The sequence below is a fragment of the Phytobacter diazotrophicus genome (genome assembly GCF_052061655.1).
GTDB classification, from domain to species: Bacteria; Pseudomonadota; Gammaproteobacteria; order Enterobacterales; family Enterobacteriaceae; genus Phytobacter; species Phytobacter diazotrophicus.
The window spans coordinates 1,715,539-1,830,881 of record NZ_CM125428.1 but is presented as its reverse complement, the minus strand read 5'-3'; the positions used below and the strand labels follow the sequence as shown (position 1 = coordinate 1,830,881).

Below are 115,343 nucleotides of genomic sequence, written 5' to 3'. Positions count from 1 at the left end.
CACCTTCCGCCCCCAGCATCATCGGGATTGACGGACCGTAGATATCCGCATCCAGAATACCGACTTTTGCCCCTTCCGCCGCCAGCGCTAACGCCAGATTGACGGCGGTAGAGGATTTTCCTACTCCGCCTTTACCGGAGCTGACGGCAATGATGTTCTTTACACCGTTCACGCCAGGTTGATTTTTCACCCGCTTTAAGGTGGCGACATTGTGGGAGAGCTTCCAGTCAATCGCTCGCGCCCCCGTAAGTCGCAGTAGTTCGGCACTGCATTGCTCTTTCAACTCTTCAAACGCACTGCGCCAGACAAAGGGCATCAGCAGCTCAATATGGACGGTGTCATCCAGCCAGGCAACATGATGAACCGCCTTAAGCGCGGTAAGATTATGCTTGAGGGTTGGGTGCTGAAAATTGGCCAGCGTTCCGGCGACGAGCGCACGCAAGGCTTCAGGGGATTTGGCCTGGGATTGAGAGTTCATCCCGACTCCTTGTTATGTTGTTCTAAAAAGACATTGTTAAGGTTCAAGTTTACTCCACTGTCACCCATTTTTCATTTCTCAATAGTGCCCAATCCAGGGCGGGCTTTTATGGCACAACTTTTCCCTTTCAGGTAACATCAAAACCCCTTTTTACTAAAGAAGAAGTAATACCCACTATGACTCAAGTCGCGAAGAAAATTCTGGTAACGTGCGCATTGCCGTACGCCAACGGCTCAATCCACCTCGGCCATATGCTGGAGCACATCCAGGCTGATGTCTGGGTCCGTTACCAGCGAATGCGCGGCCACAATGTCAACTTCATCTGCGCGGACGATGCTCACGGCACGCCGATTATGCTCAAAGCGCAACAAATGGGCATCACCCCGGAGCAGATGATTGGTGACATGAGTCAGGAACACCAGACGGATTTCGCTGGCTTTAATATCAGCTATGACAACTACCACTCTACGCACAGCGAAGAGAACCGCGAGCTGTCGGAGCTGATCTACACTCGCCTGAAAGAGAACGGTTTTATTAAAAACCGCACTATCTCTCAGCTTTACGACCCGGAAAAAGGGATGTTCCTGCCGGATCGTTTTGTTAAAGGCACCTGCCCGAAATGTAAGTCTCCGGATCAGTACGGCGATAACTGTGAAGTGTGCGGCGCGACCTACAGCCCGACCGAACTTATCGATCCGAAATCCGTGGTGTCCGGTGCAACGCCTGAAATGCGTGATTCCGAACACTTCTTCTTCGACCTGCCTTCGTTCAGTGAAATGCTGCAGGCGTGGACCCGTAGCGGTGCGCTGCAGGAGCAGGTAGCCAACAAAATGCAGGAGTGGTTCGACGCCGGCCTGCAGCAGTGGGATATCTCCCGCGACGCACCCTATTTCGGTTTCGAAATCCCCAACGCGCCGGGCAAATATTTTTACGTCTGGCTGGATGCGCCTATCGGCTACATGGGCTCCTTCAAGAACCTGTGCGATAAACGCAGCGACCTGAACTTTGACGACTGGTGGAAAAAAGAGTCGGATGCCGAGCTGTATCACTTTATCGGCAAAGACATCGTCTATTTCCACAGCCTGTTCTGGCCAGCGATGCTGGAAGGCAGCAATTTCCGCAAGCCGACCAATCTGTTCGTGCACGGTTACGTGACAGTGAACGGTGCGAAGATGTCCAAATCGCGCGGCACCTTTATTAAGGCCAGCACCTGGCTGAACCACTTTGATGCGGACAGCCTGCGTTACTACTACGCGGCGAAGCTCTCTTCCCGCATCGATGACATCGACCTGAATCTGGAAGATTTCGTTCAGCGTGTTAACGCTGATATCGTCAACAAAGTGGTGAATCTGGCGTCCCGTTGTGCAGGCTTTATCGCCAAACGTTTCGATGGTGTACTGGCGGCTGAGCTGGCGGATCCGGCACTGTATAAAACCTTTACCGATGCATCGGCCACCATTGCTGATGCGTGGGAGAGCCGTGAATTCGGCAAAGCGATTCGTGAAATCATGGCGCTGGCTGACGTGGCTAACCGTTATGTTGACGAGCAGGCTCCGTGGGTTGTCGCAAAACAGGAAGGTCGCGACGCTGATCTGCAGGCGATTTGCTCCATGGGTATCAACCTGTTCCGCGTGCTGATGACCTGGCTGAAACCGGTTCTGCCGACCCTGAGCGAACGTGTCGAGGCGTTCCTGAACACCACACTGGTTTGGGATGCTATCGAACAGCCGCTGCTTGGCCACAAAGTGAATACCTTTAAGGCGTTGTATAACCGCATTGAGATGAAACAGGTCGAAGCGCTGGTTGAGGCGTCAAAAGAGGAAGTGAAAGCCGCTGCCGTACCGGTCACCGGTCCGCTGGCAGATGACCCGATTGCCGAAACCATCAGTTTTGACGATTTCGCTAAAGTCGACCTGCGCGTGGCGCTGATTGAAAACGCGGAGTTTGTCGAGGGTTCTGACAAACTGCTACGCCTGACGCTGGATCTGGGCGGTCAGAAACGCAATGTCTTCTCCGGCATTCGTTCCGCCTACCCGGACCCGCAGGTGCTGATCGGTCGCCTGACGGTGATGGTCGCTAACCTGGCGCCGCGCAAAATGCGCTTCGGTATTTCAGAAGGTATGGTAATGGCCGCAGGCCCTGGCGGGAAAGATATCTTCCTGTTAAGCCCTGATGAGGGTGCAAAACCTGGCCAACAGGTAAAATAAATCGCTGAAAGGCGCTGTGAAAACAGCGCCTTTTTTTTATTGCACTATTCTTCAATGGACAGGATTTTTCTAACAAAAGGGGCTTTATGAATATGTTTAAAAAAATGATCGCCATCGCACTGACTACTCTGGTCTTATTTGCCGTCAGCGGCTGTGGTGACAAAGAACAGAGTAAGACATTTAACTGGACGGATGGCAAAACAGAGATTTCTCTGACCTATTACTATAAAGACGATGTGGTATTACGTCAGACGGCAAAGAATAAGATTCAGTACGCAAGCGTTGGGGCCGCAAATAAAGAGGCAGCAATGCAACGCCTGGGGCCGATCAGTGAGAAATACAAATCGATTCAGGGCGTGACGGAAAGTATCGATTATCAGGACACTTACGCGACAGAAACATTGACTGTCGACTATACCAAAGCCGATCGTAACGCATTGCAGCAGATACAGGGCGCGGCGTTCACCGGTGATGTGAAAGATGGCGTCAGCATGACGAAATCACAGCAGCTTCTGGAATCACATGGTTTTAAAGAAGTGAAATAATCAACGTGCCAGCGCGCGTTTGTCACGCGCTGGCATTGCCTTTACTGAGCAGCAGGTTTCGCGTGCTCACGCACCGCCAGTCCACGCAGGAAATAACGCAAGAACTGATCGCCGCATTCACGGAAATTTTTATGCTCGGTCGCCCGCATCATGGCGGTAATCTCCGGCATGGAGACGCGGAATTTCTGCTCGGTGAGGATCGCCAGAATATCGTCCGTTTTCAGCGAAAAGGCGATGCGTAATTTTTTAAGGATGATGTTGTTTGTCATCTTACGCTCGGTCACCAGCGCAGGCTGAGATTCATCTTTACCACGGCGTTCATAAATCAGGCCGTTGAGGAAGACAGACATCATAATGTCCGGACAGCGCTGAAAGCCCTCTTCATCTTCTTTGTGCAACCAGCCGACAAGCTGCTCGTCGCTCACCGGGGCGTCTGCCAGCGCAAATACGCGCTTGAGGTCGCCATTATTCATTTTCAGTGCGTAGCGTAAGCTACGTAAGATATCGTTATTGAGCATAAAGCCTTCGAAAAAATCATCGTAAGCGCGCAGTCTACCATCAAAAGCTACAACCCCAGCGCTTCTTTTAGATTGCAGCCGGTTAAACCTTATCAATAACCAGTTGCACACGTTTTCCAATCAGTGTTGCCATACCGACCAATGTATCAATGGTGAATTTTTCTGTTTTCTGATTAACGACATCGGACACGCGGGGGCGAGAGACATGGAGAACTTTGGCGGCATCGACCTGTTTAAGACCGTTGTGTTTCATCCAGTCGGTGATTTCCATCATCAGTTGCTTCTTTAATTCATCGGCTCTTGCCATCTCTTCTCTGGACGCAGCCAGCAGTTGCGATGCCTCTTGCGGAGCAAACCCAAGGTCAGAAAAAATGTTGCCACTGGCTTTTGTGATGTGACGAACCTTTGTATCCACTATATGCGTCATTTTTTCTCTCTCCATTCGTCTCGTGCTGCTTTATATCGTGCTTTGATGATGGCGATATCCCGCTGGCTCGTTTTTTGTGTTTTCTTTTGAAAACAATGCAGGACACAAACGACATCGGAAAACCTGGCGACATACACCACACGATACTCACCGTCTTCACCATGCAGGCGAATCTCAATGACGCCCATCCCCCACTCATTAATCGGCTTCCAGTCTGTCGGTTCCCTGCCATGCTGAACTTTGTGGAGTTCGAAACCTGCGATGCGCCTTATCGCCTGCGGGAAAGTGATGAGATCGTCGAGTGTAGAGCCTCGCCAGTTGATATCCTTTGCATACATTACTGCGCATCCTTACTGTGTGTGGATGCGTATAAAATTATATACTAGGTTTGTTCACAATAGCAGCGATGCTTTCTTGCGAAAACGTTCGCGTTTTATTAGCGGCTACAACCCCAGCGCTTCTTTTAAGTTCTTAAGATAGCGACGGCTAACCGGCACAGTCTGTCCGTCGCGCAGCAGCAACTCCGCCTGGCCGTTATCTTCCAGACGGATCTCTTTCAGATGTGCCATATTCACCAGATACTGCCGATGACAGCGCAGCAGCGGCGTACGGCTCTCCAGCGTGCGCAGGGTCAGTTCGGTGAAGCCCTCTTTGCCGTCATGGCTGGTAACATAGACACCGCTCATGCGGCTACTCACAAACGCAACCTCATCCATCTGCAATAGATAAATGCGGCTATGCCCGGTACAGGGAATAAATTTCAGCGATGCCTGATTTTCCGGCAGCACCGATACGTCCTGGACATTGCGCTCCTGACGCAGCCGGGTGAGGGTTTTCTCCAGGCGGCGCGCCTCTATCGGTTTTAGCAGATAGTCAAAGGCGTGTTCCTCAAACGCCTTCACCGCGTATTCATCAAAAGCGGTGAGAAAAACCACATAGGGTCGGTGTTCCGGGTCGAGCATCCCCACCATTTCCAGCCCGCTAATGCGCGGCATCTGGATATCAAGAAACAGCACATCCGGGCGCAATTTATGCACCGCGCCGATGCCCTCCACCGCGTTGGCGCATTCGCCCACAATCTCAATATCGCTCTCTTCCTGCAGTAAAATACGCAGATTTTCACGCGCCAACGGTTCATCATCAACAATCAGCACTTTTAACATGCGCTTTCCTCCAGCGGGAGTCGTAGGGTAATTCGGGTAAAGATATCAGGCTCACAGGCAACCGAAATGCCGCATCCATCACCAAAGCGCGCCCGCAGGCGCTTATCCACCAGACTCATCCCTAAACCACTGGCATCTGTTTTGGGCTGATACAGCCCGGCATTATCTTCAATATCCAACACCAGATGGTCACCATCCTGGCTGGCATTAATGGTGATTTCCCCTACGCCAAGCAGTTGTGAGGTGCCATGTTTAATGGCATTTTCCACAATCGGTTGCAGGGTAAAAGCGGGCAGATGGAGATGCGAAAGCGCATCCGGCACGTGCAGTTGTACCTGTAGGCGGGACTGAAAGCGCGCCTTTTCAATTTGCAGATACGCATTAACGTGTTCAAGCTCATCGGCCAGGGTGACGATTTCCGACGGTCGCTTAAGGTTTTTGCGAAAGAATGTCGACAGATATTGCACCAGCAGACCGGCCTGATCGCTGTCGCGGCGGATCACTGCCATCAGCGTATTCAGGGCATTGAACAGAAAATGGGGATTGACCTGCGCATGCAGTAATTTGATTTCCGACTGGGTCAGCAGCGCTTTTTGCCGCTCATACTGTCCGGCAAGGATTTGCGCCGACAGCAACTGCGCAATCCCCTCCCCCAGGGTGCGGTTGATGGAGCTAAAGAGCCGGTTTTTTGCTTCATACAGTTTGATGGTGCCCACAACGCGCTGGTTTTCACCGCGCAATGGAATGACCAGCGTTGAACCCAGTTTGCACTGTGGATGCAGCGAGCAGCGGTACGGCACCTCATTGCCATCGGCATACACCACTTCGCCACTTTCGATGGCTTTTTGCGTCCAGACGGACGAGATAGGCCTGCCGGGAAGATGATGGTCGTCCCCCGTGCCGGTAAACGCCAGCAGCTTCTCGCGATCGGTAATCGCCACCGCGCCGATATCCAGCTCTTTATAGAGGACCTGGGCGACTTTCATGCTGTTTTCTTCGTTGAAGCCCTGACGCAAGATCCCTTCGGTCGACGCGGCGACTTTGAGGGCCGTGGCAGAAAACGCCGAGGTATATTTTTCAAACATGGCGCGCTTGTCGAGCAGGATGCGCATAAACAGCGCCGCGCCCACGGTATTGGTCACCATCATTGGGGCCGCAATACTTTGCACCAGATGCAGCGCGCTCTCATACGGTCGGGCGATAAGCAGGATGATTAACATCTGTGTCAGCTCCGCTACGCAGGTAATGGCCCCGGCGGTGAGCGGATTAAAGACCCTGTCGGTGCGGCCACGCTTGATTAAAATACTGTGTACCAGCCCACCGAGCAGCCCTTCCACAATGGTGGAAATCATACAGCTCAACGCGGTCATGCCGCCCATTGAGTAACGGTGTAACCCACCCGTTAACCCCACCAGCCCGCCCACCAGCGGGCCGCCGAGCAACCCGCCCATCACCGCACCAATCGCCCGTGTATTGGCAATAGAATCTTCAATATGCAAACCGAAATAGGTACCCAGAATGCAGAAAATTGAAAAGGTGACATAACAGAGCAATTTATGCGGCAGACGTACCGTGACTTGCATCAGCGGAATAAAAAGACGTGTTTTGCTCATCAGCCAGGCGATAACCAAAAACACACACATTTGCTGGAGCAGCAGCAACACCAGATTAAATTCGTACATACCCGCAGCACCGCGTTGACTGAAAGCGCGTACCTTACATGGAGTCGCGCAGAGATTCTTTGAGGGTTTCCAAAAAAATGTTAATTCGTGCTCGTTATCACAATCCTGAAAGCATAATGATACGAAATGGATACATATCGAACATTAAACAAACAATTCAACCTGGTTTAAGTAAGAACGGCTAAAGTTAAAGTGGGGGATTTCTTGCAAAGGTGAAACCATGGCGCTTTACACGATTGGTGAAGTGGCGATGTTATGCGATATCAATCCCGTGACTTTGCGGGCATGGCAGCGACGCTACGGATTGTTCAAACCACAGCGCACGGAAGGCGGTCATCGGTTGTTTACCGATGCCGACATCGACCGAATTCGTGAAATAAAACGCTGGATCGATACCGGGGTCCAGGTCAGTAAGGTACAGACCCTGCTCAATAATGAACCCGAACATGAACGCAATGGCTGGCGCGCCCAGCAGGAAGCAGTATTGCAGATTCTGCAAAGCGGCAACCTGCAACGACTGCGTCTGTGGATTAAAGAGCGCAGCCACGACTACCCGGCAGAGACGCTGATAACCCACCTGTTTATCCCTCTTCGTCGCCGTTTGCAATCCCAGCAGCCTGCCCTCACGGTGATGCTCAGTCTGCTCGACGGGGTATTGATTAACTATATTTGCGGTTGCCTGAATACCGCGCGCAAGAAAAACGGGCGTGACGCGCTGGTTGTCGGCTGGAATGTGCAGGATACTACCCGAATCTGGCTGGAGGGCTGGATGGCAAGCCAGCAAGGCTGGCGGGTGGACGTGCTGGCGCACTCGTTGAGTTATCTGCGCCCGGAGATGTTTGAAGGCCAGACATTACTGGTGTGGTGTGGCGAGGCCCCCTCCTCGTCACAGCAAAAACAGATGCATGACTGGCAGCAAAACGGACATGCCATTTTTCCGCTGGGCATTTAATGGTTCATTAACAGCCCCGCTTCCTCGTATAATACGTTTCTTAACAAAGGAGCGAAAAATGAACCTGTCCAAACTTACCGTCATAGCGATTTTTCTGCTGATGGCGATCGGCGGCATCGGTGGCGTGATGCTCGCTGGCTACTCTTTTATTGTTCGCGGCGGTGCAGGCTGAATAAGCGGGCAAGACGCTCGAATCCTCTATCAACAATGATAGCGGCCAGCGCAACCAGAACGGCCCCTTGCACGACGTAAGCCGTATTAAACCCGCTCAGGCCGATAATGATCGGCGTTCCCAGCGTGCTGGCGCCGACCGTAGACGCAATGGTCGCCGTACCGATGTTAATAATCACGGACGTGCGGATCCCGGCAATAATGACCGGCGCCGCCAGCGGCAGTTCAACCCTGAAAAGTTGCTGCATACTGCTCATCCCCATCCCTTTTGCCACACTGTGTACGCTCTCCGGCACAGCGGCAATCCCCGCCAGCGTGCCCTGTAATATCGGCAAGACCCCATAGAGAATCAGCGCGATAATGGCAGGCTCGCGGCCAAATCCCATAACCGGTACCGCAATGGCCAGTACCGCCACCGGTGGAAAGGTCTGCCCTACTGCGGCAATGGTCTCCACCAGCGGGCGAAATTCGCGGCCCCATGGGCGCGTCACTGTAATTCCCGCCCCCAGCCCAATGACTATCGCCAGCAGACTCGACACCCCCACCAGCCAGAAATGGGCAAGCGTCAGGGAGACAAAACTTTCCTGCTGATAAACCGGTCGCGGCAACTGAGGGAATAGCGTACCAAAGAGTGCGCCGCTGTAGGGCATCGCCACGAGCAGTGCGACAAACACGGCGATAAGCCAGATTAGCGGGTCACGCAGAAGTCTCACTGAGCGCCTCCGTTCTGAGCAGGTCGCGAAAATGCAGAGTACCGCAGGGCACGCCTTGCGCATCAGCGACGGGGAGCACATCACACTGGCGGGCGACAAACAGCGATAAGGCTTCGCGCAAGGTCATATCCTCTCGCAGTGGTTCCCCCGCCACCGTTTCGCCCGGCCGCATCCAGGCGCTGACATGGCGCAATGAAAGCAGACGAACCCCCAACTCGCTGCGACCAAAAAAGTCGCGGACAAACGGGGTTGCCGGGCGGGTTAACATCTCCAGCGGTGTCCCCTGCTGCACAATCGCCCCACTGTCCATTAAGACCAGGTGATCCGCCAACTGTAGCGCCTCATCAATATCATGGGTGACCAGCACAATGGTGCGGCCCAGCAGACGGTGAATACGAATCATCTCCTGCTGGAGCGCACCACGCGTGACCGGATCCAGCGCACCGAAGGGCTCATCCATCAGCAACACCTCCGGGTCTGCCGCCAGCGCGCGGGCCACGCCAACACGCTGCTGCTGACCGCCGGAAAGTTGATGGGGAAAACGGTCGCGCAGGCTCTCATCCAGCCCCAGTAAAGCCATCAGTTCATCTACTCGCGCGGCGATTTTCCCACGCGACCATTTTTGCAATTGCAACACGGTGGCGATGTTGTGGGCCACCGTCCAGTGCGGAAACAGGCCTATCGACTGAATGGCGTAACCCATCCGCCGACGCAGTTCCAGTACCGGCAGGCTGCGGATCTCCTCACCAGCAAACAAAATGGTGCCTTCATCATGCTCCACCAGGCGGTTGATCATTTTCAGGGTGGTAGATTTCCCGGATCCTGATGTACCAATCAACACGGAAAACGCGCCGGTTTTACATTCAAGATTCAGATCGCTCACCGCCTGTTGCCCGGCGAAAGATTTGCTGACATGCCTGAATTCAATCATGGCTGTTTTACCTCCAACAGCGCGATACCCAGCGCAAACAGTGCGTCCACGACCACTGCCAGAGCAATAACCGGGATCACACCCAATAACACAAGATCCAGTGCGCTACTTAAAAGCCCCTGAAACACCAGTGCGCCAAAGCCGCCTGCGCCAATCAGCGCCGCAATCACCGCCATGCCCACCGTCTGTACCGTGACCACCCGCAGGCTACGCAGCAAAATGGGTAACGCCAGCGGCAGTCGTATATGCAAAAACCGCTGACGGGCGCTCATGCCCATCCCTTTGGCGCTTTCCAGCACATCTGCCGGTACCTGGTTTAAGCCCGCCACCACACCGCGAACCAGCGGTAACAACGCGTAGAGAACCAGCGCAATCAGCGCAGGTGTGATACCGGTTCCCGCCACGCCGAGCGAACCCAACCAGGGGAACTGCGCCACCAGCCCTGCCAGTGGTGCGATCAACAGACCAAATAGCGCAACGGACGGCACGGTCTGAATCACATTCAGTACGGCAAACACCGGTTGTTGACGCGACGGATGGCGATAACACCACAGGCCGATACCCACCCCCAGTGCCAGCGCCGGTAGCAGCGTACCAAACAGCAGTTTGAGATGTTGCGCCAGCGCATCGTTAAAGACGTCCTGCCGATTCGCGTACTCCTTAAGCAAAGAGAGCGAATCCAGTTGCCCACTGAGCAGCAGCCACAGGGGCAGGATCCAGATTTGCGCATGCAGCAGCCAGCGCCAGACCGGATTGACCGTTAGCCGTCGGATTGCATCACTACTGGCCAGTAACGACAGCGCCAGCCACAGCCATAAGCCGCTGCCGGGGGAGGTGCGGGCAAGTGCGCTGCCTGACTGCGCCAGATCGGTGGCAGCCCTGCCCGCGCACCAGACTAATACGCAAAATGGCGCTTCGGTAAGCAGTAACGTTGCCAGACTGGCAATGCGATGCGGGAGAAAGCTCAAAAGCAGTAGCCCTGCCGGTACAAGCAGTCCCCAGGCGGCATATGCGGGCCAGACCTGCCAGATTGCACGACTTTCCCCGGAGACCAGGCGGTTAGGGGCGTAACTCACGAAGGGCAGTGTTATTGCCGCCAGTGCCAGTAACACCAGCAGCAACAACACGCGGTTATGACAACGTCGCTCCACGTTTATTTAATCAGTCCCTTTCCTTTCAGGTAATCGGCGGCCACTTTTTTGGCGTCGAGACCTTCCACTGCAATACTGGCATTCAGTTTCTGCAGCGTTTTTTCATCCAGGCTGGCAAATACCGGTTTCAGCCACTCATCCAGTTGCGGGTAAGCTTTCAGCACCGCTTCACGCACAACCGGGGCAGGCGCATAAATAGGCTGAACGCCTTTCGGGTCGGTCAGGGTTTGCAGCCCCAGCGCCGCAACCGGCCCATCTGTGCCGTAGGCCATCGCCGCATTCACGCCTGATGTTTGCTGTGCGGCGGCTTTGATGGTCACGGCCGTATCGCCCCCCGCCAGCGACAGCAACTGCTGCTGGTTGAGCTTGAAGTTATAGGCTTTTTCGAAGGCCGGTAAGGCGTCGGTGCGTTCGATAAACTCGGCGGAAGCGGCAAGTTTGAAGGTACCGCCCTCTTTCAGATAGCGACTGAGATCGTCAAGGGAGACCAGCTTGTTTTTCTGCGCAACATCCTGGCGTACCGCGATAGTCCAGGTATTATTGGCAGGCGCTGGCGTCAGCCAGACCAGTTTGTTTTTCTCCGCATCCAGCTTTTTGACTTTGTCATAGCCTTGCTGCGCATTTTTCCACGCCGGATCGTTCTCTTCTTTAAAGAAAAACGCGCCGTTACCGGTATATTCCGGGTAGATATCCAGTTCACCCGAGGTGATCGCCCCGCGCACCACCGGCGTGGTACCCAACTGGACTTTATTAACGGTTTTCACGCCATGGCTTTCCAGGACCTGCAAAATAATATTGCCCAGCAGCGCGCCTTCGGTATCAATCTTGGAGCCCACTTTAACCGGCTCAGCCGCCTGTGCGCCTGCGGCCAGCATCAATAACCCTGCAGCGCTCCATTGCGAAAATGATTTCATGCTCTTACCTCTTTTTTTTGTGGTGCCTGGATTTCCGGCTGTGCAAAAAGCGTAGTAGAGAATCGACCTGGAATAAATCAGTCGTTCAGATTTTGATGTTTCTGATTAGACGAAGCGGTTATAACGCAAGGGGTTTAAAAATGAAAGGCCGCTAAAAAGCGGCCTTTGCGGGGTTACTGGAGGGTAAATTCACCCTGTTTAACACGGGCTGAATCCAGGCCGATAAAGACATTGAATTTGCCGGGTTCTGCATCGTATTTCATGCGTTGATTCCAGAACTTAAGCGCCTCGATATCAATCGGGAAGCTGACGGTTTTGGTTTCCCCGGCTTTGAGATCCACTTTTTCGAAACCACGCAGTTGTTCTACCGGACGACTCATGGACGCCGTCACATCCTGCAGATACATCTGGACAACCGTCGCACCGTCGCGTTTGCCGGTATTGGTAACATCGACGCTGGCCGTCACTTTACCGTCACGGGTCATGGCCGGTGCTGACATTTTCACATCGGAGACGTTAAACGTGGTGTAACTCAGGCCGTAACCGAACGGATACAGCGGACCATTGGCCTCGTCGAAGTAGCGTGACGTGTACTTGTTCGGTTTATCGGCATTATACGGACGCCCGGTGTTCAGGTGACTGTAATAGACCGGGATCTGCCCGACGGAGCGCGGGAAAGACATCGGCAGCTTGCCGGACGGGTTGTAATCACCAAACAGCACATCAGCAATGGCATTACCGCCTTCGGTACCGGCAAACCAGGTTTCAAGGATCGCATCGGCCTGCTGATCTTCTTTCACCAGCGCCAGCGGACGACCATTCATCAGCACCAGCACCAGCGGTTTACCGGTTGCTTTTAGCGCGGCAATCAAATCACGCTGGCTTTGTGGGATGGTCAGATCCGTACGGCTTGACGCTTCGTGTGCCATCCCCTGGGCTTCACCGACGACCGCCACGACGACATCCGATTTCTTCGCCACGCTCACGGCTTCATCAATCATCTCCTGCGGGCTGCGTTTGTCCTGCACTACGGCTGGCTCATACAGATTGAGGAAATCGACAATGCCTTTATCGTCAGTGATATTCGAACCGCGAGCGTAGAGGATAGTGCCTTTAGGCCCTACTGCGTTGCGGATACCTGTCAGCACGGTTACGGATTGCCCCGCCACACCGGCTGCCGACCAGCTTCCCATCATGTCACGCTTGCTGTCTGCCAACGCACCGACCACCGCGATGGTCGCGTCTTTTTTCAGCGGCAGTGTGTCGAGACGGTTTTTCAGCAGGACCAGACTTTCGCGCGCCACTTCTCGTGCTTCTTTACGATGCAGACGACTTTCCGCATTGGTGTCTTTCGGGTCAGAATCTTTCGGCCCCAGGTGACTGTAAGGGTCGTTGAACAGACCCATGTCATATTTCACGTTCAGCACGTGGCGGGTCGCATCGTCGAGTTCCGCCATAGTGACCTTACCGGATTTGATAAGCCCCGGCAGGTACTTGCTGTAGTACTCGTCGCTCATGCTCATGTTAATACCGGCTTTGAGCGCCACGCGTACCGCATCTTCCGGATCGGCGGCCACGCCGTGTTTGATCAATTCTTTGATTGCGCCGTGGTCCGAAACGGTGATGCCTTTAAAGCCCCACTCATCGCGCAGGACATCTTTAAGCAGCCAGGAATCGGAAGTTGCCGGGGTGCCGTTGAGAGAGTTCAGTGCCACCATGACCGCACCGCTGCCTGCCTCCAGCCCGGCTTTGTACGGCGGCAAATAGTCGTTGAACAGACGCTGCGGGCTCATGTCAACGGTATTGTATTCCTTGCCCCCTTCAACCGCGCCATAGGCGGCGAAGTGCTTGACGCTGGTCATGACCGAATAGCGATCCGCCGGGCTTTTGCCCTGCATGGATTTCACCATCGCGCGGCCCATTTCCGTGGTCAGGTAGGTATCTTCACCAAAGCCTTCAGAGCCACGGCCCCAGCGCGGATCGCGGGACACATCCACCATTGGCGCCCAGGTCATGTTCAGGCCGTCATCCGCCGCTTCATAAGCGGAAACGCGCCCGACGGTTTTCACCGCATCAAGATTGAAGCTGGAGGCCAGACCCAGGCTAATCGGGAAAACGGTCCGTTGACCGTGAACCACGTCGTAGGCAAAAAACAGAGGAATTTTCAGGCGGCTGAGCTGCATGACCTGATCCTGCATCGCGCGGATATCCGGGCGGGTCACGGTATTAAAGATGGCGCCGACCTGGTTTTTGGCAATCATGTCACGGATGGCTTCCTTCGGATTGTCCGGTCCGACGCTAATCAGTCGCAGTTGCCCAATTTTTTCATCCACCGTCATTTTTTTTAGTAATTCAGTGACAAACGCATCCCTTGCTTGCGGCGTCAGAGGATGGTTACCAAACATCTCTTCTGCCATCACCGGTTGCAGCGCAACGCTTACGGCGACACCTACCGAACATAGCCATTTCATGTCGTTCACTCTCTCGTTTATACAGCCACTCACGGGCCTGACCATGAAAAAAACGCAGTGTGCCATAATCGTAGTCCGGCTTGCAGAGTTATTCTCTGATTTTTCTGAGAATTCCTCACTTTCAGACACTATGCTTTAAAGCGAGAACGCTGTTCCACCACCAGGGAGAGGAAAATGTCTTCTACAACTTCCCAACACCATATCGCTTTTATCCGTGAACTCGAACGCCTCACTGGAGCTTCACATGTCCTGACCGACCCGGCCAAAACTGCACGCTACCGTAAGGGGTTTCGTTCCGGGCAGGGTGATGCGCTCGCCGTCGTCTTTCCCGGCACTCTGCTTGAATTATGGCGTGTACTCAGCGCCTGTGTGAACGCCGATAAGATCATCCTGATGCAGGCGGCAAATACTGGCCTGACCGAAGGCTCAACGCCAAACGGTAATGACTACGACCGCGACATCATTATCATCAGCACCTTGCGGCTCGATAAACTGCATCTTATCGATAACGGTGAGCAGGTACTGGCTTATCCGGGTACAACCCTTTATTCGCTGGAAAAAGCGCTAAAACCGCTTGGCCGCGAGCCGCATTCCGTCATCGGTTCATCCTGTATCGGGGCATCGGTCATCGGCGGGATTTGCAATAACTCCGGCGGCGCGCTGGTGCAGCGCGGCCCGGCATACACCGAAATGTCGCTGTATGCGCGAATTGACGAAACCGGCAGACTCCAGTTGGTTAACCACCTTGGCATTGAGCTTGGCAGTACACCGGAGCAAATCTTAAGTAAACTTGATGACGAACGGGTGACCGACGCCGATGTACGCCACGATGGGCGTCACGGGCATGATCAGGATTACGTCACCCGCGTGCGCGATGTGGATGCGGATACACCGGCACGCTACAACGCCGACCCGGATCGTCTGTTTGAATCCTCCGGCTGTGCCGGGAAACTGGCCGTCTTCGCAGTACGGCTGGACACCTTTGTCGCCCCCACCCATCAGCAGGTCTTTTATATCGGCACCAACCAGCCGGAGGTGCTGAGCGAGCTTCGCCGCCATATCCTTAGTGAGTTCACCCATTTGCCGGTGGCGGGGGAGTATATGCATCGCGATATTTACGATATCGCCGAGCGCTACGGGAAAGACACTTTCCTGATGATAGACAAGCTCGGCACCGACAAAATGCCTTTCTTTTTTACCCTGAAAGGCCGCACCGATGCCCTGCTGGCCAAAGCTTCCGTATTTAAGCCGCACTTTACCGACCGGGCAATGCAAAAGCTGGGGCACCTGTTCCCCTCTCACCTGCCACCGCGAATGAAAAGCTGGCGGGATAAGTATGAACACCATCTGCTACTGAAAATGTCGGGTGACGGTATCGCCGAGGCACAACATTGGCTGACTGAGTATTTTAAGACGGCAGAGGGCGGGTTCTTCGCCTGTACAACAGAAGAAGGGAACAAAGCCTTTCTTCACCGCTTCGCCGCAGCGGGGGCGGCAATTCGCTATCAGGCGGTACATGCCGATGAAGTAGAAGACATTCTGGCGCTGGATATTGCCCTGCGCCGCAATGACAATGACTGGTTCGAACATCTGCCGCCGGAGATTGACAGCCAGTTAACCTGGAAGCTCTATTATGGCCATTTCTTCTGCCATGTTTTCCATCAGGATTATATTGTGAAGAAAGGCGTTGATACGCACGCGCTTAAAGAACAGATGCTGGAATTATTGCGCCAGCGCGGCGCGCAATATCCGGCTGAACATAACGTGGGGCATTTATATGAAGCGCCCGATGATTTAAAACGTTTTTATCTGGATAATGACCCAACTAACAGCATGAACCCTGGGATCGGAAAAACAAGCAAGAGAAAAAACTGGCAATAGGCTATGACGTTAGTGGTTCGTCGCAGTCTAACTGCGATATATGTTTAAGCCAGGCTGTATTGTACTCTTCATTCGTACTAAAGTAGCAGGCCAGAGAAACGTTTCTCTGGCCTGCTACATTGAGGAGTTACTCCATCATGTCTGCCGTTGATGTCCTGTCCGAAAACGCACTCGTGGTGCGTGATGCCACGCTTGATGATGTTCATGCGATTTCATCTCTCTATGCCTGGCACGTGCTGCATGGCCGCGCCTCCTTCGAAGAAGTGCCGCCCACTATCGACGAAATGCGCCAACGCATGCACAAAATCGCCAATGACGGGCTCCCCTGGATGGTCGCGCTCTACCACGGCATCGTGGTGGGGTATTGCTACGCAAGTCCTTACCGTCCGCGCCAGGCCTACCGCTATACCCTGGAAGAGTCTATCTATGTTGACGCCAGTATGACCGGACATGGCATTGGCAGTATGCTGATGGATGCGCTGATCGCAAGATGTGAAGAAGGTCCGTGGCGGCAGATGATCGCGGTAATCGGCGATGGGCAAAATAATGCCGGATCGCTGCGCCTGCATAAAAAACACGGCTTTGAAATTGTCGGGCAGTTACGCAGCGTGGGCTACAAGAAAGGTGACTGGCGGGATACGGTTATCATGCAGCGCCCACTCAACGATGGTGACTGGACGCTGCCGGAATAATTAGTCGTTTTGCGCGGTTTGTGCGCCGTGGTTTTCCACCATCTGCGCCGCTTTCTGACGTTTGTAGCTTAATGCAGAAGCGGGTACAGGCTGTGCTTTCCCGGTTTCAATCCAGGTCCGTAAACGGCTGGCATCCGCAAAGTGGGTATATTTCCCGAAAGCATCCATCACCACCAGTGCCACCGGTTTATTATTAATAACGGTACGCATCACCAGGCAGTGACCCGCCGCATTGGTAAACCCGGTTTTGGTCAACTGAATATTCCAGTTATCGCGATACACCAGATGGTTGGTATTACGGAACGGCAGCGTATATCCCGGGTTACTGAACGTCGCCATGTCTTCCCGCGTGGTGCTCAACTGGCCCAGCAGCGGATACTGTTTTGTGGCCACAAGCAGTTTAATCAAGTCGCTCGCCGTGGACACATTGCTGATAGATAAGCCTGTCGGCTCGACATAACGGGTATGCGTCATGCCCAGCGCCTTCGCTTTTGCATTCATCGCACGAATAAACGCGTCATATCCACCAGGATAATGGTGAGCAAGGCTCGCCGCCGCACGGTTTTCTGAGGACATCAGCGCCAGCAGCAGCATATCTTTGCGGCTGATTTCACTGTTCAGACGTACGCGAGAGTAGATCCCTTTCATTTCCGGCGTATGGCTGATATCCACTTTTATTTTTTCATCCAGCGGCAGATGCGCATCCAGCACTACCATTGCCGTCATCAGCTTAGTGATAGACGCGATGGGACGTACCAGATCCGGGTGGCTGGAATAGATAACCTGGTTGGTTTGTAAATCGACAATCATCGCGCTACCGGAGGCGATTTCAGGTTGCGCGGACGCCGTTGCCGCAGCAGTTTTTGCCAGCGCCTGCGGTGCGACGGGCACGGCAAACATAAGCGCGAGGCTTAATAAAGAAACTCGGATTTTCAGCATGGTGTGACTTCTGATGATTATTCATGCACGTGATTACGCACACCGCATCTGTTCAGGAAGTAAATAACAGAAGCTGGCCCTGGCATAATAGCCGCCACGCCCGCATGTCGCCACACAAGATTCATTGCAGAAGATTGCGTTGCTGGTACTTCAACCAGCAACGCAATGCGATTAGAACAGACGGTAGCCGTAACCCCAAAGAATGACCGTGAGCGCCAGCAGCACTTCAAGTACCAGCACCCCAATCGCCAGCGTCGAACTGGAGAAACTTAGCCCTTCCTCTCGGTTGATATTGAGGAAGGTGGGTATCCCTACGTAGAGCAGATAACCGGTATAGAAGAGTGCTACTGTCCCCGCCAACGCGCACAGCCAGACCAACGGATAGAGCGCCACAAGACCGCTCAAAAAGAGTGGCGTTGCGACATACCCGGCAAACACCATACAGCGCGCCAGAGAGGGACGCTGCGGGTAGCTCCTTGCCATCCACCAAATCACACGGCCCATCACCGCCACACCGGCCAGCATCAGCGCATAGAAAATGACGGCCAGATAAAACGCGGTAAACCAGTTCAACTGAACCACGCTCTCTTCGCCAAAATTCCAGCCTATTTGCGTCGTGCCAATAAAAGCACAGATAACGGGAATCGCCGCCATGATCAGGACATGGTGGGTGTAGTGATGCGAAACGGTTTCGTTTTCGCCCTTTATGACCTGCATTTCACGATCGGGATGGGAAAAAAGTCCCCAGACATGGTTCATAACGCCCCCTTGCTGAATGCCCGAATACAGACACCTTAAGTATAAGTCACTCTGCTGGTTATTTTGTGTTCAGATCAAAAAATACGTAGCGATAATCCACGCAACGAAACCGTGGTTGTCGGCGCATTCAATTCATAGGGTGTATGCTTAAAGGGTTTAACGGGAGAATTGTTGGACCTATGGATATGAATCATCTTATTAGCCAGTACGGCTATGCCGCGCTGGTTGTTGGTAGTATTGCTGAGGGGGAAACCATCACCCTGCTGGGTGGCGTTGCCGCGCATCAGGGGTTGCTTAAGTTTCCGCTGGTGGTCATGGCCGTTGCGCTCGGTGGGATGATTGGAGACCAGTTGCTCTATTTGCTGGGGCGCCGATATGGCATGAAGATCCTGCAACGCTTTTCCCGCCATCAGGACAAAATTAACCAGGCACAACGCATGATTAACCGCCGTCCCTGGTTGTTTGTCATCGGTACGCGTTTTATGTACGGCTTTCGCATCATCGGGCCGCTACTGATCGGCGCCAGCCATCTGCCCCCAAAAATCTTCCTGCCACTGAATATTTTCGGTGCCATCGTCTGGGCATTGATTTTCACGACGTTAGGCTACCTGGGTGGGGAAGTTATCGGGCCGTGGCTGCATCAGTTTGATCACCATCTTAAGAAGCTGATTTGGCTGGTACTGGCCGTGGTGGTGGTCTTTTCCGTGCGCTGGTGGCTGCGGCATCGGCAAAAAAAACGCCGCAACCCACCGTCAGAGTAGTTAATGGCGGCTGGCGTTAAACTGCGGATTCGCCAGCATAAAGCCGCCGTCGACGATGAACGATTGCCCGGTGGTATAACTGGCGTCATCAGAGCAGAGCCACGCCACCAGGCTCGCGATCTCCTGGGTTTTACCGGGCCTTGCCAGCGGGATGTTCGGCATAGAGCCCGGTTTAGCGTCATCATCGCTCATATTATTCATCGGCGTGGCTATGGCACCGGGCGCCACTGCATTCACAAGTATGTTGTAACTAACAAGCTCCAGTGCCATGGATTTGGTTAATCCGCCCAACGCATGTTTCGCCGCCGTATAGGCGCTGGCTTCGGGCAATGGGGTATGTTCATGCACAGAGGTGATATTCACAATACGTCCCCCCTGCCCCTGCTTAACCATATGACGCGCGGCAATTTGTGAACACAACATCGCCCCTTCAACATCCACGGTAAAAATCTTCCGCCACGCTTCCAGGCTAACATCCAAAAACGGGGCTTTGGTCATTGCGCCGGCATTATTGACCAGCGCATCGACACGGCCGAACGCGTTAATCAGCGTCTCGATAGCCTGAGCGCCGTCCGGCAGATGGCTTAAGTCGAGCTGGATGGTACGGGCCTGTCTGCCGCGCGCTTCTACCTGTTGAACAGTATCGCGCGCCCCGCTGTCATCTGAGTGCCAGGTGATACCAATATCAAGCCCTTTTTCCGCCAGCATTAGCGCGCAGGCTTTACCAATACCTGAATCCGCTGCGGTCACAATAGCGACTTTCTGTATGGTCATTTTCCCCTCCGGTCGTGAGGCCAAACCTTCAGTATAGAGAAAAGGCATATTTCTGAACGATTGCTACACTTTGCGGTGAGTACAACGCATCAAGGGAGAGAAAAGCATGTTGAAGGTATTGCTGTGGGTTATTTTGATTATCTTTTTGATTGGGCTGTTGGTGGTCACCGGCGTGTTTAAGATGATTTTCTAAAAAATCCCCCCTCACCTCCCTGGAAGTGAGGGGTATTTCGAAAGACTGCCGTTAGCTTATCGCTTGAGCGATGCCCCTTTGCTGGCGATGACTTCCTGATACCACCAGAAACTTTTCTTACGGCTGCGCGCCAGCGTACCGTTACCGGCGTCATCACGATCAACGTAGATAAAGCCATAGCGTTTGGAAATCTCTGCTTTTGACGCGCTCACCAGATCGATTGGCCCCCAACTGGTATACCCCATCACCGCCACCCCGTCTTCAATGGCTTCGCGTACCTGCACGAGGTGATCGTTAAGATAGCTGATGCGGTAATCGTCATTGATGCTGCCATCCGCTTCCGGTTTGTCTTTCGCACCCAGACCGTTTTCCACGATAAATAACGGTTTCTGCCAGCGATCCCACATGACGTTCAGCAGCGTGCGCAGGCCAACCGGGTCAATCTGCCAGCCCCATTCTGAGCTTGCAAGGTGCGGGTTCGGTACCATGCTGAGTATGTTGCCGCGCGCTTTCTGGTTCAGCTCTTCGTCGGTCGTCACACAGCCGGTCATATAGTAGCTAAACGAGATAAAATCGATGGTGGTGCGCAGCGCGTCACGATCCGCATCGCTGATGTTGAGAGTAATGCCGTTTTCGCGGAAGAAACGCAGCATATAACCCGGATATTCGCCACGGCACTGCACGTCGCCAAAGAACTGCCAGGTGCGGTTTTGCTGCAGCGTTTCCAGTACGTCTTCCGGTTTGCAGCTCAGCGGATACATCAGGCCGCCGAGGATCATGTTGCCGATTTTGGCATCCGGGATAATCTCGTGGCAGGCTTTTACCGCCAGCGCGCTCGCCACAAGCTGATGGTGGATAGCCTGGAAGATCTCCGCTTTGCTGCTACCTTCCGGCAGGCCGACACCCGTCATCGGGGCATGCAGAGACATGTTGATCTCGTTAAAAGTCAGCCACAGCTTCACTTTGTTCTTATAACGTTCAAATACCGTGCGGGCATAACGCTCAAAGAAGGTAATGGTCTGACGGCTGCCCCAGCCGCCGTAACCTTTCACCAGCCCCCATGGCATTTCGTAATGCGATAACGTCACCAGCGGCGTCATCCCTTTGCTGATCATCTCATCAAAGAGTTTGTCGTAGAACGCCAGCCCCGCTTCGTTGGGCGTGGTTTCATCACCGTTGGGGAAAATACGCGTCCAGGCAATGGACACCCGCAGGCAGCTAAAACCCATTTCCGCAAACAGGGCGATATCTTCCGGGTAGCGGTGATAGAAATCGATAGCGACATCTTTCAGGCCGCTGTCACCTGCCACGCGCTCTACCACGTCACCGAATACGCCTTTTGGTTGCACATCCGAGGTGGAAAGGCCTTTGCCGTCTTCCAGATAAGCGCCTTCCACCTGGTTTGCAGCGATAGCGCCGCCCCATAAGAAGTCATTCGGGAATGTATTCATTGATATCTCCTTTGATTAACGATTGACGGCCAGTAGCGGCATGCCGGATTCCACCGATGTCGATGCCACGGTCGTCACAGCGCGATAGTCGTCACTGTTGCTGATGATGATGGGCGTTGCCAGATCGTATCCGGCCGAGAGGATCGCATCGCGATCGAACTCCAGCAGTAAATCGCCAGGCTGAACTTTATCGCCAACGCTGACATGCGCGGTAAAGGGCTTGCCCTCCAGCTTGACGGTATCAATGCCCACGTGGATCAGCACCTCAATACCGCTGTCGCTTAATAAACCGATGGCATGTTTTGTCTGAAAGAGTGAGGCCACTTCACCGGCAAAGGGCGCAATCACTTTATTGTCAGAGGGAATAATCGCCGCCCCCTGGCCGAGCAACCCGGCGGCAAAGGTGCTGTCCGGCACCTGCTCCAGCGCCAGTACGGTTCCGGTCATTGGTGAGAGGATGTCGTTTTCACCCGGCACAACGGCAATCGGTTTTGTCACCGCAGCCGTTTTCGGCATCCCCGCCACAAAGGTCAGGATGCACGCCAGCACCAGTGAAACAACCGTGCCCAGAATCCCGCCCCACAGGGTGGCATCCACACCGCCCGGCGGGATCATCTGCGCCAGAGTAAAGACATTGGCAAAACCAAACGAGTAGACGTGACTGTCGCTAAAGCCAACAATCGCCCCGCCGATAGCCCCGGAAACGCAACCAAAAATAAACGGACGGCGCAGCGGTAGCGTCAGACCATAGACCGCCGGTTCAGTAATACCGAAGATACCCGCCGTGGCCGCCGAACCGGCCAGTATTTTCTGACGAGGATCACGGGTACGCAGGAAAATCCCCAGTACCGCCCCCACCTGGCCCAGTACCGCAGGCAGTAAAATGGGCAGCATCGTGTCCTGGCCGAACACGGTCAGGTTATTGATCATGAGCGGCACCAGACCCCAGTGCAGACCGAAAATCACGCACACTTGCCACAGCGCACCCAACGCTGCGCCAGCAAGCCAGGGCGCAAAGAGGTAGATGGCCTGATAGCCGTGCGCCAGCCCCTGGCTCAGCAAGGTCGCCAGCGGACCGATCGCCAGGAAGGTCAGCGGCACAATCACCGCGATACAGATCAGCGGACTAAAAAAGTTCTTCACTGCCGAGTGCAGGAATTTATTACATTGCTTTTCCAGCCAGCAGCTTGCCCAGGCGGCAATGATGATCGGAATAACCGAGCCGCTGTAATTGATAAAAGTTATCGGAATTCCCAAAAACGTTTCGCTGACCGCCCCTGGTGTCTGGCTTGCTTCAAAGGCTTTTATCATCATCGGGTGGGTCAGCGCGCCGCCAATCGCGAGGGTCACAAAGGCGTTACCGCCAAATTTCTTCCCGGCGGTGTAACCGAGAATCAGCGGGAAGAAGAAGAACAGCGCGTCGCTGGCGGCAAACCAGATTTGATATGTTCCGCTTTTTGTCGTCAACCAGCCGCAGACCACGGCCAGCGCCAGCAGCCCTTTCAGGATCCCTGATGCCGCCATGATACCGATAAAAGGGGTAAAAATGCCGGAGACGACGTCGATCACGCGACCAACAAGAGAGACTTTCTCCCCTTGTTCCGGCTCAGCAACCGGTGTGTCATCTGTAAGCCCGGCTTCATCACGCACCGCCTGCCATACGTCATGAACGTGGTTACCGACCACAACCTGAAACTGCCCGCCGCTTTCGACCACCATAATGATGCCCGGGTTGGCTTTCAGCCCTTCGCCATCCGCTTTCTTGTTATCTTTGAGCTTAAAGCGTAACCGGGTGGCGCAGTGCACCAGGCTGGTAATGTTCTCCTTGCCCCCAACGTGGCTGAGAATATCTTTCGCCAGCGCTTGATATTCCATGCTTTTTCCTTACTTCTTATGCCCGAAGGCTGTGACTGAGATAAAAAAAAACCTGAGTCCAGCACCTCGCGGGCCGGGCTCAGGTTTTGCCTGCGAGATGCAGTAACAATCCTGTTTTACACTTCGTTCTTCACGCTATTTTTAGCGTTTGTCTTTTCGTACACGCTCAATATGAATCGCAAGGAACATAATCTCTTCTGTGGTGAGGTTCCGCTGATAGTTTTGTTCCAGATGGCGGGCCACCTTTTCCGCACAACGCCAGGCGCTGGCATAGTTCTCTTTAACCGCCTGGTGCAGCGACAAATCGTCATCCTCGACCACTGTGCGGGTTAACATCCGCTGCGAGAAAAATTTAAGGTGCGTGACGAACCGATGATAGCTGAGCGACTCTTCGTTATAGTCGAGTTTCAACTGGTACTTCACGATATGCAGGATCTCCTGCATCACTTTAGTGATATGCATAACATCCGGCATATCACTGTTAAGCTGGGCAGTGACCAGGTGCAGCGCGATAAATCCGGCTTCATCTTCTGGTAATTCCACGCCCAGGCGTCTTGCGATGATTGCCCGCGCCTCTTGCCCAATCTGGAACTCTTTGGGATAGAGACGGCGTATCTCCCACAACAGAACATTGCGAATCACCTGCCCTGTTTTCAGCCGTTCAATGGCAAAAAAGCAGTGGTCTGTCAGAGTGATATAGAGGCTATCTTGCAACTTCCCCAGCCGACCGCGCGCCAGTTCAATAATGCGATCGCAGGCGGTCATCACCTCAAGCGGGATCTGATTGAGCAACTCGCTTAAGCGTCTGACCAGTTCGTCACTTTGCAGGGCAAAAATCTTCTCGATTTTGCTGTCATCCAGCTCATCGCCGGTACGTTTCTGGAACGCGAGCCCCCGGCCCATAACGACCTGCTCGTGTTGTTGTTCATCCAGCACGACCACCACATTATTATTAAGTATTTTGGCGATTTTCATCCGAACCCCAGAAACAAAAAAACCTGACTTCCGGCAAATGCCAGAACATCAGGTTTAGCCTGCTTACGCAGTAACAATCCGAAGGAAACTTTATCAGGTTGCTTCATTCACTCAATCAATGCCACACAAAAACGTGACTATGATCGCAGAGTTTACGCTTTCAGCGCCTGAATCGCGCGGGCTATGTCCGGCGAACTCTTAAGGGTACGAATCTGCTCGAACAGCGTAATCGCTTCGGCATACTCTTTGCGCAGATAGCCCAGCCACTGTTTGATTCGCGCCACATGATACATCCCGGTATCACCCTGCTTTTCCAGCCGCGTGTATTTTTGCAACAGCGCAACAACCTCGGGCCAGGGCATACGCGGCGCGTTTTCTTTGACAACCCGGCTCAGGTTGGGGACGTTCAGCGCGCCACGACCAATCATTACCGCATCGCAGCCGGTTGCTGCCATGCAGTCCTGCGCGCTCTGCCAGTCCCAGATCTCGCCATTCGCGACAACCGGAATGCTAAGACGCTGGCGAATCTCACCAATGGCCTGCCAGTTAATACGCTCAGCTTTATAGCCGTCTTCTTTTGTTCGTCCGTGAACCACCAGCTCAGAAGCGCCGGCCTGCTGAACGGCATCGGCAATTTCAAACTGTCGTGCGCCGCTATCCCAACCCAGACGCACTTTTACCGTTACCGGCAGATGAGCGGGCACGGCTTCGCGCATGGCTTTCGCCCCGCGATAAATCAGCTCAGGGTCTTTGAGCAACGTTGCCCCGCCGCCGCTGCCATTCACCAGCTTCGACGGACAGCCGCAGTTGAGATCGACGCCCCACGAACCTAACTCCACCGCACGAGCCGCGTTTTCCGCCAGCCACTCGGGGTATTGCCCCAGTAGTTGTACGCGAACCAGCGTACCGGAGGGGGTGCGACTTTGATGATGCAGTTCAGGGCAGATGCGGTAAAACGATTTCGCCGGCAACAGTTGGTCAACCACCCGCACAAACTCGGTGATACAGTGATCGTAGTCGTTAACCTCGGTCAGCAGCTCGCGCACCAGCGAATCGAGCACACCTTCCATCGGCGCCAGTAATACACGCATACATTGCCCCTGAAAAAATGAGGCGACATAGTAGCGCCTCTGACACAGGGAAGAAAGTGTGTTTCAAAACGCTGCTGCATCAGGCCGAGCGAGGGTAAGCATTTGTGATCGGAAGGCTCGAACTCCCCTCACCCAGCGTGCGCTGCATAATAACAATATCCAGCCAGCGACCATGTTTAAAACCGACATTGTTCAGCGTCCCTGTCAGGGTAAAACCCGCCTGCTGATGCAGGCGCAGCGACCCCACATTTTCACTGTTGCCAACAACGGCAATAAGCTGGCGATAGCCGTGATTTTCCGCCCATTCAATGGCTTTCGCCAATAACGCTTTGCCTGCTCCGCGCTGGCGAAATTGTTCATCAATATAGATAGAATCCTCCAGCGTGTAGCGGTAGGCATAACGCGTGCGATAGTGTGAGAGGTAGCAATAGCCTTTCACGATCCCCTCTTCAAGGATGACAAACCACGGCAATCCGGCGCTGCGAGTCTTGTTCAAACGCGCCAGCATTTCCTCTCTGTCAGGCGCAGCGGTTTCAAATGAGGCGCTGCCATTCACCACGTGCCAGGCGTATATTTGCTGCATTGCGCTAATATGTTGTTCTTCTGCTTCGATAATTTCCATTGTCCGGCTCCTGCTCAGGTGTGTTGACAGGCTAGCCGTAACGCATAAGTACAGACATAGTGCTGCGCTTATTACCTGTATAAGGAAAACTTTGGATGGCACACCTCAGTCTCGATCAATTGACGACCTACAGGCTGGTCATCAGCCGTCGCAGCTTTACCGCTGCCGCCGAAGCGCTGGGGATCTCGCAACCTGCGGTCAGTTTGCAGATGCGCCAGTTGGAGACCGCGCTGCAAACCCGCCTGATTGAACGCACCGGTCGCGGCGTTCGCCCGACACCGGCAGGGCTGACATTACTGGCCCACTGCGAAGAAATCGAAAAAGCCGTTAGCGCTGCCGTGCAGTCTGTTGCTATGCATAAACTCGATATCAGCGGCACGGTGACGCTTGGCACTGGCGCCACGGTTTGTATTCATTTATTACCTGCCATATTGCAACAGCTACGCAAAGAGTATCCTCAGCTCTCGGTTGGCGTCAGAACCGGCAATACGCAGGATATTGTCCGGGGCGTGGAGGAGAACAGTATCGACATCGGCCTTGTTACCCTGCCCGCCACCAGCAGAAATCTGGATGTAACGCCAGTCCTGGTCGATGAATTTGTCTCTATTACGGCGAAACCGCCCGAGGGCGAGTCTGGTATAGAGACAGCGCAACTGCCGCTGATCGTTTTTGCTTCCGGTAGCAGTACGCGCCAGCTTATTGACGGCTGGTTTCAGCGTGCCGGTAAGAATGTCTCGCCAGTGATGGAGCTTGGCAGTATTGAGGCGATAAAACGGATGGTGCGCGCAGGGCTTGGTTACAGCATTGTGCCGCGGATGTCAGTAACGCAGGCAGAGGATTGCGCTGGCTTAACTGTTCAGCCGCTGGTCCCTGCGCTGCATCGCACGCTTGGGCTGATTATGCGCCAGGACAAAGTCGTGAATCGCGCAATGCGCGAAGTGATCCACAGCATTCAGGCGATCCCCTCCGCAGAGCATAAAGACAGCGCGTAATCCAGGAACAACAATCTTGTGGTGATGCCCGACGTTCCAGAATGGAATGTTTGGTATGCTCAGAATTCATGATGTGATCGGTAGCACATTTCCGGCTTTAATTGTATGATGAATGCGTTTCATCAAGGGTATACACCATGAGTAAATCACTGAACATTGTCTGGCAGTACCTTCGCGCATTTGTCCTGATATACGCTTGTTTATACGCAGGAATTTATATTTCATCACTGCTGCCTATTACGATTCCCGGCAGCATTATCGGCATGTTAATTATGTTTGTCCTATTGGCCCTGCAAATTCTGCCCGCCAAATGGGTCAATCCCGGTTGCTACGTGCTGATACGCTACATGGCGCTACTGTTTGTGCCGATCGGCGTAGGCGTAATGCAATATTACGACATTCTGCGCGCACAGTTTGGGCCGATAGTGGTCTCCTGTGCCGTCAGTACGGTGATTGTCTTTCTCGTGGTGAGCTGGAGTACGCATCTGATCCACGGCGAGCGTAAAGTCGTTGGCGAGAAGGGAAGTGAAAAATGATGGCATATATCTGGTGGTCGCTTCCGCTCACGCTGGCGGTCTTTTTTGCTGCACGTAAGCTCTCCGCACGTTACAAGATGGCGCTGCTAAATCCGTTGCTGATTGCGATGGTGGTCATTATCCCGTTCCTGCTGGTCACCGGTATCCCCTATGACCACTACTTCCAGGGCAGCAAAATCCTTAATGATTTATTGCAGCCTGCCGTGGTTGCCCTGGCGTTTCCGCTTTATGAGCAGTTGCACCAGATTCGCGCGCGCTGGAAATCCATCATCACTATCTGCTTTTTTGGCAGTATCGTGGCGATGGCGAGCGGCGCCGGTATTGCACTGATGTTGGGGGCATCGCCAGAGATTGCCGCGTCCATTCTGCCTAAATCGGTCACCACGCCGATTGCTATGGCGGTTGGCGGCAGCATTGGCGGTATTCCGGCAATTAGCGCAGTCTGTGTGATTTTTGTCGGCGTCCTGGGCGCGGTCTTCGGCCATACCATGCTGAATGCCATGCGTATCCACACAAAATCAGCACGTGGCCTGGCGATGGGCACCGCGTCGCACGCCCTGGGTACCGCGCGTTGTGCAGAGCTGGATTATCAGGAAGGGGCCTTTAGCTCACTGGCGCTGGTCATTTGTGGGATTATTACGTCATTGATTGCGCCATTCCTGTTCCCGGTAATCCTCGCGATAGCGGGCTAAAATTTGCGATGCGTCGCGCATTTTTAATTTGAATTGCATACGTTGCATATACAGCGAGATGTTGATCACATATAAAGGCTAAAACGGCCCTTACACTACGATCCCAATACATTGTTATGAGGCAACGCCATGCATTCACGTTTTCACACTGCGTTTCCGACCCTTGCGGAGAATTTACAGGCCGCACTGGCGCCGCTGCTGGCGGACGCGGATTTTCCCGCGATGTTAAACGCAGAACAGGTAGCGACTCTGCTTAACGCCACAGGGATGGACGAAGACGCGTTGGCTTTCGCTCTGTTACCGTTAGCAGCAGCCTGCGCACGTACTGAGCTTTCGCACTTTAACGTCGGCGCGATTGCCCGCGGCGTCAGCGGCACCTGGTATTTCGGCAGCAATATGGAATTCCCTGGCGCCACCATGCAGCAAACCGTCCATGCAGAGCAGAGTGCCATTAGCCACGCCTGGCAGCGCGGTGAAAAGGCGCTGGCCTCCATCACCGTTAATTACACCCCCTGCGGTCACTGTCGTCAGTTTATGAATGAACTGAACAGCGGCCTGACGCTACGTATTAACTTACCGGGGCGTGCGCCGCATACCCTGGGCGATTATCTGCCAGACGCGTTCGGTCCGAAGGATCTTGAGATTAAAACCCTGTTACTTGATGCTCAGGACCACGGGTTTGCCCTCAGCGGAGACGCGCTTTCTCAGGCGGCTATCGCAGCGGCCAACAAAAGCCATACGCCGTATACACAGTCACCGTCTGGTGTGGCTATTGAGTGTCGCAATGGGCGCATTTTCAGCGGCAGCTATGCGGAAAATGCCGCATTCAACCCGACATTGCCACCACTCCAGGGCGCGCTGAATCTGATGAGCCTGGCCGGGTTCGACTATCCGGATATGCAGCGTGCAGTACTCGCCGAAAAAGCCGATGCCCCTCTCACCCAATGGGACGCGACTGTCGCCACGTTGCGCGCTCTGGGTTGCCAGAACGTTGAGCGCGTTTTGCTCGACTGACCAGTCAACTGCGGGCATTTTGTCCGCAGTGATGAAAAACCCCGCAATTGAACGCCCGTTTCTTGCGATTGCCGAACGGGTAAAGTAGCCTTGAGTGAAATTTAATCCTGTATCGAGTTTGTCCGCATGCTAAAGCGCTTTGTATACAGCCTGTTGGTCCTTATCGGCTTACTGCTGTTGACTGCGCTCGGCTTAGACCGCTGGATAAGCTGGAAAACCGCACCCTACATCTACGATGACCTGCAGGATTTACCCTGGCGTCAGGTAGGGGTGGTGCTGGGCACCGCAAAATATTACCGCACTGGCGTGATTAATCAGTATTACCGCTATCGTATTCAGGGCGCGCTGAATGCCTACAACAGCGGCAAAGTGAATTATCTGCTGCTAAGCGGCGATAACGCTCTGCAAAGTTATAATGAGCCGATGACCATGCGTAAGGACCTGATTGCCGCTGGCGTTGACCCTTCTGATATCGTGCTGGACTACGCAGGATTTCGCACACTCGACTCGATTGTTCGTACTCGTAAGGTTTTCGATACCAACGATTTTATTATTATCACTCAGCGCTTTCATTGCGAACGTGCACTTTTTATTGCCCAGCATATGGGCATCCAGGCGCAATGTTATGCTGTCCCTTCGCCGAAAAATATGTGGAGCGTACGCATACGTGAATTTGGCGCACGTCTGGGGACGCTCGCTGATTTATATCTGTTCAAACGTGAACCCCGTTTCTTAGGCCCGCTGGAACCTATTCCTTCATTGCAGGAAGTACCCGACGATGCGCAGGGCTACCCGGCGGTGACCGTCGAGCAGCTACTTGATTTAGACAAGAAAAATAACTAGATATCTCTCTACCCCACATCAAAACACGGATACACCACGTGCAGGTATTTTGGCAGGTCGAAGTAGCGAATAATTGCGCGCCATAAATTCTTGATGGTCGATATAGACTTGTCCTTGCTTATTCAGTGTCCAAAGCCCTGAGAGGGCATTAAATGGCAATGTGATTTCGCCACCGGGCGTCGAGACAATATACTCACCAGTACGTAAGTAACCCGCATAACATTCAATACGTAACTGCGATCTATTTTGTATTGAAAATTCAATTTTACTGAATCCAGTGGGGATAACAGTATAATACCAGGCAGGCAAATTAGTTATTTTAAGATCACCAAAATCGGCAACAACAGTATTATCGCGTAGTAGCTGCACGGATTTTAAATGGAAGTGAACAGAGGTTTGTTTTTCGTGCGGCGGGTGATCAACTTTAAAATACACAACATTCATAGGCGCTCCAGTTCAGCATCACAATGGATTGCTCACCTATACTATATAGCGTAAAAAGCATGTAATACGCCAACATTAAGAATTGACTTAAGCGTTAACGTAGCGGTACTTAACTATTATGTAGTAAAATTAACAAATAAAAATAGTAAGATACCTAATAACTGGCAGCAGGCTGTAATGATCTACAGCTGCTGCAATGTTAATCATTTATAAACTGAGGAATATCAGGCAACTTTTTCTTCGTACTTATGCAGACTAACCTGGAGATCGTAAATGAGGCTTTTAACCTTCTCCGGCGTCAGACTAAAAAACTGCGACTCGAACGTTGAACCGCCCGGCGCATAAGGGGAAGTACTGTAACCAAAACGAATAACCACGCCATTCAAATCTTCCACTGCTCCCACCTGCCATCCATTAACGGGAAATGCAGGAAATGCTGATTCATTGTTCATCCTAATCTCCTTGTGAATGTTGTGACTCAAACAGCGTAGCACCGAAATGCAAAAATTAACAATAAAGAATAGGTGAACTTTTAATGTAAAAATGAATTTGTTATTCCATCCGCAATATCGTCGCGCTTATTAATTACCAGCCTAAGTAAATTCTGAATATATGTTATTCAACAGGGAGTTATCAGTTAACAGTTTGTTACCCTCATGTTCAAAAAATGGACAAACGAAAGATATATCCTTGACGAATCGTTTGATAGAAATAGCCGCTTCGCTAGTTTTATCTTTTACAAAAAATAAGAAAAATAGCGCGTTCCGTTTGTATAAAAATTAAAAAAAACGTTTCGTTATTTCTGTTCTGATAGCGCGAATGAATATTAAGGTCTACCTTAAAATTCTGGTTTACAAAAGAGGAAAATAATTATGTCACCTGCGGATAAGAAACATCTTCATTACCCACGGCCTCCTTTCCCGGCACAGCCGCAACAGCCGCCGGGGTTGGCTTCCGAGATGAAACCTATTCCCGATCATGGGGAAACAAGTTATATCGGTTCCGGAAGGCTGGCAGGTAAGCGTGCATTAATTACCGGTGGTGATTCAGGTATTGGTCGTGCCGTTGCTATTGCTTTTGCCCGTGAAGGGGCTGACGTGGCGATTAATTATTTACCTGAGGAGCAATCCGATGCCGAAGCGGTGATCGCATTAATCGCCGCAGAAGGACGAAAAGCAGTCGCGTTACCTGGCGATGTTCGTGATGAAGCATTTTGCCAGCAACTCGTCGCAAGCGCCGTCCGGGAACTGGGAGGACTGGAGATTCTGGTCAACAATGCCGGACGCCAACAGTACTGCGAATCCATTGAGGATCTGACCACCGAAGCGTTTGATGCAACCTTCAAAACGAACGTGTATGCGCCGTTCTGGATAACCAAAGCAGCCATCCCTCATTTGCAGGAAGGGGCGGTGATTATCAATACCACCTCGGTTCAGGCTTATCAGCCCAGCCCTATTCTGCTGGACTATGCGCAAACCAAAGCCTGTGGAGTCGCATTTACCAAAGCATTGGCACAGCAACTTGGCGCCAAAGGTATTCGCGTCAACGCCGTCGCACCAGGGCCATACTGGACAGTGCTGCAATCAAGTGGCGGCCAACCCGAGGAAAAAGTGAAACAGTTTGGCGCATCCGCACCGCTTGGCCGCCCGGGTCAACCCGTGGAGATTGCCCCATTGTATGTGCTGTTTGCCTCGGATGAGAGTTCCTACTCTTCTGGTCAGGTCTGGTGTTCTGACGGCGGAACGGGAACGCTCTAAAACCTGTGGCAGGCTACGGCCTGCCATGCCTGTTGTGGTTACGCTTGTTTTTCATCGGGTAATAATTTTCTTATTACACGTTCAACCTCACACGGTTTCGCTTACATTTCTCATTTTTCCGCGCGTTGCGCCCTGCTCCGTTTTTGCCCCGGATATCCAAACCGAACCTATAGCACTCACCGGGATCGCCAACGGTAAACGGGAAGACATCCTCAGCGACCTTTAGTCAGCTTGATGAAAAGACAGGTCATTTTCCTGCGCTATCGCCAATCCTTGTTACGCTTGATCTACGCACTTATTTATGGCGGCAGATGGCCGCCATACTTATGACCAGGAGAAAAGATGAAGAACGAATCGTACTCTCATCCACCGCGTCATGATGGCTATGCGGGACTGGGCGATTACGCCGCCATTGGCGATGGCCGCTCGGTGGCGTTAATCGCCCCCGACGGCGCAATTGACTGGTGGTGCGCCCCCAATATGGACTCCCCACCGCTCTTTGATCGCATTCTTGACGCCAGCAGCGGTGGTTATTTTCAGATTGAGCCCATCAGCGATTATCGCGTTGATCGCCGCTACCGGGAAAACAGCAATGTGCTGGAAACCTTTTATGAGACAGCATCCGGTTGTGTGATGTTGACTGAATCCCTCAATAGCAATTACGCCGGACGCCTGCCCTGGTGTGAACTGGCAAGACGCGTCGAAGGCATTAAAGGCGAAGTCGAACTGAGAGTGATCTTTGTGCCGGGAACGGCGGCCTGTACCCGCTCTCCCTGGATTCAGAACACCAATAAAGGCCAGGTTATCCATATTGGCGATTTAATGGCGATGCTGCGGACCTCGGACGATGTCACCGTCACCCATTTCGATGACCACGCGATAGAGGGAACCGTTGTCGCCCGCGAAGGTGTGCGGTCACTGGTGGCGTTGCTGGTCAGCCATAAAGAGCCGCTCGCCGTACCCTCTCTTGAAAAAATTGACGGTCATATTGATATCTCCGACCACGTCTGGCAGTTATGGTGCGAAAGCCTGACCTATAAAGGCATGTTCCCTGAGCACGTGACGCGTTCGGCGCTGGCGCTAAAGTTCCTGCTCTATTCCCCGACCGGCGCCCTGGCGGCGGCACCGACCACATCGTTGCCGGAAGGCATCGGCGGCGAGAAAAACTATGACTACCGCTACGCCTGGACACGAGATGCCTGCATGATCATCCGCGCTTTTACCGTTATCGGCGCGCTGGAAGAGTGCAAGGCGGCCTTCTCGTGGCTTACCAACACCATCCTGCGTCATGACGGCAAAGTCCGCGTCTGTTATACCCTTGATGGCGGCATCGTTCCGGCGGAAAGCTACCCGCCATTAAGCGGCTATAAGAACTCACGCCCGGTGCGTATAGGCAATAACGCACGTGACCAGCAACAGCTCAGTATGTATGGCGATCTGCTGGCTACCGCCCTGCTGTTTGTCCGCGCCGGACACGTGCTGGATCTCACCACCGCCCGGCTGCTCGCCTCGCTGGCGAATACCTGCGCCGATATCTGGAAGCAGGCGGACTCCGGCATCTGGGAACTGCACGACCTGCAACACTATACCCACTCTAAAATCACCTGCTGGATAACGCTGGATATTGCCGCCCATCTGGCGCGCGAGGGGCACCTGGAGGCAACCTGGGTGGCCCGCTGGGATCGTGAAAAAGCGCGTATCGAGGCGTGGGTCGAGACGCATTGCTGGTCGGAGAAAAAGCAGGCGTATACCTTTTATGCCGGCAGCGAGCGGCTCGACGCCTCGCTCTGTCTTGCCTGGCATTATGGTAAGCACTGTAATCCGCAGCGCATGCGTTCAACCCTCAACGCCATTATGGACGAACTGGGGCATGGCGAACCCATGCTCTATCGCTACAGCGGTGTCGAGCAGGAGGAGAGCACTTTTGTCGCCTGTTCGTTCTGGATGGTGGAGGCGCTCGCGGAGATGGGGGATAAAACCCGCGCCCGGCACTGTATGGACACCATCCTTAAGACGCTCTGCGATAAGGGCAATGTGGAGACGTTTAATGAGATGTTCGATGTGCGTAGCGGCGAATGGCGCGGCAACGTGCCGCAGGGGTTGAGTCATCTGGCGCTGATTTGCGCCGCCGATGCGCTATCAAGGTAAGGCAATCCCGGATTCGGCATTAAAACACCTTATCCGGATTTGCTGCAAAAAGTAGTCAGAGCCCGGATACGGCAACGCCGCATCCGGGTTCTGATTGTTATTTCTTACGCGCGTATTTCAGGGAGTCCAGCGCCACCGCGAAGATGATGATGCCGCCCTTAATGATGTACTGCCAGTACGGGTTGATACCGATATAGGTCAGACCGTAGTTGATAACGGTGAAGATGATTACACCGGTCACCACGCCCAGAACAGTACCTACCCCGCCGCTAAAGGAGACGCCGCCTACCACGCACGCTGCGATAGCATCAAGTTCGTACATAAAGCCGAGGTTGTTGGTTGCCGAACCGATACGACCAGCTTCCAGCATCCCACCGAACGCATAGAACACACCGGACAGGGCATAGATCATCAGCAGGTTCAACGCAACGTTAACACCAGACACTTTCGCCGCTTCCGGGTTACCACCGATAGCGAAAATGTTTTTGCCAAAGCGAGTTTTGTTCCACAACACCCAAACGAAGGCGACGGCAATAAGCGCATAGAAAGTGATGTAAGACAGGCGGAAAGAGCCTAACGCGATAAAGCCTTGCGTGAAGGTAGAGAAGCCGCTGTCAAAGCCGGAAATCGGCGATGCACCCACGAAGTCGTAGTACAGGGAGTTGATACCGTACACGATGATCATCGTACCCAACGTGGTGATAAAAGGCGTCACGTTGAGGTAAGCGATGATAATACCGTTCACCAGGCCGATGACCGCACCGATCACACAGACAATGCCGATGACCGCGATGATTGGCATCGTGTGCATTTCCGGGAACACTTTGTTGACGTTTTCCATCGACTGCAACAAGGTCGCTGCCACTACCGCCGCCAGGCCCACCTGGCGCCCTGCGGACAGGTCAGTACCCTGTGTCACAATCAGCCCGGCTACGCCCAGTGCGATGATAATACGCACGGAGGATTGGGTCAGAATGTTACTTAAGTTCAGCAGACTTAAGAACGTAGGATCCTGGAAAATAATAATCGCCAGTAACACTAAAAGAACAACGTAAATACCGCCGTCTTTCAGATAAGTGAGAAAAGTTTTTTTATTTAACGCACTCATGAGGAGCCCCTGATCTTAAAGGTGCAAAGACGCAAGACGGAGTATTTCGTTTTGCGTTGTCGTTTTAGTGTCAACAATTCCAGCAACGAGACCATTGCTCATCACCAGAATACGGTCAGTGATACCCAACAATTCAGGCATTTCAGAGGAAATAATAATAATCCCCTTATTTTTCTTCGCCAGCTCCGCAATCAGCTGATAAATCTCGAACTTCGCCCCAACGTCAATACCGCGCGTTGGTTCGTCAAGCATTAAGATTTCCGGTTGGGTTAACAACCAGCGACCAATAATCACTTTCTGTTGGTTACCACCAGAAAGCGATCCAATTTGGGTACGGTGGCCGGGTGTTTTCACGCGCATGGAGTCAATAACCCATTGGGTATCGCTTTTCATACGGGAATTATCCAGCAGACCGACTTTATTTTTATAGTTCTGAATATTGGAAATAAGCGAGTTAAATCCGATATCCAGGTAAGCGTAAATCCCGGTAGAGCGACGCTCTTCGGTAACCAGTGCGAAACCATTATTGATGGCTTCATTCGCATTGTGGTTATTAATATTTTTGCCGTGTAGCTTAATTGTACCCGTGGCTTTTTCACGAATACCAAATAATGTTTCTACGATATCGGTACGCTTCGCCCCAACCAGACCAGCGATACCAAGAATTTCACCTTTACGCAGATCAAAGGAGATATCGCGGATTGATGGCTGACGCAATGATGTCAGATTACGCACTTCGAGAATCGTCTCGCCCGGCGTGTTCTGGCGATCCGGGAAACGTTGGTTGAGCGAACGCCCTACCATCATCGCAATGATCTTGTCCATATCCAGCCCTTCGAGCGGCTGGGTCGCAATCCACTGACCATCACGCAGGATCGTAATTTCATCACACAGCTGGAAGATTTCTTCCATCTTATGGGAAATATAGACAATACCGCAGCCGCGATCTTTCAGCTTACGGATAATTTTGAAAAGATGATTAACTTCTTTTTCGGTCAGCGAAGAAGTTGGTTCGTCCATGATGACAATTTTGGCATCGTATGAGAACGCTTTTGCAATTTCGATCATCTGCATTTGCGAAACAGATAATGTACCGACGCGCGCGCGCGGATCAATATCAATATCCAGCTCATCAAAGATGTCTTTTGTATCACGGTACATTTTGTCCTGATCGACAAACACGCCTTTGGTTGGGTAGCGACCTAACCACATGTTGTCCATTACAGAACGTTGCAACACCAGGTTAAGTTCCTGGTGAACCATTGAGATACCATTTTCCAGCGCTTCTTTTGCAGAATGGAAATCGATTTCTTTTCCCTGAAAAAGAATACTACCGGAGTCTTTCTGATATATCCCAAAAAGGCATTTTAATAATGTCGATTTACCGGCGCCATTTTCACCCATTAATGCATGGATTGAGTGCGGACGCACTTTTAAATTCACATTATCGAGAGCCTTTACCCCTGGAAAAGACTTGTTGATATTGCTCATTTCCAACAAGAATTCACCGGACGACTGAGTATTATTGCTGACCATAATTGTACCTTGTTGGCCTGGCATATCGTATTATAAGGGCGCAACTATTATTGTTGCGCCCGGTGAGAACATGCTTAAAACGAATTATTTACCGATGAACTGAGACAGATTGCCCTGATCTACACCAACGTAAGGAATACGAACAATTTTGTTCTCAATTTTCCAGTTGGTGCCGTCAGCTGCGCCTTTACCGTCTGCCAGGTTTTTCGCCAGATCGAAGGTTGCTTTCGCCTGGTTGTTGGCATCGTTCAGCACGGTACCGGCCATGGCGCCAGATTTAACCAGGGCCAGAGCTTCTGGCAGCGCATCCACGCCGAATACCGGGATGGAGGATTTGTTGTGCGCTTTCAGCGCTTCAACCGCACCCATTGCCATCGCATCGTTGTTCGCGATCACGACTTCAATTTTGTTGGCGTTCGGGCCGGACAGCCATGCGTCCATTTTGTCTTTCGCCTGAGCGGTATCCCACATTGCGGTATCTAACTGCAGTTGCTCAGTTTTGATGCCTTTGTCATTCAGCTCTTTGATAACGTAAGTGGTACGAGCTTCAGCATCCGGGTGACCTGGTTCGCCTTTCAGCAGAACGTACTGGATTTGACCGTCTTTGTTCAGGTCCCAGTTTTTATTGTCAGCCCAGTGTTTGGCAATCAGGTCGCCCTGAATAATGCCGGATTCTTTGGAGTCAGTACCCACATAATAAGCTTTGTCGTAGCTGTCCAGCGCTTTACGAGAAGGCTCTTTGTTGAAGAACACAACCGGAATGTTCTGGCCACGTGCTTTTTCGATAACGGTGCCTGCAGCAGCCGGGTCAACCAGGTTGATTGCCAGAGCTTTAACGCCTTTCGCCAGCAGAACGTCGATCTGATCGTTCTGTTTGGACTGGTCGTTCTGGGAGTCGTTCATCAGCAGCTGTACGCCAGAAGCTTCTTTGGCGTCTTTCTCGATGGCTTTACGGACAACTGACATGAAGTTGTCGTCATATTTATAGATGGTCACACCAATACGGGTATCAGCTGCATGTGCGGCTGCGCCAAAAAGCATGCTTGCCATAACAGCAGACAGAGTCAACACCTTCTTATTCATGGTATCTCCGGTTTTTTTATGCAGGGTAGTTCATGCGAATAATGATCGGCGGGGGCAGCAAGTTAATGAAACGTTACTGTTCGCCGAAGTTCACTCAAAAAATTCTTTCTTCCGTGTTCGGTAACGCTCCAATAATGCGCTTTCTTCGATGCTTCAGGCTGAATGACTCGGTGGAAATGAATAATCACCGTTACATTGTGTTTCAGCTTCTAAAACGCTGACATCATAGTCACCGTCTTGTTAAGATACTGTGAATTTACTCACAGATTGAAAACGGTTACATCAACAAACATCATAAGTTAGTGATCGTTGCCACAGATTGACGTGAGGCGACAGAATGACGGCGTACCAGCGTTGGCATAAAGCAGTGCGTCGCCTCAGGATCGAGCTTGCCCGCAGCCCCCATCAGCGCCAGTTCAGTGGCCAGACGGGCCATTGACGCAATCGGGTATCGCACCGTCGTCAATTGCGGATCGGTATAACGGGCAATTGGGATATCATCGAAACCAATGAGAGAAAGATGCGGTGGCACCGCAATGCCATTATCTTTCAGCGCCGTTAACGCCCCTGCGGCCATGCTGTCGTTATAGGCAAACACCGCTGTAAGCTGCTGGTTGCGGCTCAGGAGCTCCACCATAGCAGCCTCCCCGCCCTGCATATCCGGTGAACCCATACCCACCCAGGCATCCGGCGCGGCAATACCCTGCTCCGCAAGCGCTTTAACCCAGCCCTCACGGCGCATGTCGTTATCTTCAATCTGATGGCTGGAGGCGAGATAGCCTATGCGTTGATGTCCGTGATTAAGCAGCATACGGGTGGCCATCACCGCCCCACTGACGTTATCGAGTGAGACACAACGGTGGACATAACCCGGCACCACACGATTGATCACCACCATGCCAGGAATCTGTTCCATAAACCCGGCGAGTTCTTCATCGCTTAGTGCTTTTGAATGAACGATCAATGCGTTACATCGTTGACGTATCAGCACCTCAATAGCATGACGCTCTTTTTCCGCTTCGTGGTAACTGTTGCCGATGAGCACATATTTTTGGTGCTGCTGCGCCACGGTATCCACCGCTTTCACCAGCGCGCCAAAGAAGGCGTCGGAGACGTCCATCACCACCACGCCGATGGTGTCGCTGATCTGCGTGGCCAGTGCCTGTGCGTTGGCATTCGGGCGATAGCCCAGTTGCGCAACCGCCTTCATCACCGCTTCCCGCGTTTCCTGACTGACCAGCGCACTGTTATTCAGCACACGGGAAACCGTCGCGACGGAAACGCCCGCCTGACGGGCCACATCACGAATGGTGATCATATTGACCAACCTTTATGTTGATTACGGCAGCTCACAGATACCCCCTGTTTAGCAAGGAGGCTATTCTCTCAGTCGGCGAGCGGTTGCTGCGTGAGTGGCATCACATCAATGGAAACGGTTACATCCATTTTGTTAATGATTGTGATCCAGATCGTTATCTGGATGTGCGCGGCAATGATGTCCCCGCAGCACGCGCGGTTAATTGCCGCCACAACCACTCCATCGGCCCCTGACGGAACCGACGCAGCCAGAGAACAGAGAAGAGAATATTGATGGCCCAGACGGGTGGGACGAAAGCCAGCAGTTGCAAGCGATCAAACTTCATCACCAGGCCGAAACGATAAAACAGCGTGGTACAAATGAGCGTTTGCAACAGGTAATTGCTCAGTGCCATCCGCCCAACGCAGGCCACAGCATTAACCAGTCTCCAGCGGCACAGTTGTGGCCAGAAACCAAAAATAAGCGCGGTATAACCCAGCACCTGTATAGGTGCGCCCAACTCACGCGGCGCTTGCAGGATAAACGCGCACCAGCGATATGCCCAGTCAAGTTGCCATTGGGCAATAATAGCCGGCAGGTTTATCGCTACGCCAAGCGCTATCAAAAAGCATCCCGTACGGCGATAGTGCCCCAGGCTGAATTGTCCTTTCAGCCAGCCGCTACGCATCAGCGCTGCGCCAAGCAACATCAGCCCGGCCAACTCCCAACCATACTGCGCCCCCAGCGCCAGCAGACCGCTGGACAGCATATCAGCACGATTACTGATGGCCTCCATCACGCTGCCTGTGGTTTTCCACCAGACTTCATACTGGATATTGGCCGGTCCCGGTAGCCATGAACGGTTGGGCGCGCTACCGGAGATAACCCCCAGCAACAGCAACACCACAATGCCAATCAAATACAGTGCCAGCCCGGTGTTGAACAACGCTTTTACACTTTGCGCATCGCGAATCATGCGCCAACTGATAAGCCCAATCAGCCCATAAGCCAGCAAAATATCGCCATCCCAGAAAACCAGCGCGTGAATAAAACCCAGCAGTACCAGTAACGTTAAGCGTGACTGGATCCAGCGCTTGCCGCGTGGCAAGAGCATTTGCAGGCCCGCGCCAAAGAGAAGCGCAAACAGAGAGAGGAATTTCACCTGCGCAAACAGGTCGAGCCCCGCCCATGTCCAGGCATCGCTTAAGGTGATGCTGCCAGCCCAGGCGGGATTAAGATAGGCCGCCTTTGGCAGTCCAAAAGCGGTGATATTCAGAAGCAGGATACCGAGAATGGCAATGCCACGAACAAAATCCAGCGTGACATTTCTCTCCATGTATCCAGCTCTCCTGGCGAATTAGTTATGGTGACGTACTGCGCGCAGGAACTCCTGGCGAGTGTTCTGGCTGGACTTAAACAGGCCGCCCAGTGATGTCGTGGTGGTGGCGCTGGTTGCATCACGAATGCCACGTGCTTTCACACAGTAATGCACCGCGTCAATGGATACCGCCACATTATTGGTACCCAGCAGCGTTTGCAGCGCCGTCAGGATCTGCTGCGTCAAACGTTCCTGCACCTGCGGACGCTGGGCAAAGAACTGCACAATACGGTTAATTTTCGACAGACCAATCACCGACTCTTTGGGAATATAAGCGACGGTCGCTTTCCCATCGATAGTGACAAAGTGGTGTTCACAGGTGCTGGTCAGCGTAATATCACGCACTGTCACCATCTCATCCACTTTCATTTTATTTTCGATGACGGTAATTTTCGGGAAATTGGCATAATCCAGTCCCGAGAAAATTTCATCAACGTACATTTTGGCGATGCGATGTGGGGTTTCCATCAGGCTGTCATCATTCAGATCGAGATTAAGGAGCTGCATAATCTCGGTCATATGACCGGCTATCAGGCGTTTACGGGTTTCGTTATCCATGTCGACAGGTGGGCGCAATGGAGTTTCAAGGCCACGGGCAACCAGGGCTTCATGAACGAGAGCCGCTTCTTTACTGAGTGATGACATTTTTTATTCTCCTGCAGGTGTGGCGTCTTCGCCGTGCGACGGGCGAAGCGAGCAATCATTGTGCGTGAGGTCGCGCACAGAATCCAGTATTCACAGTGATAATTAATGAAATTGCTCGTACCTTTCACGCCGTGCGTTTCCAGACCAAAATCCCGCCGAGCAGCAACGCCAGCCCGGCCAGTCCGAGTGCGGGTTCCAGCCGCTGCGTAAGCCAGGTGGAAAGCGCAGACGTCATCGGCCCAATCAATTGCCCGACGGCATAGCCGGTGGTGAGCAAACCCGCCATATACCGGGTATGATTCGGCGCCAGTTCGCGACCATACAGCAGCGACAACTGCACCGCACACAGAAAACCCCCGCCGACCAACAGCGCGCCCATGACCAGACCACTCATCCCCGGCAATACGCAAGAGGCCACCACACCCAACCCCTGTAGCCAAAGCACAATCGCCAGCCGCTGATGGCTGTGGCCCACATGACGCAGGGCAATACTCAGCCCAATCCCGACAACGGCGGCAGCACCAAACACCGGCCAGACAAACTGCGCAAAGAGGCTACCGGGAAAGCGCAGCGCTGCCATTTGCGAAAGAAAAGTCGCGGGTAAGATGTAGCCAAACCCCGCCAGGCTATAGCTCCAGACCAGTCGTTTCAGATCGGTCGTCAAATGCAGCGGTTCTGGCTGAACGCCGGAGCGATGTAACTGGCCCGGACGCGGCAAATAGCGGGCGATCAATACCACCAGCACCAGAGCCAGTACGCCATAGACCTGCCAGGCTGCCGTTGAGGAGAGCGCGCGCGACTGAATAACCACCGCCAGCAGGCCGCTCAGGGCGATGCCCGCCCCCGGCCCGGCAAACACGGCGGCACTCAAACCCGGACGGGCGTAATGCGCCAGGCGCTCGTTCGTCCAGGCCGCGGTAAGCACCATCGCCCAGCCGCTCATCGCACCAATCACCAGACGCAGCGCGCCGTGTGCAATGGCGTTATCCGCCAGCGCCGAAAGAAAGGTCAGCGCAACAGCACCCGCAACGCCAAGATACAGACGCATCTCGATATGTTTACTGGCACGCATCGCATCCCACGCTCCCAGTAAATAACCGAGGTAATTCATCGCAGCGACCAGTCCGGCGCTGGTTAACGTCAGTTGTCCATCGCGAATCATCAGCGGCACCTGGGGCGTGAAGGCAAAGCGCCCTATTCCCATTGCCACCACCAGTACGATAAAGCCACAGAGCGCAATGCGTAGCGCCATGAAAACCTCTGACGTTAAAAAAAAGTAAAATTTATGATGCATTATGATGCAGCGAGGTGAAAGTGAAAGTTACTCACAGGCGCATGAATTATCTGTATTATGAGTGATCGTCACGCTTTAACTGTTAACAAATAATCAAGGAGCCTTGCATGGAATTGCTTGAAGAGCACCGCTGTTTTGAGGGGCGCCAACAACGCTGGCGGCACGACTCCACCGTGCTGAATTGCACCATGACATTCAGCATTTTTTTACCGCCTGCGAAGACAACAACACCCCCTCCGGTGCTGTACTGGCTGTCGGGCCTGACCTGTACCGATGAAAATTTCACCACCAAAGCCGGCGCGCAACGCGTTGCGGCTGAGCTGGGGATTGTTCTGGTAATGCCGGATACCAGTCCGCGCGGTGATGACGTTGCCGACGCCGATGGCTATGATCTGGGCAAAGGCGCGGGCTTTTATCTCAACGCCACCGAACAACCGTGGGCGGCGCATTACCGCATGTATGACTATCTGCGCGATGAACTGCCCGCGTTGATTCAATCACAATTTACCGTCAGCGAACGTTGCGCCATCAGCGGTCATTCGATGGGCGGCCACGGCGCACTGATCATGGCGCTGAAAAACCCGGGGCGCTTTACCAGCGTTTCTGCGTTTGCGCCAATTGTAAACCCGGCACAGGTCCCCTGGGGACAGAAAGCCTTTAGCGCTTATCTGGGCAACGACACCTCAACCTGGCAGGCCTGGGATAGCTGCGCGCTGATGCTGGCCAGTCAAAATAAAGATGCGATCCCGACGCTTATCGATCAGGGCGATGCCGATCAATTCCTCGCAGCACAGCTACAGCCCGCCCGTCTGGCTGAGGCCGCCCGCCAGACCGGCTGGCCGCTCACGCTTCGCGTTCAGCCTGGCTATGATCACAGCTATTACTTTATGGCCTCGTTTATTGAAGACCACCTGCGTTTCCACGCGCAATATCTGCTGAAATAATCACCGGAGGGCGGTGCCCTCCTCTTTACGATTCCTTACACTTGCCACTATCCCGCTGAAAAAACTAGATTTCCCCTCACTAAAAACAATTAATGCAAATGATTTCAATTATCAGTTATATTTACATAAATTCACTTTTTATCCACAATCCTTCCGCTTCTCCATCACCAGAGTTCTTAAAAGACAAATACTTATAGTCTTCATGGTATTGCCCGATGGAGCTTTATTCATTTAAACGGAATGACAAAATGACTTTACCTCGCGCTAAATTGCTGGCAGTTGCCGTCTGCGCTGCCACCTTCCCCCCGGCACTCCTTGCGGCTGGAGAAGACACCGTTGTCGTCTCCGCAACCGGATTTGAACAGAAAATCCAGAACGCCCCGGCCTCTATTTCGGTTATTTCTAAACAACAACTTGAAGATAAAGCGTACCGGGATGTCACCGACGCGTTGAAAGATGTTCCGGGTGTGGTGGTGACCGGCGGTGGCAGCAGCAGTGATATCAGCATTCGCGGCATGGCTTCGCAATACACCCTCTTTTTGGTCGATGGCAAACGAATCAGCACACGCGGTACGCGTCCCAACAGTGATAGCGCCGGTATCGAACAGGGCTGGCTGCCGCCACTGGAATCCATTGAGCGTATTGAAGTCATCCGCGGCCCGATGTCATCGCTGTACGGTTCGGACGCAATGGGCGGTGTGATTAACGTCATCACCAAAAAAGTGTCCAATACCAAAGGCTGGACGGGCTCCGTGCATGGCGATGCCACTTTCCAGGAAAACAGTGATTCCGGCGATCTCTTCCAGACCAACGCTTCCGCTTCCGGCCCGCTGATTGACGGGCTACTGGGCGCGAAAGTGAGCGGGCTATTATCCCGTCGCGCGGAAGATAAAATCCTCAACGGCTATAACGAGCAGCGCCTGCGCAACGGTGGCGTGACGTTCAATTTCACCCCGGATGATAAAAACGATTTCGACCTGGATATTGCCCGCGAATTGCAGGATCGCAACAGTACGCCTGGTATGTCTTCGGCGGCAGAGACCTGTCGTGGCAACGTTTGTACGCCCAACAGCAAAAGTGACAGCCGCTACGAGCACACCACTTACTCGTTAACCCACAGCGGTTATTACAGCGACTTCAACACATCCAGCTACATTCAACAGGAAGAGACCAATAACCCGGGTCGCCAGATGAAGTCGTATAACACCATCGTCAACAACCAGAACCAGATCTTCCTTGGTAGCCATACCATGACGGTCGGCGGGCAGTATCGCTATGAGAAACTGCGCGATAACGGCAATCAACTGGAAGCAGCGGACGGGCTGAATAAACTCACCCGCTGGAGCTGGGCGTTATTTGCAGAAGATGAATGGGCGGTGCTCGACAGCGTGACACTGACTGGCGGCCTGCGCATGGACAAAGATGAAAACTACGGCACCAACTGGACACCGCGCGGCTACGGCGTGTGGCATCTGACCGACCAGTGGACGATCAAAGGCGGCGTATCGGCAGGTTATCGCGCCCCGGATCTGCGTCAGTCTTCCGCAAGCTGGGGACAGGCGACAGGCGGTGGCCGCATGAATGGCATGATTGTCGGCAACCCCGACCTGAAACCGGAAAAAAGCCTGAGCGAAGAAATCGCCCTGCTGTGGGATAACAATGACACCCTCAACGCGGGCATTACGCTGTTCAACACCGACTTCAAGGATAAAATCACCGAAGTACGTCGGTGCAACAGCAGCGCCGATCCGGCCTGTACGATCGGCAGCGTCAGTTACGATTTTGTTAGCGATCGCGTTAACGTTGAGAAAGCCAACATGCGCGGCGTCGAGTCCACCTTCGGCTGGAACATCACGCGCGACCTTAACCTGACGGCCAACTACACCTTCACCGAGTCAGAACAGAAAAGCGGTCAGTTCTCCGGCAAGCCGCTTAACAAAATGCCGAAACACATGATCAACACCACGCTCGACTGGCAGGCCACGCAGGATGTGGGTCTATGGGGTCGCCTGAACTTCCGTGGCAAAACCTCGGAATACTTAAGCCGCACCTCAATGTCGCAGGGTACGCCATCTTACAGTCAGGTGGATGTGGGTCTGCGTTACAACGCGAATAAGAATTTGCTGGTCTCCGCCGGGGTTTACAACCTGCTGGATAAGCAGATTGATTACGACACCTATGACACGGTCCTTGATGGCCGCCGCTATACCGTTGGCTTAACCTATAACTTCTGATAACGCTTAACAAAAAACGCCCCGGTAATTTGCCGGGGCGTTTTTATTGGTCATCGCAGAACAACTGACGGTTACTTCTTAAAGCGCTCCGGAAACACCATATCTTTGTAGCTTACAAAGTGGGTGCCTTTCGACAGCTTGTAACCAAACCAGATGATCAGGAACAGTGGAATACCAATATAGGTTGCCGCTACGGCGCCCCAGTCAATGGTATCCGCCAGGAAAGCCTGATAGTTCTGGCCCAGGGTGATGATCAGGCACAGCACAAAAGCGAAGATCGGCCCCAGCGGGAAGAAACCTGAACGGTACGGCAGGTTGTTCAGATCGTGCCCCTGCATGACATAACCACGACGGAAGCGGTAATGGCTGATAGCAATACCCAACCAGGCGATAAAACCGGTCATACCGGAGGTGTTCAGCAGCCACAGGTAAACGGTCTGGTTGCCAAACATCGACGTCAGGAAGCACAGACCCGCAATCACGGTGGTGGCATACAGGGCGTTGCGCGGCACGCCGCCTTTCGACAGTTTAGCGAAAATGCGCGGCGCTTTGCCATCGCAGGCCAGGGTATAGAGCATACGGGTAGACGCGTACATACCGGAGTTACCCGCCGACAGTACCGCCGTGAGGATAACGGCATTCATTACCGCTGCCGCAGACAACAAACCCGCATGTTCAAATACCAGGGTGAACGGGCTGACGCTGATGTCTTTCACATCGTTACGCAGCAGGCTCGGATCGGTATAAGGAATGATCAGGCTGATGACCAGGATAGCGAACACATAGAACAGCAGAATACGCCAGAACACCTGACGCACCGCGCGCGGAATATTTTTCTCCGGATCTTCGGACTCACCTGCCGCAATACCAATCAGTTCGGTACCCTGGAAGGAGAAGCCGACAATCATCGCCACGCCAATCATCGCCGATAGCCCACCCGCAAAGGGTGCGTCGCCTACCTGCCAGTTGCTCCAGCCAGCCGGCTGGTCGCCTTTGAAAATGCCGACGATCATCAGTACGCCAACGACGATGAAGATGATAACGGTGGTCACTTTGATAAGCGAAAACCAGTATTCCGCTTCGCCAAAGCCTTTAACGGAGATGTAGTTGAGCAGGAAGATCACGCACAGGAATACGGCGCTCCAGATCCAGCCGGGCGTATCCGGGAACCACCAGGTCATCACCAGTTGCGAGGCCACCAGGTCAACGGCGATGGTCACCGCCCAGTTGTACCAATAGTTCCAGCCCAGCGCGAAGCCAAAGCCCTCTTCAACGTATTGCTGACCGTAAGTCGCGAAGGAGCCAGACACCGGCATATACGCCGCCAGCTCGCCAAGGCTGGTCATCAGGAAATAGACCATCAGACCGATAAGAATATAGGAGAACAGCGCGCCGCCCGGGCCCGCCTGAGAAATCGTCGCCCCTGATGCGACAAACAACCCTGTACCGATTGATCCGCCAATGGCGATCATCGTCAGGTGACGCGCCTTGAGTTCACGGCGAAGCGTGGGCGCTTGTGTGGTTTTAGTTTCGGAAACCATAAGAAAATGCTATCCATCTAAAAAATGAGGCGCGATTGTAGCAAACGAAAGGGCATCCTTCCGGCACAATCAACGTCTTATTAGAGACCTTCATGATCGCCAGTGGATTATAAGTAAAGCAGTGGAATCGACATCTGGCGAGCGAGGGGGAAAAGCGGCTGAAAGCTCACGCAAAGCGGCGTAACTGCAACCTCCCCTCTCCTTTTGGAGAGAGGGCCAGGTGAGGGGAAAAACGCAAAGACCTAATTCAGTCCACGCACTGAGGCGATAAATTGCTGCAATTCCGGGGTACGCGGCTGGCTAAAGAACGACTTACTCTCGCCCTGCTCCCATACTTTTCCCTGATGCATAAACACCACCCGGTCGCCCACTTCGCGGGCAAAACTCATCTCGTGGGTTACCAGAATCAGGGTCATTCCTTCGGCGGCAAGCTGCTCCAGCACACGTAACACCTCGCCCACCAGCTCCGGATCCAGCGCCGAAGTTATCTCATCGCAGAGCAATACTTTTGGTTTCATCGCCAGCGCACGGGCAATCGCCACTCGCTGCTGCTGCCCGCCTGACAAATTCGACGGGTAATAATCGATGCGCTCACCGAGACCGACCTTCTCCAACATCTCAATCGCCAGTTTGCGGCACTCATCCGCCGGTAATTTCAGCACCCGACGCGGCGCCAGCATCACGTTCTCCAGCGCGGTCATGTGCGGAAACAGGTTAAAACTCTGAAACACCATCCCCACCGAGCGACTGATTTCCCGCGCCTGCGACTCCCGGTCGGTGACCGTCATCCCACCGAGTTTAATACTGCCGTCCTGGTAGCCCTCAAGCCCATTCATGCAGCGTAACAAGGTGCTTTTCCCGGAACCGCTGCGCCCGATGATCGACACCACTTCGCCCATTTCGATATCCAGGCTTACGCCTTTGAGCACATGGTTCTCGCCATAGTATTTTTGCACGTCATTAATGGTGATGAGCGGCATGGAATTTCTTCTCCAGATAACGGCTGTAACGCGACAGCGGGTAACACATCAGGAAATAGCCCAGGGCAACCAGGCCAAACACTTTAAAAGGAGCGAAGGTGACATTATTCAGCATGGTGCCCGCTTTGGTCAGTTCGACAAAGCCGATAATCGAGGCTAACGCCGTCCCTTTAATCACCTGTACGGAAAAGCCGACCGTCGGGGCAATGGCAATACGAATAGCCTGTGGCGCAATCACCCGAAACAGTGTCTGACCAAAACTCAACCCCAGACAGCGACAGGCCTCCCACTGCCCTTTCGGCAACGCCTTAATACTGCCGTACCAGATATCCAGCAGGAACGCGCTGGTAAAGAGCGTCAGCGCCAGCGTTGCCGCCGTCCACGGGCTAACATCGATACCGAACAAGGCAATCCCGAAGAAAGCCAGAAAGAGCTGCATCAGTAGCGGGGTACCCTGAAAAAGCGCGGCATAGGCGCTGATTAGACGTTTCGGCCAGTGAAAGCGGCTGATACGTAATACCAGCAGCGGCAGTGTCACCAGCGTGCCGCAAATGAACGCGATCAGCGACAGCAGCAAGGTCCAGCGCGCCGCCAGCAACAGGTTGCGCAGAATATCCCAGTCGGTAAATGTACTCATCAACTCTCGCTCCCCAACCACTTCCGTCCCGCCGCCATCAAAACCTGACGCATCAACAGTGAAAGCGCCAGATACAGCAATGTGGTAACCAGATAAACTTCAAAACTTAAAAACGTACGCGACTGGATCAGGTTTGCCGCAAACGTCAGCTCTTCATAGGACACCTGCGAGACCACCGACGATCCGAGCATTACGATAATGCACTGGCTGACCAGGGCCGGATAAATACGCCGCAGCGACGGCGGCAGGATCACGCGAATAAAGGTCTGCGTTTTCGTTAGCCCCAACACACGCGCCGCTTCCCACTGTCCCTTTGGCGCCACCTGGATCCCGGCGCGGATAATCTCCGTACTGTAAGCCCCAAGGTTGACCAGCATGGCGATTAACGCCGCCTCGCCTGCCGTTAATTTCAGCCCCAGACCAGGCAGACCGAAAACGATAAAAAAGAGTTGCACCACGAACGGCGTATTACGAATAAGTTCGACATACGCGCCCCAGATATGGCTCGCCAGCGTGGGTTTGCCGCTACGCAGCGCCGCCCCCAGGATGCCGAGAGATACACCGCCGATGGTTGCCAGAATAGTTAAGGTTACCGTGGTCCAAAGCCCCGCGAGTAGCTGTGGCCAGAACGGCCACAGCGCGGCAAAATCAAGCGTTGTCGTCATGCCAGACCCTTACACGCCCAGGGTGGCGGGCAGCGGCGCCTGCATCCATTTCTGCGAGAAGTTGTTGAGCGTGCCGTCTTTCAATGCCTGTTCAATCAGCTTGTCCACTTCGGCTTTCAGTGCAGGCTCATTTTTCTTAAGCCCGATAAAGCACGGGGAATCTTTAAGCATAAATTTGCTGACCGGCGCTTTTTCCGGGTTCTGGCGGGCAATCGCAGCCACCACAACGTTACCTGTCGCCATATACTGCACCTGGCCGGAAAGATAAGCAGAGATGGTGGTGTTGTTATCTTCGTAGCGTTTGACCTCGGCATCTTTCGGGGCCAGATCGCTTAACACCATGTCTTCCACCGCCCCACGGGTGACGCCGACCGACTTACCGCTCAGCGCGGCAGCGTCTGCCAGAGTGGCGTCTTTCGGTCCAAATACGCCGAGGAAGAACGGAGCATAGGCGCGGCTAAAGTCGATCACTTTTTCGCGCTCCGCATTCTTACCGAGGCTGGAGATGACCAGATCAACTTTATTGGTTTGCAGATAAGGGACGCGGTTAGCGCTGGTTACCGGCACCAGCTCTACCTTCACTTTCATCTCTTTGGCCAGATACTCCGCCATGTCGATATCGTAGCCCTGCGGCTTGAGATCGGTTCCCACGGAGCCAAACGGCGGGAAGTCCTGCGGTACCGCCACGCGCAGCACGCCGCGCTTTTGAATATCCTGGAGCTGATCGGCCATCGCCTGCCCTGCACAGGACACTATTAATGCCGCACCCGCTGCTGCCATCATCCACTTCTTCATTCTCGTCACCTCATCGCTCATGAAACAAAAGATTCTTTGAATCACTTTTTGCAACTAATGTGCCAACGAGAGAAAAACGCGAGCGGGCCCGCTATAGCGGCAGTTAAGCGGTCATAAAGAGGAGATAAAGCAGGCGGTCGCATACCAGAATGGTGCAACTGCCTGTTACTGGTGCAATCAAATGTCGCAATAACGCAAAAAGCGATTCAGTGCACTGGAAAGATGCTTTTGACGGTGGTGAATACGCCACAGGGTGCGTACCAGGCGAGGCAAGGGAACAGGGACTTCGACCAACGAACCCGCTTCAAGCTGTTCGGCGATCACGCGCCGCGACAGGCAACTGATGCCAAGCCCGTGGCGCACGGCATGTTTGATAGCTTCTGAATTGCCAAGCTCCATGCCGAGATGAAACTCAGGCAGATGGGATAGCAGCAGATAATCGACAATCTCACGGGTACCGGAGCCGCGCTCACGCAGGATCCACGGCGCAGCGGCCAGGCGCGCCAGCGTGACCTCCCCTTGCAACAACGGGGAGTCTGGCGGCGCGAACACCACCAGTTCATCCTCAAGCCAGGGTTCAGCGATGATCTCAGCCGTATGGCAAGGTCCTTCAATCAGACCTATATCAACACGAAAATCGGCTACTGCATTGATAACGTCCTGACTGTTGCCCACGCTCATATCCAGCGGCAACTGGGGAAAATCCCGTCGATAGTGGGCAATGATCTCCGGCAGGATGTAGTTGCCAATCGTACTACTGGCGTAAACGCGAATTGCGCCGTTTTCTTCACGAAACAGTTGCTCAATTTCCGTCGCCTGCTCCAGCAGCGCCAGCGCCCTGGGGTAGAGCAAACGGCCATGCTCATTCACCACCAGCCGTTTACCGACGCGATCGAAAAGCTGAACGCTGAGTTGGCCTTCGAGGTCGGTCAGCGCAGCACTGACCGCCGACTGCGATAAAGACAACATTTGCGAAGCCTGGGTCGTGGAACCGCTCTTAAGCACCTCGGCGAAAACCTCGAGCTGCCGTAATGTGATATGCATAAATTTTCACCGTCGGGGCAAGGATCGCTTACCACTTATAAAGATTAATTATAAATATATAATCAATTTTACCTTTAAACCAGAGCGCCGTAACCTTTTACCCGGAGAAAGGAGAAGGTTATGACTGAAATCACACATCATGTTCCACGCAAGAACTACGTCGCGTTGTTCGCACCGGGTCTGTTACTCAGTGCGGTCATTGCCGGGCTGGCATTGTGGCTGGGTAATATTCCTTCGGTTGCAGGTGCAGGCTTTAGCGCGCTAACGCTGGCTATCTTATTTGGTATTGTCGCAGGCAACACGCTTTACCCGCGCATCCACGTTCACTGTGATGCGGGCGTATTATGGTCAAAACAGCATTTGTTGCGTCTCGGTATTATTCTTTATGGCTTGCGCCTGACGTTTTCGCAAATTGCTGAGGTAGGCGTCAGCGGCATCGCTATCGATGTGTTGATGCTCTCCAGCACCTTCATGCTGGCCTGTTTACTCGGTCAAAAGGTCTTTGGGCTGGACAGAAAAACCAGTTGGCTGATTGGTGCAGGCAGCAGTATCTGCGGCGCTGCCGCCGTGCTGGCAACCGAACCGGTGGTCAAAGCGGAGTCCAGCAAAGTCGCCGTTGCCGTTGCCACCGTGGTGATTTACGGAACACTGGCCATTTTTATCTATCCGGCCATGTACCCGCTGCTGGCGCACTGGTTCACCCCGGAAGCGTACGGCATCTATATGGGTTCAACCATGCATGAAGTGGCGCAGGTGGTGGCCGCAGGCCATGCCGTCAGCCCGGATGCCGAGAATGCGGCGGTCATTGCCAAAATGCTGCGCGTGATGATGCTGGCGCCGTTCCTGATCCTGCTTGCCTCGCGGGTTAAACAACTCTCCCCGGCGGCAGATGGCGAAAAGAGCAAAATTACCATTCCGTGGTTTGCGGTGTTGTTTATCCTGGTGGCCGTATTTAACTCGTTCCATCTGCTGCCGAAAGGTGTGGTTGATGTCCTGATTACCGTCGATACCGTTTTGCTGGCGATGGCGATGGCCGCACTGGGATTAACCACCCATATCAGCGCACTGAAAAAGGCAGGAGCGAAGCCGCTACTGATGGCGCTGGCGCTGTTTGTCTGGCTGATTGTCGGTGGCGGTGCAATTAACCTGCTGGTGCACCATGTGATGGCATAAAACCTTACGTCTGTTCCCTGTTAACCCGCTATTATTGGAAAAATGTTTATTTAATTACGCAAAATCCTTCGTGTTGCATCAAGGCGGCAAATGAAAGCATCCCCGGCGCGTACAGAGGTACGTGACAGGGTGAGTGAATGAAGTCAACAACGATGCAGCATGAAGGATGACGCGTATTGCGGGTTTAACAGGAGTCTTTACATGAAATACATCGGAGCGCATGTCAGCGCCGCCGGCGGTCTGGCCAATGCCGCCATTCGCGCAGCAGAAATCGAAGCCACTGCGTTTGCCCTGTTCACAAAAAATCAGCGTCAATGGCGTGCCGCGCCGCTCACCAGCGAGACGATTGATGAATTCAAAGCCGCCTGCGAAAAATACCACTATCAGCCGGGACAAATTCTGCCCCACGACAGTTATTTGATTAATCTGGGTCACCCGGTTGAAGAGGCGCTGGAGAAATCCCGCGATGCCTTTCTCGATGAAGTGCAACGCTGCGAACAACTGGGGCTGACGCTGCTGAACTTCCACCCCGGCAGCCATCTGATGCAAATCGATGAAGATAAGTGCCTGGCGCGCATTGCCGAATCCATTAACATTGTGCTCGCACAAACCAAAGGCGTCACGGCGGTTATCGAAAACACCGCAGGCCAGGGCAGCAACCTCGGCTTTCGCTTTGAGCATCTTGCTGCCATTATCGATGGTGTCGAAGACAAATCCCGCGTCGGCGTGTGTATCGATACCTGCCATGCGTTTGCCGCCGGGTACGACCTGCGCACCACCGAAAGCACCGCGAAAGTGTTCGCCGAATTTGAACGCGTAGTGGGGTTCAACTACCTGCGCGGTATGCACCTCAACGATGCCAAAAGCGCATTCGGCAGCCGTGTCGACCGCCACCACAGCCTGGGCGAAGGCAATATTGGTCATGATGCCTTCCGCTGGATCATGCAAGACGATCGCTTCGACGGTATTCCGATGATTCTGGAAACCATCAACCCGGACATCTGGGCAGAAGAGATTGCCTGGCTGAAAGCCCAACAAAATGAAGAGGCCGTGGCGTAAATGAACGACAGGGAAAAACAGATATTACAAATCCTGCGCAGCAACCCACTTATTCAGCAAAATGAGATAGGCGATATTTTACAAATCAGCCGTTCACGCGTCGCCGCCCATATTATGGATTTGATGCGTAAAGGTCTTATTAAAGGCAAAGGCTACATTCTGACCGAGCAGGATTACTGCGTGGTGTTTGGCGCCATTAATATGGATATTCGCGGCGTGGCGGATATCCATTACCCGCAGTCCGCCTCCAACCCCGGTAATATCCAGTGCTCCGCAGGCGGCGTAGGGCGTAATGTTGCCCATAACCTCGCCCTGCTGGGCCGCGATGTGCACCTTATCTCCGCCGTGGGGGATGATTTTTACGGCGAAACGTTACTGGAACAGACCCGTCAGGCCGGGGTGAACGTGCAAAGCTGTATTCGTCTGCACGGGCACAACACTTCTACCTATCTGTCGGTTGCCAATCAGCAGGAAGAGACGGTGCTGGCCATCAACGATACCCATATTCTGCAGCAATTGACGCCACAGTTGCTCAATGCCTCACGCGATCTGGTGATGCATGCAGGTGTGGTGCTCGCTGATTGCAACCTGACCGAAGAGGCATTGCAGTGGGTCTTCACCATGGCTGGGAATATTCCGGTCTTCGTCGATACGGTTTCCGAGTTCAAAGCCGATAAGATTCGCCCCTGGCTGTCACGCATTCACACGCTGAAACCCACGTTACAAGAGCTGCAAATCTTATGGGGTCAGCCGATTCGTCGTGAAGCAGACAAAATCGCGGCGGTCAATTCACTCCATGAACAAGGGGTGCAACGCATCTTCGTGTATCTGGACGATGATTCCGTGTTCTGCTCTAAACGTGATGGTGAGCAGCTTCTGCTGACCTCGCCGGATCACACCTTCACCGACCGTTTCGGGGCCGATGACGGATTTATGGCGGGGCTGTTATATAGCTTCCTGGAAGGTGGGGATTTTACCGAGAGCGCCCACTTTGCCATGGCCTGTGCGGCGATTTCCCGCGCCAGCGTGAGCATCAACAACCCTGCCCTCTCAGCAGAAAATGCGATGGCGTTACTCAATACAAGCAAAGCTGAAGCGTAAAGAACGCACGCCAGTGACACTGGCGTGCCGTTGACTCAGGCAAGACCGATAAAGAACCCGGCGATGGTGGCACTCATCAGGTTAGAGAGCGTTGCCGCCGCCAGCGCCCGCATCCCAAGCTGGGCGATTTCCGGCGCACGTTGGGGGGCAATCGCGGAAAACGCGCCAACCACCACGCCAATAGAACCGAAGTTGGCAAACCCACACAGCGCAAACGAAATAATGGCGATGGTTTTGACATCCAGCGAGCCGCCCGCTTGCAGATAAGGGGAGAAATTGAGATAGGCAACGAACTCATTGATCGCCAGTTTCTGCCCGATCAGGCTGCCAGCCAGGGTCGCATCGTGCCAGTCCACGCCCATGATCCAAGCCAGCGGTGCCAGCGCATAACCAAAGATCCCTTCAAGCGTCGCGTTGCCGAAACCGAACCAGCCGCCCACACCGCCAATAATGCCGTTCAGCAGCGCGATGATCGCCACAAATGCCATCACCACCGTCGCCACACCCGCGGCAATTTTCAACCCGGTCATCGCGCCAGACGCCGCCGCTTCGATAATGCTTTTTGGCGGTGTTTCGGTAAACGAGAGGTTTTCAAAAGTGACCTGGGAGTCCTCGGTGGCCGGGCTCAGCATACGGGCAAACAGGATACCGCCCGGAATTGCCATGAGTGACGCCGCCAGCAGGTAATCAATCGGCACCCCCATTCCGGCGTAGCCGATCATCATCGACCCGGCAATTGACGCCATCCCGCTACAGATAGCGGTAAACAGTTCGTTGCGATTGAGCTTATGAATAAACGGTTTCACGATAGCCGGGATTTCATTCTGTCCGAGGAAAATCGTGGTTACGGCAACGAAGGATTCGATTTTGCTGATCTTAAGCGCTTTCTGGAAAATCCCACCCAGAATGCGGATCAGCAGCCCCATCACGCCAATATAGTAAAGCAGGCTGATTAAGGCGGTAACGAAGATGATCGCAGGCAGCACGCGGAAGGCAAAAATAAACCCGGCACCGTCAAACAGCACATCCATTTTCGGCCCGACCAGCGACCCGAAGATAAAGGCGCTGCCCGCGTCGCTGTAGGACATCACTTTATGTACGCCCAGCGCCGCCTGCTCAACCAGCCATTTGCCCGGCGGGAAATAGAGCATAATCCCGCCGATAGCGATTTGCAGCAGTAGCGCCGCGCCAACAGTGCGTAAACTAATGCGTTTTTTATTTACTGACAGCAGAAAAGCGATGGCCAGTAATACCACCATACCCAGAAAACTTCTCATTATATCCATAATGATTTTCCCTTCATGCCAGGAAACCCGGCGTAAACGCCAGGTTTTGGTATGTCTGATATCCCTGCGGGCGACCGCTCACTGCCCGCGCCCGGTTTATGCGAGACGTTGGTACTCTTTTGCGATTTCACATGCCAGCACGGCGTTGTTGAACACCAGCTGAATGTTTGATTTCAGGCTATCGCCGCCGGTTAGCTCGGCTACACGAGCCAGCAGGAACGGCGTGCTATCTTTACCGACCACGCCCTGCTCTTCGGCCTCTTTCACCGCCCGATCGATAGCGGCGTTGATTTTCTCTTCCGCCATCGCAAACTGTTCAGGAATCGGGTTCGCTACCACCAGGCCACCGTTAAGGCCGGTTTGCCACTTAACCGCCATCGCACGCGCGATCTCTTTTGCGCTGTCCAGACGAATGCTGACCTCAAACGGGCTGGTACGGCAGAAAAACGCCGGCAATGATTTGGTCTGATAACCAATTAACGGTACACCGAAGGTTTCCAGATATTCGGTGGTCAGGCCGAGGTCGAGAATAGATTTCGCCCCTGCGCAAACGACCGTGACATTAGTGTGCGCCAGCTCCTGCAAATCAGCGGAAATATCAAAGGTATGTTCGGCACCACGGTGAACGCCGCCAATGCCCCCGGTCGCAAAAACTTTAATACCGGCCAGCGCGGCAATAATCATGGTGGATGCCACCGTGGTTGCACCATTTAATCCAGCGGCGACCACAAAAGGTAAATCACGGCGACTGACTTTTGCGACGCTGTGCCCTTCACGGCCTAATAATTCAATTTCCTCTTTCGTCAGGCCAACTTTCATGACGCCTTTAATAATGGCGATAGTTGCCGGCACCGCACCGTGTTTTCGAATAGTCTCTTCAACTTCAATTGCCGTTTGCGCATTTTGCGGGAAGGGCATACCGTGAGAAATAATTGTCGATTCCAGCGCTACAACTGGTTTGTTATTTTTCAGCGCTTCTTTTACTTCCGCAGAGATATGCAGTAATTCAGGGGAAATCGTTAATTCAGACATCTTGTTTCTCCACTAGCGATGTGACTTTTGAAAAAGATAAGTCAGGATTATTGGTATATTCGGACGCCAGAGCCATAGAGGAGCACCCTTGCGCAAAACGGACCGAATCGATAAATGAAAAACCTTCTACCCAACAGGCCGCCAGACCCGCCATCATGGCATCACCCGCCCCGGTGACATTAACGACCTGGGTTTTAATCGGAGGTGACCACCCACTTACACCATCGCGCTCGCTGTAATAAACGCCGTCGCCACCCATGCTCAGCACCAGCCGTCGCAGACCGCGAGCATGAAACCACTCGGCAACCTTTCCTACATCGTCGCGCCCGGAAAGCGTAATGCCACTGAGTGTTTCGGCCTCAAGGCGGTTGGGTTTCAGGGTATGAATCTGTCCCAGCCAGTCGCGTATTTTGACGCATTTCCAGGCGGATACCGGGTCGATGAAAACTGGCGTATCTCCCGCATGTGTCAGCAGCCAGGCGAGCGCGTCTTCACTGATATTGCAGTCAGCAACAATTACGCTGGCGTCGCGAATAAAATCGATATGTTTTGCCAGGAAATCCGCAGACAAATGATCGGTAATATTCATATCATTAATGGCTACCAGCATTTCGCCGCTATTATCGAGGAGCGATAAATAACTCGATGTATTCTCACCTGCCACAATAAGGCATTTTTCTATTCGCACGCCGGACTGACTGGTTTGATTTAACAGAGACTGGCCATAAAAATCATCGCCCACCACGGTGAGTAGCCATGACTCAGTTCCCAGCAATGCCAGATTCTGTGAAATATTACGCCCCACACCGCCCGGCGTGAACTTTATTTTCCCCGGGTTGGAATCCGCGTAATTCAATACACCATGTGAATAGCCCGCCACATCCATATTGGCGGAACCAATAGTGATTATATAATCCTTTTTACGCATAAAACGCCCTCTGGCAAAAAATGCCATATTAATGAGATCGTCGAGACAACAATTCGTTTATCGCCTGGTTGCCAAACCTTATTAGAGCACATGTTTATTTTTGAACATGTGTTTATCGTAAGCTGAATTTACGTAAAGTAAATACGCCCAGACAAGCGAAGGTGAATAGATATGAAGGTCATCACAAATTTATAGGGATCGAGACTAAAACACGTTACAGAAATGAGATGCGGGGCACAGAAGGCGGGGAAATAAAAAAAGGGCCAGTTTCCCGGCCCCTTTATTACTCAGTCAAACACATTATGCGGCTTTGGCAACAGCTTCGGTTTCCGGGCGTTTCAGGAACGCATAGACCAGGCCCGCCAGCAGGGTACCTGCCACGATAGAGAGCAGATAACCTACAACCGGGGTGATTGCACCTGGAATCAGCAGAACGAACAGGCCACCGTGCGGTGCCATCAGTTTCGCGCCAATCGCCATAGAGATAGCCCCCGTCAGCGCGCCACCGGCGATACAGCATGGCAGAACACGCATCGGATCACGTGCTGCGAACGGAATCGCACCTTCGGAGATAAAGCACAGGCCCAGAACCAGCGCCGCTTTGCCCCCTTCCTGCTGCCCTTTATCAAATTTCTTACGGGCAACAATGGTCGCCAGACCCATCGCCAGAGGCGGCACCATACCGGCAGCCATGATGGCGGCCATCGGTGCGTAAGTCTGCGTACTCAACAGACCAACACCAAAGGCGTAGGCCGCTTTGTTCACCGGACCACCCATGTCGGTACACATCATGCCACCGAGAATTGCACCCAGCAGGACAGCATTCGCCGTACCCATGGATTGCAGCCAGGACGTCAGACCTGCAAGGATACCCGCAACCGGTTTACCGATAAGGTAGATCATCGCCAGACCAACAATCAGGCTTGAGAACAGCGGAATGATCAGGATCGGTTTCAGCGCTTCCATACTTGGCGGCAGCTTAACGCCTTTACTGATGGCTTTCGCCAGATAACCCGCAAGGAAACCGGCAATAATACCGCCGATAAAGCCAGAGCCGGTACTTACGGCCAGCATACCGCCAATAAGACCCGGCGTCAGACCCGGACGGTCAGCGATGGAGAAGGCAATGTAACCGGCCAGCACCGGCACCATCAGGGCAAACGCAGACCCACCACCGATTTGCATCAGCGCGGCAGCCAGCGTATCCGGCGTTTTAAATGCAGTAATACCGAAGGCAAAGGACAGTGCGATACACAGACCACCGGCAACGACCATCGGCAGCATGTAAGAAACACCGGTCAGCAGGTGGCGATAGGCGCCCGCACTCTCTTTTTTACCTTCACTGCTCGCAGATTGCGTACCGCCGCTCGGCTGATACGTTTTCGCTTCGGCTTGCGCTTTGTCTAATTCCTGCGCCGTTTTCTTCAGTGCCAGGCCCGTGGTGGTACGGTACATCGGTTTGCCAGCGAATTTCGCCAGCTCCACTTCGATGTCAGCGGCGACGATCACCAGATCGGCTTGTGCCACTTCTTCCGGCGTGATGGCGTTACCCGCGCCAACAGAGCCGCGTGTTTCGACCTTCACCCACCAGCCGCGTTTTTTCGCTTCGGTTTCAATGGCCTCAGCAGCCATAAAGGTGTGTGCAACACCCGTCGGGCAGGCGGTGATAGCCACGATACGTTTCGGACCACTGTTGGACGTTACAGGTACCGCCGCCGGAGCCGTGTACGGAGAAGCGTGGTTCTTTGCTTCACTTAAAAACAGTTCCGGATGAGCCACAGCGCGGTTGATGTCGCCCAACCAGACTTTCTTACCGCTCAGCGCGCTGTCAGCCGGCACGCGGGAGCCCAGAACGATCGCCAGTTCAGCTTCACCAGGGTTGTCGATAAACTGCAAATTCGCTTTTTGTGCCGCTGCGCCTAACAGGCTTTTCGCCATATATGCGCGAGCTTGACCGAGTTCAGAATCAATTATCAGCAGCGTTTTCATTATGCTCTCCTGCTGTTAGTTAAAGGGTTTTAAGTCAACACGCGCCATCATCGCGGCTAACTGGGTACGATCGGTAATACCTACATTGCTCTGGCTAACGGCCAGTGCAGCCACGGCAGTGGCCAGGCGCAACGTATGTTCACTGGACTCTCGCATTAACAGGCCATAAATCAGACCGCCAACCATTGAATCCCCTGCGCCAACGGTGCTTACCACCTCCATTGACGGCGGTTTGGCGATCCATTCGCCCGAAGCGTTAACCCACAACGCCCCTTCCGCGCCCAGTGAAATAACCACATGGGCAATTCCTTGTTCACGAAGCGCATGCGCCGCGTCGATCACATCTTTCAATTCTGGTAATTTGCGACCAGCCCAAATTTCGAGTTCGCGACGGTTAGGTTTAACCAGCCACGGCGCAGCTTTCAGACCGGCAACCAGCGCATCGCGGCTGCTGTCGAAAATGATGCATGGGCACTGGCTGCGCAGGCGCGTCATCCAGTCGGTAAAGGCTTCCGGGCTCACACCAGATGGCAAGCTGCCGCTGACACAAACCATGTCGAACTGACCCAGCCAGGTCAGAGAGTCTGCAACAAAACGTTCCCAGTCTGCCGGCGTCACTTCGAAGCCGGAGAAGTTAAAGTCAGTGACTTCGCTGTCTTTTTCCGTCAACTTCACGTTGATACGGGTACGGCCCTGGACAATCTGGAAGCGGTTAGCAATGCCCAGTTCGCTGAACAATTGCTGGAAACCGTCCTGGTTGTCTTTGCCCAGGAAGCCGCCAACGGTCACGTCGATGCCCAGATCTTTCAGGACTTTCGCCACGTTGATACCTTTACCCGCAGCATGCAGGCCGGTAGTGCGAACCAGGTTCACTTCACCGCGTTCAATTTCCGGGGTATACCCGACCAGATCATAGGCAGGGTTAAGGGTAATAGTAGCGACACGTCTGCTCATTATGCGCCCTCCCCCAGACCGGCAGCGATGGCTTCGCCAATCGCTTTCAGCGCCTGTTCAGCATCATCACCCTGTGCGGTAAAACGCAGACGGTGACCTTTCTTCACGCCCAGCGCGACCACTTTCATCAGGCTACGCCCATTGGCGGATTTACCGGTACCGTCGAGGTTAGCGACAGTCACTTCGCTATTAAATTGTTTGATGGTATTGACCAGCATGGTGCCCGGACGGGCATGAAGACCATGTTCGTTGCGTACAACAAACTCAGCGGTCAGCAGGTTGTCAGCAATAGCGTCGTCGCTGGTCAACAGAGCCAGCAGGGTAGCGGCATCTGCGCTCAGAAGACGGTCAGCTTTATTGTCGAGCAGCAGATTGCTCAGACGTTTGAGCACGGCAACCGGCTGGTCATCAGCCATTGCTACACTGACCAGCAGCGCAACGCTTTCACCGTTCACATCAAATGCTTTTGCAGCACGGCTGACAGCCACCGCGCTCGCCAGGTTGCCCTGTGCGCTGTCGTTCAACCAGATCCCCTGCCCAAGATTCAGCGGTTGTTCGTTAATTGCGCGCGCCACATAGACAGCATCAACCGCGCCCGCTTCTTTCAGCCGCGCAGCGTTCAGCGCCTGCAGCGTCACCAGGTCGCTGGCGACAACGTCAAGGCTCAGGGTATCGTTATCCAGTTTCAGCGACGCCACTTGCTGTTCACCCATCAGCAACGCACGCAGTTCTTCTGCTGTGGTCGCCGATTGCAGTTGTGCAGCAACGGAATCATCGCTCAGGACGTGGGTCAGCTGACGCAGCAGGCCCAGGTGTTCATCAGAACTGGCGGCAATACCGATAGCCACATAGGCGACCTGGCCTTCCCCCCAGAGAATGCCTTGCGGGAACTGGAACACTTTGACGCCGGTTTTCAACACCTGGTCGCGGGTATCAGTCGTCCCGTGAGGAATGGCAATCCCGTTGCCAAGGAACGTCGACGTCTGCTGCTCACGCGCCAGCATGCCATCAACATAACCACCGGCGACGTTGCCTGCTTCTGCCAGTGCGGCAGCAATCTGACGAATCGCCTCTTCTTTCGTCCCGGCCTGCTGGCCCGGATGGATGTCCTGAACGGATAACTGGAACATGTAAATCCTCTCCTGCTGAACTGAATCGTTTCAGCTAACTTGAGAAATAATGCGCCACCCTGAAATGTGTTGAAAACAAGATGACGCTGAAACGTTTCGAGAAGTCTTGACTTTTCCGCTTCATCAATCAAGAAAAGTCTCATTTTTGATTGCAAAATTACGATCTACTGCACATTTCACTCCCTGGCATCCCGTTTTTGCTGAACAAAGCTGACCGTCTTTTTTGGTCACATTCAGCACCCATCAGCACAACAATATCGTAGAAATATTGTTCCGTTTTTGTGAGCAAAAAAGAGAGAGGGAAAAATACCTGTCCGTTTTTCGGTTGTTGCCCGTCACGCCTTATCGGTACCGTTAAGCGCCCATTCAACAGAGGATTGTGATGATGAATTTTGCCCTTTTACACCAACAAGACGGCGCGTTACTGATAGCAAATGTCTGGGATGTCTCCAGCGCCAGAACCGCACAGGCTGCGGGTTATCAGGCAATGGGCACCTCCAGTGCGGCCATTGCCGCGATGAATGGCGATGACGATGGCGACGGCATTACCTTTGCAGTACTCCACCACATGATCGTCCGTTTACGGGCTTGCTGCCCCCTGCCGCTGACCGTTGATATGGAGTATGGCTATGGTGAAAGTCATGAGCAGATTATCGACAACCTGCTCACGCTGGCGGAACTCGGTGTCGCAGGCATTAACCTGGAAAACAGCCGGGTTCAGCAAGGAAAGCGGATGTTGAGGATTCTGCTGAATTTGCATCACTACTGAACGCCATTCGCCAGCGCCTTGCTGATGAACAACACAGTCTGTTGATTATCGTATTGCGATTGTCATCCCCTGCCCCCGGATCCCTGGCAAGGACGGTGCAATGACAGGCTACGGCGGCGGTATTGCGCGCAAGAAATGGTTACTGGAGCATGAAGCGAAATATCAGAACAGCGCGGAGTCGCCTTAAGGTGCGGTCGCGGCTTCCAGATTAATCAGGAAGGTCATGGCCGCCTCCCGATCGCTGAAACACATGCCAGCGCTCGGTTGCAGGCTGGCGCAGACCGCTGGACGTAGCGGGGAGCCGAAAATTTTACACGTGTTGTCATCCGCCAGTTGGATACAACGCGTGTTGGCCGACTTGCCCTGTGGCATACCGGGGATAGGACTTGAAATCGAAGGGGCGATACAGCACGCTCCGCAATCCGTACGGCATTCCATAATCACGACTCTCTGTTGGGCTGGCCGCCAAACTACCTGTTTTCCCCGTCAAACGCAAAACTCAGCGATTCCACTTGCCTGCAAAGGCCCTCGCGGGTACTTTGTCGCGATATTTTCGTTATTTTTAATTTACAGGATCCCACTGATGCCAAGAGCGAACGAAATCAAGAAAGGTATGGTGCTGAACTACAACGGCAAGCTGCTGATTGTAAAGAATATTGATATTCAGTCACCGAGCGCCCGCGGCGCCGCAACCCTCTATAAAATGCGTTTCTCCGATGTGCGCACCGGCCTGAAAGTCGAAGAACGTTTCAAAGGTGACGATATCGTTGATACCGTGACTCTGACCCGCCGTTTCGTTGACTTCTCCTATGTTGATGGCAACGAATACGTGTTTATGGATAAAGAAGATTACACGCCGTACACCTTCACAAAAGAGCAGATCGAAGAAGAACTGCTCTTTATCCCGGAAGGCGGAATGCCGGATATGCAGGTGCTGACCTGGGATGGCCAACTGCTGGCGCTGGAATTGCCGCAGACCGTTGATCTGGAAATTGTTGAAACCGCACCAGGCATCAAAGGCGCGTCAGCCAGTTCACGTACCAAACCGGCAACCATGAGTACGGGTCTGGTGATTCAGGTTCCGGAATACCTGACCACCGGCGAGAAAATCCGCATTCATATTGAAGAAAGCCGTTATATGGGCCGTGCGGACTAAGTCAGCCTGTAAAAGTAAAAAAGGACAGTGAAAACTGTCCTTTTTTTATTTCAGAGCGAAGCTAACGGATTACAACAGGTCGCGGAACAGCGTTTTCTTAAGCGCCAGTTCCACGCCGCGCACTTCAGCCATCCCTTTCAGGCGACCAATCGCCGAATAGCCTGGGTTAGTTTTTTTACGCAGGTCATCAAGCATCTGATGACCGTGATCCGGACGGAACGGAATCGGACGCAGGTCGCCAGCTTTCTTACGGCGCTGCTCTTCACTCAGGATCGCCGCCACAACCGAAACCATATCCACATCGCCTTGCAGGTGCGCCGCTTCATGGAAGGTTTTCGGGTTATCTTCACGGCAGGTCGAACGCAGGTGCGTGAAGTGAATACGGTCGCCGAAAGTCTCAATCATATTCACCAGATCGTTATCGGCGCGTACACCATAGGAACCCGTGCACATAGTGAAACCGTTATTGATGCTGTCGACCGCGTTTTTCAGCCAGTGCATGTCCTCAATGGTCGAGACAATACGCGGCAGGCCAAGGATTGGACGCGGCGGATCGTCCGGGTGCACCGCCAGACGCACGCCGACTTCTTCAGCCACGGCAACAATCGCGCGCAGGAAATAAGCCATATTTTCGCGCAACTGATCTTTGTTGATGCCATCGTATTCCGCCAGACGGGCACGGAACTGATCCAGCGTGTACCCCTCTTCCGCACCCGGCAGACCAGCAATAATGTTGCGCGTCAGTTTTTCAATTTCCGCTGCGCTCATCGCTTCAAAATAGGCCTGCGCCTGCTGCTGTTCTTCTTCGGTGTAATCAGCCTGCGCACCGTCGCGTTTGAGGATATAAAGTTCAAACGCAGCAAAAGCAATCTGATCAAAACGCAGCGCTTTGGAGCCGTCCGGTAGTTCGTATTCCAGATCGGTACGCGTCCAGTCGAGGATCGGCATAAAGTTGTAGCACACGGTATCGATGCCACAGGCTGCCAGGTTGCGGATGCTTTGCTGATAGTTAGCAATCCAGGTGTCATACTGTCCACTGTGCGTTTTAATATCTTCATGCACAGGAATACTTTCCACCACCGACCAGGTCAGCCCTTTTTCAGCCAGCAATGCCTGACGCTGTTTGATTTCTTCTACCGGCCAGACCTGACCGTTGGGAATATGGTGCAGTGCCGTCACAACACCTGTTGCGCCAGCCTGACGCACATCATCTAATGAAACCGGATCGTTCGGTCCGTACCAACGCCAGGTTTGTTCCATCGCCTCATCCTCAAAGTTGTTATACCAATACCGCAAAGCTTATGACGACTACCATACATGTTTAACGCAGAGGGTCAAACGCCGCCGCAAGAATGATTGATCCAGCTCACATTACCCGGATATTTCAGGCACACCAATTCAATTTGCTGTCATATAACTTTACACTACATATTGTTAATTAATGGTTAAACAGGTGTATTTCAATGCAAACAATTGCCTCCGTAACGCTGCCAGAAACGGTGCAGTTACCCCAATATGATCGCCGTTCATTGCGTTCGCGCATTGTTCACTTCGGTTTTGGCGCCTTTCACCGCGCGCATCAGGCACTGTTGACTGACCGTGTGCTGAACGCGCAGGGGGGCGACTGGGGCATATGCGAAATTAGCCTGTTCAGCGGCGACCAGCTTATGGCTCAGTTGCGCGCGCAAGATCATCTTTACACCGTGCTGGAGAAAGGGGCTGACGGGAATAAAGCCTACGTTGTTGGCGCGGTTAACGAATGTCTGAATGCCAAACTGGACTCACTGGCGGCCATTATTGAAAAGTTTTGCGAACCACAGGTAGCCATTGTTTCCCTGACCATCACCGAGAAAGGCTATTGCATCGACCCGGCAACCGGCAAACTGGACCTCACACAGCCGCGCATTGCCCATGATCTGCAGGAGCCTGGCGAACCGCATTCCGCACCAGGCATTCTGGTGGAAGCGCTCGCCCGTCGACGTGAGCGCGGCCTGCCCGCCTTTACGGTGCTTTCTTGCGACAATATTCCGGATAATGGTCACATCGTGAAAAACGCGGTACTGGGTATGGCGCAGACCCGTTCCTCCGAACTGGCACAGTGGATTGATACGCATGTCAGTTTCCCCTCAACCATGGTGGACCGTATCGTGCCAGCCGCGACTGACGAATCACTGGCGGAAATTGCCGCTGAATTGGGGGTTGCCGATCCCTGTGCCATCAGTTGCGAACCTTATATTCAGTGGGTCATTGAAGACAACTTTGTTGCCGGTCGTCCGCAATGGGAAGTGGCAGGCGTGCAACTGGTACAAGACGTTCGCCCGTGGGAACAGATGAAGCTGCGTATGCTGAACGGTAGCCATTCGTTCCTCGCGTACCTGGGGTATCTGGCCGGGTTTGCCCATATCAGCGATTGTATGCAGGATGACGTTTTTCGCCGTGCCGCATATCAGTTGATGCTTGGCGAACAGGCCCCTACGCTAGCTATTACCGGCGTGGACCTCAACGCATATGCAGACAATCTGATTGCCCGTTTTTCCAACCCGGCACTTAAACATCGCACCTGGCAGATAGCGATGGACGGTAGCCAGAAACTGCCGCAGCGTATGCTGGATAGCATTCGCGTGCATTTGCAGCGTGAAAGCCACTGGCCGTTGCTGGCACTCGGCGTGGCGGGCTGGATGCGCTATGTCAGCGGAACGGATGACGCAGGCGAGGCCATTGATGTGCGTGATCCCCTGGCCGATAAGTTACGGGCTATCGTCGAGACCAGCAGTGAAAGGGAGCGCGTTGGGGCGTTGCTGGCGCTCAGTGAAATCTTCGGTACTGATTTACCCACCGATCCGCGTTTCGTGAATGCCATCGACAGTGCATGGCAACAGTTGCGCACGCAAGGGGCGCACCAGGCGGTGCGTAGCGCCCTGCAGATTTAACATTTTCTGCCATTAAAAGGGGCGGAAAGTGCTTTCTCCGCTCCTGCCCTTCTCTTTTTTGCCAATTTTCGCCAGGATTGTCGCACTTATTATTGTGCGTAATGCTGGAGTAAACGTGACGAAAACAAATCTGATTACTGGCTTTCTTGGCAGCGGGAAGACAACGTCCATTCTCCATATGCTGGCAAATAAAGACCCCAACGAAAAATGGGCCGTTCTGGTCAATGAATTTGGCGAAGTGGGCATCGATGGCGCGTTACTGGCGGACAGCGGGGCCTTATTAAAAGAGATCCCCGGCGGATGCATGTGCTGCGTGAACGGCCTGCCAATGCAGGTTGGCCTTAATACGCTATTACGTCAGGGTAAACCCGATCGTTTACTGATTGAGCCTACCGGCCTGGGCCATCCAAAACAGATTCTCGATATGCTCACTGCCCCTGTCTATGAACCCTGGATCGATCTGCGCGCGACCCTGTGCCTTATCGACCCACGTCAGTTGCTGGACGAAAAAGTGACGGGTAATGAAAACTTCCGCGACCAGCTGGCGGCGGCTGACATCATTGTCGCTAATAAAGAAGACCGCACCAGCGTCGAGAGCCAACAGGCACTGGAGGCATGGTGGCAACAACATGGCGGCGACCGTCTGCGTATCAACGCCACACAGGGCAATATTCCCGTGTCGCTGCTGGATAACCCACGCCGCAATCTTCGCGCACTTCCCACCAGTGCCGAACATCACCACCACACCGGCGAAAGAAAAGGACTGGCGGCGTTAAGCTTGCCTGAACATCAGCGCTGGCGACGCAGCCTGAATAGTGGCCAGGGCCATCATGCGTGCGGCTGGATTTTTGACGCAGATACGCAGTTTGACACCATTGGTTTGCTTGAGTGGGCGCGTCTTGCGCCAGTCGAACGCGTCAAGGGTGTAATGCGTATTCCCGAAGGGCTGGTGCGTATTAATCGCCAGGGCCTGGATCTGCATATTGAGACGCAAAATGTCGCGCCGCCGGACAGCCGTATTGAATTAATTACCGCCTCCGAAGCGGACTGGAATGCCTTGCAGGCCAGTTTGTTGAAGCTTCGTTTAGGTTAAGGGCACTACTGTTTTGCCCGTATTGTTCAAAAATGGATAAAGATGAAGACTCGTTTACCGCTTATTTTTTTGCTTAATGTCGCTGGTTTTGCGCTGTTCCTGTCCTGGTATTTACCGGTCAATCATGGATTCTGGTTTCCGCTGGACGCGGCAATTTTCCACTTCTTCAATAACGGCCTCGTTGAGAACCATGCATTCCTGTGGCTGGTCGCGCTGACCAACAACCGCGCCTTTGACGCCTGCTCGCTCATAGCAATGGGCTGCCTGATGCTGTCGTTCTGGTTGCATGAAGACAGCGCCGGACGTCGCCGGATCGTCATTATTGGCCTGACTATGTTGCTGTTCGCGGTGGTTATTAATCAGCTCGCGCAATTGCTTATTCCCGTTAAACGCGAAAGCCCAACCCTCTTTTTTAGCGGCATTCATCGGGTCAGTGAATTACTGGATTTCCCGACCAAGGATGCCTCCAAAGACAGTTTTCCGGGCGATCATGGCATGATGTTGCTTATTTTTTCTTCTATCATGTTGCGCTATTTTGGTAAAAAAGCGTTCGCCATTGCCCTGATTATTTTTGTGGTTTTCGCATTCCCTCGTGTGATGATTGGTGCCCACTGGTTTACCGATATTGCTGTTGGCTCTCTTTCTGTGGTGCTGATTGGCCTGCCATGGTGTCTTATGACACCACTTAGCGACAAAATAATTAGCTTGTTTAATCGTTACCTACCGGGAAAATAAACAACTTTTATACAATTTAATAACATGGATGTATGCCAATCATCAGGGATCGTTTTCGATCCCTGATGAAAATTTGTCAAAACTTCGCCTTTTCTGTCATCCCCCTGTCATAACAATCACTATTCAAATTAGCGATTTGCATGATTCTTAACCTAAATTGCCGCTTTTTTAGCCATTCCTGATAATTAACTTTCTGTATCATAATTTCTTATAAAAAATCGCAGAAAAGCGCTCGCAATGCCCGTAGTGATAGGGTAATCTCGGGTCTGCTTTGAGCTAATGAGCAATTATTCTCATAACAAAGAAATTTGTGCGTTCATCCACAGATTTGATCACGGGTAATTGTCTCATTGCATACAGCTAATTACTCTCGCTGCGTTGGCATTTTTTATAACGATATTTATCGTTAAGGACTTCAAGGGAAAATAATTAACATGGTCAAATCTCAGCCGATTTTGAGATATATCTTGCGGGCGATTCCCGCGGTAGCAGTGGCGGTTCTGTTATCAGCTTGTTCGACAAATACCGCGAAAAACATGCATTCTGAGACGCATGCTGTGGGCGAAGATATCTCTTCACTGCAAGCCTCTCAGGATGAATTTGAAAATATGGTGCGCAATCTGGATGTGAAAAATCGCATCCTCGATCAATATGCTGACTGGAAAGGTGTACGTTACCGCTTAGGCGGCGACACCAAGAAAGGTATTGATTGTTCCGGCTTCGTCCAGCGCACTTTCCGTGAGCAGTTTGGTTTAGAATTACCGCGTTCAACCTACGAACAGCAGGAAATGGGTAAGTCGGTATCACGCACCAGTTTGCGTACCGGTGACCTGGTGTTGTTCAGAGCAGGGTCAACGGGTCGCCATGTAGGCATCTACATTGGCAATAACCAGTTTGTCCATGCTTCGACAAGTAGTGGTGTGGTGATTTCCAGCATGGATGAGCCCTACTGGAAGAAGCGCTACAACGAAGCGCGCCGCATATTGTCCCGCAGCTAACGCATGTTTTCGCCGGTTATCCCTTGGCTGGCGCGAAACGATAAAAGAACACTGCTTCGGCGGTGTTTTTTTATACCCATTTTTCTTGCCTGTTTATATGTCTCATTAAGTCTTTCCAGGCTATATTCCAGGAAATCAAATAGAGCAATTGCCTGGCTTTTTTTCGCTCAAACTCGCCAGATATGGATATAAGTGATGTTGACCCGCAACTTTTCCGCCAGCCGGAAAATTCTTCTGTTCAGTCTTCTGATCGGTCTTTTCGCGGCTATCGCCGTTGGCGGGATTGAGTTTTTAGTTGTTCAGAAGAAGCACGAACAAAAGATGAATGCCGTACTCGCGGGCATGCAGCACTGGCTCACAGGCTATTTTAGCGATATCAAGACCACCGCTGAGGCGCTCCAGCCATTAACACTCAATGAGTGCGCTGATGTCGCCAGTGAGCTGACTTCACGCGCCGCTTTTAGCACCAATGTCCGCGCATTTTTATTAGTCAAAAACGATAACGCATTTTGTTCTTCTGCCACGGGCGTGATGCACGTGCCGATGAAGGATCTCCTGCCGGAGATTGATCTGCACAAAGACTTTGATATGGTCATCTTACACGGCACGCCAATGTTGCCGGACAAACCTGCGATTGCAATGTGGTTCCGTAGTTCCTTGCTTGATGACCGTGGCGTTTTTGTATCACTCAATGTCAACCTCACCCCTTTCCTGCTTTATACCTCACAGCAACAAGAACTGACCGGTATTGCTCTCGGGATCGGCCACAACGCTATCTCCACTTTTTCGGCGGGGCTTGTTGACCTAAGCACCCTGCAAACCGCACCGTTTCGCACGGCGCATCTTGCTGGCTTTCCGCTGACCATTAGTCTTTATACGAAAACATGGGAACCCGAAGACGTACAATTTGCCCTGCTGTTTGGCGGCATGATGGGTACACTTGCCGGTTTGCTGACGGCCTGGTGTTTATTTATCCGAATGCGCCCAGGCAAAGAGATCCTTACCGCCATTAAACAGAATCAGTTTTATGTGGTGTACCAACCCGTGGTTGATGCCAGTGAATTACGGGTGCGGGGTGTCGAAGTACTCATGCGCTGGAAGCACCCCACTGCCGGAGAGATCCCACCAGATGCGTTTATCCAGTATGCCGAGGCGCAACAGTTGATCGTGCCGCTGACGCTGCACCTGTTTAAGCTTATTGCCCACGATGCGCCGGTCTTGCAGACACTGCTGCCACAGGGGGCCAAACTGGGTATTAATATCTCGCCCGGCCATTTGCATGTTGAAAGCTTTGCTGAGGATATTCGCCACTTTACGCATTCCCTTCCGGACGACTATTTCCGCCTCGTACTCGAAATCACCGAGCGGGATATGTTGCGCCAGAGTGAGGCGGTGAAATTATTCCAGTGGCTGCGTGATGAAGGTTATGAAATTGCCATTGATGATTTCGGCACTGGTCACAGTGCACTTATTTATCTTGAACGTTTCACCGTAGATTATCTCAAAATCGATCGTGGCTTTGTGAATGCCATTGGTACTGAAACCGTCACGTCACCGGTGCTTGATGCCGTGCTGACGCTGGCGAAACGTCTGAATATGTCCACCGTGGCAGAAGGTGTCGAAACGCCGGAACAGGCTCGCTGGCTACGGGAACATGGCGTTAATTTTATGCAGGGTTACTATTTCAGCCGCCCAATGACACTTGAACAATTCACAATGTGGCATCCCCCGCAGTTTTCATCACGACTTTAGGCCGTTAATTATTTCACAATGGGCGCACCCTCCCTTATTATTCAATGAGAAAACGTTGGTGCGCCCGGAGCGCCACTGGTAAAGGATCCCGCCCGATGAAGTTTGTGCGCCTGTTTATTTTGAGTTTGCTGCTGGTTGGCACCGTTAGCCATGCGCAAACTATAAAAGAGAATTACGCGTTTGCCGTTATTGGCGAGCCCAAATATGCCATCAATTTTTCACATTTTGACTATGTGAATCCCGCTGCGCCTAAAGGCGGCAATATTACACTTTCGTATCTCGGTACGTTCGATAACTTCAACCGCTTTGCACTGCGCGGTAACGCCGCTGTGCGCACCGAGTCGCTCTATGACAGCCTGTTTACCACCTCTGATGATGAACCGGGCAGCTACTATCCGCTGATTGCTGAGGTGGCCCGCTACGCCGATGATTATTCATGGGTCGAGGTCTCGATCAATCCGCGCGCCACCTTCCACGACGGCTCACCTATTCGGGCCAGCGATGTGGCATTCACCTTCCATAAGTTTATGACCGAAGGGGTGCCGCAGTTCCGCCTGATCTATAAAGGCACCACGGTAAAAGCGATCTCCCCCTTAACCGTGCGTATAGAACTGGGTGAACCGGGCAAAGAGAACATGCTTAGCCTCTTCTCTCTGCCGGTTATGCCTGAGAAATTCTGGAAAGATCATAAACTCAGCGACCCGCTATCGTCCCCTCCCCTCGGGAGCGGCCCTTATCGCATCACCAGTTGGCGGATGGGACAGTACGTGACCTACTCGCGCGTGAAGGATTACTGGGGCGCGACGCTGCCGGTCAATCGCGGGCGCTGGAATTTCGACAGTATTCGCTATGACTATTATCTGGACGACAATGTCGCCTTTGAGGCCTTTAAAGCTGGCGCGTTCGATATGCGCACCGAGGGCAGTGCAAAAAACTGGGCGACGCGCTATATCGGCAGCAATTTTGACCGTGGCTATATCATTAAAGATGAGCAGCCAAACACCTCCGCGCAGGATACCCGTTGGCTGGCATTCAATATCCAGCGACCAATGTTCACTGACCGTCGGGTACGTGAAGCTGTCTCGCTGGCCTTTGATTTTGAGTGGATGAACAAGGCACTGTTTTATAACGCCTACAGCCGCACCAACAGCTATTTCCAGAACACGGAATATGCCGCACGCAATTATCCGGATGCTGCGGAGCTGACGCTGCTGGCGCCGATGAAAGCCGACCTGCCGCCGGAGGTGTTCACCTCTATTTATACTCCACCCGTCTCCAAAGGCGATGGCTATGACCGCGAGAACTTACTGAAAGCCGCTGAGCTGCTTAAACAGGCAGGCTGGGAAATGAAAGACCAGAAACTGGTGAACACCCAGACCGGTAAACCGTTCGTTTTCGAGATGCTGCTGCCTTCTGGCGGGAACAACCAGTGGGTGTTGCCGTTTCAGCACAACCTGGCGCGGCTGGGTATTACAATGGAAGTCCGCCAGGTCGATAACTCACAGATAACCAATCGTCTGCGCACCCGCGATTACGACATGATGCCGCGCGTATGGCGGGCAATGCCGTGGCCCAGTTCCGATCTGCAAATCTCCTGGAGTTCGCAATACATCGATTCAACCTATAACTCCCCCGGCGTGAAAAGCCCGGTACTGGATAAACTGATCGCACAAATTATCCAGGCGCAGGGAGATAAGCAAAAACTGCTGCCGCTAGGGCGGGCGCTCGACCGGGTGCTGACGTGGAATTACTACATGTTGCCCATGTGGTATATGGCAGCCGATCAGGTGGCCTACTGGGACAAGTTCTCGATGCCAGGCATTCGCCCCGTCTATTCACTCGGTTTCGACACCTGGTGGTACGACGTGAACAAAGCGGCAAAACTGCCCGCAGACAGACGCTAAGGAGACAGGATGGGCGCCTATTTTATTCGACGCTTGTTGCTGATCATTCCCACCTTGTGGGCGATTATCACCATTAACTTTTTCATCGTACAAATTGCCCCTGGAGGGCCGGTCGATCAGGCCATTGCGGCGATTGAGTTCGGTAACCAAAGTGGCTTACCGGGGACGACGGTCGAAGGTGGCGGTGCCACACACGCCCGAACCGGTGTCGGCAGCGCTACCAGCAACGATAGCCACTATCGTGGCGGGCGTGGGCTTGATCCGGAAGTGATTGCTGAAATCACCAAACGCTACGGCTTCGACAAACCGATTCATGAGCGTTATTTCAAAATGCTCTGGGACTATGTCCGTTTCGACTTCGGCAATAGCCTGTTTCGCAGCGCCTCAGTGCTACAACTGATCAAAGAGAGCCTGCCGGTTTCCGTCACGCTTGGGCTATGGGGGACGCTGATTATCTATCTTGTGTCGATTCCCCTGGGGATCCGCAAAGCGGTCTATAACGGCAGCCGGTTCGACGTCTGGAGCAGCGCTTTTATTATTATCGGCTACGCGATCCCCGCATTTCTGTTCGCTATTTTGCTGATCGTCTTTTTTGCGGGCGGCAGCTATTACGATATCTTCCCGCTGCGTGGGCTGGTTTCGTCGAACTTCGATACCCTGCCCTGGTACGCTAAGGTAACCGACTACCTGTGGCACATCACCCTGCCCGTGCTGGCAACCGTCATTGGCGGCTTTGCGGCCCTGACCATGCTGACGAAAAACTCCTTTATGGATGAGATCAGAAAACAGTATGTGGTGACCGCGCGCGCAAAAGGCGTCAGCGAAGGCAATATTATGCGCAAACATGTGTTTCGTAACGCGATGTTACTGGTGATCGCAGGCTTTCCTGCCACCTTTATCAGCATGTTTTTTACCGGCTCACTGCTCATTGAAGTGATCTTCTCACTTAATGGGCTGGGGCTGCTGGGCTACGAGGCCACCGTCTCGCGCGATTATCCGGTGATGTTTGGCACGCTTTATATTTTCACGCTTATCGGCCTGTTGCTGAATATCCTCAGCGACATGACTTACACACTGGTCGACCCGCGCATCGATTTCGAGGGACGCTGATGTTTAAATTAAGCTACGTCAACCAGACTCGCTGGGCGCGTTTTCGCCATAATCGCCGCGGTTTTTGGTCGCTGTGGATTTTTCTGCTGATCTTTTTACTCAGCCTGTTTGCCGAAGTGATCGCCAATGATAAACCGCTGCTGGTGCATTATCAGGGTCACTGGTACGCGCCGGTGATTTTCAACTACAGCGAGAGCGAATTTGGCGGTCCGTTTGCCACGCCTGCGGATTATCAGGATCCCTGGCTGCAGCAGCAAATCGCTCAGCATGGCTGGATGATTCATGCCCCCATCCGCTTTGGCGCGCGCAGTATCAACTACTCCACCACTCAGCCTTTCCCCTCGCCACCCTCAAAGCAGAACTGGTTAGGTACCGATGCCAACGGCGGGGATGTGCTGGCGCGTATTCTCTACGGGACGCGTATCTCATTGCTGTTTGGCTTAATGTTGACGCTCTGCTCCTGCGTTATCGGCGTGCTCGCAGGCGCACTACAGGGCTATTACGGCGGGAAAATCGATCTGTGGGGCCAGCGCTTTATTGAGGTCTGGTCAGGCATGCCAACGCTGTTCCTGATTATTCTGCTCTCCAGCGTCGTACAGCCTGGATTCTGGTGGTTGCTGGCCATTACGGTACTGTTCGGCTGGATGAGTCTGGTGGGCGTGGTGCGCGCTGAGTTTCTGCGCACGCGAAATTTCGACTACATCCGTGCGGCGCAGGCGCTGGGGGTGAACGACCGCAGCATTATGCTGCGTCATATGCTGCCCAATGCGATGGTCGCCACGCTGACCTTCCTGCCGTTTATTTTATGTAGCTCGATTTCCACCCTGACCTCGCTGGATTTCCTCGGCTTCGGTTTGCCACTGGGTTCACCGTCGCTCGGCGAATTATTACTGCAGGGGAAGAACAATCTGCAGGCGCCATGGCTGGGTATCGCGGCGTTTTTATCTGTGGCGGTATTACTGTCGCTGTTAATTTTTATTGGTGAAGCGGTGCGCGACGCCTTCGATCCCAACAAGGCGGTATAAGATGACCCCTCCCCTGTTACGCATTGATTCCCTGTCTATCGCTTTTCGTCAGCAGGAGACACAACACACGGTGGTGGATTCGCTTTCGCTGCAAATTGAGGCGGGCGAAACACTGGCGCTGGTCGGCGAATCCGGCTCGGGCAAAAGCGTGAGCGCATTGTCGATCCTTCGCCTGCTGCCCACGCCACCCGCTGTCTATCCGCAGGGCGATATCCTGTTTCATGGCGAAAGCCTGCTGCATGCCAGCGAGAAAACATTGCGCCAGGTGCGCGGCAATAAAATCGCAATGATTTTTCAGGAACCGATGGTGTCGCTCAATCCACTGCATAGCGTGGAAAAGCAGCTCTACGAGGTCTTATCGCTACACCGGGGGATGCGCCGGGAGGCCGCCCGCGCCGAGATCCTGACCTGTCTTGACCGGGTGGGTATCCGCAATGCCCGACAGCGCCTGGGGGATTTTCCCCACCAGCTTTCTGGCGGCGAACGCCAACGCGTGATGATTGCCATGGCGCTGCTCACTCGTCCGGAATTATTGATTGCGGACGAACCCACCACCGCGCTGGATGTGACGGTGCAGGCGCAAATCCTGACGCTGCTGCGCGAACTGCGTCAGGAGCTGAACATGGGGCTTCTGTTTATCACGCATAACCTGAGTATTGTGCGCAAACTGGCAGATAACGTTGCCGTGATGCAAAACGGTCTGTGTGTCGAGCAGAACAGCGCAAGCGCCCTGTTTGCCGCGCCAACGCATCCTTATACCCAGCGCCTGTTGAACAGCGAGCCCGCGGGCGACCCGGTTCCCCTGGCCCCGGAGACACCGCCACTGCTGCGCGTCGAAAATCTCGGCGTCAGTTTTCCGATCCGCAAAGGTATTTTTAAACGTGTGGTGGGCGAAAACCGGGTGGTCAATAACATCAGCTTCACCCTGCGTGCAGGGGAAACGCTGGGGCTGGTTGGGGAGTCTGGCTCCGGGAAGAGTACCACCGGGCTGGCGCTGCTGCGACTGATTGCCTCGCAGGGCACCATTACCTTTGCCGATAGCCCCCTTCACGCATGGAATCGCAAACAGATGCTACCGGTGCGCCACCGCATCCAGGTGGTATTTCAGGATCCGAACTCTTCACTGAATCCACGACTGAACGTGCAGCAGATTATCGAAGAGGGATTACTGGTGCACCAGCCGACGTTGACGCGCGAAGCGCGGGAGGCAGAGGTCATCAGAGTCATGAACGAGGTTGGTCTGGATCCAGAAACCCGCCGACGTTTCCCGGGTGAGTTTTCTGGCGGTCAGCGCCAGCGTATTGCCATTGCCCGGGCACTGATACTGAAACCGGAGCTGATCATACTGGATGAACCCACCTCCTCCCTTGATCGTACAGTACAGGCGCAGATCCTCGCCTTACTGAAATCGCTCCAGCAGACGCACCATCTGGCTTATATTTTTATCAGTCACGATTTGCAGGTGGTACGCGCGTTATGCCATCAGGTGATTGTGCTGAAACAGGGAGAAGTGGTTGAGCAGGGAGAGTGTCACCGCGTGTTTAGCGCGCCGCAGCAGGATTACACGCGTCAGCTTTTATCATTAAGCTAACGCTCAGAAAGGATTCTGAGTGGTGAAGGGTTCAGCGATCGCGACGCCAAAGTTTTTCAGGCGGCAGGTCGCTGCAAACTCATCCTGACAGTTAACGAACAGACAAGGTTCACCTTCGCACTCCACGACGGAACAATCCACTGCGATGTCACTCAGTGCCTGACTCAGCTTGTGCATAACCGGCCAGGCGCTATCGCCATCCGGACTCAATAACTTCAGCGCCACAAGACTCCCTTCCGCGTCATCGTCATTTTGCGGAATCGGTTCAACCCTGGCGCCTGCAAAACCGTCAAGCCAGCGATAGCTCTGGGGTAAACGGTGGATGATGGAGAGTTGTAATGTATTCACTTTCTGTCCCCGGAAGTACCAATTACTTCACAAATATTTCACATTCATATTAACACATTATTGACAAACCGTCTCGTCAGCGACACATAAAACGTAAGACGCCGCGATCTGTGCGGGTTAACGGTTCATTTATCAGGTTTTTATTGATGAACCCTGGCCCTTTTTTCGGCTATATGTACCCGTTTATGAGATCTAACTCAACTTATTTTACTACAAGGATGTGACTTTTTACACAAACGGATTTTACATAAAATAAACAAACACGTCCGAATGTATGTCAGGTTTGGTTGATGTGCATCAAAAAAGGGAGCGTTTCTGCCCCCATTTGTTGAAAGGTTACGCCTGTTTTTTGCCGCGACTGGCGTAGAGATAGAAGAGAATGGAACTGGTTGCGCAAAAGGTGATGGACCAAATCATTGGCCATGCGGAGTTGAACGCCGACATAGAAAGCAGCGTGCCGACAATTGCGCCAATACCAAAGCGGAACGTACCGGCCAGAGAGGAGGCGGTTCCTGCCATATGGGGAAACTCATCAAGAATGACCGCCATCGCGTTCGATGACACCAGCGAAACACAGCCGACAAAGGCGGCCACGCCCACCACCAGTGACCAGAAACCTACGCCAAGCAGTGCCGTGATAACCATCCATAGCGCCATCACAAACTGAACCCACAACCCACCACGGAACATCTTTAATGCGCCCACACGGCGGACGAAACGTCCATTGATGATGGTCATCAGGAACAGGAAAACAATATTTAGCGCGAAGTAGTAGCCAAAATCCTGTGGCGAAACATGGTTGATTTCAATATAGACAAACGGTCCGGCGCTCAGAAAAGAGAACATTCCGGCAAAGCTAAAGCCGCTTGCCAGCATATAGCTGAGCACGCGTTTATGACGAAACAGAGAGGCAAAATTGCCGACAGTAGTTCGCAGATGGAACGGCTGCCGACGTTCTGGCGGAAGCGTTTCACGTATAAAGAACGCAATCATCACCGAGACCAGCAAGCCCGCTACCGCCAGGATCCAGAAGATCATATGCCAGCTAAACCAAACCAGCACCACGCCGCCGATCATCGGGGCAAGCAACGGCGCAATGGTAGTCACCAGCATGACAAACGACATCATCCGCGAAAACTCTTCGCGCGGATAAATATCACGCATCAGGGCATTAATCACCACGCTGGCTGCGGCTGCCGCGAGACCATGAAAGAAGCGCATGGTAATCAGTTGATCGATACTCTGTGCCAGCGCGCAGGCCACAGCCGCCGCGGCGAAAATCAGCGTACCGCCAAGGATAACCGGCTTACGCCCGATGCTGTCCGCCATAGGACCATAAAGCAGTTGCCCCAACGCAAAGCCCAGAATGTAAGTGCTTAGCGTCATTTGCGCGCTGCCCGCCGGTACGCCAAACTGCCCGGCAATTACCGGGAGCGCGGGCAGATACATATCAATAGATAACGGCATCAACATGGCCAGCAGGCCAAGAATAATCACAATGCTCAGTGATGAGTGTGGCCTGTTGGTCACGAAAAGCTCCTCTAAGTTAACGCGCAGGCAAACCGACGCTGGCAATCTCTTCTTCTGTCAGTGCGCGGTACTCTCCCGGCGCCAGATCGTCGTCGAGGGTAATCGCGCCGATACGTTCACGATGCAGCCCGACAACGTGGTTGCCCACGGCGGCAAACATACGTTTTACCTGGTGATAGCGCCCCTCGCTGATAGTTAAGCGTACCTGCGTCGGCGTGATCACCTCGATCTGAGCCGGTTGGGTCAGGTCTTTCTCGTTATGCAACTGGACACCTTTGGCAAAACGTTCCGCAGTGTCTTGCGCCACTGGCGATTCCAGGTCGACCAGATAGGTTTTCTCGCAGTGATGGCGTGGTGAGGTGATACGGTGCGACCATTGCCCATCGTCGGTCATCAGCACCAGCCCGGTAGTATCGATATCCAGGCGCCCCGCAGCATGGAGTTTGTGCGCTACAGGCTCATCCAGAAAATAGAGTACCGTCGGATGATCGGGATCGTCCGTTGAGCAAACATAGCCCTGCGGTTTATTGAGCATGAAATAGCGAGGGCCGGTTTGTTGAGCCAGCGCGTTACCCTCATACTCCACCTCGTGTTGCGGGAGCAATTTGAACGCGGCATCTCTGACAATTTCGCCGTCTACGGTAATGTGGCTGGCGCGGATTTGACGTCCGGCAATAGCACGGCTTACGCCGAGTTGCTGAGCGATAAACTTATCAAGTCGCATGAAGTTGTTTTGCCTGTATGGTGCTGGAAGCAGGACTTTCGTCCTTAAGAAGACTCAGGTGATTTACGCCTGTCAGTATAGCGGTCATTCTACGCCGCTCAAGGGAAAGATTCGTGGCATACTTGTGACATGATGTTGTCACACCATGAAGAGCATGACTTTTACCTTACGCCCTTATCAACGCGAAGCGGTAGACGCTACCCTCGCCCACTTTCGCCATCACGATGAACCTGCGGTGATTGTCCTGCCAACAGGCGCAGGCAAAAGCCTGGTCATTGCCGAACTGGCAAGGGTGGCGCGCGGGCGCGTACTGGTGCTCGCACACGTTAAAGAACTGGTCGCGCAAAACCATGCGAAATACCTCGCTCTGGGTCTGGAGGCGGATATTTACGCTGCGGGCCTCAAGAGTAAACAGAGTGAGGGCAAAGTGGTTTTCGGCAGCGTACAGTCCGTTGCCCGTAACCTTGACCATTTTCAGGGTGAGTTTTCACTGCTGATTGTCGATGAGTGCCACCGCATCAGCGACGATGACGAAAGCCAGTACCAGCAAATTTTACAGCACTTGCGCAAAGTGAATCCCCGCGTACGTTTGCTTGGACTCACCGCGACCCCCTTTCGTCTGGGGAAAGGCTGGATCTACCGTTTTCATTATCACGGTATGGTCCGGGGCGATGAAAAAGCGCTGTTCCGCGACTGCATTTATGAGTTGCCGCTGCGTTACATGATCAAGCATGGCTATTTGACACCACCGGAACGGCTGGATATGCCAGTGGTGCAGTACGATTTCAGCCGCCTGCAGGCGCAGAGTAACGGCCTGTTCAGCGAAGCGGATCTGAACCGTGAACTGAAAAAACAGCAGCGCGTCACGCCGCACATCATCAGCCAGATTGTTGAGTTCTCAGAAAGCCGCAAAGGCGTGATGATTTTTGCCGCGACCGTAGAACATGCCCATGAAATTACCGGGCTGTTGCCTGCGGGCGAAGCAGCGCTGATTACCGGCGAAACGCCAGGTCCACAGCGTGATGAGTTGATTGAGGCGTTTAAAGCGCAACGCTTTCGCTACCTGGTGAACGTGTCGGTGCTCACGACTGGCTTTGACGCGCCGCATGTGGATTTAATTGCCATCCTGCGCCCAACGGAATCCGTCAGCCTGTATCAGCAAATCGTCGGACGCGGCCTGCGACTGTTTCCCGGCAAGACCGATTGCCTGATCCTCGACTACGCCGGAAATCCGCACGATCTTTACGCGCCGGAAGTCGGTGCGCCGAAAGGAAAAAGCGATAACGTACCTGTGCAGGTATTTTGCCCGGCCTGCGGCTTTGCCAATACCTTTTGGGGGAAAACCACGGCAGATGGCACCTTAATCGAACATTTTGGCCGCCGCTGCCAGGGCTGGTTTGAGGACGATGACGGCCAGCGGGAACAGTGTGACTATCGTTTCCGTTTTAAAAATTGCCCCCAGTGTAATGCGGAAAACGACATTGCTGCCCGTCGTTGCCGGACCTGCGACACCATTCTGGTCGATCCGGACGATATGCTTAAAGCGGCGTTGAAACTCAAAGACGCGCTGGTCCTTCGCTGTAGCGGAATGGACTTACAGCACGGCGCGGATGACAAAGGCGAGTGGTTAAAAATTACCTACTACGATGAAGATGGCGCAGATGTCAGCGAACGCTACCGCCTGCATACCCCTGCTCAGCGTACCGCTTTTGAGCAGCTCTTTATCCGCCCGCACACCCGTACTCCCGGCGTGCCATTACGCTGGATTGTCGCCGCCGATATCCTCGCCCGGCAGGCGCTGTTACGCCACCCTGATTTTGTCGTGGCGCGCAAAAAAGGCCAGTACTGGCAGGTGCGGGAAAAGGTGTTTGATTATGAAGGGCGCTTTCGCCGCGCCAACGAGCTACGCGGCTAAGCCATAGCGGTCTGACTTGTAACAGAGGGGGGATACGGGTATAATCCGCCCGCTTTTGCATCCGCAAAGCAGATCACTTGCCTGTTGCTGGGTCGCCTGTAGCAGGAACTATTTAAGAGAAATTGACATGTTTACTATCAACGCAGAAGTACGTAAAGAGCAGGGTAAGGGTGCGAGCCGCCGCCTGCGCGCAGCTAACAAATTCCCGGCTATCGTTTACGGTGGGAAAGAAGCTCCGGTTGCTATCGAACTGGACCACGACCAGCTGTGGAACATCCAGTCTAAAGCTGAATTCTATGATGAAGTTCAGACTCTGGTTATCGATGGCAAAGAAGTAAAAGTGAAAGTTCAGGCTGTACAGCGTCACGCTTACAAACCGAAACTGTCTCACATCGACTTCGTTCGCGCGTAATCGCTGACAAGTTGAAAAAACCCCGCTCTGCGGGGTTTTTTTATGTCTCATCAAACTCGATTAACGGTCTACCCGTTCGCGGCAAAATGCGTATCGGGATGATTTGCCCCTCACTCAAGGCATCAATTACCTTACGTTGCTCATCAGATCCGTACCCTGCCAGGCCTGGTCATCAAACTGAAAGTCGAACCAGACCTTGAGGGCCCGTCGCAGCAATGCAACATCGACAGAAGGTTTCTTGCGTATTCCTTTATGCACAGTGCGGTCAGTTGCCACCGGTTCTGCGCTGCAGTTGATCGCGCAGATTCGGCGGTGTGCCCTTAATGGTCAACGTATCCGTGGCCGGATCCCAAAAAATACGCTCGCCCAACAGCAAGGCATCAAAGTTAATGGTTAACCCGCCGCCGCTACCCGCATATTTAGTTAACTGGCGCAATGTGCTGCGATCCGCCGGGAAACTCTCTTCAAGCTCATAGCCCTGCCCGGCGGTAAATTCTTCAAAGCTCACTTCGCTCACGCCCGCCAGCTCTTTTGACAGTGACGCCAGTTCAATCTCTTCGCCTGCCTGCAATTGTTCATTACAGTAGGTGTAGACCTGCTGGCGAACATCCTGGCGCTCTGATTTATCGAGCTGCGCCTGCGCGGTAAAGTCATCCACCGCCTGCAACAATCCGCGGTTCTGCGCTTTGGCGTTTAATCCTTCGGTTGCACCGAGGAAATCCATGAAAAAGTCAGAGACCTTACGCCCAACGCGCCCTCTGAGGAAGGTTAAATAACGCGTCGATTCCGGGTTAGTTTCCCACTCGGTTAAATCCACACGCGCCACGATATCCGCATGGTTAATATCAAGATAATGCGTCGCGCTGATGTCCAGTTGCTCATTAACACGCATACTGCTTAAGTTATTCAGCACCGCGACCAACAGGTATTCCACTGCCAGATAGCGATAGTGGCAGAACAGCACAATGCCGCCGTCCGCAAAGGGATATTTTGCCAGTTCATCACGTAAGCGCCCCGTTGCCGCACGGCTGAACGCGAGAAAATCTTCCTCGCCCTGACGCTGGAGGCGTAATGCCTGCGCCAGTTCGCTGTCGTCGTTAAACAGGCCGTAGGCTTTACTTTTCGCGCTGTAAACCCGGTGTAACTCGGCGACCATCTCCTCAACGGGAGCAGTCGGTTCCAGCAAAGATTCGCGCAACACCAGCTCAAGATTTTGCTCATCGCGTTTGATAAGCTGGTGCAGGGCAATCTGGTTGATGTCCAGACTCATGATAAACTCTCCTTTTAGACCGGGCGGTATTCAACCACCACGCAAGCAACTGTGCAACTGCTGATAAAAAAGCAGAAAAAAAGCTGTTGCTACGGTAATATGTTGCCCTTTATGAATAACTGATTTCGATTTATGCCACAAATTTCCCGCTATAGTGATGAACACGTTGAACAACTGCTAAGTGAGCTGGCCAACGTGCTGGAGAAACACAAGTCTCCGACCGACCTTTCCCTGATGGTTCTGGGAAACATGGTGACGAACTTGATCAATACCAGCATCGCCCCTGCTCAACGCCAGGCCATCGCAAAATCTTTCGCCCAGGCATTGCAGTCGTCCGTTAATGACGATAAAGCGCATTAAGGTAAACAGCGACAAGTTATGGTGACTCATCGTCAGCCCTACCGTGAAAAAGTCTCCCAGATGGTAAGCTGGGGGCACTGGTTCGCCCTGTTCAATATTTTATTGTCCATTGTGGTCGGTAGTCGCTATCTGTTTGTCGCCGACTGGCCGACAACGCTTGCCGGGCGGATTTACTCTTACCTGAGCGTGGTCGGTCATTTCAGCTTTCTGGTGTTCGCCACCTACCTGCTGATTTTATTCCCCCTCACCTTTGTGGTGATGTCCCAACGCCTGATGCGCTTCCTGTCCGTTATTCTGGCGACCATGGGCATGACGCTGTTACTTATCGACAGCGAAGTTTTTACCCGTTTTCACCTGCATCTCAATCCCATCGTCTGGGAACTGGTGATCAACCCCGATCAGAATGAAACGGCGCGTGACTGGCAGCTCATGTTTATCGGTGTGCCGGTTATCCTGCTCATTGAGATGCTGTTCGCCACCTGGAGCTGGCAAAAGCTTCGCAGCCTGACCCGGCGGCGGCGCTTTGCAAAACCCGTGGCAGGGTTCTTTTTCGTAGCCTTCATTGCCACCCACGTTATGTATATCTGGGCGGACGCCAACTTCTATCGCCCTATCACCATGCAGCGAGCGAACCTGCCTCTTTCCTACCCGATGACGGCACGCCGCTTCCTGGAGAAACATGGCCTGCTGGATGCGCAGGATTATCAGCGTCGCCTGATTGAACAGGGTAGCCCCGAAGCCGTTTCGGTACAGTATCCATTGAGCGATCTGCGCTATCTGGATATGGGGCCCGGGCAAAACGTTCTGCTGATTACCGTTGATGGCCTGAATTATTCAGGTTACGAAAAACAGATGCCGGCACTTGCCGCGTTTGCGCAACAGAACGTGACCTTCACGCAGCATATGAGCTCTGGCAACACGGCGGACAGCGGCTATTTTGGTCTGTTTTACGGTATTTCGCCGAGCTACATGGACGGAGTGCTGTCGGCACGCGTGCCTGCTGCACTGATCTCTGCGCTCAATCAGCAAGGTTATCAGTTAGGTTTGTTCTCTTCCGACGGGTTCAGTAGCGCGTTGTATCGTCAGGCATTGCTTTCGGATTTCTCGCTGCCTGCGGCGAAAACGCAGACAGACGCACAGACCGCCGATCAATGGATTGACTGGCTGGGTCATTATGCTCAGGACGATAACCGCTGGTTCTCCTGGGTGGCGTTGAACGGCACCGACCTGCCAGACAGCAATCAGCAGAATTTTGCCCGTCGCTATGGTCGCGCCGTTACCGATGTCGATACGCAGATCAACCGCTTACTGGATGCGTTGCGCGAATCGGGCAAGCTGGATGATACGGTTGTGATCATCACCGCGGGTCACGGCATGCCTGCCGATCGGTCGGCCACTGACTTTGCCTGGTCGCGCGATAATCTGCATGTGCCGCTGGTGATTCACTGGCCAGGCACACCTGCACAGCGCATCAACAAGCTGACCGACCACAAAGACGTGATGACAACGCTGATGCAGCGCCTGTTACATGTCAGTACGCCAGCAAACGAGTATTCGCAGGGTCAGGATCTGTTTAACGCAACGCGACGCCATACATGGGTCACCGCAGCAAGCGGCGATGCGCTGGCGATTACGACGCCACAGATGACGCTGGTGCTCAATCAGAACGGCAGCTATCAGACCTGGAATCCGCAGGGTGAAAAGGTTCAGGATCAGAAACCGCAATTGAGTTTGCTGCTACAGGTCCTGACAGATGAAAAACGGTTTATCGCTAACTGATTGATTATTTATGAATCAGTTAGCTCTCCCCTCACTTGCAATCAGCGGTGAAAAGGGTACTATTACCGCCACAAATCGGCACGTAGCGCAGCCTGGTAGCGCACTGTCATGGGGTGTCAGGGGTCGGAGGTTCAAATCCTCTCGTGCCGACCAAATTTCCCTAAAAAACCAACCTTTTAAGGTTGGTTTTTTTTCTGAAATATTCCGATGATAAAATAATGGTAAACAAACCTGCGACTTACATCTCAGGGCAGCCATCATCACTAGCTCGGTTTACGAAATATGTCACCCGGCAAACCACAATTACATCTTCCAGGGATTCTCCTTCAACAGCTTCCCCATCTTCCGTAATGAATGACTGGCTTCTCAGCTTCGTAGATCACACAGAGGCGGAACGACAGTGCAACCTTGTTCCAGTTTTCCTGGTTGTGAGAGTTAAACCAATGCAGAAAAACACGCTGAACAGCGATTTTTCAAAAACTGTGAAGGAGAGGCTAAACCTCATGCTGGAAGATATTGTTGTGAAAACAGGAGAAACGACGATATAACGCTTTCTTATCGGATGTTCTAAAAAGGTTCATGTATGTTACGATGTGGAATTTACAAGTTACATATCGTTTCCTGAGAAAATGCAGCTAAGGTCAGAATGGAAAACAGAAATACAAATCACAATATTCAGGCATTGAGGGCAATAGCAATACTGCTTGTAATCATTCAGCATTTGCATCGTCTACCTATTCCTGAGTGGTTAATGACTACATATAGTTCAGCTTCTTATTGGAGTGGAGTTGATATATTTTTGGCAATTTCTGGTTTTTTAATGTGCAAAAGCCTTGAAACTGAAATTTCACATCATGGTCGGACAGCAAGTGCTTTTTCTTCTTTTTTTAAAAAGAGGGTTTTTAGGCTGATACCTGCCCTCGTTGTCTGGGCAGTCATATGCATGTTGATAGCTTGTATCCTTCAACCATATAACAATATAAGTCTCGATAAATCAATCGATACATTAATATACTCGCTGCTAGGAATTTCAAATATTTTCTATTTTCAAAAAACAATTTCCGGTATTTCTTACGACCCATTACTTTCAGTAACATGGTCTTTAAGCCTTGAATGGCAATTATATTTTTTATTATCATTGCTTGCCATATCATTTACAAGAAAAAAATTATATTTAAGCTTACTGGCAATTGTCGTAGCCAGCTCAATGTTTTTACCTAACAATATAAATCACCAAGAAACTATCGGATGGTGGATAAGACCGCAGGCTTTCATTTTCGGTTCTTTAATGTATCTATCGAAAAACATTATATCTGAAATAAAAATAAATAAACATTTAAGTATCTTACTGTGTATAGTTTGCATATTTGCCCTGGTTTTTTACACATCAGCGATGCCATCCCAATTAAAGCTATTATTTATTGGAACTCTTGGAGCCACAACTTTCATGCTGTTAGCTTTAAAAACACCGCCGTTCAATTCAAAAATTCTTGAATGGATAGGCGACAGATCATATAGTATATATTTATGCCACATTCCAGTGATGATCATCACCAGGGTCACCTTAGATCATTACTTTGCAAACAGCTCACTTTTGAATTCACCTCTAGTATATATATCAATTTTCTTCCTGATTACAGGGATTTGCTCAACCCTTAGCTATAAATATATTGAAAAACCTTTCATTATTTTTTATCGAAGAAGCCATACATAACTATTTCCATGACCCTGGCCTTTAAAAAGTTAGGGTCATAGATAATTATTAAGAAAACTCTAACAGGCATTTAAACACAAAAAATATATCAGTAAGTTGATTTTTTATGCCAATAGATTTCAGATGTCTTAGAAGTATCAACCAGCATCAGTATAATCAGGCATTTCCTCCATTTGGATAGCGCGGAGGAATCTTCTGTCGTCGCTCTCTCCGCATCAATATGGTCCTGCTGTCAGGCTAATTCAGTATCAGCAACCAGCCGCTGCCCGTTCTTGCATACAGCCCGACAGGGGCACACACATCCATTCATATTCGCTTATGACTATTAATATTTGCATACAATAAAGCGTTGATTACGCTGCCACCGGCACATAAGATTTTTTCCCCTCCCAATCCTCAATACGGGCATACAGTGGATTAACCTAAAATCTAATAAAGATGCGGCTTACACCGGATTTTAAACGCTGTCATGGGGTGTCAGGGGTCGGAGGTTCAAATCCTCTCGTGCCGACCAAATATTTCACCGGTAAGCTTTTACGCTACCGGTTACCCCTTAAGAACCCGCAACCTCTCTGAGTTTGCGGTTTTTTTAATGCCTGCAATACTCTTGCGTCTCGAGCGTGCTCTCCCCTTGCCGACGAAAAACAGTGCGGATAACGCACACGGCTTCCTGAGCATGTGCCAGCTGGGGCTTCTCCCCTGTTTCCTGATATAAATATTTTCACAACTGTGCCCGGCTCAGCATTTTTCAACGCGTGAAATATCCTAAGCTCATTTAGGCTTACATAACGCCATGCTTACTTCTTGTAGATAGCCAAGACTCATGCGGATCAGAGGCAGGGAATCACATGAAAAACGTCATTATCAGTATGATCGCAAAGATTTCAAAGATGGATGCGGAGGCGAAACAGTTGACTGCCCGCGTAGAGGCACAGTCACTGTTACTTAGCGCCCTGGTGCTGACGCTGGGGAAAAACGGCGGCGTCCGCGAGATTATTGAAAACGTAAAGAAAGCCATCAACACGGCGGTCGATGTCGCCGACACGCCGCTTAAATCCGACGCCGAAATGCTGCTCAGTGAATTCACCGATCTGCTTTCCGTCACTCAGTTGCTGGATGACGCTGAATCAGAAATTGATTTCGAAACACTGAATGATCTTTTATCGAATACCGACGATAACCCCGAGCAGAAATGAGTACCGAAAGGCCTGTCCCTGTCAATTACAAGATTGAGGCATCAATTTGTTGGTGTTTTCCCGCCAGCCATAGCAGCTCGCTTTGAGGACTGTCGGTTTAGGTTCATAAAGGACTAACAATCGCTGACCGGATTCATTGATTTTCCAACTGACGCTGGCTGCCGTCTTTTCTGCCAGTTTTATTGGTCGGTTTTGTGTATCCAGTCCATACAGTTCAACTTGCCCGGCTGCGGCACCAAATTGAAGCGTCACGGCCAAAAGAGCATTTCCTTGCCAGCGCCATTCAGGCAGAGGTTGCAGCGCAGGTGACCAGGCGTCCGGCCAGCTTGTTGACCATACCGAAGAGGCAGCCCCTTTATCCTGCTTGAATAGCGCAAGGTAAGAAACGCTGGAATCTGCCCGCCCTTCCTGCCAGACGACCCAGCGCAATGCCCCCTGAGGGTCGGCATCCATGAGACTCAAATTATGTACCGGTTCCGCCATGATGCGATTAATCGCATCAGGCGTTTTGTTTTCCGCTGCCTGCACAGCAACACTGGCGATAAAACCCAGGGCAAAAAAAGGAATAGCAAATATAGTCTTCATGGGGTTACAGGTCCCTGTAGCGTGCTGGCTGGCACAACGATGATGGATTGCAATGTAATCAAGCCTGCAGTTTTATCGGTAATAGCATTTATCGGCCGGTCACTCAGATAAGCAAACGCAGCTCGACTTAAATCAAGAACGCGAGCCATTGAACCATCGCCAGCCCCACGATCATTCACTTTAACGATGACCGACCGCCCCTGGTATGTCAGTTTTAGTTTTGTCCCAAGCGGTACGGCATGCCAGCGTTCACGCGGCAATAAAGCGGCGGTATACGCCGTATGGGTGTAAAGATCGCCGCTCGCAGTCATTTTATTGATAAAGAAATCTGAATAAGTCGAAGCCACACCAGATACTGGAAGTCCCATTATTTGCTCCGCAATGATGTTAATAAACTGCGCCCTTATTAAGGAAGAAGCTAATAATAAACCTAACTTTTTAGCCGCGTAACAATAGAAACTAATATCAAGCAATGACTCAGATTAATCTTAATTGCATGCCGTTCATATATTTTATGGCGCAAAAGGAGGGCGACAGACGCGTTAATGTTGCGCCCGGATGGTCAGCAAAATACCGACCTATCAAGACCGCCATCCACACACTGAACGATTTCCTTAAAAATAACACTCCGCCGAGCGTGGCCAGATATCGTCGAAAAGATATATCCCATCTGACCAGGATTTAAGGTGGCACGATAAACCCTGATTACCCCATTCTGCTCCAGCGCATGTAAACGACGATGGCAGGGCGCTGGCAAATCAGATTACCCACCAGGTAATGGGCCTCCCTTTGTCCTGCGCTGCTGGCGGCAAAATCAGTAGGTGTTGCACACCGTTTGCCAGCCAATTTTATTGCAGTAGGTGGTTTTCGGCATCGAGTTCTGGAGAGTTTGCAATGACTGACTGAGCGCCTGTTGCTGCTGTGCGGCAAGCTGTTGCTGCTGATAATTATGCTGTTCTTGCTGCTGACGTTGGACAATGGCGACGGCAAAGCTATCGCACTGCGCTTTTGTCGGTGGCGTTTTTTCTGCCGCTGCTGACATTTCATTGAATGTGGTCTGATAAAACACCGGGTCATAAGTCCAGCTATTTAAATCGCGCGCTGCGTAATTTTTCGCTGCTGCAGCAATCTGATAATCCAGAAAGCCAAGCGAGACACATTTGTTTGCCGCGACATCGGCAAGAGCAATGCGTTGGTAATTGATATAAGGGATGGTGGGTTTTGGCGTAGCACAGCCAACAAGCACGGCCGCAAGCGTTGCAGTAAGAAGAAAACGTGTCAAAAGAGGATCCTTAGAGGCGAAAAATGATATTTATCGTAAATAAGCATCCTCTACCTATACAAAAAAGTAAATAAATCATGAGAGTGCTACAGAGGATAAATCGTCTCTAAGAGATCATTCACGACCCAACGCTCCCGAGCGCAACGTGCTACTGCAAAAGGCCGCCGTAAGACTGAGGACTGTTGCCGTGGCAATGAAGAGCGCACCAATGGACCTGTGAAAAACATCAATGGTAACGAAACAGATTTAAGTCGCCTGAACGTTGAGACAAAAAAACCTGCCGAAGCAGGTTTTTCGATTACAGCGCAATATCCGCCGCAGGTTCATTCTCCGCTGGCACAACATGCGAGGGTTTTCGTACCGGCGGCGTAGCATCCGCCAGCGGCGATTCGTCACATTTCAGCCCCAGCACGCGACTGGTGTAATGCAACTCTTCATCCGAGGCTTCAACATTGCCGTCAAGCTTCACACCGAGGAACGGAATGATCTCTTTGAGTTTCGCCTGCCACTCAGGAGAGGCGACTTTTTCCGGGAAGACCTTCTGCATCAGTTCCAGCATGATCGGTGCGGCGGTGGACGCGCCCGGCGATGCGCCCAACAGGGCAGCGATGGTACCCTCTTTATCGCTCACCACTTCGGTGCCAAGACGAAGTTCACCCAATTTCTTCGCATTGCGTTTGATGATCTGCACACGCTGCCCGGCCTGCCACAAACGCCAGTCCTCTTTTTTAGCCAGCGGATAGTACTCGCACAGGGCATCAAAGCGATCGTCGTCGTTTTGCAGCACCTGATTCATCAGGTATTTCACCAGGCTGAAATTGGTCATCCCGACGCTTAACATAGGCAGGAAGTTAGAACTGTTAGTTGAGCGCAGCAGATCCCACAGCGAGCCATTTTTCAAAAAGCGCGTTGAGAAGGTGGCGAACGGTCCAAACAGCAGCACGCGTTTGCCATCAATGATGCGCGTATCGATATGCGGTACCGACATCGGTGGCGCGCCCACCGTCGCCTGACCGTAGACCTTGGCCAGATGGCTATTCACCACGTCAGGGTTTTCGGAGACCAGGAACTGGCCGCCGACCGGGAAGCCCGCGTATTCCGCCGCTTCCGGGATACCGGATTCCTGCAACAGTTTCAGCGCGGCGCCACCGGCGCCAATAAAGATAAATTTGGCCTTGATGACCTGATCGACGCCGCTGTTTTTCAGACTGGCAATGGTCACATTCCAGGTGTTATCCGCATTGCGTTTGATGCTGCGGACTTCACTGCCCAGCTTCAGCGAGAAGTTGTCTTTGCGTTGTAAGGAATGAATAAGCTGACGGGTAATCTCGCCAAAATTCACATCGGTACCGATTTCCGTCCGGGTCGCCGCCACTTTCTGCTGCGGGTCACGCCCTTCCATAACCAACGGCGCCCACGCGCGGATCTGCTCGTGGTTTTCCGTATAGCGCATGCCACGGAATAACGTACTTTGCTGCAATGCTTTGTAGCGGGCACGCAGGAAGTTAACGTTGTCATCGCCCCACACCAGACTCATGTGCGGGACGGTATTAATGAATGAGCGCGGTTCGCTCAGCACACCGGTTTCCACCTGATGCGCCCAGAACTGACGAGAGATACGAAACGCTTCGTTAATCTCAATCGCCTTTTTGATGCTGATTGTTCCATCCTGGTTTTGCGGGGTGTAGTTCAGTTCCATCAAGGCGGCGTGCCCCGTACCGGCATTATTCCAGCCGTTGGAGCTCTCTTGCGCCAGCGCGTCCAGCCGTTCCACCATGGTGATCGACCAGTTGGGCTCCAGCTCCTGGAGGTAGGTTCCCAACGTGGCGCTCATGATCCCACCACCGATTAAAAGCACATCCGTTTCCTGCTCTTTCGATGCGTTAGCTTTTACTGCCGCGGAGACAGCATTAAGCCCGACAGCCATCGAAAACAGTCTGGCAGTCATTCTTTTCATAATGTTAATGCCTTACTTTTAGTGCTGCTTTATTAGCAGTTATCGCGGGTAACTTCGTTAGCGCATCTAACCTAGCACGGGGGAAAGAGGATTTAAATAATGTTTAAACATTAAATAGTCATTGCATAAATGTTATTAATAAGTTTAATAATTGCATTAAAAATAACCATGTTTACTGGCAACTTTTGCTAAGAAACAGTAGTATTCTCCGCTTTGTCAAACACATGACATCCCATCCATTTATTGATGCCTGTCGTTAATCACCCCTGCAAAAAGTTATGACTGAAAAATTATTCTCCTCGACGGGTCGGGTTAGCAATGTGCTGCGCTCCCCTCAATTGATGACGCGCGAAGCGCTGGCGGGTGTGATTACCGCGCTGGCGTTGATTCCGGAAGTGATCTCCTTCTCGGTGATCGCGGGCGTCGATCCCAAAGTCAGCCTGCTGGCCTCCGTGGTGCTGTGCATCAGCATGTCGTTGCTGGGCGGGCGTCCGGCGATGGTAACCGCAGCAGCCGGTTCTGTCGCGCTGGTGATTGGCCCGATGGTGCACCAACACGGTGTGGAATACATTCTGCCCGCCGTCGTGCTTGCAGGCGTCATACAAATTATCTTTGGCTTAACGCGAATGGCGCGTCTGATGCGCTTCGTGCCACAAGCAGTGATGACAGGCTTTGTGAATGCGCTGGGTATTTTGATTTTCTTCGCTCAGGTGCCCCATTTCTGGAGCCGCGAACCGCTGATCCTCGCGCTCTTCGTCCTGACAGTGCTGATTGTCCTGTGGTGGCCACGCTGGGTGAAAAGCGTGCCCGCACCGCTGGTGGCCATCATGGTGCTGACATTATTTACCGTCCTCACCGGACAAACGCTGCCCACCGTGGGCGACGAGGGTCCCATGCAAGGCGGCCTGCCTGGCTTCACCGAATGGCGAGTACCTTTTAACCTCGCCACCCTCGGCATTATCTGGCCCTGCGCGCTCAGTATCGCCTTTGTTGGCCTGCTGGAATCATTGTTGACCGCACGTCTGGTGGATGATTTAACCCATACGCCATCCAGCAAAAGCCGGGAAAGCGCCGGGCTGGGGATCGCCAATATTCTCGCGGGTTTTTACGGTGGTATCGCGGGTTGCGCGATGATTGGGCAGACCATCGTCAATGTGGAAATGGGCAAAGGACGCAGCCGCGTATCCACCATCGTGGCGGGGCTGGTGCTCTTATTGCTGGTGACGGCACTGAGCGAGGTAATGGCGGAAATCCCGATGGTGGTCCTGGCGGGCATTATGACCATTGTCGCCTGTAAAACCTTTAGCTGGCATAGCCTCTATCCGGCAACGCTGCAACGCGCGCCGATTGCCGAAACCGTGGTGATGATCGTCACCGTTGCGGCAACCATCAGTACCGGCAATCTGGCGATTGGCGTACTGGCAGGGATGATTGCGATGGCTCTCCTTCCTGCGCGTTTACATAACGCGCGTGGCGCTACAGCAGAAAAATCGTCGCCAGCCCAAGAAAAATAAAAAAGCCCCCGGTGTCGGTAATCGCCGTGATCATCACGCTCGAGCCAACCGCCGGGTCACGCCCGAAACGCACCATTGTCATCGGGATAAGCACGCCCATCAACGCCGCCATCAGCAAGTTGAGCACCATCGCCAGCGTCATTACGCCACCCAGCGCAGCATCATCATAGAGTAGCCAGGTAACGCCTCCCATGATCCCCCCCCACACCAGACCGTTCACCAACGCCACACCCATTTCACGCAAGACTAAAAAGCGAAAATTGCCCGGCTGAATGGTCTGCAATGCCAGGGCGCGAACAATCATTGTGATGGTCTGATTACCGGTGTTTCCGCCGATACCGGCAACAATAGGCATCAACGCGGCCAGCGCTACCAGTTGTGAAATGGTGTGTTCAAAACCGTCAATCACCCGTGAAGCAATAAATGCCGTGCACAGATTAATCGCCAGCCATGCCCAGCGGTTTTTCACCGCACGGGTCACCGGCGCAAAGACATCCTCTTCGGCACTCAGACCACCCATCTGACGCAAATCGTTGTCAGTCTCTTCGTAGACCACATCCACGATGTCGTCGATGGTGAGGCGGCCAATGAGTTTGCCGTCGGTATCGGTAACAGCCGCGCTAATTAAATCATCGCGTTCAAAGGTATGCGCCGCGTCTTGCGCCTGTTCATCAGGCGAAAAGGTGACCGGATCGTCATTCATCACCTCGCCTACCCGGCAGGCACTGCCTTTCAGTAAGATGGTTTGCAGCGCCAGCTCGCCAAGCAGTATGCCGTCACGTCCGGTGACGAAGAGTTTGTCGGTGTTTTCCGGCATCTTGCCCAGCCTGCGTAAATAGCGCTGTACGGTGGCCAGCGTCAAATTCGGACGCACGGTGATCACTTCAAACTCCATGATCGCCGCAACGCAGTCTTTGCCGTAGCGCATCACCTGGCGTACCCGGGCGCGATCGGTTGCCGGCAGTGTTGCCAGCAGACGCCCGGTCAGATTACGCGGCAGATGCTGCACCAGCCAGATTTGGTCGTCGATATCCAGCGTTTGTAATGCATCCAGCAACGCCTTATCACTCATTCCATCAATCAGGTCTTCCCAGACGTTTTCCGACGCTTCCAGCAAGACTTTGCCACGCTTGTCATCTTCTACCAGTCGCCACAGGGCAAGACGCCCGTCTATCGGCAACCCTTCGAGGGTATCGGCTAAATCCGGCGCCGGTAAATGCGCCACCAATGCGTTGACCTCAGCCATGTCACTGCTGAGCTTATCGGCGTCAAACTGTTCCGCAAGAGTTAACTCGCCAAGCAACGTTGCGGTGAGTGATTTTTCGGTGGTGAGAAGCCAGATTAAACGCGCACGTTCCTGATCGCGTAATCTGCTACTGCTTTTTTTGCTGACAGACATTAGACGTTCCCTGCGTAGTAACTCACCTTTATGAGATGAAGGCGTACAGGTCTAAGCATAGCGGCAGGTGATGTAAATATTAATAAGCCGTGCGTACAGATGGGTAAAAGAGAGATATGTTGCGGATTTTCCGGGCGTTTCCGCCCGAAAATTAACCATCAAGCCGTGCGGGCAACCGCATCGCGGGAGGCGAGCTCACGCTCCTCCCCGGTCAGTTCGTTCAATTGACCGTTACGCATTTCCAGCAAACGATCGGCATGGATAAAGTAATGATCATCGTGGCTGATGGCGAAAATGGTTTTCCCCATCGCCTGCATTAGCGGTAACAGCACCTGGTAGAACTCGCGGCGAAAGTGTGGATCCTGGTCGGCAGCCCACTCATCAAGCAGCAAAATATCGCGCTCTTCCGCCAGTGCCAGCAGTAGCGCGACTCGCTTTTTCTGCCCTTTCGACAGTTTCAGATCGAGGATTTTGCCATCCTTGAGCTCCAGCTTGTGCGCCATTTTCAGCTGTTGCAGCCAGTGGTCCACCAGCGCCGGATCTGCCTGTTGACCATCCGCGCCCAGCAGTTGATCAAACAGCCAGACATCGGTAAACACGGCGGAGAACAGCTTGCGATAATCCTCCGGCTTTTCCTTCGCCAGTGGCTTACCGTCCAGCAGAATTTCGCCAGAAACCGGTTCATACAATCCAGTTAACAACATCGCCAGCGTCGATTTACCGCTGCCATTACCGCCAATCAGGAAGATCAGTTCGCCGCGCCTTAGCGTCAGGTTAATCGGCCCCACGGAAAACGTTTTGTCCTGATAGGTAAAAGTAACATCGCGCAGTTCCAGCGTTTCCCAGTTCGGGTAAAGCTGCGGTCGCGGGAAGTCAGGCTGATACGGCGCCAGCGAGAACTGTTTAAGTTTATTGAACGCCACCTGCGCGCTCAATAGTGTCGGCAGCGCGCCAATGGCTGAGAGCAGAGGGGTGCGCAGGAACAAGAGTGTCAATGAGTAGGTCGCCGCGACATTGGTATCCGCCCAGCCCAGACTGTTTGCCATCCAGAACACCAGGCCAATCGCCCCCAACATCATGATGTTCGACCAGTTCACCGCGCTCAGGTGGAAAGTGTCAGCACGGATAATGTGGTGGCGATATTCGCGGGCATCCGGCAGATACAGATTGTTATAGATATGCCCGGCACGTTCGCGATTAAGGCTCAGCTCTTTGCGCCCTTCCAGTACGGTCTGAAAGTCGTTGTACAGTTTGTCTTCGGTTTCACGCAGCGTCGCCATATGTTTATAGACGCGGGAGACCAGAATAAATCCGCCCCAGATAGTCAGTGCCATCCACAGCGCGGTGATGACCAGCATTTTACCGGACAACCAGGCAAGATACGCCGAAGAGCCAATCGTCAGAATAATCCCCTGCACCAGTTCCGGCAGACGCACAAACGCAATGGTAATACTACGCACGTCGCTGGTCAGCCCGGCCAGCAGCGTGGCACTGCCAAGCTTTTCAATACGCTCAACAGAGGTGTCGAGTATGCGCTTGATAAACTCACCGCGCAGGCGATAGACAAAATGGTGGCCGAGGGTGGTTAATGCCAGTTGAGATCCCAGCGTCACCGCCATCAGCAACAGAAGTAAACCCAGGAACTCCGGCAACACGGCCAGCGACATATCCACCGTTTCAATCAGGCGGAGATTGATAAAGGCAATAAGCCCGATGCCCAGCGCGGCGCTAAGCAGCGTTAGTGCAATAACGGCGATAAAAGGCCAGCGGTACTGCCGCCAGACCAGCAGGAGAAGTTCCATCACAAAACCCGGTCAACCAAAACAGCCAGCAGTTTAAACGGCTGATTGTTTACATCAAGAATAATTCTTATTTTTATTCAATCTTTCTTGCCTGGCGAAAAGTGAGGTTAAAACGGCACTCTCCGGTCGCCGGATGATGCCCCGGTTTAAGCGGTAAAATGCCATGATAAAACAGTCGTGACGCCCCACCCAACACCACCACGTCACCGTGCTCAAGCATTAAACGTTGTATGGGATCATTGCGTTTAAGGCCACCAAACTGGAACACCGCCGGCAGGCCAAGCGAGACAGAGACGATAGGCGCACGTAAATCCGGTTCGTCTTTATCCTGATGCAACGAGAGTTTCGCACCGGGTACATAACGGTTAATCAGGCAGGCATCCGGTCTGAAATCCGCATAGCCTGCAGCCACCGCCGCATCATGGCAAAGCGTCGCAAAAGCATCCGGGATAGCAGGCCAGGGATTGCCCGTTTGTGGATCAATCCCGGAATAGAGATACCCTCTGGCGTCGGTCGTCCAGCCCACTTCGCCGCAGTTGGTCATCGCCACCGACATGGTGTAGCCGCCGGGCGTTATCATATGACGCAGCGGCGATACCTGCGTTACCGCCTCAATGCCCGCCAGTAAAGCCTGTGCTTTTGCCAGCGCAAAACGCCGCAGGACCACCGCGCCGGGGGCGAGAGGTTCTTGCCAGGGTTCTTCATCGGCAAATAAATCGAGCATTATGTCTCCTTCGATTCTGATTCCTGCCGCAGAAGGCGGGCTTTACGTGTCGCCCCCCAACGATAACCGGACAGCCCGCCATCGGAGCGAACCACCCGATGGCAGGGCACCACAATGGCAAGCTTATTCGCCGCACAGGCGCGGGCAACGGCACGCACCGCCCCCGGCTTACCAAGGGTGTTTGCCAGCGACTGATAACTGACGGTTTCCCCCACCGGGATGGCGCGCAGCGCGTTCCAGACCTGGAGCTGAAATGCCGTACCGCGCAAGTCCAGAGGCAGCGTAAAAGGTGACGCCGGATTATCAATGCGCCTCACGACCTGCTCAACCTGTTCAACAAACCTTTCATCTGCCTGCTCGCGTCGGGCGCCGGGGAAGATACTTCGCAATTCCTCCAGCAATGCGTCCTCGCTATCAGCCAGCAAAATGGCACAGATCCCGCGTTCACTTTGCGCCACCAGGCAATGCCCTAAAGAACAACGACTCAGGGCATAGCAGACATCCGTATCGTCACCGCCGCGCCGATACTGGCGCGCCGTCATTCCCAGCACGGCGTCAGCCTGCCGATAGTAGCTGCTGTTATCGGGAAACCCTGCCGCCAGCACCGCATCGGTGATCGTGGCGCTTTCATTAAGTGCGTTGCGCAGACGCTGCGCACGAAAAGCAAGCTGCCAGGCTTTCGGCGTCATGCCGGTTACGGACTTGAACAGCCGGTGGAAATGCCACGGGCTCATGGCGACGGCATCCGCCAGGGTTTCCAGGGTCACACTCCCCTCCTGTTCCAGCAAGCGACAGGCCTTTTCCACTTTTGCAATCCGTTGCTGCTGCGGGTCCGCTCTTTCAGGCTGACAGCGTTTGCAGGGGCGAAACCCGGCAGCCTGCGCGGTGTCGGCATCGGGGTAAAAACCGACATTCTCGCGCAGGGGACGGCGTGAACGGCAGGAGGGGCGGCAAAAAATGCCGGTGGTTCGTACCGCGAAGACAAATTGCCCGTCGTGGCTGGCATCACGCGCACAGACAGCCTGCCAGCATTGTTCATCGGTCAACGGTTGTTGATATAACGTCGTGGATGTTTTCATCTCAGGCTCCTCTTTCAAGCATAGCTTCACTGTGCCCGATAGCCCGGACGAAAAAACCCGCATTCTTGCTGTCTAATTTTTCTCGTTGAGCAGAAACGCAGAAAACTGTGGCGACATCCAGGTAGTAAACTTGTCACCTTCCCGCATGATCATATAGACCGCCAGCCCCTCTTTGCGCACGATATCCTGCGCTTTCGCCGTGCCAAGCACCATCAGGCCGGTATCCCAGGCATCAGCTTCCAGTGCAGTGGGGGCAATCACCGTCACCGAGACCAGATTATGCTCAATGGGACGGCCGGTCTGTGGGTCAATCACGTGGGAAATGCGTTTACCGTCCAGCTCATAGTAGTTGCGATAGCTGCCAGAAGTGCTGATGCCGTGGCCATTAATATCCACCACCGCCTGCACCGCATTTTCCTGGTCGGTCGGCTTTTGTATCGCTACACGCCAGGGTTGCCCCTGCCCGTTCATACCCCGACTGACCAGCGCTCCCCCCACCGACACCAGATAGCGCGAGATCCCTTCACGCTCCATCAGGCGCGCAAGATGATCGGCGGCATACCCTTCGCCAATGGTCGAGAGATCGACGAAAAGATCCGGTAGATCTTTTTGCAGATATTGCTGTTGCGACTCGTTAATGACCTTAAGATGTTGTAACCCGGTACGCGCTCGGGCCGCATCGATTTGCGCCTGATCCGGCACTTTGTTGGGCTGCTTGTCTGGTCCAAAGCCCCATAAATTTACCAGCGGTCCAACTGTGATATCCATTGCCCCCTGCGTGTGGGCTCCAACGCGTAATGCGGCGGTGACAATGTCTGCCATATCGGCGCTCACCGGCCACGGCGCCAGACTGGCAGAATGGTTAAAGCGCATTAGCGCCGAATCGGGTTTCCACGTTGATAGCGCTTGATCGTCGGCATCAAGCTGCGCCTGAATTTTCTGCGTCAGGCTTTTCGCTTTCTCCGGGCTTAACGCGATGGCGCTCACGCGCCAGAAGGTGCCCATCGTTTTGCCTTCAAGCACAGTGGGGGGTTCCACCTGGGAGGCGGGGTTATCGCATCCGTTTAATAATGCGAGCGCAAGCAGCAGGCCTGCACGCAGAAATGTCGTCGCCATCGTCTTTTCCCTATCCGTTTTGCGCCGCCAGAGTACACCAAATTTAACGAGGGTGAGACGGGGTTCAGCCATAAAAAAAGGGGCCAGAGGGCCCCTTTGTCGAGAATTGCTGCTTAGAACTGGTAAACCAGGCCCAGGGCAACAACGTTGTCGGTGCTGATACCAGCCTGACGAGTGAAGGTGTTGTCATCCAGCAGGTTGATTTTGTAATCAACATAGGTGGACATGTTTTTGTTGAAGTAGTAAGTCGCGCCAACATCAACATATTTCAGCAGATCCTGGTCGCCGAAATCGGTCGTACCGTTGGTAACGTCTTTACCTTTAGACTGCAGGTAAGCAACGGACGGACGCAGACCGAAGTCGAACTGGTACTGAGCAACCACTTCGAAGTTTTGCGCTTTGTTCGCAAAACCATAAACGGTGCTGCTGCTCTGAGAGTTACCGAAACGGGTTGCGTTGTAGGTCTGGGTGTACTGCGCCGCCAGATAGATGTTGTTGGCGTCATATTTCAGACCGCCGCTATAAACGTCTGCATTGTCGCCGCTACCATAAACGCCAGCCGCATTCTGGTCAGCAGTACGTTTAGAGGTAGACATTGCAGCGCCTGCGCTAAAGCCAGCACCCAGATCGTAGGTCAGAGACGCGCCGAAGCCGTCGCCGTTCTGTTTCAGGGTGCTACGACCTGTGCTGTTTTCACCGCTGATGCTGCCGTTTTTGCCCTGATACTGCAGAGCAAAGTTCAGGCCATCAACCAGACCGAAGAAGTCGGTATTACGGTAAGTTGCAACGCCGTTAGCACGGGATTGCATGAAGTTGTCAGCGCCGTAGGTATCCCCACCGAATTCCGGCAGGACGTCGGTCCAGGACGTTACGTCATAGATCACGCCGTAGTTACGACCATAGTCGAAAGAACCCGCATCACCGACACGCAGACCAGCAAATGCAAGACGAGTCCAGGCCTGATCGCTTGCACCTTCGGTGCTGTTCGCCTGTACGTTGTATTCCCACTGGCCGTAACCGGTAATCTGGTCGTTTACCTGGGTTTCGCCTTTGAAGCCGAAACGTACGTATGTCTGATCGCCATCAGCGCTTTTATCGTCGGAGAAATAATGCAGACCGTCGACTTTACCGTACAAATCTAATTTGTTGCCGTTTTTATTATAAATTTCCGCTGCATTCGCTGCGCCTGCTACCAGCAGTGCTGGTACCAGGAGGGACAGTACTTTAACTTTCATGTTATTAACCCTCGGTTATATGCGTTTTTATAGCCACTGCTCACTGATCAATCCTATTAATCAGCCTGCAAGTTCATTCTCCTTAAAAATACAGAATAATCCAATAAGAATATGATACGAAAACTTTGAAGATGTTTCATATTGCATTATAGATGTTTCAATTTGTAAATTCAGGGGAACTTTTTTTAGCACAAATAGCTAAACAATAAAGCACAAATAATCAAAATATAATTTAAGAGCTAATAAAAACAACAAGTTACATGATTTTCATTTTTTTAGCACTGATTGCAAAACCAATTTATAAATTCGGCACTAATATAATCCTCGCTATCATCATTAACTTTATTTATTACCGTCATTCGATTCTGAATGTCTGTTTACCCCTATTAGGACCGAATGCCTGGCATTCGGTTTTTTTTTACCTTTCTTTACGTAAGAGAATTCATTTTGTGCTACCTGAAAGAATTTTTAATGACTATTAATTAAACAATATTCATGCCAGGTACAGTTCAAAAAGATAATTCATTTCTTATTTTCTTGTTATTTAGTGCGATTTTTACCAGCGAAGCGGTAAATATTTGTACAGAATCGCATGAATTGTACATTTTTTAGCATCTGGTTTAGGCGAGCTTTTTTCGTCCGTCTGCAAGACATTTGCCCGAACGAGAGTCTGGAAATTCATTCATTACCCGATATACTGCCTGCTGTACACAGCTCTGCAACATCACGCCGGCAAGACCGCCGTCATTGCTGGCAGGTTCTTACGGCATGGCAGCAACATTGTATCAACGCGGATACTGAGTAGTAGTCTGCAGTGTTGTCATTACGGGTTACACACACGAATGAGTCGATCGGACACCATGACCCCAGGAAAATTTTCTCTGATACCGGGCAACATCACCCGTTTCTTTCTTCTATTGATCATTGTCCTGCTGGTCACGTTGGGCGTAATGATACAAAGCGCCGTTAATGCCTGGCTAAAAGATAAAAGTTATCAGGTTGTCGATATCACTCACGCAATGCACAAGCGCATTGATACCTGGCGCTACGCTACCTGGCAAATCTACGACAACATCGCGGCAGCAAACTCTGGCAGTTCAAGCGATGGCTTACAGGAAACCCGTCTGAAACAGGACGTTTACTACCTGGAGAAGCCACGACGTAAAACAGAAGCGCTGATCTTCGGCTCCCATGACAGTTCGACGCTGGAAATGACGCAGCGAATCTCCACCTATCTGGATACCCTGTGGGGCGCGGAGACCGTTCCCTGGTCGATGTACTACCTCAATGGTCAGGACAACAGCATGATCCTGATCTCTACCCTGCCATTGAAAGATCTCTCCTCCGGGTTTAAAGAGTCCACAATTGGCAGCATCGTCGATTCACGCCGCGCGGAGATGTTGCAACAAGCAAACGCGCTGGACGAACGCGAGAGCTTCTCCGCACTGCGTCGCCTTTCCTGGCAGAATGGCCACTATTTCACCCTGCGCACCACGTTTAATCAGCCCGGTCATCTGGCGACGGTTGTGGCATTTGACCTGCCGATTAACGACCTAATCCCACCGGATATGTCGTTGGACAGCTTCCGTCTCGATACGGATAACGAGCAAAATAATCTGCGTTCCACCGATAAAGAGAGCACAGACAGCGTCACCATCAATTTCAATAGCTCGAAAATCGAGATTGCCTCTTCGCTCAACTCCACCGGCCTGCGCCTGGTCTGGCAGGTGCCGTTTGGTACGCTGCTGCTGGAGACCTTGCAAAATATTCTGTTGCCGCTGTTGTTGAACATTGGTCTGCTGGCGCTGGCGCTGTTTGGCTATACCACGTTCCGCCATCAGCCGGGCCGTCAGAGCGACGGACTGGCCCCTGCGGGAAACAGTAACGAGCTGCGCGTTATGCGCGCCTTTAATGAAGAGATTGTCTCTCTGTTGCCGTTAGGGTTGCTGGTACATGACCAGGAAGCCAACCGCACCGTGTTGAGCAATAAAATCGCCGATCATTTGCTGCCACATCTCAACTTGCAAAATATCACCTCTATGGCCGATCAGCATCAGGGGGTGATTCAGGCCACTATCAATAACGAATTGTATGAAATTCGCCAGTTCCGCAGCCAGGTGGCGTCGCGCACGCAAATTTTCATCATCCGCGATCAGGACAGAGAAGTACTGGTGAATAAAAAGCTCAAACAGGCGCAGCGCCTGTATGAGAAAAATCAGCAAGGTCGCGCAGCGTTTATGCAAAACATTGCCGAAGCACTCAAGCAGCCTGTCAAAGCCCTGGCTGGCGAAGCCGCTGCGTTGAGCGATAAGGAGGGCAACCAGCTTGCTGATCATGCCGAAGCGCTGGCGAGACTGGTGGATGAGATCCAACTGGCCAATATGCTGGAAAACGACACATGGAAAGGACAATCCACGCTGTTTTCCATTCAGGATTTAATTGATGAAGTGGTGCCGCAGGTACTGCCTGTGATTAAGCGCAAGGGACTACAACTGCTCATCAATAACCATCTTCATGCTAAAGAAGAGCGCCACGGCGACCGTGATGCCCTGCTACGTATTTTGCTACTGTTGATCCAGTACGCCGTGACGACAACGCAGATTGGCAAAATCACTCTTGAAGTGAGCATGGACGAATCCGCAGAAGATCGTCTGACCTTCCGTATCCTGGACACCGGCAATGGCGTAAGTAATAGCGAGATCGACAACCTGCACTTCCCGTTCCTCAATACCACTCAGGGCGATCAGTATGGTAAAGCCAATGCCCTCACCTTCTGGCTATGCGATCAACTGGCCAGAAAACTCGGTGGTCACTTAAATATTAAAGCACGGGAGGAGCTCGGTACCCGTTATTCACTGCACGTGAAAATGGCAGTGCGCGCTCAACATGAGGAAGCCGAGGAGAAATTACTGGACGATGTGGTCGCCATGATTGATATCACCTCCAGCGAAATCCGCAATATTGTGGTTCGACAGCTCGAAAACTGGGGAGCAAGCTGTATCTCTCCGGATGAAAGGCTGTTAAGTCAAGAATATGACCTGTTTTTAACGGATAATCCGTCTAATCTTACATCCTCGGGCTTGCTTTTAAGCGATGATGAGGTCGGCGTGCGGAAAATTGGCCCCGGACAATTGCGCGTCAACTTTAATATGAGCAATGCAATGCAGGAAGCAATATTGCAGCTTATAGAAGAGCAACTGGCACAGGAAGACGTGATGGAGTCGCCTTTGGGGGGCGATGAAAATGCGGAGCTCCATGCCAGCGGTTATTATGCGCTGTTTGTCGACACAGTACCGGATGATGTTAAGAGGTTGTATACTGAATCGGCGACAAGCGATTTCGCTGCACTGGCTCAGACAGCACACCGCCTGAAAGGGGTGTTTGCCATGCTTAATCTGGTTCCTGGTAAGCAGTTATGTGAAACGCTGGAGCATTTAATTCGTGAGAAGGATGTTCCAGGCATAGAAAATTACATCAGCGACATTGACGCTTACGTCAAGAGCTTGCTGTAGCAAGGTAGCCCAATACATGAACAATATGAACGTAATTATTGCCGATGACCATCCGATTGTACTGTTCGGTATTCGCAAATCACTTGAACAGATCGAATGGGTGAATGTAGTCGGTGAATTTGAAGACTCTACAGCACTTATCAATAATCTGCCGAAACTTGAGGCCAATGTTCTTATCACCGATCTGTCAATGCCAGGCGATAAATACGGTGACGGCATCACGCTGATTAAATACATCAAACGCCATTTCCCGAACCTGTCCATCATTGTTCTGACAATGAACAACAACCCGGCAATCCTGAGCGCCGTGCTGGATCTGGACATTGAAGGGATCGTGCTGAAACAGGGCGCACCAACCGACCTGCCTAAGGCGCTGGCTGCATTACAGAAAGGCAAGAAATTTACCCCGGAAAGCGTTTCCCGCCTGCTGGAAAAAATCAGCGCTGGCGGTTATGGCGATAAACGTCTGTCACCGAAAGAGAGTGAAGTATTGCGTCTGTTTGCCGAAGGTTTCCTGGTCACCGAAATCGCCAAGAAACTGAACCGCAGTATCAAGACCATCAGTAGCCAGAAGAAATCTGCCATGATGAAACTGGGTGTTGATAATGATATCGCCCTGCTGAATTACCTCTCTTCGGTCACACTGACCCAGACCGAGAAAGAGTAATGCCTACGACCCCGGCTCCCGCCGGGGTTTGTTTTTATCGCCGCTCTTTTCTTACTCGCGCACTGTAAAGCGCCAGCGTCTGTTTCAGTACATCCAGTGTTACCGGCTTCGACAGGCAGCTATCCATACCCGACTCAAGACAACGCTGTTTCTCTTCTGCCAGCGCATTCGCCGTCACGCCGATAACCGGCAGGGTCATCCCCAATTCACGGATGCGTTGCGTCAGACGATAACCATCCATGTTCGGCATGTTAACGTCGCTGAGCACAATATCGATGGGGTTTTTACTCAGGACATTCAGGGCATCTACGCCGTCGTTTGCCGTTTTGCACTGATACCCCAGCGAGCCGAGCTGATCCGCCAGCAGACGGCGGTTGATCGGGTGATCGTCGACCACCAGAATCATCATGTCGTCATTACGCGCCTCGGCCGCGCCCGGCGGCGGTAGCGCGGTAGTGACTTGCGGCACCACCACCTCAACACGGTGAATTCGCCCAAGGATCGCAATCAGATCATGCGGCGACGCCACGCTAACCAGCCATTCATTTGGCGTACGTTCCAGCGGAATACCAATATGGCGACGGCAGAACATGACGGCGGCCCGCCCGCTCCAGGACGCGGGCAGTTCATCATCCGTAATAAAGGTGTCGTTTGCCCCCAGTGGGCGACCATCATAGTGCTGGACCTGAATGCCATTATGCGCCAGCAAGGTTTCCAGATAACTGTTAAGAAATGCATTGCGTACCGCCAGCCAACAACAGGTATTCGCAAGGCCATCAACATCCGCAGACGCAAGCTCAACGGCGTTATACAGCGGAATACGGATGGTAAACTGGCTGCCCATACCCGGTTCGGTATCGACACTAATATCGCCATCCATCATGCTGATCAGTTTTTCGCAAATCGCCAGCCCCAGCCCGGTCCCCTGGAAGTTACGCTGCACGCCGGTACCCACCTGGAAGAAGGGATCGAACAACCGCACCACTTCCTTGGCCGGGATCCCGACGCCGGTATCGCGCACACGGATACTCAGATAGTGTTCATCCCGGCGGACATGGAGAATAATGCAGCCGATATCGGTAAACTTAATGGCGTTGCTGAGCAGGTTGGAGATAACCTGCTGCAGACGCATCGGATCGCCATTCAGCGTGGCAGGCACGTCCGGCTCGATAAAACAGTAAAGGCCGAGCTGTTTACGGACCACCAGCGGCGCATAGTTGGCGGTGATATGACTCATCACCTCGCGCGGGGAGAACTCACGCGGCTCAATTTTGAGTTGCTCAGATTCGATTTTTGAGAAATCGAGAATGTCGCTGATGATTTTTAGCAGCAGGCTCGACGAGTTATTCATCGCCGTCACCAGACGGTCAACGCCTTTCGGCAGATCTTTGGTTTGCAGCAGATCGAGGTTACCAATAATGCCGTACAGCGGCGTACGCAGTTCGTGACTGACGGTTGCCAGGAACATCGATTTTGACTGACTCGCCTGCTCTGCCGCCTGCGCCATCTCCTGCAGCGACTCTTCCATTTTGACGCGCGCAGACACATCCACCAGCACACAAATCGCCACGTTTTCGTTGCGATAACGAGAATGTACGAAGCTTATCTGCAAATTGGTATTGTTGCTGGTCAGTACATCCACAAAGTTTACCTGCTGCCCGCAGATAATTTGCGTCAGACGTTGCCGATCTTCGTGGGTGAGCATATTCAGGTAGTTATGCGCCAGTTCATTACTCAGAATGTTGGTGCCATCCTGGGTACGTAAAATACAGATCCCCACCGGCGCCGAGGCGACGATTTTACGGTTGAACTGCTCGTGCTCTTCCAGACGCTGGGCGTCTGTTTCCGCCGGAATAAAAATTCGCCGTTCATACATGCGTGCAAGGGTAAACAGCGCAATCCCCACAAGGATGTTAAGCAGCACCGCATTGAGGATCAGCATGCGAATACGCTCAAGCACCAAGTCCACAGGCACCGAGTAGACGATACTCAGCGGCGATGGCGGCAGGCTCTTTTTGAGGATAAGGTCATGAAAGCCGGAGGTGTAACCAAACCAGGAGCGCACCTGCAGCCAGCGCGGATCCGCCTCGATACGATTTTCCGCACCGGTCAGGGAAATCAACGCGCGTCCGCTTTCATCAAAGATGGTCACCCCCATCGGCAAACTGCCAGGGGTGAAGAAGTTCTCCATCCGAATGGATTGTTCCGTTCCCAGCAACGCCTGCAGACGATTGCCCAGATAAACCGGCGTCAGCGCATAAAAATAGCCGACTCCCGGACGCGGCCCCTGACTCATCCAGTACAGGTTGTTACCACGTTCATCCTGCGGCGCATTGCGGTATTTCAGAATGCGTTCATGCAGGCTTTTCAATGTCTCGTCGCGCTCGACCGGCACATCACGCAGGCCAAAATCCGCCACGCAAAGATTCTCGCTACCAATCAGGAATACGCGATTCAGGTCGTAAGCCGCCGAGAAGTTATCCCGCCAGTAGCGCATAAACCAGGCCAGTGATTCCAGAGAACCACGCCAGGCCGTGCCCATTTTCGAGCAGTCAGAATCGGGGAACAGCGGCTGAAAATCAGGTACATCCGTTTTCGCATCCAGCCCACGAGAGGCAAGAATACCGTTTTCTGCCGTCAGACGGTTTTCAGCGATGTATTTCAGCTCTTTCATGACGTCGGAGGTGCGCTGAATATACCGCTGCGCCTGATCGGCGCTGAGGTTAAATTCCTGGCGTATCTCCGACTCTTTATCACGCAACGCGTTGACGATGTAGAACACCGAAAAGAGAGCAATCAGCAGCCAAAGCACCAGAGCCAGCGCGCGGAAAAGATAGCGCGAGACTTTCAAAGTGCTACGAAAAGAGACGAGGTATTTCAACCTGGGGAAACTCCGCCATGAGGGTGTAAAAGTGACTGAGATTAAAGTAGCGGTAAAATGCCGGTGCCGCAATGGCAAAGAGAAAGGGCCGGAAAACCGGCCCTCAGCACAGATTACTCGTCGGTGTCGGCGTCGTCGTCAGCCGCGCCATCGTCAACTTCCGGGGCAATTTCATCATCCCCTTCCGCGACGCTGCCATCGATGGAGTCAAGTTCTTCGTCGTCCACCGGTTCGGCTACACGCTGCAGACCGACCACGTTTTCGTCTTCTGCGGTACGAATCAGGATCACACCCTGGGTGTTACGCCCTACCACGCTGATTTCCGACACACGCGTACGCACCAGCGTACCGGCATCGGTGATCATCATGATCTGGTCGGTATCAGTGACCTGTACCGCCCCCACCACGGAACCGTTACGTTCGGTCACCTTGATGGAGATAACGCCCTGCGTACCACGTGATTTGGTCGGGTACTCGGTTTCAGCCGTACGTTTACCGTAACCATTCTGCGTCACGGTGAGGATTGCCCCTTCGCCACGTGGAATGATCAGCGAAACGACTTTGTCCTCGCCTGCCAGCTTGATACCGCGAACACCTGTCGCGGTACGTCCCATCGCACGAACGGCACCTTCTTTGAAGCGCACCACTTTACCGGCGGCAGAGAACAGCATGACTTCGTCCTGACCAGAGGTCAGATCGACGCCGATCAGTTCGTCGCCTTCATTGAGGTTAACCGCAATGATCCCGGCAGAGCGCGGACGGCTGAACTCGGTCAACGCGGTTTTCTTCACGGTACCGCTGGCGGTCGCCATAAAGACGCTTACGCCCTCTTCATACTCGCGTACCGGCAGAATGGCGGTGATACGCTCATTCGGCTCCAGCGGCAGCAGGTTGACGATCGGACGACCACGCGCGCCACGGCTCGCTTCCGGCAACTGGTAAACTTTCATCCAGTACAGACGACCACGGCTGGAGAAGCAGAGGATCGTGTCGTGGGTGTTGGCCACCAGCAGACGGTCGATAAAGTCTTCTTCTTTAATACGCGCCGCAGACTTCCCTTTACCACCACGACGTTGCGCTTCGTAGTCGGTAAGCGGCTGGTATTTCACGTAGCCCTGATGCGACAGCGTAACCACAACATCTTCTTCGTTGATCAGATCTTCAATGTTGATGTCGGCGGTGTTGGCGGTGATCTCAGTACGACGATCGTCACCGAACTGCTCACGAACCAGTTCCAGCTCTTCGCGGATAACTTCCATCAGACGATCGGCGCTACCGAGGATATGCAGCAGCTCGGCAATCTGTTCCAGCAGCTCTTTATATTCTTCGAGCAGTTTTTCATGCTCAAGGCCTGTCAGTTTCTGCAAACGCAGATCCAGAATCGCCTGTGCCTGCTGTTCGGTCAGGTAGTATTTACCGTCACGAATACCGAACTCTGGCTCCAGCCATTCAGGGCGCGCGGCGTTATCGCCTGCACGTTCCAGCATGGCGGAAACGTTGCCCAAATCCCACGGCTGCGCGATAAGACCGGCTTTCGCTTCTGCCGGGGTCGGCGCACGGCGAATCAGCTCGATAATCGGATCGATATTCGCCAGCGCAACGGCCAACGCTTCAAGGATATGCGCACGGTCACGCGCTTTGCGCAGTTCGAAAATCGTACGACGCGTCACGACTTCGCGGCGGTGACGGACAAACGCGGACAGAATGTCTTTCAGGTTCATGATCTTCGGCTGACCATGGTGCAGTGCCACCATGTTGATACCGAAGGAAACCTGGAGCTGGGTCTGGGAGTACAGGTTATTCAGTACCACCTCACCCACTGCGTCACGTTTGATTTCAATCACGATGCGCATCCCGTCTTTATCAGACTCGTCACGCAGCGCACTGATACCTTCAACGCGTTTATCTTTAACCAGCTCGGCAATTTTCTCGATCAGGCGTGCTTTGTTCACCTGATACGGAATTTCATGCACGATAATGGTTTCACGACCGGTTTTCGCGTCAGCTTCCACTTCCGCGCGGGCGCGAATATAAATTTTGCCACGCCCGGTACGGTACGCTTCTTCAATACCGCGACGACCATTAATAATCGCGGCGGTCGGGAAGTCCGGCCCAGGGATATGTTCCATCAGCCCTTCAACGCTGATGTCTTCATTATCGATGTACGCCAGGCAACCGTTAATCACTTCCGTCAGGTTATGCGGAGGAATGTTGGTCGCCATCCCGACTGCAATACCGGAAGACCCGTTCACCAGCAGGTTCGGGATCTTGGTAGGCATAACATCAGGGATTTTTTCCGTACCGTCGTAGTTGTCGACGTAATCAACGGTCTCTTTTTCCAGATCGGCCATCAGCTCATGGGCAATTTTCGCCAGACGGATTTCCGTATAACGCATTGCCGCCGCGGAGTCGCCGTCAATCGAACCGAAGTTACCCTGACCATCAACCAGCATGTAGCGCAGTGAAAATGGCTGTGCCATACGCACAATGGTGTCATACACTGCGGAATCACCATGGGGATGGTATTTACCGATTACGTCACCAACGACACGGGCAGATTTTTTGTAGGCTTTGTTCCAGTCATTGCCCAAGACGTTCATGGCGTAAAGTACGCGACGGTGAACCGGCTTTAGACCATCGCGGACATCTGGCAGCGCACGGCCAACAATGACCGACATGGCATAATCCAGATAAGAACTTTTCAGCTCTTCCTCGATGTTGACCGGTGTAATTTCTCTCGCAAGGTCGCTCATCTAACCGCTATCCCTCTACTGTATCCCGGATTCAAAGGTCGCAAATTATAACACAACCGTAATGAATCAGGTAAACGGAAAGACCCCGCAGGGCGCTTTATTAGCGCCAGCAGACTGTTATACTCATCCGTCTTGCTAAAAAAGGAGTACGTATCCCCATGAATGCCGAAAAAACGTCGGTTGCTCAAAACGTTGACCAGGCTGAGATTGCCAAATTTGAAGCGGTCGCTTCTCGCTGGTGGGATCTGGAAGGCGAATTCAAACCTCTTCATCGCATCAACCCATTACGTCTGGGCTATATTGCAGAACGTGCTGACGGTCTGTTTGGCAAGAATGTACTGGATGTCGGCTGCGGTGGCGGCATTCTGGCGGAGAGCATGGCGCGCGAAGGGGCGATAGTCACCGGGCTGGATATGGGCTTTGAACCGCTACAGGTCGCCAGGCTTCATGCTCTGGAGTCCGGCATTCGCGTCGAATACGTGCAAGAGACCGTCGAAGACCACGCCGATAAACATCCGCAGCAATATGATGTTGTCACCTGCATGGAGATGCTGGAACACGTACCGGACCCGCAATCGGTGGTCAACGCCTGCGCGCGGCTGGTCAAACCCGGCGGCCATGTCTTCTTCTCGACCATTAACCGTAACGGCAAAGCGTGGTTGATGGCGGTGGTTGGCGCGGAGTATGTGCTGAAAATGGTGCCGAAAGGGACGCACGACGTGAAGAAATTTATCAAACCGGCAGAACTGCTCGGTTGGGTGAATGAATCCGGGCTAAAGGAGCGCCACATTACGGGCCTGCATTACAACCCGCTGTTAAATGCCTTTAAGCTCGCGCCCGGTGTGGATGTGAATTATATGTTACATACAAAGCCAAAAAACGTCTGACGTCATTCACTATTCTTATAAAGATTGCGCTACATCATGTCGCGCGATCTCCCCTTCCCGATGAAGAAATCAGCGTTTGATCAAATTTTCATTTTTTTTTGCGAAATATTGACATCCCCGCCAGGCCTTATGCGACGTGGACTTAGCCTTTATCACTCTTTTGCAACCTCAATTTAACGTCAAAATCAACTCTTGTACTCAAAAGAATCCTTACTAGAATACTCACCATATAGCGTTTCTCTTATCATATACCCCCAACATATAGTATTTATCCACAGACTTAGTCACAACGTGGTTCTGTGGATAATTGGGGGATATTTTTTATTCACGGACAGGTAAATTTCACATGAATCAGAGTCTGCTGGTGACAAAGCGCGACGGTAGCACCGAGCGCATCAATCTCGACAAAATTCATCGGGTGCTGGATTGGGCGGCAGAGGGGCTGAGTAATGTATCCATCTCCCAGGTGGAACTGCGTTCCCATATTCAGTTCTACGACGGCATCAAAACGTCCGACATTCATGAGACTATTATCAAAGCCGCTGCGGACCTGATCTCCCGTGAAGCGCCAGACTACCAGTACCTCGCCGCGCGCCTGGCCATTTTCCACCTGCGTAAAAAAGCCTACGGTCAGTTCGAGCCGCCAGCGCTGTACGACCATGTGGTAAAAATGGTTGAACTTGGCAAATACGACACGCATCTGCTGGAAGACTACACGGAAGAAGAGTTCAAGCAGATGGACGAGTTTATCGACCACTGGCGCGATATGAATTTCTCCTACGCGGCCGTTAAGCAGCTTGAAGGCAAATACCTGGTTCAGAACCGTGTAACAGGCGAAATCTACGAGAGCGCGCAGTTCCTCTATATCCTGGTGGCTGCCTGCCTGTTCTCAGGGTATCCACGCGAGACGCGTCTGAGCTACGTGAAACGCTTCTATGATGCGGTCTCTACATTCAAAATTTCTCTGCCGACGCCGATTATGTCCGGCGTACGTACTCCGACACGTCAGTTCAGCTCTTGCGTGCTGATCGAGTGCGGCGACAGCCTGGACTCGATCAACGCCACTTCCAGCGCAATTGTGAAATATGTTTCCCAGCGTGCCGGTATCGGTATCAACGCGGGTCGTATTCGTGCGCTGGGTAGCCCGATTCGCGGCGGTGAAGCGTTCCACACCGGCTGTATCCCGTTCTACAAACACTTCCAGACCGCGGTAAAATCCTGCTCTCAGGGCGGTGTGCGTGGTGGTGCGGCGACCCTGTTCTATCCGATGTGGCATCTGGAAGTTGAAAGCCTGCTGGTTCTGAAAAACAACCGTGGCGTTGAAGGTAACCGTGTACGTCACATGGACTACGGCGTACAGATCAACAAACTGATGTACACCCGCCTGCTGAAAGGGGAAGAGATCACCCTGTTCAGCCCGTCTGACGTCCCGGGCCTGTATGACGCGTTTTTCGCCGATCAGGATGAGTTCGAGCGTCTGTACACCAAATACGAGAAAGACGACAGCATCCGCAAACAGCGCGTGAAAGCCGTTGAGCTGTTCTCGCTGATGATGCAGGAACGTGCCTCTACCGGCCGTATCTATATCCAGAACGTTGACCATTGTAACACCCACAGCCCGTTTGACCCGGTGGTTGCGCCAGTGCGCCAGTCTAACCTGTGCCTGGAAATCGCTCTGCCAACCAAACCGCTGGAAGACGTGAACGACGAAAACGGTGAAATCGCGCTCTGTACGCTGTCTGCCTTTAACCTGGGTGCAATTTCTAACCTGGAAGAGCTGGAAGAGCTGGCGGTGCTTGCCGTGCGTGCGCTGGATGCCCTGCTGGATTACCAGGACTACCCGATTCCAGCGGCAAAACGCGGTGCAATGGGCCGTCGTACGCTGGGTATTGGTGTAATTAACTTCGCCTACTGGCTGGCGAAAAACGGCAAACGCTACTCCGATGGCAGCGCCAACAACCTGACCCACAAAACGTTTGAAGCCATTCAGTACTACCTGCTGAAAGCATCTAACGAACTGGCGAAAGAGCAAGGCGCATGCCCATGGTTTAACGAAACCACCTACTCCAAAGGCATTATGCCTATTGATACCTACAAGAAAGACCTGGACGGTATCACCAGCGAGCCCCTGCACTACGACTGGGACGCCCTGCGTGAATCGGTGAAAACTTACGGCCTGCGTAACTCCACGCTGTCTGCGCTGATGCCGTCGGAAACCTCATCGCAGATCTCCAATGCCACCAACGGCATTGAGCCGCCGCGCGGCCATGTGAGCATCAAGGCGTCGAAAGACGGTATTCTGCGTCAGGTGGTGCCGGATTATGAGTTGTTGAAAGATAAGTACGAGCTGCTGTGGGAAATGCCGAACAACGACGGCTATCTGCAACTGGTGGGCATCATGCAGAAATTTATCGACCAGTCGATCTCTGCAAATACCAACTATGACCCGACACGTTTCCCGTCCGGAAAAGTGCCGATGCAGCAATTGCTGAAAGACTTGCTCACTGCCTATAAATTTGGCGTGAAGACCCTGTACTATCAAAACACCCGCGACGGTGCGGAAGATGCGCAGGATGATCTGGTGCCGTCCATTCAGGATGATGGCTGCGAAAGCGGCGCATGTAAGATCTAATGTAAATGCCGGGTGGCGCTACGCTTACCCGGCCTACGATTTTGTTTGCCCGATCTACAAAATCTCTCACAGGACACACTCATGGCATACACCACCTTTTCACAGACGAAAAACGACCAGCTCAAAGAGCCAATGTTCTTCGGCCAGCCGGTCAACGTGGCGCGCTACGATCAGCAAAAATATGACATCTTTGAAAAGCTGATTGAAAAGCAACTCTCCTTCTTCTGGCGTCCGGAAGAAGTTGACGTTTCCCGCGACCGTATTGACTACCAGGCGTTGCCGGAACACGAAAAACACATTTTCATCAGCAACCTGAAATACCAGACGCTGCTGGACTCTATTCAGGGTCGTAGCCCGAACGTGGCGCTGTTGCCGCTGATTTCGATCCCGGAACTGGAAACCTGGGTTGAAA

103 protein-coding genes, 1 tRNA gene and 1 pseudogene (2 of these 105 only partly in view) are annotated in these 115,343 nt (G+C 52.8%); 46 read left to right on the top strand and 59 right to left on the bottom strand.

The window, feature by feature from the left end; genetic code table 11:
- Positions 1-478 carry the start of an iron-sulfur cluster carrier protein ApbC gene (gene apbC, locus ACS0RQ_RS08790; RefSeq protein ID WP_071195710.1) on the bottom strand. Its footprint begins 632 nt before the window's first position, so the window shows 478 of its 1,110 coding nt (coding positions 1-478); its start codon is at positions 476-478; its stop codon lies off the left edge, out of view.
- Between the two features lie 176 nt (positions 479-654).
- On the opposite strand from apbC, the gene metG reads away from it, so the two are divergent.
- Both metG and ACS0RQ_RS08780 read left to right on the top strand, forming a co-directional pair.
- Entirely contained in the window at positions 655-2,685 is a 2,031-nt protein-coding gene (metG, locus tag ACS0RQ_RS08785) for a methionine--tRNA ligase (protein WP_271850732.1), read from the top strand.
- An 86-nt stretch (positions 2,686-2,771) separates the two neighbouring features.
- The gene (locus ACS0RQ_RS08780) at positions 2,772-3,230 is read left to right on the top strand and encodes a YehR family lipoprotein (protein ID WP_041852002.1); all 459 of its coding nucleotides are present in this window, start codon (positions 2,772-2,774) and stop codon (positions 3,228-3,230) included.
- 41 nt (positions 3,231-3,271) lie between these two features.
- Here ACS0RQ_RS08780 and ACS0RQ_RS08775 read toward each other — a convergent pair whose 3' ends face one another.
- The 5 genes from ACS0RQ_RS08775 to ACS0RQ_RS08755 form a co-directional block, all read right to left on the bottom strand.
- A complete protein-coding gene (locus tag ACS0RQ_RS08775) occupies positions 3,272-3,748 on the bottom strand; it encodes a YehS family protein (protein WP_071195708.1) in 477 nt (158 codons plus the stop codon).
- A gap of 82 nt (positions 3,749-3,830) precedes the next feature.
- A complete protein-coding gene (locus ACS0RQ_RS08770) occupies positions 3,831-4,175 on the bottom strand; it encodes a helix-turn-helix domain-containing protein (RefSeq protein WP_271850733.1) in 345 nt (114 codons plus the stop codon).
- Positions 4,172-4,513: a type II toxin-antitoxin system RelE/ParE family toxin gene (locus tag ACS0RQ_RS08765; RefSeq protein ID WP_271850734.1), complete on the bottom strand. Its 342-nt coding sequence runs from the start codon at positions 4,511-4,513 to the stop codon at positions 4,172-4,174. The genes ACS0RQ_RS08770 and ACS0RQ_RS08765 overlap by 4 nt, the downstream gene beginning before the upstream one ends.
- 105 nt (positions 4,514-4,618) lie before the next feature.
- A complete protein-coding gene (gene btsR / locus ACS0RQ_RS08760; RefSeq protein ID WP_103278766.1) occupies positions 4,619-5,338 on the bottom strand; it encodes a two-component system response regulator BtsR in 720 nt (239 codons plus the stop codon).
- Positions 5,332-7,020 carry a sensor histidine kinase gene (locus ACS0RQ_RS08755; protein WP_041852007.1) on the bottom strand — a complete coding sequence of 563 codons (1,689 nt, stop codon included), beginning with the start codon at positions 7,018-7,020 and terminating at the stop codon, positions 5,332-5,334. Before ACS0RQ_RS08755 ends, btsR begins: the two co-directional genes overlap by 7 nt.
- 220 nt (positions 7,021-7,240) lie before the next feature.
- Here ACS0RQ_RS08755 and mlrA point away from each other — a divergent pair, with 220 nt between their 5' ends.
- Together mlrA and ACS0RQ_RS08745 are read left to right on the top strand one after the other, a co-directional pair.
- Positions 7,241-7,972 carry an HTH-type transcriptional regulator MlrA gene (mlrA, locus tag ACS0RQ_RS08750; RefSeq protein WP_041852008.1) on the top strand — a complete coding sequence of 244 codons (732 nt, stop codon included), beginning with the start codon at positions 7,241-7,243 and terminating at the stop codon, positions 7,970-7,972.
- A gap of 58 nt (positions 7,973-8,030) precedes the next feature.
- Positions 8,031-8,144: a protein YohO gene (locus ACS0RQ_RS08745; protein WP_075203650.1), complete on the top strand. Its 114-nt coding sequence runs from the start codon at positions 8,031-8,033 to the stop codon at positions 8,142-8,144.
- On the opposite strand, the gene ACS0RQ_RS08740 is transcribed toward ACS0RQ_RS08745, so the two are convergent.
- From ACS0RQ_RS08740 to bglX, 5 genes are all read right to left on the bottom strand, one after another.
- Entirely contained in the window at positions 8,119-8,856 is a 738-nt protein-coding gene (locus tag ACS0RQ_RS08740) for an ABC transporter permease (RefSeq protein WP_271850735.1), read from the bottom strand. The two genes, ACS0RQ_RS08745 and ACS0RQ_RS08740, sit on opposite strands and share 26 nt — an antisense overlap.
- Complete coding sequence (locus ACS0RQ_RS08735; protein ID WP_041852010.1) at positions 8,840-9,787, bottom strand: ABC transporter ATP-binding protein; 948 nt, start codon at positions 9,785-9,787, stop codon at positions 8,840-8,842. Before ACS0RQ_RS08735 ends, ACS0RQ_RS08740 begins: the two co-directional genes overlap by 17 nt.
- Positions 9,784-10,938 carry an ABC transporter permease gene (locus ACS0RQ_RS08730; protein WP_271850736.1) on the bottom strand — a complete coding sequence of 385 codons (1,155 nt, stop codon included), beginning with the start codon at positions 10,936-10,938 and terminating at the stop codon, positions 9,784-9,786. The genes ACS0RQ_RS08735 and ACS0RQ_RS08730 overlap by 4 nt, the downstream gene beginning before the upstream one ends.
- A 2-nt stretch (positions 10,939-10,940) precedes the next feature.
- Positions 10,941-11,852, bottom strand: coding sequence for a glycine betaine ABC transporter substrate-binding protein OsmF (gene osmF, locus ACS0RQ_RS08725; protein ID WP_041852012.1), 912 nt, complete (start codon positions 11,850-11,852; stop codon positions 10,941-10,943).
- A gap of 173 nt (positions 11,853-12,025) precedes the next feature.
- A complete protein-coding gene (gene bglX, locus ACS0RQ_RS08720) occupies positions 12,026-14,323 on the bottom strand; it encodes a beta-glucosidase BglX (protein ID WP_271850737.1) in 2,298 nt (765 codons plus the stop codon).
- Positions 14,324-14,497: 174 nt separating this feature from the next.
- Between bglX and dld the strand changes: the two genes are divergently transcribed.
- Entirely contained in the window at positions 14,498-16,204 is a 1,707-nt protein-coding gene (gene dld, locus ACS0RQ_RS08715; RefSeq protein ID WP_271850738.1) for a D-lactate dehydrogenase, read from the top strand.
- A gap of 137 nt (positions 16,205-16,341) precedes the next feature.
- A complete protein-coding gene (locus ACS0RQ_RS08710; RefSeq protein WP_271850739.1) occupies positions 16,342-16,896 on the top strand; it encodes a GNAT family N-acetyltransferase in 555 nt (184 codons plus the stop codon).
- On the opposite strand, the gene pbpG is transcribed toward ACS0RQ_RS08710, so the two are convergent.
- Together pbpG and ACS0RQ_RS08700 are read right to left on the bottom strand one after the other, a co-directional pair.
- Positions 16,897-17,835, bottom strand: a complete 939-nt coding sequence (pbpG, locus tag ACS0RQ_RS08705) for a D-alanyl-D-alanine endopeptidase (protein WP_071195698.1) — start codon at positions 17,833-17,835, stop codon at positions 16,897-16,899. It abuts the gene before it with no gap.
- A gap of 171 nt (positions 17,836-18,006) precedes the next feature.
- On the bottom strand, positions 18,007-18,594 hold the full coding sequence (locus ACS0RQ_RS08700; protein ID WP_271850740.1) for a Yip1 family protein: 588 nt from the start codon (positions 18,592-18,594) through the stop codon (positions 18,007-18,009).
- Positions 18,595-18,773: 179 nt separating this feature from the next.
- On the opposite strand from ACS0RQ_RS08700, the gene ACS0RQ_RS08695 reads away from it, so the two are divergent.
- A complete protein-coding gene (locus ACS0RQ_RS08695) occupies positions 18,774-19,355 on the top strand; it encodes a DedA family protein (RefSeq protein WP_041852018.1) in 582 nt (193 codons plus the stop codon).
- Here the strand turns inward: ACS0RQ_RS08695 and ACS0RQ_RS08690 are convergent, their stop codons facing one another.
- A complete protein-coding gene (locus ACS0RQ_RS08690; RefSeq protein WP_271850741.1) occupies positions 19,356-20,129 on the bottom strand; it encodes an SDR family oxidoreductase in 774 nt (257 codons plus the stop codon).
- 109 nt (positions 20,130-20,238) lie between these two features.
- Here ACS0RQ_RS08690 and ACS0RQ_RS08685 point away from each other — a divergent pair, with 109 nt between their 5' ends.
- Positions 20,239-20,322: a small membrane protein YohP gene (locus ACS0RQ_RS08685; RefSeq protein ID WP_090085588.1), complete on the top strand. Its 84-nt coding sequence runs from the start codon at positions 20,239-20,241 to the stop codon at positions 20,320-20,322.
- Positions 20,323-20,378: 56 nt separating this feature from the next.
- Here ACS0RQ_RS08685 and ACS0RQ_RS08680 read toward each other — a convergent pair whose 3' ends face one another.
- From ACS0RQ_RS08680 to ACS0RQ_RS08660, 5 genes are all read right to left on the bottom strand, one after another.
- Entirely contained in the window at positions 20,379-21,773 is a 1,395-nt protein-coding gene (locus ACS0RQ_RS08680) for a glycoside hydrolase family 1 protein (protein ID WP_271850742.1), read from the bottom strand.
- 15 nt (positions 21,774-21,788) lie between these two features.
- Entirely contained in the window at positions 21,789-23,648 is a 1,860-nt protein-coding gene (gene bglF, locus ACS0RQ_RS08675; RefSeq protein WP_271850743.1) for a PTS beta-glucoside transporter subunit IIABC, read from the bottom strand.
- A 141-nt stretch (positions 23,649-23,789) separates the two neighbouring features.
- Positions 23,790-24,623, bottom strand: a complete 834-nt coding sequence (bglG, locus tag ACS0RQ_RS08670; protein WP_271850745.1) for a transcriptional antiterminator BglG — start codon at positions 24,621-24,623, stop codon at positions 23,790-23,792.
- Between the two features lie 152 nt (positions 24,624-24,775).
- Positions 24,776-25,714, bottom strand: coding sequence for a tRNA dihydrouridine(16) synthase DusC (gene dusC, locus ACS0RQ_RS08665; protein ID WP_110294518.1), 939 nt, complete (start codon positions 25,712-25,714; stop codon positions 24,776-24,778).
- Between the two features lie 79 nt (positions 25,715-25,793).
- Positions 25,794-26,336 carry a GNAT family N-acetyltransferase gene (locus ACS0RQ_RS08660; RefSeq protein ID WP_271850746.1) on the bottom strand — a complete coding sequence of 181 codons (543 nt, stop codon included), beginning with the start codon at positions 26,334-26,336 and terminating at the stop codon, positions 25,794-25,796.
- Positions 26,337-26,431: 95 nt separating this feature from the next.
- Between ACS0RQ_RS08660 and ACS0RQ_RS08655 the strand changes: the two genes are divergently transcribed.
- The 5 genes from ACS0RQ_RS08655 (at position 26,432) to sanA (ending at position 30,413) form a co-directional block, all read left to right on the top strand.
- On the top strand, positions 26,432-27,328 hold the full coding sequence (locus ACS0RQ_RS08655) for a LysR family transcriptional regulator (protein WP_271850747.1): 897 nt from the start codon (positions 26,432-26,434) through the stop codon (positions 27,326-27,328).
- Between the two features lie 137 nt (positions 27,329-27,465).
- Entirely contained in the window at positions 27,466-27,864 is a 399-nt protein-coding gene (locus ACS0RQ_RS08650) for a CidA/LrgA family protein (protein ID WP_110294521.1), read from the top strand.
- Positions 27,861-28,556 carry a CidB/LrgB family autolysis modulator gene (locus ACS0RQ_RS08645; protein WP_271850748.1) on the top strand — a complete coding sequence of 232 codons (696 nt, stop codon included), beginning with the start codon at positions 27,861-27,863 and terminating at the stop codon, positions 28,554-28,556. Before ACS0RQ_RS08650 ends, ACS0RQ_RS08645 begins: the two co-directional genes overlap by 4 nt.
- A 129-nt stretch (positions 28,557-28,685) precedes the next feature.
- The gene (cdd, locus tag ACS0RQ_RS08640; protein ID WP_271850749.1) at positions 28,686-29,570 is read left to right on the top strand and encodes a cytidine deaminase; all 885 of its coding nucleotides are present in this window, start codon (positions 28,686-28,688) and stop codon (positions 29,568-29,570) included.
- 126 nt (positions 29,571-29,696) lie between these two features.
- Entirely contained in the window at positions 29,697-30,413 is a 717-nt protein-coding gene (sanA, locus tag ACS0RQ_RS08635; RefSeq protein ID WP_041852029.1) for an outer membrane permeability protein SanA, read from the top strand.
- A gap of 18 nt (positions 30,414-30,431) precedes the next feature.
- On the opposite strand, the gene ACS0RQ_RS08630 is transcribed toward sanA, so the two are convergent.
- Positions 30,432-30,857: a hypothetical protein gene (locus ACS0RQ_RS08630; RefSeq protein WP_271850750.1), complete on the bottom strand. Its 426-nt coding sequence runs from the start codon at positions 30,855-30,857 to the stop codon at positions 30,432-30,434.
- A 224-nt stretch (positions 30,858-31,081) separates the two neighbouring features.
- The gene (locus tag ACS0RQ_RS08625; protein ID WP_041852031.1) at positions 31,082-31,309 is read right to left on the bottom strand and encodes a BssS family protein; all 228 of its coding nucleotides are present in this window, start codon (positions 31,307-31,309) and stop codon (positions 31,082-31,084) included.
- Positions 31,310-31,729: 420 nt separating this feature from the next.
- Here ACS0RQ_RS08625 and ACS0RQ_RS08620 point away from each other — a divergent pair, with 420 nt between their 5' ends.
- Positions 31,730-32,614, top strand: coding sequence for an SDR family oxidoreductase (locus tag ACS0RQ_RS08620; RefSeq protein ID WP_193793921.1), 885 nt, complete (start codon positions 31,730-31,732; stop codon positions 32,612-32,614).
- 342 nt (positions 32,615-32,956) lie between these two features.
- Positions 32,957-34,762 (top strand): glycoside hydrolase family 15 protein, encoded by a 1,806-nt coding sequence (locus ACS0RQ_RS08615; protein ID WP_271850752.1) that lies wholly within the window; start codon positions 32,957-32,959, stop codon positions 34,760-34,762.
- 97 nt (positions 34,763-34,859) lie between these two features.
- On the opposite strand, the gene mglC is transcribed toward ACS0RQ_RS08615, so the two are convergent.
- From mglC to ACS0RQ_RS08580, 7 genes are all read right to left on the bottom strand, one after another.
- On the bottom strand, positions 34,860-35,870 hold the full coding sequence (gene mglC / locus ACS0RQ_RS08610) for a galactose/methyl galactoside ABC transporter permease MglC (protein ID WP_039079977.1): 1,011 nt from the start codon (positions 35,868-35,870) through the stop codon (positions 34,860-34,862).
- A 15-nt stretch (positions 35,871-35,885) separates the two neighbouring features.
- Positions 35,886-37,406, bottom strand: coding sequence for a galactose/methyl galactoside ABC transporter ATP-binding protein MglA (mglA, locus tag ACS0RQ_RS08605; protein WP_271850753.1), 1,521 nt, complete (start codon positions 37,404-37,406; stop codon positions 35,886-35,888).
- Between the two features lie 84 nt (positions 37,407-37,490).
- On the bottom strand, positions 37,491-38,489 hold the full coding sequence (gene mglB, locus ACS0RQ_RS08600) for a galactose/glucose ABC transporter substrate-binding protein MglB (protein WP_039079975.1): 999 nt from the start codon (positions 38,487-38,489) through the stop codon (positions 37,491-37,493).
- 292 nt (positions 38,490-38,781) lie between these two features.
- A complete protein-coding gene (gene galS / locus ACS0RQ_RS08595) occupies positions 38,782-39,807 on the bottom strand; it encodes an HTH-type transcriptional regulator GalS (protein WP_039079974.1) in 1,026 nt (341 codons plus the stop codon).
- Positions 39,808-39,961: 154 nt separating this feature from the next.
- Complete coding sequence (gene yeiB, locus ACS0RQ_RS08590; protein WP_271850754.1) at positions 39,962-41,122, bottom strand: DUF418 domain-containing protein YeiB; 1,161 nt, start codon at positions 41,120-41,122, stop codon at positions 39,962-39,964.
- A 21-nt stretch (positions 41,123-41,143) separates the two neighbouring features.
- Positions 41,144-41,809, bottom strand: coding sequence for a GTP cyclohydrolase I FolE (gene folE, locus ACS0RQ_RS08585; RefSeq protein ID WP_039079972.1), 666 nt, complete (start codon positions 41,807-41,809; stop codon positions 41,144-41,146).
- A 124-nt stretch (positions 41,810-41,933) separates the two neighbouring features.
- On the bottom strand, positions 41,934-43,061 hold the full coding sequence (locus ACS0RQ_RS08580; RefSeq protein WP_334632431.1) for a YbfB/YjiJ family MFS transporter: 1,128 nt from the start codon (positions 43,059-43,061) through the stop codon (positions 41,934-41,936).
- A gap of 149 nt (positions 43,062-43,210) precedes the next feature.
- Between ACS0RQ_RS08580 and fghA the strand changes: the two genes are divergently transcribed.
- Entirely contained in the window at positions 43,211-44,047 is an 837-nt protein-coding gene (fghA, locus tag ACS0RQ_RS08575; protein ID WP_271850756.1) for an S-formylglutathione hydrolase, read from the top strand.
- A 248-nt stretch (positions 44,048-44,295) separates the two neighbouring features.
- Positions 44,296-46,281, top strand: coding sequence for a ligand-gated channel protein (locus tag ACS0RQ_RS08570; protein WP_334632432.1), 1,986 nt, complete (start codon positions 44,296-44,298; stop codon positions 46,279-46,281).
- 71 nt (positions 46,282-46,352) lie between these two features.
- On the opposite strand, the gene ACS0RQ_RS08565 is transcribed toward ACS0RQ_RS08570, so the two are convergent.
- The 6 genes from ACS0RQ_RS08565 to yieE all read right to left on the bottom strand — a co-directional run bounded on the left by ACS0RQ_RS08565 (position 46,353) and on the right by yieE (position 51,943).
- Positions 46,353-47,822, bottom strand: coding sequence for an amino acid permease (locus ACS0RQ_RS08565; protein ID WP_039079969.1), 1,470 nt, complete (start codon positions 47,820-47,822; stop codon positions 46,353-46,355).
- Between the two features lie 242 nt (positions 47,823-48,064).
- A complete protein-coding gene (locus ACS0RQ_RS08560) occupies positions 48,065-48,802 on the bottom strand; it encodes an amino acid ABC transporter ATP-binding protein (RefSeq protein WP_039079968.1) in 738 nt (245 codons plus the stop codon).
- On the bottom strand, positions 48,783-49,439 hold the full coding sequence (locus tag ACS0RQ_RS08555) for an amino acid ABC transporter permease (protein ID WP_271850758.1): 657 nt from the start codon (positions 49,437-49,439) through the stop codon (positions 48,783-48,785). The genes ACS0RQ_RS08560 and ACS0RQ_RS08555 overlap by 20 nt, the downstream gene beginning before the upstream one ends.
- On the bottom strand, positions 49,439-50,104 hold the full coding sequence (locus tag ACS0RQ_RS08550) for an amino acid ABC transporter permease (RefSeq protein WP_039079966.1): 666 nt from the start codon (positions 50,102-50,104) through the stop codon (positions 49,439-49,441). Before ACS0RQ_RS08550 ends, ACS0RQ_RS08555 begins: the two co-directional genes overlap by 1 nt.
- A gap of 9 nt (positions 50,105-50,113) precedes the next feature.
- Positions 50,114-50,899 carry a transporter substrate-binding domain-containing protein gene (locus ACS0RQ_RS08545; protein WP_039079965.1) on the bottom strand — a complete coding sequence of 262 codons (786 nt, stop codon included), beginning with the start codon at positions 50,897-50,899 and terminating at the stop codon, positions 50,114-50,116.
- A 177-nt stretch (positions 50,900-51,076) separates the two neighbouring features.
- A complete protein-coding gene (yieE, locus tag ACS0RQ_RS08540; RefSeq protein WP_039079964.1) occupies positions 51,077-51,943 on the bottom strand; it encodes a DNA-binding transcriptional regulator YeiE in 867 nt (288 codons plus the stop codon).
- Positions 51,944-52,063: 120 nt separating this feature from the next.
- Here yieE and ACS0RQ_RS08535 point away from each other — a divergent pair, with 120 nt between their 5' ends.
- From ACS0RQ_RS08535 to ACS0RQ_RS08525, 3 genes are all read left to right on the top strand, one after another.
- The gene (locus ACS0RQ_RS08535) at positions 52,064-53,116 is read left to right on the top strand and encodes a YeiH family protein (protein ID WP_271850759.1); all 1,053 of its coding nucleotides are present in this window, start codon (positions 52,064-52,066) and stop codon (positions 53,114-53,116) included.
- Positions 53,117-53,317: 201 nt separating this feature from the next.
- On the top strand, positions 53,318-54,175 hold the full coding sequence (gene nfo, locus ACS0RQ_RS08530) for a deoxyribonuclease IV (protein WP_079496282.1): 858 nt from the start codon (positions 53,318-53,320) through the stop codon (positions 54,173-54,175).
- Positions 54,176-55,276 (top strand): sugar kinase, encoded by a 1,101-nt coding sequence (locus tag ACS0RQ_RS08525; protein WP_271850760.1) that lies wholly within the window; start codon positions 54,176-54,178, stop codon positions 55,274-55,276. It abuts the gene before it with no gap.
- A 35-nt stretch (positions 55,277-55,311) separates the two neighbouring features.
- Here ACS0RQ_RS08525 and ACS0RQ_RS08520 read toward each other — a convergent pair whose 3' ends face one another.
- The 6 genes from ACS0RQ_RS08520 to fruB form a co-directional block, all read right to left on the bottom strand.
- Positions 55,312-56,562, bottom strand: a complete 1,251-nt coding sequence (locus tag ACS0RQ_RS08520; protein ID WP_271850761.1) for a NupC/NupG family nucleoside CNT transporter — start codon at positions 56,560-56,562, stop codon at positions 55,312-55,314.
- A 96-nt stretch (positions 56,563-56,658) separates the two neighbouring features.
- A complete protein-coding gene (locus tag ACS0RQ_RS08515) occupies positions 56,659-57,594 on the bottom strand; it encodes a pseudouridine-5'-phosphate glycosidase (protein ID WP_334632433.1) in 936 nt (311 codons plus the stop codon).
- Entirely contained in the window at positions 57,587-58,522 is a 936-nt protein-coding gene (locus ACS0RQ_RS08510; protein ID WP_271850763.1) for a pseudouridine kinase, read from the bottom strand. Before ACS0RQ_RS08510 ends, ACS0RQ_RS08515 begins: the two co-directional genes overlap by 8 nt.
- A 300-nt stretch (positions 58,523-58,822) precedes the next feature.
- Positions 58,823-60,511 (bottom strand): PTS fructose transporter subunit IIBC, encoded by a 1,689-nt coding sequence (gene fruA / locus ACS0RQ_RS08505; protein WP_271850764.1) that lies wholly within the window; start codon positions 60,509-60,511, stop codon positions 58,823-58,825.
- A 15-nt stretch (positions 60,512-60,526) separates the two neighbouring features.
- Positions 60,527-61,465 carry a 1-phosphofructokinase gene (gene fruK / locus ACS0RQ_RS08500; protein WP_039079956.1) on the bottom strand — a complete coding sequence of 313 codons (939 nt, stop codon included), beginning with the start codon at positions 61,463-61,465 and terminating at the stop codon, positions 60,527-60,529.
- On the bottom strand, positions 61,465-62,595 hold the full coding sequence (gene fruB / locus ACS0RQ_RS08495) for a fused PTS fructose transporter subunit IIA/HPr protein (RefSeq protein ID WP_039079955.1): 1,131 nt from the start codon (positions 62,593-62,595) through the stop codon (positions 61,465-61,467). Before fruB ends, fruK begins: the two co-directional genes overlap by 1 nt.
- Positions 62,596-62,977: 382 nt before the next feature.
- Here fruB and ACS0RQ_RS08490 point away from each other — a divergent pair, with 382 nt between their 5' ends.
- Both ACS0RQ_RS08490 and ACS0RQ_RS08485 read left to right on the top strand, forming a co-directional pair.
- The gene (locus tag ACS0RQ_RS08490) at positions 62,978-63,364 is read left to right on the top strand and encodes an isocitrate lyase/phosphoenolpyruvate mutase family protein (protein WP_271850765.1); all 387 of its coding nucleotides are present in this window, start codon (positions 62,978-62,980) and stop codon (positions 63,362-63,364) included.
- Between the two features lie 49 nt (positions 63,365-63,413).
- Positions 63,414-63,551: pseudogene (locus ACS0RQ_RS08485) on the top strand (MGMT family protein); the annotation flags it as partial.
- On the opposite strand, the gene ACS0RQ_RS08480 reads toward ACS0RQ_RS08485, so the two are convergent.
- On the bottom strand, positions 63,548-63,802 hold the full coding sequence (locus tag ACS0RQ_RS08480) for a YkgJ family cysteine cluster protein (RefSeq protein WP_271850766.1): 255 nt from the start codon (positions 63,800-63,802) through the stop codon (positions 63,548-63,550). The pseudogene ACS0RQ_RS08485 and the gene ACS0RQ_RS08480 overlap by 4 nt on opposite strands.
- 145 nt (positions 63,803-63,947) lie before the next feature.
- Between ACS0RQ_RS08480 and yeiP the strand changes: the two genes are divergently transcribed.
- Complete coding sequence (gene yeiP, locus ACS0RQ_RS08475; RefSeq protein ID WP_039079953.1) at positions 63,948-64,520, top strand: elongation factor P-like protein YeiP; 573 nt, start codon at positions 63,948-63,950, stop codon at positions 64,518-64,520.
- Between the two features lie 69 nt (positions 64,521-64,589).
- Here yeiP and uxuA read toward each other — a convergent pair whose 3' ends face one another.
- Complete coding sequence (uxuA, locus tag ACS0RQ_RS08470) at positions 64,590-65,780, bottom strand: mannonate dehydratase (protein ID WP_039079952.1); 1,191 nt, start codon at positions 65,778-65,780, stop codon at positions 64,590-64,592.
- A gap of 203 nt (positions 65,781-65,983) precedes the next feature.
- On the opposite strand from uxuA, the gene ACS0RQ_RS08465 reads away from it, so the two are divergent.
- From ACS0RQ_RS08465 to yejF, 9 genes are all read left to right on the top strand, one after another.
- Positions 65,984-67,450: a mannitol dehydrogenase family protein gene (locus tag ACS0RQ_RS08465; RefSeq protein ID WP_271850767.1), complete on the top strand. Its 1,467-nt coding sequence runs from the start codon at positions 65,984-65,986 to the stop codon at positions 67,448-67,450.
- A gap of 115 nt (positions 67,451-67,565) precedes the next feature.
- Positions 67,566-68,543: a CobW family GTP-binding protein gene (locus ACS0RQ_RS08460; RefSeq protein ID WP_271850768.1), complete on the top strand. Its 978-nt coding sequence runs from the start codon at positions 67,566-67,568 to the stop codon at positions 68,541-68,543.
- Between the two features lie 42 nt (positions 68,544-68,585).
- Positions 68,586-69,278, top strand: a complete 693-nt coding sequence (locus ACS0RQ_RS08455) for a phosphatase PAP2 family protein (RefSeq protein WP_271850769.1) — start codon at positions 68,586-68,588, stop codon at positions 69,276-69,278.
- Between the two features lie 434 nt (positions 69,279-69,712).
- Positions 69,713-70,276, top strand: a complete 564-nt coding sequence (mepS, locus tag ACS0RQ_RS08450) for a bifunctional murein DD-endopeptidase/murein LD-carboxypeptidase (protein ID WP_039079949.1) — start codon at positions 69,713-69,715, stop codon at positions 70,274-70,276.
- A 195-nt stretch (positions 70,277-70,471) separates the two neighbouring features.
- Entirely contained in the window at positions 70,472-72,028 is a 1,557-nt protein-coding gene (gene pdeN / locus ACS0RQ_RS08445) for a cyclic di-3',5'-guanosine monophosphate phosphodiesterase PdeN (RefSeq protein ID WP_271850770.1), read from the top strand.
- A 95-nt stretch (positions 72,029-72,123) separates the two neighbouring features.
- Positions 72,124-73,932, top strand: a complete 1,809-nt coding sequence (locus ACS0RQ_RS08440) for an extracellular solute-binding protein (RefSeq protein ID WP_271850771.1) — start codon at positions 72,124-72,126, stop codon at positions 73,930-73,932.
- Between the two features lie 9 nt (positions 73,933-73,941).
- Entirely contained in the window at positions 73,942-75,042 is a 1,101-nt protein-coding gene (locus ACS0RQ_RS08435; RefSeq protein WP_039079946.1) for a microcin C ABC transporter permease YejB, read from the top strand.
- Positions 75,042-76,067, top strand: a complete 1,026-nt coding sequence (locus tag ACS0RQ_RS08430; protein ID WP_271850772.1) for a microcin C ABC transporter permease — start codon at positions 75,042-75,044, stop codon at positions 76,065-76,067. The genes ACS0RQ_RS08435 and ACS0RQ_RS08430 overlap by 1 nt, the downstream gene beginning before the upstream one ends.
- Position 76,068: 1 nt before the next feature.
- Positions 76,069-77,658: a microcin C ABC transporter ATP-binding protein YejF gene (gene yejF, locus ACS0RQ_RS08425; protein WP_271850773.1), complete on the top strand. Its 1,590-nt coding sequence runs from the start codon at positions 76,069-76,071 to the stop codon at positions 77,656-77,658.
- A 3-nt stretch (positions 77,659-77,661) separates the two neighbouring features.
- Here the strand turns inward: yejF and ACS0RQ_RS08420 are convergent, their stop codons facing one another.
- The 3 genes from ACS0RQ_RS08420 to rsuA form a co-directional block, all read right to left on the bottom strand.
- Positions 77,662-78,006, bottom strand: coding sequence for a YejG family protein (locus tag ACS0RQ_RS08420; RefSeq protein ID WP_039079943.1), 345 nt, complete (start codon positions 78,004-78,006; stop codon positions 77,662-77,664).
- Positions 78,007-78,342: 336 nt separating this feature from the next.
- Positions 78,343-79,536, bottom strand: coding sequence for a Bcr/CflA family multidrug efflux MFS transporter (locus ACS0RQ_RS08415; RefSeq protein ID WP_271850774.1), 1,194 nt, complete (start codon positions 79,534-79,536; stop codon positions 78,343-78,345).
- A gap of 16 nt (positions 79,537-79,552) precedes the next feature.
- On the bottom strand, positions 79,553-80,260 hold the full coding sequence (gene rsuA / locus ACS0RQ_RS08410; protein ID WP_271850775.1) for a 16S rRNA pseudouridine(516) synthase RsuA: 708 nt from the start codon (positions 80,258-80,260) through the stop codon (positions 79,553-79,555).
- A gap of 154 nt (positions 80,261-80,414) precedes the next feature.
- On the opposite strand from rsuA, the gene radD reads away from it, so the two are divergent.
- The gene (gene radD / locus ACS0RQ_RS08405; RefSeq protein WP_271850776.1) at positions 80,415-82,175 is read left to right on the top strand and encodes a DNA repair helicase RadD; all 1,761 of its coding nucleotides are present in this window, start codon (positions 80,415-80,417) and stop codon (positions 82,173-82,175) included.
- A 127-nt stretch (positions 82,176-82,302) separates the two neighbouring features.
- Entirely contained in the window at positions 82,303-82,587 is a 285-nt protein-coding gene (gene rplY / locus ACS0RQ_RS08400) for a 50S ribosomal protein L25 (protein WP_039079939.1), read from the top strand.
- A gap of 265 nt (positions 82,588-82,852) precedes the next feature.
- Here rplY and yejK read toward each other — a convergent pair whose 3' ends face one another.
- Positions 82,853-83,857, bottom strand: a complete 1,005-nt coding sequence (yejK, locus tag ACS0RQ_RS08395) for a nucleoid-associated protein YejK (protein ID WP_039079938.1) — start codon at positions 83,855-83,857, stop codon at positions 82,853-82,855.
- Positions 83,858-83,989: 132 nt separating this feature from the next.
- On the opposite strand from yejK, the gene ACS0RQ_RS08390 reads away from it, so the two are divergent.
- The 5 genes from ACS0RQ_RS08390 (at position 83,990) to ACS0RQ_RS08370 (ending at position 87,710) form a co-directional block, all read left to right on the top strand.
- Positions 83,990-84,217 (top strand): YejL family protein, encoded by a 228-nt coding sequence (locus ACS0RQ_RS08390; RefSeq protein WP_039079937.1) that lies wholly within the window; start codon positions 83,990-83,992, stop codon positions 84,215-84,217.
- A gap of 18 nt (positions 84,218-84,235) precedes the next feature.
- A complete protein-coding gene (yejM, locus tag ACS0RQ_RS08385) occupies positions 84,236-85,996 on the top strand; it encodes an LPS biosynthesis-modulating metalloenzyme YejM (RefSeq protein WP_271850777.1) in 1,761 nt (586 codons plus the stop codon).
- 76 nt (positions 85,997-86,072) lie between these two features.
- A tRNA-Pro gene (locus ACS0RQ_RS08380) sits at positions 86,073-86,149 on the top strand.
- Positions 86,150-86,214: 65 nt separating this feature from the next.
- On the top strand, positions 86,215-86,544 hold the full coding sequence (locus ACS0RQ_RS08375; RefSeq protein WP_420372488.1) for a hypothetical protein: 330 nt from the start codon (positions 86,215-86,217) through the stop codon (positions 86,542-86,544).
- A 98-nt stretch (positions 86,545-86,642) separates the two neighbouring features.
- Positions 86,643-87,710, top strand: a complete 1,068-nt coding sequence (locus ACS0RQ_RS08370) for an acyltransferase family protein (RefSeq protein WP_334632435.1) — start codon at positions 86,643-86,645, stop codon at positions 87,708-87,710.
- Positions 87,711-87,798: 88 nt separating this feature from the next.
- Here ACS0RQ_RS08370 and ACS0RQ_RS08365 read toward each other — a convergent pair whose 3' ends face one another.
- Complete coding sequence (locus ACS0RQ_RS08365; RefSeq protein WP_420372485.1) at positions 87,799-87,930, bottom strand: tail fiber assembly protein; 132 nt, start codon at positions 87,928-87,930, stop codon at positions 87,799-87,801.
- A gap of 628 nt (positions 87,931-88,558) precedes the next feature.
- Here ACS0RQ_RS08365 and iraP point away from each other — a divergent pair.
- Positions 88,559-88,906, top strand: a complete 348-nt coding sequence (gene iraP, locus ACS0RQ_RS08360) for an anti-adapter protein IraP (protein ID WP_271850153.1) — start codon at positions 88,559-88,561, stop codon at positions 88,904-88,906.
- A gap of 21 nt (positions 88,907-88,927) precedes the next feature.
- On the opposite strand, the gene ACS0RQ_RS08355 is transcribed toward iraP, so the two are convergent.
- The 4 genes from ACS0RQ_RS08355 to mqo all read right to left on the bottom strand — a co-directional run bounded on the left by ACS0RQ_RS08355 (position 88,928) and on the right by mqo (position 92,730).
- Entirely contained in the window at positions 88,928-89,491 is a 564-nt protein-coding gene (locus ACS0RQ_RS08355; protein WP_271850152.1) for a hypothetical protein, read from the bottom strand.
- Entirely contained in the window at positions 89,488-89,964 is a 477-nt protein-coding gene (locus tag ACS0RQ_RS08350; RefSeq protein WP_271850151.1) for a septal ring lytic transglycosylase RlpA family protein, read from the bottom strand. Before ACS0RQ_RS08350 ends, ACS0RQ_RS08355 begins: the two co-directional genes overlap by 4 nt.
- Positions 89,965-90,305: 341 nt before the next feature.
- The gene (locus ACS0RQ_RS08345; protein WP_271850150.1) at positions 90,306-90,773 is read right to left on the bottom strand and encodes a hypothetical protein; all 468 of its coding nucleotides are present in this window, start codon (positions 90,771-90,773) and stop codon (positions 90,306-90,308) included.
- Positions 90,774-91,071: 298 nt separating this feature from the next.
- Entirely contained in the window at positions 91,072-92,730 is a 1,659-nt protein-coding gene (mqo, locus tag ACS0RQ_RS08340; protein ID WP_271850149.1) for a malate dehydrogenase (quinone), read from the bottom strand.
- Positions 92,731-93,008: 278 nt separating this feature from the next.
- Here mqo and ACS0RQ_RS08335 point away from each other — a divergent pair, with 278 nt between their 5' ends.
- Positions 93,009-94,244 (top strand): SulP family inorganic anion transporter, encoded by a 1,236-nt coding sequence (locus ACS0RQ_RS08335; protein ID WP_271850148.1) that lies wholly within the window; start codon positions 93,009-93,011, stop codon positions 94,242-94,244.
- Here ACS0RQ_RS08335 and mgtE read toward each other — a convergent pair.
- The 6 genes from mgtE to ACS0RQ_RS08305 all read right to left on the bottom strand — a co-directional run bounded on the left by mgtE (position 94,207) and on the right by ACS0RQ_RS08305 (position 101,599).
- Positions 94,207-95,643 (bottom strand): magnesium transporter, encoded by a 1,437-nt coding sequence (mgtE, locus tag ACS0RQ_RS08330; RefSeq protein ID WP_071195666.1) that lies wholly within the window; start codon positions 95,641-95,643, stop codon positions 94,207-94,209. The genes ACS0RQ_RS08335 and mgtE overlap by 38 nt on opposite strands.
- A gap of 158 nt (positions 95,644-95,801) precedes the next feature.
- Positions 95,802-97,445: a multidrug ABC transporter permease/ATP-binding protein gene (locus ACS0RQ_RS08325; protein ID WP_271850147.1), complete on the bottom strand. Its 1,644-nt coding sequence runs from the start codon at positions 97,443-97,445 to the stop codon at positions 95,802-95,804.
- Positions 97,446-97,518: 73 nt separating this feature from the next.
- Positions 97,519-98,169, bottom strand: a complete 651-nt coding sequence (alkB, locus tag ACS0RQ_RS08320) for a DNA oxidative demethylase AlkB (protein WP_271850146.1) — start codon at positions 98,167-98,169, stop codon at positions 97,519-97,521.
- On the bottom strand, positions 98,169-99,248 hold the full coding sequence (gene ada, locus ACS0RQ_RS08315) for a bifunctional DNA-binding transcriptional regulator/O6-methylguanine-DNA methyltransferase Ada (RefSeq protein ID WP_271850145.1): 1,080 nt from the start codon (positions 99,246-99,248) through the stop codon (positions 98,169-98,171). The genes alkB and ada overlap by 1 nt, the downstream gene beginning before the upstream one ends.
- Before the next feature lie 72 nt (positions 99,249-99,320).
- Positions 99,321-100,364: an FAD:protein FMN transferase ApbE gene (apbE, locus tag ACS0RQ_RS08310; protein ID WP_271850144.1), complete on the bottom strand. Its 1,044-nt coding sequence runs from the start codon at positions 100,362-100,364 to the stop codon at positions 99,321-99,323.
- Between the two features lie 113 nt (positions 100,365-100,477).
- Positions 100,478-101,599, bottom strand: a complete 1,122-nt coding sequence (locus ACS0RQ_RS08305) for a porin OmpC (RefSeq protein ID WP_271850143.1) — start codon at positions 101,597-101,599, stop codon at positions 100,478-100,480.
- Positions 101,600-102,441: 842 nt separating this feature from the next.
- Between ACS0RQ_RS08305 and rcsD the strand changes: the two genes are divergently transcribed.
- Both rcsD and rcsB read left to right on the top strand, forming a co-directional pair.
- Entirely contained in the window at positions 102,442-105,111 is a 2,670-nt protein-coding gene (gene rcsD / locus ACS0RQ_RS08300) for a phosphotransferase RcsD (RefSeq protein ID WP_334632436.1), read from the top strand.
- 16 nt (positions 105,112-105,127) lie between these two features.
- Positions 105,128-105,778 (top strand): response regulator transcription factor RcsB, encoded by a 651-nt coding sequence (rcsB, locus tag ACS0RQ_RS08295; protein ID WP_039079923.1) that lies wholly within the window; start codon positions 105,128-105,130, stop codon positions 105,776-105,778.
- Positions 105,779-105,812: 34 nt separating this feature from the next.
- Here the strand turns inward: rcsB and rcsC are convergent, their stop codons facing one another.
- Entirely contained in the window at positions 105,813-108,659 is a 2,847-nt protein-coding gene (rcsC, locus tag ACS0RQ_RS08290; RefSeq protein ID WP_271850141.1) for a two-component system sensor histidine kinase RcsC, read from the bottom strand.
- A 113-nt stretch (positions 108,660-108,772) separates the two neighbouring features.
- Positions 108,773-111,412, bottom strand: a complete 2,640-nt coding sequence (gene gyrA, locus ACS0RQ_RS08285; protein ID WP_271850140.1) for a DNA topoisomerase (ATP-hydrolyzing) subunit A — start codon at positions 111,410-111,412, stop codon at positions 108,773-108,775.
- Between the two features lie 158 nt (positions 111,413-111,570).
- Here gyrA and ubiG point away from each other — a divergent pair, with 158 nt between their 5' ends.
- From ubiG to nrdB, 3 genes are all read left to right on the top strand, one after another.
- On the top strand, positions 111,571-112,299 hold the full coding sequence (gene ubiG / locus ACS0RQ_RS08280; protein ID WP_039079920.1) for a bifunctional 2-polyprenyl-6-hydroxyphenol methylase/3-demethylubiquinol 3-O-methyltransferase UbiG: 729 nt from the start codon (positions 111,571-111,573) through the stop codon (positions 112,297-112,299).
- Positions 112,300-112,645: 346 nt separating this feature from the next.
- On the top strand, positions 112,646-114,931 hold the full coding sequence (gene nrdA / locus ACS0RQ_RS08275; protein ID WP_271850138.1) for a class 1a ribonucleoside-diphosphate reductase subunit alpha: 2,286 nt from the start codon (positions 112,646-112,648) through the stop codon (positions 114,929-114,931).
- Positions 114,932-115,012: 81 nt separating this feature from the next.
- A protein-coding gene (gene nrdB, locus ACS0RQ_RS08270) for a class Ia ribonucleoside-diphosphate reductase subunit beta (protein ID WP_271850137.1) crosses the window boundary here: on the top strand, positions 115,013-115,343 show its 5' portion. 800 nt of this gene lie beyond the right edge of the window; only the first 331 of its 1,131 coding nucleotides appear in the window; the start codon lies at positions 115,013-115,015; its stop codon lies beyond the right edge, outside the window.

What these genes read in the sequence shown, in the direction of transcription:
- metG (WP_271850732.1), top strand. Translation starts at nt 655, where the DNA reads ATGACTCAAGTCGCGAAGAAAATTCTGGTAACGTGCGCATTGCCGTAC.
- ACS0RQ_RS08780 (WP_041852002.1), top strand. Translation starts at nt 2,772, where the DNA reads ATGAATATGTTTAAAAAAATGATCGCCATCGCACTGACTACTCTGGTC.
- ACS0RQ_RS08775 (WP_071195708.1), bottom strand. Translation starts at nt 3,748, where the DNA reads ATGCTCAATAACGATATCTTACGTAGCTTACGCTACGCACTGAAAATG.
- ACS0RQ_RS08770 (WP_271850733.1), bottom strand. Translation starts at nt 4,175, where the DNA reads ATGACGCATATAGTGGATACAAAGGTTCGTCACATCACAAAAGCCAGT.
- ACS0RQ_RS08765 (WP_271850734.1), bottom strand. Translation starts at nt 4,513, where the DNA reads ATGTATGCAAAGGATATCAACTGGCGAGGCTCTACACTCGACGATCTC.
- btsR (WP_103278766.1), bottom strand. Translation starts at nt 5,338, where the DNA reads ATGTTAAAAGTGCTGATTGTTGATGATGAACCGTTGGCGCGTGAAAAT.
- ACS0RQ_RS08755 (WP_041852007.1), bottom strand. Translation starts at nt 7,020, where the DNA reads ATGTACGAATTTAATCTGGTGTTGCTGCTGCTCCAGCAAATGTGTGTG.
- mlrA (WP_041852008.1), top strand. Translation starts at nt 7,241, where the DNA reads ATGGCGCTTTACACGATTGGTGAAGTGGCGATGTTATGCGATATCAAT.
- ACS0RQ_RS08745 (WP_075203650.1), top strand. Translation starts at nt 8,031, where the DNA reads ATGAACCTGTCCAAACTTACCGTCATAGCGATTTTTCTGCTGATGGCG.
- ACS0RQ_RS08735 (WP_041852010.1), bottom strand. Translation starts at nt 9,787, where the DNA reads ATGATTGAATTCAGGCATGTCAGCAAATCTTTCGCCGGGCAACAGGCG.
- osmF (WP_041852012.1), bottom strand. Translation starts at nt 11,852, where the DNA reads ATGAAATCATTTTCGCAATGGAGCGCTGCAGGGTTATTGATGCTGGCC.
- bglX (WP_271850737.1), bottom strand. Translation starts at nt 14,323, where the DNA reads ATGAAATGGCTATGTTCGGTAGGTGTCGCCGTAAGCGTTGCGCTGCAA.
- dld (WP_271850738.1), top strand. Translation starts at nt 14,498, where the DNA reads ATGTCTTCTACAACTTCCCAACACCATATCGCTTTTATCCGTGAACTC.
- ACS0RQ_RS08710 (WP_271850739.1), top strand. Translation starts at nt 16,342, where the DNA reads ATGTCTGCCGTTGATGTCCTGTCCGAAAACGCACTCGTGGTGCGTGAT.
- pbpG (WP_071195698.1), bottom strand. Translation starts at nt 17,835, where the DNA reads ATGCTGAAAATCCGAGTTTCTTTATTAAGCCTCGCGCTTATGTTTGCC.
- ACS0RQ_RS08700 (WP_271850740.1), bottom strand. Translation starts at nt 18,594, where the DNA reads ATGAACCATGTCTGGGGACTTTTTTCCCATCCCGATCGTGAAATGCAG.
- ACS0RQ_RS08695 (WP_041852018.1), top strand. Translation starts at nt 18,774, where the DNA reads ATGGATATGAATCATCTTATTAGCCAGTACGGCTATGCCGCGCTGGTT.
- ACS0RQ_RS08690 (WP_271850741.1), bottom strand. Translation starts at nt 20,129, where the DNA reads ATGACCATACAGAAAGTCGCTATTGTGACCGCAGCGGATTCAGGTATT.
- ACS0RQ_RS08680 (WP_271850742.1), bottom strand. Translation starts at nt 21,773, where the DNA reads ATGAATACATTCCCGAATGACTTCTTATGGGGCGGCGCTATCGCTGCA.
- bglF (WP_271850743.1), bottom strand. Translation starts at nt 23,648, where the DNA reads ATGGAATATCAAGCGCTGGCGAAAGATATTCTCAGCCACGTTGGGGGC.
- bglG (WP_271850745.1), bottom strand. Translation starts at nt 24,623, where the DNA reads ATGAAAATCGCCAAAATACTTAATAATAATGTGGTGGTCGTGCTGGAT.
- dusC (WP_110294518.1), bottom strand. Translation starts at nt 25,714, where the DNA reads ATGCGTGTATTACTGGCGCCGATGGAAGGTGTGCTCGATTCGCTGGTG.
- ACS0RQ_RS08660 (WP_271850746.1), bottom strand. Translation starts at nt 26,336, where the DNA reads ATGGAAATTATCGAAGCAGAAGAACAACATATTAGCGCAATGCAGCAA.
- ACS0RQ_RS08655 (WP_271850747.1), top strand. Translation starts at nt 26,432, where the DNA reads ATGGCACACCTCAGTCTCGATCAATTGACGACCTACAGGCTGGTCATC.
- ACS0RQ_RS08650 (WP_110294521.1), top strand. Translation starts at nt 27,466, where the DNA reads ATGAGTAAATCACTGAACATTGTCTGGCAGTACCTTCGCGCATTTGTC.
- ACS0RQ_RS08645 (WP_271850748.1), top strand. Translation starts at nt 27,861, where the DNA reads ATGATGGCATATATCTGGTGGTCGCTTCCGCTCACGCTGGCGGTCTTT.
- cdd (WP_271850749.1), top strand. Translation starts at nt 28,686, where the DNA reads ATGCATTCACGTTTTCACACTGCGTTTCCGACCCTTGCGGAGAATTTA.
- sanA (WP_041852029.1), top strand. Translation starts at nt 29,697, where the DNA reads ATGCTAAAGCGCTTTGTATACAGCCTGTTGGTCCTTATCGGCTTACTG.
- ACS0RQ_RS08630 (WP_271850750.1), bottom strand. Translation starts at nt 30,857, where the DNA reads ATGAATGTTGTGTATTTTAAAGTTGATCACCCGCCGCACGAAAAACAA.
- ACS0RQ_RS08625 (WP_041852031.1), bottom strand. Translation starts at nt 31,309, where the DNA reads ATGAACAATGAATCAGCATTTCCTGCATTTCCCGTTAATGGATGGCAG.
- ACS0RQ_RS08620 (WP_193793921.1), top strand. Translation starts at nt 31,730, where the DNA reads ATGTCACCTGCGGATAAGAAACATCTTCATTACCCACGGCCTCCTTTC.
- ACS0RQ_RS08615 (WP_271850752.1), top strand. Translation starts at nt 32,957, where the DNA reads ATGAAGAACGAATCGTACTCTCATCCACCGCGTCATGATGGCTATGCG.
- mglC (WP_039079977.1), bottom strand. Translation starts at nt 35,870, where the DNA reads ATGAGTGCGTTAAATAAAAAAACTTTTCTCACTTATCTGAAAGACGGC.
- mglA (WP_271850753.1), bottom strand. Translation starts at nt 37,406, where the DNA reads ATGGTCAGCAATAATACTCAGTCGTCCGGTGAATTCTTGTTGGAAATG.
- mglB (WP_039079975.1), bottom strand. Translation starts at nt 38,489, where the DNA reads ATGAATAAGAAGGTGTTGACTCTGTCTGCTGTTATGGCAAGCATGCTT.
- galS (WP_039079974.1), bottom strand. Translation starts at nt 39,807, where the DNA reads ATGATCACCATTCGTGATGTGGCCCGTCAGGCGGGCGTTTCCGTCGCG.
- yeiB (WP_271850754.1), bottom strand. Translation starts at nt 41,122, where the DNA reads ATGGAGAGAAATGTCACGCTGGATTTTGTTCGTGGCATTGCCATTCTC.
- folE (WP_039079972.1), bottom strand. Translation starts at nt 41,809, where the DNA reads ATGTCATCACTCAGTAAAGAAGCGGCTCTCGTTCATGAAGCCCTGGTT.
- ACS0RQ_RS08580 (WP_334632431.1), bottom strand. Translation starts at nt 43,061, where the DNA reads ATGGCGCTACGCATTGCGCTCTGTGGCTTTATCGTACTGGTGGTGGCA.
- fghA (WP_271850756.1), top strand. Translation starts at nt 43,211, where the DNA reads ATGGAATTGCTTGAAGAGCACCGCTGTTTTGAGGGGCGCCAACAACGC.
- ACS0RQ_RS08570 (WP_334632432.1), top strand. Translation starts at nt 44,296, where the DNA reads ATGACTTTACCTCGCGCTAAATTGCTGGCAGTTGCCGTCTGCGCTGCC.
- ACS0RQ_RS08565 (WP_039079969.1), bottom strand. Translation starts at nt 47,822, where the DNA reads ATGGTTTCCGAAACTAAAACCACACAAGCGCCCACGCTTCGCCGTGAA.
- ACS0RQ_RS08560 (WP_039079968.1), bottom strand. Translation starts at nt 48,802, where the DNA reads ATGCCGCTCATCACCATTAATGACGTGCAAAAATACTATGGCGAGAAC.
- ACS0RQ_RS08555 (WP_271850758.1), bottom strand. Translation starts at nt 49,439, where the DNA reads ATGAGTACATTTACCGACTGGGATATTCTGCGCAACCTGTTGCTGGCG.
- ACS0RQ_RS08550 (WP_039079966.1), bottom strand. Translation starts at nt 50,104, where the DNA reads ATGACGACAACGCTTGATTTTGCCGCGCTGTGGCCGTTCTGGCCACAG.
- ACS0RQ_RS08545 (WP_039079965.1), bottom strand. Translation starts at nt 50,899, where the DNA reads ATGAAGAAGTGGATGATGGCAGCAGCGGGTGCGGCATTAATAGTGTCC.
- yieE (WP_039079964.1), bottom strand. Translation starts at nt 51,943, where the DNA reads ATGCATATCACATTACGGCAGCTCGAGGTTTTCGCCGAGGTGCTTAAG.
- ACS0RQ_RS08535 (WP_271850759.1), top strand. Translation starts at nt 52,064, where the DNA reads ATGACTGAAATCACACATCATGTTCCACGCAAGAACTACGTCGCGTTG.
- nfo (WP_079496282.1), top strand. Translation starts at nt 53,318, where the DNA reads ATGAAATACATCGGAGCGCATGTCAGCGCCGCCGGCGGTCTGGCCAAT.
- ACS0RQ_RS08525 (WP_271850760.1), top strand. Translation starts at nt 54,176, where the DNA reads ATGAACGACAGGGAAAAACAGATATTACAAATCCTGCGCAGCAACCCA.
- ACS0RQ_RS08520 (WP_271850761.1), bottom strand. Translation starts at nt 56,562, where the DNA reads ATGGATATAATGAGAAGTTTTCTGGGTATGGTGGTATTACTGGCCATC.
- ACS0RQ_RS08515 (WP_334632433.1), bottom strand. Translation starts at nt 57,594, where the DNA reads ATGTCTGAATTAACGATTTCCCCTGAATTACTGCATATCTCTGCGGAA.
- ACS0RQ_RS08510 (WP_271850763.1), bottom strand. Translation starts at nt 58,522, where the DNA reads ATGCGTAAAAAGGATTATATAATCACTATTGGTTCCGCCAATATGGAT.
- fruA (WP_271850764.1), bottom strand. Translation starts at nt 60,511, where the DNA reads ATGAAAACGCTGCTGATAATTGATTCTGAACTCGGTCAAGCTCGCGCA.
- fruK (WP_039079956.1), bottom strand. Translation starts at nt 61,465, where the DNA reads ATGAGCAGACGTGTCGCTACTATTACCCTTAACCCTGCCTATGATCTG.
- fruB (WP_039079955.1), bottom strand. Translation starts at nt 62,595, where the DNA reads ATGTTCCAGTTATCCGTTCAGGACATCCATCCGGGCCAGCAGGCCGGG.
- ACS0RQ_RS08490 (WP_271850765.1), top strand. Translation starts at nt 62,978, where the DNA reads ATGATGAATTTTGCCCTTTTACACCAACAAGACGGCGCGTTACTGATA.
- ACS0RQ_RS08480 (WP_271850766.1), bottom strand. Translation starts at nt 63,802, where the DNA reads ATGGAATGCCGTACGGATTGCGGAGCGTGCTGTATCGCCCCTTCGATT.
- yeiP (WP_039079953.1), top strand. Translation starts at nt 63,948, where the DNA reads ATGCCAAGAGCGAACGAAATCAAGAAAGGTATGGTGCTGAACTACAAC.
- uxuA (WP_039079952.1), bottom strand. Translation starts at nt 65,780, where the DNA reads ATGGAACAAACCTGGCGTTGGTACGGACCGAACGATCCGGTTTCATTA.
- ACS0RQ_RS08465 (WP_271850767.1), top strand. Translation starts at nt 65,984, where the DNA reads ATGCAAACAATTGCCTCCGTAACGCTGCCAGAAACGGTGCAGTTACCC.
- ACS0RQ_RS08455 (WP_271850769.1), top strand. Translation starts at nt 68,586, where the DNA reads ATGAAGACTCGTTTACCGCTTATTTTTTTGCTTAATGTCGCTGGTTTT.
- mepS (WP_039079949.1), top strand. Translation starts at nt 69,713, where the DNA reads ATGGTCAAATCTCAGCCGATTTTGAGATATATCTTGCGGGCGATTCCC.
- pdeN (WP_271850770.1), top strand. Translation starts at nt 70,472, where the DNA reads ATGTTGACCCGCAACTTTTCCGCCAGCCGGAAAATTCTTCTGTTCAGT.
- ACS0RQ_RS08440 (WP_271850771.1), top strand. Translation starts at nt 72,124, where the DNA reads ATGAAGTTTGTGCGCCTGTTTATTTTGAGTTTGCTGCTGGTTGGCACC.
- ACS0RQ_RS08435 (WP_039079946.1), top strand. Translation starts at nt 73,942, where the DNA reads ATGGGCGCCTATTTTATTCGACGCTTGTTGCTGATCATTCCCACCTTG.
- ACS0RQ_RS08430 (WP_271850772.1), top strand. Translation starts at nt 75,042, where the DNA reads ATGTTTAAATTAAGCTACGTCAACCAGACTCGCTGGGCGCGTTTTCGC.
- yejF (WP_271850773.1), top strand. Translation starts at nt 76,069, where the DNA reads ATGACCCCTCCCCTGTTACGCATTGATTCCCTGTCTATCGCTTTTCGT.
- rsuA (WP_271850775.1), bottom strand. Translation starts at nt 80,260, where the DNA reads ATGCGACTTGATAAGTTTATCGCTCAGCAACTCGGCGTAAGCCGTGCT.
- radD (WP_271850776.1), top strand. Translation starts at nt 80,415, where the DNA reads ATGACTTTTACCTTACGCCCTTATCAACGCGAAGCGGTAGACGCTACC.
- rplY (WP_039079939.1), top strand. Translation starts at nt 82,303, where the DNA reads ATGTTTACTATCAACGCAGAAGTACGTAAAGAGCAGGGTAAGGGTGCG.
- yejK (WP_039079938.1), bottom strand. Translation starts at nt 83,857, where the DNA reads ATGAGTCTGGACATCAACCAGATTGCCCTGCACCAGCTTATCAAACGC.
- ACS0RQ_RS08390 (WP_039079937.1), top strand. Translation starts at nt 83,990, where the DNA reads ATGCCACAAATTTCCCGCTATAGTGATGAACACGTTGAACAACTGCTA.
- yejM (WP_271850777.1), top strand. Translation starts at nt 84,236, where the DNA reads ATGGTGACTCATCGTCAGCCCTACCGTGAAAAAGTCTCCCAGATGGTA.
- ACS0RQ_RS08375 (WP_420372488.1), top strand. Translation starts at nt 86,215, where the DNA reads ATGGTAAACAAACCTGCGACTTACATCTCAGGGCAGCCATCATCACTA.
- ACS0RQ_RS08370 (WP_334632435.1), top strand. Translation starts at nt 86,643, where the DNA reads ATGGAAAACAGAAATACAAATCACAATATTCAGGCATTGAGGGCAATA.
- iraP (WP_271850153.1), top strand. Translation starts at nt 88,559, where the DNA reads ATGAAAAACGTCATTATCAGTATGATCGCAAAGATTTCAAAGATGGAT.
- ACS0RQ_RS08355 (WP_271850152.1), bottom strand. Translation starts at nt 89,491, where the DNA reads ATGAAGACTATATTTGCTATTCCTTTTTTTGCCCTGGGTTTTATCGCC.
- mqo (WP_271850149.1), bottom strand. Translation starts at nt 92,730, where the DNA reads ATGAAAAGAATGACTGCCAGACTGTTTTCGATGGCTGTCGGGCTTAAT.
- ACS0RQ_RS08335 (WP_271850148.1), top strand. Translation starts at nt 93,009, where the DNA reads ATGACTGAAAAATTATTCTCCTCGACGGGTCGGGTTAGCAATGTGCTG.
- mgtE (WP_071195666.1), bottom strand. Translation starts at nt 95,643, where the DNA reads ATGTCTGTCAGCAAAAAAAGCAGTAGCAGATTACGCGATCAGGAACGT.
- ACS0RQ_RS08325 (WP_271850147.1), bottom strand. Translation starts at nt 97,445, where the DNA reads ATGGAACTTCTCCTGCTGGTCTGGCGGCAGTACCGCTGGCCTTTTATC.
- alkB (WP_271850146.1), bottom strand. Translation starts at nt 98,169, where the DNA reads ATGCTCGATTTATTTGCCGATGAAGAACCCTGGCAAGAACCTCTCGCC.
- ada (WP_271850145.1), bottom strand. Translation starts at nt 99,248, where the DNA reads ATGAAAACATCCACGACGTTATATCAACAACCGTTGACCGATGAACAA.
- apbE (WP_271850144.1), bottom strand. Translation starts at nt 100,364, where the DNA reads ATGGCGACGACATTTCTGCGTGCAGGCCTGCTGCTTGCGCTCGCATTA.
- ACS0RQ_RS08305 (WP_271850143.1), bottom strand. Translation starts at nt 101,599, where the DNA reads ATGAAAGTTAAAGTACTGTCCCTCCTGGTACCAGCACTGCTGGTAGCA.
- rcsD (WP_334632436.1), top strand. Translation starts at nt 102,442, where the DNA reads ATGAGTCGATCGGACACCATGACCCCAGGAAAATTTTCTCTGATACCG.
- rcsB (WP_039079923.1), top strand. Translation starts at nt 105,128, where the DNA reads ATGAACAATATGAACGTAATTATTGCCGATGACCATCCGATTGTACTG.
- gyrA (WP_271850140.1), bottom strand. Translation starts at nt 111,412, where the DNA reads ATGAGCGACCTTGCGAGAGAAATTACACCGGTCAACATCGAGGAAGAG.
- ubiG (WP_039079920.1), top strand. Translation starts at nt 111,571, where the DNA reads ATGAATGCCGAAAAAACGTCGGTTGCTCAAAACGTTGACCAGGCTGAG.
- nrdA (WP_271850138.1), top strand. Translation starts at nt 112,646, where the DNA reads ATGAATCAGAGTCTGCTGGTGACAAAGCGCGACGGTAGCACCGAGCGC.